At 66.6% G+C, this 111518-nt stretch carries 105 protein-coding genes, 3 tRNA genes and 1 pseudogene (1 of these 109 running past the window's edge); 38 read left to right on the top strand and 71 right to left on the bottom strand.

The features are described from left to right. Window positions 1-1861, top strand: the 3' portion of a protein-coding gene (gene tkt / locus OE647_RS05815; RefSeq protein ID WP_263720747.1) for a transketolase. The gene continues 158 nt to the left of window position 1, outside the view; 1861 of the gene's 2019 nt are visible here — the last part of the coding sequence; the start codon falls outside the window, past its left edge; it ends in the stop codon at window positions 1859-1861. A gap of 82 nt (window positions 1862-1943) precedes the next feature. Here the strand turns inward: tkt and OE647_RS05810 are convergent, their stop codons facing one another. Then, window positions 1944-2915: a DUF808 domain-containing protein gene (locus tag OE647_RS05810; RefSeq protein WP_263720746.1), complete on the bottom strand. Its 972-nt coding sequence runs from the start codon at window positions 2913-2915 to the stop codon at window positions 1944-1946. Between the two features lie 222 nt (window positions 2916-3137). On the opposite strand from OE647_RS05810, the gene gap (OE647_RS05805) reads away from it, so the two are divergent. Both gap (OE647_RS05805) and gap (OE647_RS05800) read left to right on the top strand, forming a co-directional pair. Then, the gene (gene gap, locus OE647_RS05805; protein WP_263720745.1) at window positions 3138-4142 is read left to right on the top strand and encodes a type I glyceraldehyde-3-phosphate dehydrogenase; all 1005 of its coding nucleotides are present in this window, start codon (window positions 3138-3140) and stop codon (window positions 4140-4142) included. A 270-nt stretch (window positions 4143-4412) separates the two neighbouring features. Continuing rightward, complete coding sequence (gene gap / locus OE647_RS05800; protein ID WP_263720744.1) at window positions 4413-5414, top strand: type I glyceraldehyde-3-phosphate dehydrogenase; 1002 nt, start codon at window positions 4413-4415, stop codon at window positions 5412-5414. A gap of 16 nt (window positions 5415-5430) precedes the next feature. Here gap (OE647_RS05800) and coaD read toward each other — a convergent pair whose 3' ends face one another. The 3 genes from coaD to OE647_RS05785 form a co-directional block, all read right to left on the bottom strand. Further along, a complete protein-coding gene (gene coaD, locus OE647_RS05795; protein WP_263720743.1) occupies window positions 5431-5928 on the bottom strand; it encodes a pantetheine-phosphate adenylyltransferase in 498 nt (165 codons plus the stop codon). A 77-nt stretch (window positions 5929-6005) separates the two neighbouring features. Further along, window positions 6006-6440: a CBS domain-containing protein gene (locus tag OE647_RS05790; RefSeq protein ID WP_263720742.1), complete on the bottom strand. Its 435-nt coding sequence runs from the start codon at window positions 6438-6440 to the stop codon at window positions 6006-6008. Window positions 6441-6497: 57 nt separating this feature from the next. Beyond that, window positions 6498-7391, bottom strand: a complete 894-nt coding sequence (locus tag OE647_RS05785; protein ID WP_263720741.1) for a LysR family transcriptional regulator — start codon at window positions 7389-7391, stop codon at window positions 6498-6500. Window positions 7392-7494: 103 nt separating this feature from the next. Here OE647_RS05785 and OE647_RS05780 point away from each other — a divergent pair, with 103 nt between their 5' ends. Continuing rightward, window positions 7495-8994: a CoA-acylating methylmalonate-semialdehyde dehydrogenase gene (locus tag OE647_RS05780; RefSeq protein ID WP_263720740.1), complete on the top strand. Its 1500-nt coding sequence runs from the start codon at window positions 7495-7497 to the stop codon at window positions 8992-8994. A 60-nt stretch (window positions 8995-9054) separates the two neighbouring features. Here OE647_RS05780 and OE647_RS05775 read toward each other — a convergent pair whose 3' ends face one another. Further along, window positions 9055-9411 carry a hypothetical protein gene (locus OE647_RS05775; RefSeq protein ID WP_263720739.1) on the bottom strand — a complete coding sequence of 119 codons (357 nt, stop codon included), beginning with the start codon at window positions 9409-9411 and terminating at the stop codon, window positions 9055-9057. A 210-nt stretch (window positions 9412-9621) separates the two neighbouring features. On the opposite strand from OE647_RS05775, the gene OE647_RS05770 reads away from it, so the two are divergent. The 6 genes from OE647_RS05770 to OE647_RS05745 all read left to right on the top strand — a co-directional run bounded on the left by OE647_RS05770 (window position 9622) and on the right by OE647_RS05745 (window position 14050). Continuing rightward, entirely contained in the window at window positions 9622-10767 is a 1146-nt protein-coding gene (locus OE647_RS05770; RefSeq protein WP_263720738.1) for an acyl-CoA dehydrogenase family protein, read from the top strand. Beyond that, window positions 10767-11807 carry an enoyl-CoA hydratase/isomerase family protein gene (locus OE647_RS05765; protein ID WP_263720737.1) on the top strand — a complete coding sequence of 347 codons (1041 nt, stop codon included), beginning with the start codon at window positions 10767-10769 and terminating at the stop codon, window positions 11805-11807. The genes OE647_RS05770 and OE647_RS05765 overlap by 1 nt, the downstream gene beginning before the upstream one ends. Window positions 11808-11810: 3 nt before the next feature. Then, the gene (gene mmsB / locus OE647_RS05760) at window positions 11811-12683 is read left to right on the top strand and encodes a 3-hydroxyisobutyrate dehydrogenase (protein WP_263720736.1); all 873 of its coding nucleotides are present in this window, start codon (window positions 11811-11813) and stop codon (window positions 12681-12683) included. Between the two features lie 77 nt (window positions 12684-12760). Then, window positions 12761-13084, top strand: a complete 324-nt coding sequence (locus OE647_RS05755; protein WP_263720734.1) for an RcnB family protein — start codon at window positions 12761-12763, stop codon at window positions 13082-13084. A gap of 6 nt (window positions 13085-13090) precedes the next feature. Beyond that, window positions 13091-13744: a Crp/Fnr family transcriptional regulator gene (locus OE647_RS05750; protein ID WP_263720733.1), complete on the top strand. Its 654-nt coding sequence runs from the start codon at window positions 13091-13093 to the stop codon at window positions 13742-13744. A 99-nt stretch (window positions 13745-13843) separates the two neighbouring features. Continuing rightward, window positions 13844-14050 carry a YgaP family membrane protein gene (locus OE647_RS05745; protein WP_263720732.1) on the top strand — a complete coding sequence of 69 codons (207 nt, stop codon included), beginning with the start codon at window positions 13844-13846 and terminating at the stop codon, window positions 14048-14050. 52 nt (window positions 14051-14102) lie between these two features. On the opposite strand, the gene uvrA is transcribed toward OE647_RS05745, so the two are convergent. Further along, window positions 14103-16964: an excinuclease ABC subunit UvrA gene (gene uvrA / locus OE647_RS05740; RefSeq protein ID WP_263720731.1), complete on the bottom strand. Its 2862-nt coding sequence runs from the start codon at window positions 16962-16964 to the stop codon at window positions 14103-14105. 195 nt (window positions 16965-17159) lie between these two features. Between uvrA and OE647_RS05735 the strand changes: the two genes are divergently transcribed. Next, entirely contained in the window at window positions 17160-17522 is a 363-nt protein-coding gene (locus tag OE647_RS05735) for a rhodanese-like domain-containing protein (protein ID WP_263720730.1), read from the top strand. A 251-nt stretch (window positions 17523-17773) separates the two neighbouring features. Here OE647_RS05735 and lpdA read toward each other — a convergent pair whose 3' ends face one another. From lpdA to OE647_RS05710, 5 genes are all read right to left on the bottom strand, one after another. Then, complete coding sequence (lpdA, locus tag OE647_RS05730; RefSeq protein WP_263720900.1) at window positions 17774-19150, bottom strand: dihydrolipoyl dehydrogenase; 1377 nt, start codon at window positions 19148-19150, stop codon at window positions 17774-17776. 116 nt (window positions 19151-19266) lie between these two features. Then, window positions 19267-19839 (bottom strand): DUF924 family protein, encoded by a 573-nt coding sequence (locus tag OE647_RS05725; protein ID WP_263720729.1) that lies wholly within the window; start codon window positions 19837-19839, stop codon window positions 19267-19269. A 57-nt stretch (window positions 19840-19896) separates the two neighbouring features. After that, window positions 19897-21162, bottom strand: coding sequence for an MFS transporter (locus tag OE647_RS05720; RefSeq protein ID WP_263720728.1), 1266 nt, complete (start codon window positions 21160-21162; stop codon window positions 19897-19899). Window positions 21163-21246: 84 nt separating this feature from the next. Next, on the bottom strand, window positions 21247-22305 hold the full coding sequence (gene queA, locus OE647_RS05715; RefSeq protein ID WP_263720727.1) for a tRNA preQ1(34) S-adenosylmethionine ribosyltransferase-isomerase QueA: 1059 nt from the start codon (window positions 22303-22305) through the stop codon (window positions 21247-21249). Beyond that, entirely contained in the window at window positions 22302-25574 is a 3273-nt protein-coding gene (locus OE647_RS05710; RefSeq protein ID WP_263720726.1) for a YhdP family protein, read from the bottom strand. Before OE647_RS05710 ends, queA begins: the two co-directional genes overlap by 4 nt. A gap of 93 nt (window positions 25575-25667) precedes the next feature. Here OE647_RS05710 and OE647_RS05705 point away from each other — a divergent pair, with 93 nt between their 5' ends. The 4 genes from OE647_RS05705 (at window position 25668) to OE647_RS05690 (ending at window position 28991) form a co-directional block, all read left to right on the top strand. After that, window positions 25668-26129, top strand: coding sequence for a peroxiredoxin (locus tag OE647_RS05705; protein ID WP_263720725.1), 462 nt, complete (start codon window positions 25668-25670; stop codon window positions 26127-26129). 70 nt (window positions 26130-26199) lie between these two features. After that, window positions 26200-27039, top strand: a complete 840-nt coding sequence (locus OE647_RS05700; protein ID WP_263720724.1) for a ferritin-like domain-containing protein — start codon at window positions 26200-26202, stop codon at window positions 27037-27039. Window positions 27040-27181: 142 nt separating this feature from the next. Next, window positions 27182-28507, top strand: coding sequence for a M23 family metallopeptidase (locus OE647_RS05695; RefSeq protein ID WP_263720723.1), 1326 nt, complete (start codon window positions 27182-27184; stop codon window positions 28505-28507). After that, on the top strand, window positions 28497-28991 hold the full coding sequence (locus OE647_RS05690) for a bactofilin family protein (RefSeq protein ID WP_263720722.1): 495 nt from the start codon (window positions 28497-28499) through the stop codon (window positions 28989-28991). The genes OE647_RS05695 and OE647_RS05690 overlap by 11 nt, the downstream gene beginning before the upstream one ends. Before the next feature lie 59 nt (window positions 28992-29050). Here the strand turns inward: OE647_RS05690 and OE647_RS05685 are convergent, their stop codons facing one another. From OE647_RS05685 to OE647_RS05665, 5 genes are all read right to left on the bottom strand, one after another. Next, window positions 29051-29830, bottom strand: a complete 780-nt coding sequence (locus tag OE647_RS05685; protein ID WP_263720899.1) for a DUF2189 domain-containing protein — start codon at window positions 29828-29830, stop codon at window positions 29051-29053. A 75-nt stretch (window positions 29831-29905) separates the two neighbouring features. Further along, window positions 29906-31033 (bottom strand): peptide chain release factor 2, encoded by a 1128-nt coding sequence (prfB, locus tag OE647_RS05680; RefSeq protein ID WP_263720721.1) that lies wholly within the window; start codon window positions 31031-31033, stop codon window positions 29906-29908. A gap of 88 nt (window positions 31034-31121) precedes the next feature. After that, entirely contained in the window at window positions 31122-33674 is a 2553-nt protein-coding gene (locus tag OE647_RS05675; RefSeq protein WP_263720720.1) for a penicillin-binding protein 1A, read from the bottom strand. A 101-nt stretch (window positions 33675-33775) separates the two neighbouring features. Continuing rightward, on the bottom strand, window positions 33776-34996 hold the full coding sequence (locus OE647_RS05670) for an N-acetylmuramoyl-L-alanine amidase (RefSeq protein ID WP_263720719.1): 1221 nt from the start codon (window positions 34994-34996) through the stop codon (window positions 33776-33778). An 81-nt stretch (window positions 34997-35077) separates the two neighbouring features. Next, complete coding sequence (locus tag OE647_RS05665; RefSeq protein WP_263720718.1) at window positions 35078-36220, bottom strand: pyridoxal phosphate-dependent aminotransferase; 1143 nt, start codon at window positions 36218-36220, stop codon at window positions 35078-35080. Between the two features lie 170 nt (window positions 36221-36390). Here OE647_RS05665 and OE647_RS05660 point away from each other — a divergent pair, with 170 nt between their 5' ends. From OE647_RS05660 to OE647_RS05650, 3 genes are all read left to right on the top strand, one after another. Continuing rightward, window positions 36391-37143: a DsbA family protein gene (locus OE647_RS05660; protein ID WP_263720717.1), complete on the top strand. Its 753-nt coding sequence runs from the start codon at window positions 36391-36393 to the stop codon at window positions 37141-37143. Between the two features lie 92 nt (window positions 37144-37235). Continuing rightward, window positions 37236-38411, top strand: a complete 1176-nt coding sequence (locus tag OE647_RS05655; protein WP_263720716.1) for a CaiB/BaiF CoA transferase family protein — start codon at window positions 37236-37238, stop codon at window positions 38409-38411. An 85-nt stretch (window positions 38412-38496) separates the two neighbouring features. Continuing rightward, window positions 38497-40539, top strand: coding sequence for an ASKHA domain-containing protein (locus OE647_RS05650; protein WP_263720715.1), 2043 nt, complete (start codon window positions 38497-38499; stop codon window positions 40537-40539). A gap of 4 nt (window positions 40540-40543) precedes the next feature. Here OE647_RS05650 and OE647_RS05645 read toward each other — a convergent pair whose 3' ends face one another. The 5 genes from OE647_RS05645 to hemA all read right to left on the bottom strand — a co-directional run bounded on the left by OE647_RS05645 (window position 40544) and on the right by hemA (window position 47426). Continuing rightward, window positions 40544-41629: a CaiB/BaiF CoA transferase family protein gene (locus OE647_RS05645; protein ID WP_263720714.1), complete on the bottom strand. Its 1086-nt coding sequence runs from the start codon at window positions 41627-41629 to the stop codon at window positions 40544-40546. 159 nt (window positions 41630-41788) lie between these two features. Continuing rightward, window positions 41789-43603, bottom strand: coding sequence for an ABC-F family ATP-binding cassette domain-containing protein (locus tag OE647_RS05640; protein ID WP_263720713.1), 1815 nt, complete (start codon window positions 43601-43603; stop codon window positions 41789-41791). Window positions 43604-43670: 67 nt separating this feature from the next. Further along, entirely contained in the window at window positions 43671-44801 is a 1131-nt protein-coding gene (ispG, locus tag OE647_RS05635) for a flavodoxin-dependent (E)-4-hydroxy-3-methylbut-2-enyl-diphosphate synthase (RefSeq protein ID WP_263720711.1), read from the bottom strand. A 66-nt stretch (window positions 44802-44867) separates the two neighbouring features. Continuing rightward, a complete protein-coding gene (locus OE647_RS05630) occupies window positions 44868-46091 on the bottom strand; it encodes a helix-turn-helix domain-containing protein (protein ID WP_263720710.1) in 1224 nt (407 codons plus the stop codon). A gap of 111 nt (window positions 46092-46202) precedes the next feature. After that, window positions 46203-47426: a 5-aminolevulinate synthase gene (gene hemA / locus OE647_RS05625; RefSeq protein ID WP_263720709.1), complete on the bottom strand. Its 1224-nt coding sequence runs from the start codon at window positions 47424-47426 to the stop codon at window positions 46203-46205. Window positions 47427-47633: 207 nt separating this feature from the next. Between hemA and OE647_RS05620 the strand changes: the two genes are divergently transcribed. Continuing rightward, complete coding sequence (locus tag OE647_RS05620) at window positions 47634-49007, top strand: M20/M25/M40 family metallo-hydrolase (protein WP_263720708.1); 1374 nt, start codon at window positions 47634-47636, stop codon at window positions 49005-49007. Continuing rightward, window positions 49004-49465 carry a GNAT family N-acetyltransferase gene (locus OE647_RS05615; RefSeq protein WP_263720707.1) on the top strand — a complete coding sequence of 154 codons (462 nt, stop codon included), beginning with the start codon at window positions 49004-49006 and terminating at the stop codon, window positions 49463-49465. Before OE647_RS05620 ends, OE647_RS05615 begins: the two co-directional genes overlap by 4 nt. On the opposite strand, the gene OE647_RS05610 is transcribed toward OE647_RS05615, so the two are convergent. The 3 genes from OE647_RS05610 to OE647_RS05600 all read right to left on the bottom strand — a co-directional run bounded on the left by OE647_RS05610 (window position 49462) and on the right by OE647_RS05600 (window position 49970). Further along, window positions 49462-49683: an RND transporter gene (locus OE647_RS05610; protein WP_263720706.1), complete on the bottom strand. Its 222-nt coding sequence runs from the start codon at window positions 49681-49683 to the stop codon at window positions 49462-49464. The two genes, OE647_RS05615 and OE647_RS05610, sit on opposite strands and share 4 nt — an antisense overlap. A gap of 104 nt (window positions 49684-49787) precedes the next feature. Then, window positions 49788-49864: transfer RNA gene (locus OE647_RS05605), tRNA-Asp, on the bottom strand. A gap of 29 nt (window positions 49865-49893) precedes the next feature. Further along, window positions 49894-49970, bottom strand: a tRNA-Asp gene (locus OE647_RS05600). Window positions 49971-50168: 198 nt separating this feature from the next. Between OE647_RS05600 and OE647_RS05595 the strand changes: the two genes are divergently transcribed. Then, the gene (locus OE647_RS05595; protein WP_263720705.1) at window positions 50169-51419 is read left to right on the top strand and encodes an aminotransferase class V-fold PLP-dependent enzyme; all 1251 of its coding nucleotides are present in this window, start codon (window positions 50169-50171) and stop codon (window positions 51417-51419) included. Between the two features lie 82 nt (window positions 51420-51501). On the opposite strand, the gene rpsI is transcribed toward OE647_RS05595, so the two are convergent. The 3 genes from rpsI to OE647_RS05580 form a co-directional block, all read right to left on the bottom strand. Further along, window positions 51502-51993 carry a 30S ribosomal protein S9 gene (gene rpsI, locus OE647_RS05590; RefSeq protein ID WP_263720704.1) on the bottom strand — a complete coding sequence of 164 codons (492 nt, stop codon included), beginning with the start codon at window positions 51991-51993 and terminating at the stop codon, window positions 51502-51504. Between the two features lies 1 nt (window position 51994). Then, window positions 51995-52459 carry a 50S ribosomal protein L13 gene (gene rplM / locus OE647_RS05585; protein WP_263720703.1) on the bottom strand — a complete coding sequence of 155 codons (465 nt, stop codon included), beginning with the start codon at window positions 52457-52459 and terminating at the stop codon, window positions 51995-51997. Between the two features lie 506 nt (window positions 52460-52965). After that, window positions 52966-53388 (bottom strand): PaaI family thioesterase, encoded by a 423-nt coding sequence (locus OE647_RS05580; protein ID WP_263720702.1) that lies wholly within the window; start codon window positions 53386-53388, stop codon window positions 52966-52968. 55 nt (window positions 53389-53443) lie between these two features. Between OE647_RS05580 and OE647_RS05575 the strand changes: the two genes are divergently transcribed. Next, the gene (locus OE647_RS05575) at window positions 53444-54232 is read left to right on the top strand and encodes an enoyl-CoA hydratase (protein ID WP_263720701.1); all 789 of its coding nucleotides are present in this window, start codon (window positions 53444-53446) and stop codon (window positions 54230-54232) included. Window positions 54233-54258: 26 nt separating this feature from the next. On the opposite strand, the gene OE647_RS05570 is transcribed toward OE647_RS05575, so the two are convergent. From OE647_RS05570 to OE647_RS05530, 9 genes and pseudogenes are all read right to left on the bottom strand, one after another. Continuing rightward, a complete protein-coding gene (locus tag OE647_RS05570; protein ID WP_263720700.1) occupies window positions 54259-55491 on the bottom strand; it encodes an MFS transporter in 1233 nt (410 codons plus the stop codon). A gap of 28 nt (window positions 55492-55519) precedes the next feature. Next, window positions 55520-55900, bottom strand: coding sequence for a glutaredoxin domain-containing protein (locus OE647_RS05565; protein ID WP_263720898.1), 381 nt, complete (start codon window positions 55898-55900; stop codon window positions 55520-55522). A gap of 78 nt (window positions 55901-55978) precedes the next feature. Continuing rightward, a pseudogene (gene cysK / locus OE647_RS05560) lies at window positions 55979-57016 on the bottom strand (cysteine synthase A); the annotation flags it as partial. A 12-nt stretch (window positions 57017-57028) separates the two neighbouring features. Further along, complete coding sequence (locus tag OE647_RS05555; RefSeq protein ID WP_263720699.1) at window positions 57029-57208, bottom strand: hypothetical protein; 180 nt, start codon at window positions 57206-57208, stop codon at window positions 57029-57031. Between the two features lie 26 nt (window positions 57209-57234). Beyond that, window positions 57235-57669 (bottom strand): globin domain-containing protein, encoded by a 435-nt coding sequence (locus tag OE647_RS05550; protein WP_263720698.1) that lies wholly within the window; start codon window positions 57667-57669, stop codon window positions 57235-57237. Window positions 57670-57761: 92 nt separating this feature from the next. After that, the gene (locus OE647_RS05545) at window positions 57762-58463 is read right to left on the bottom strand and encodes a response regulator (protein WP_263720697.1); all 702 of its coding nucleotides are present in this window, start codon (window positions 58461-58463) and stop codon (window positions 57762-57764) included. Then, window positions 58460-60385 (bottom strand): hybrid sensor histidine kinase/response regulator, encoded by a 1926-nt coding sequence (locus OE647_RS05540; protein WP_263720696.1) that lies wholly within the window; start codon window positions 60383-60385, stop codon window positions 58460-58462. Before OE647_RS05540 ends, OE647_RS05545 begins: the two co-directional genes overlap by 4 nt. Before the next feature lie 2 nt (window positions 60386-60387). Continuing rightward, complete coding sequence (locus OE647_RS05535; RefSeq protein ID WP_263720695.1) at window positions 60388-61437, bottom strand: adenylate/guanylate cyclase domain-containing protein; 1050 nt, start codon at window positions 61435-61437, stop codon at window positions 60388-60390. 4 nt (window positions 61438-61441) lie between these two features. After that, window positions 61442-61798, bottom strand: coding sequence for a group I truncated hemoglobin (locus tag OE647_RS05530; RefSeq protein ID WP_263720694.1), 357 nt, complete (start codon window positions 61796-61798; stop codon window positions 61442-61444). 295 nt (window positions 61799-62093) lie between these two features. Between OE647_RS05530 and OE647_RS05525 the strand changes: the two genes are divergently transcribed. Beyond that, on the top strand, window positions 62094-62243 hold the full coding sequence (locus OE647_RS05525; RefSeq protein WP_263720693.1) for a hypothetical protein: 150 nt from the start codon (window positions 62094-62096) through the stop codon (window positions 62241-62243). A gap of 150 nt (window positions 62244-62393) precedes the next feature. Here the strand turns inward: OE647_RS05525 and OE647_RS05520 are convergent, their stop codons facing one another. From OE647_RS05520 to OE647_RS05490, 7 genes are all read right to left on the bottom strand, one after another. After that, the gene (locus OE647_RS05520; RefSeq protein WP_263720692.1) at window positions 62394-63551 is read right to left on the bottom strand and encodes an NAD(P)/FAD-dependent oxidoreductase; all 1158 of its coding nucleotides are present in this window, start codon (window positions 63549-63551) and stop codon (window positions 62394-62396) included. 11 nt (window positions 63552-63562) lie between these two features. Further along, entirely contained in the window at window positions 63563-64804 is a 1242-nt protein-coding gene (locus OE647_RS05515; protein WP_263720691.1) for a flavin-containing monooxygenase, read from the bottom strand. Window positions 64805-64985: 181 nt separating this feature from the next. Beyond that, a complete protein-coding gene (locus tag OE647_RS05510) occupies window positions 64986-65144 on the bottom strand; it encodes a hypothetical protein (protein ID WP_263720690.1) in 159 nt (52 codons plus the stop codon). A gap of 69 nt (window positions 65145-65213) precedes the next feature. After that, window positions 65214-65795, bottom strand: coding sequence for an OsmC family protein (locus tag OE647_RS05505; RefSeq protein WP_263720689.1), 582 nt, complete (start codon window positions 65793-65795; stop codon window positions 65214-65216). A gap of 207 nt (window positions 65796-66002) precedes the next feature. Further along, window positions 66003-66368: a rhodanese-like domain-containing protein gene (locus OE647_RS05500; RefSeq protein WP_263720687.1), complete on the bottom strand. Its 366-nt coding sequence runs from the start codon at window positions 66366-66368 to the stop codon at window positions 66003-66005. Between the two features lie 27 nt (window positions 66369-66395). Beyond that, the gene (locus OE647_RS05495; RefSeq protein ID WP_263720686.1) at window positions 66396-66767 is read right to left on the bottom strand and encodes a DsrE family protein; all 372 of its coding nucleotides are present in this window, start codon (window positions 66765-66767) and stop codon (window positions 66396-66398) included. A 66-nt stretch (window positions 66768-66833) separates the two neighbouring features. Beyond that, window positions 66834-67379, bottom strand: coding sequence for a YgjV family protein (locus tag OE647_RS05490; RefSeq protein WP_263720685.1), 546 nt, complete (start codon window positions 67377-67379; stop codon window positions 66834-66836). Between the two features lie 202 nt (window positions 67380-67581). On the opposite strand from OE647_RS05490, the gene OE647_RS05485 reads away from it, so the two are divergent. The 3 genes from OE647_RS05485 (at window position 67582) to OE647_RS05475 (ending at window position 72626) form a co-directional block, all read left to right on the top strand. Beyond that, complete coding sequence (locus OE647_RS05485; RefSeq protein ID WP_263720684.1) at window positions 67582-68202, top strand: TetR/AcrR family transcriptional regulator; 621 nt, start codon at window positions 67582-67584, stop codon at window positions 68200-68202. Window positions 68203-68372: 170 nt separating this feature from the next. Then, a complete protein-coding gene (locus tag OE647_RS05480) occupies window positions 68373-69506 on the top strand; it encodes an efflux RND transporter periplasmic adaptor subunit (RefSeq protein WP_263720683.1) in 1134 nt (377 codons plus the stop codon). A 12-nt stretch (window positions 69507-69518) separates the two neighbouring features. Then, window positions 69519-72626, top strand: a complete 3108-nt coding sequence (locus OE647_RS05475) for an efflux RND transporter permease subunit (RefSeq protein WP_263720682.1) — start codon at window positions 69519-69521, stop codon at window positions 72624-72626. An 11-nt stretch (window positions 72627-72637) separates the two neighbouring features. On the opposite strand, the gene OE647_RS05470 is transcribed toward OE647_RS05475, so the two are convergent. The 4 genes from OE647_RS05470 to OE647_RS05455 all read right to left on the bottom strand — a co-directional run bounded on the left by OE647_RS05470 (window position 72638) and on the right by OE647_RS05455 (window position 77262). After that, window positions 72638-73816 carry an MFS transporter gene (locus tag OE647_RS05470; RefSeq protein WP_263720681.1) on the bottom strand — a complete coding sequence of 393 codons (1179 nt, stop codon included), beginning with the start codon at window positions 73814-73816 and terminating at the stop codon, window positions 72638-72640. A 5-nt stretch (window positions 73817-73821) separates the two neighbouring features. After that, window positions 73822-75306 (bottom strand): carboxypeptidase M32, encoded by a 1485-nt coding sequence (locus tag OE647_RS05465; RefSeq protein WP_263720680.1) that lies wholly within the window; start codon window positions 75304-75306, stop codon window positions 73822-73824. Next, the gene (gene ctaA, locus OE647_RS05460; RefSeq protein ID WP_263720679.1) at window positions 75303-76457 is read right to left on the bottom strand and encodes a heme A synthase; all 1155 of its coding nucleotides are present in this window, start codon (window positions 76455-76457) and stop codon (window positions 75303-75305) included. Before ctaA ends, OE647_RS05465 begins: the two co-directional genes overlap by 4 nt. Before the next feature lie 67 nt (window positions 76458-76524). Then, on the bottom strand, window positions 76525-77262 hold the full coding sequence (locus tag OE647_RS05455; RefSeq protein WP_263720678.1) for an RNA methyltransferase: 738 nt from the start codon (window positions 77260-77262) through the stop codon (window positions 76525-76527). Window positions 77263-77396: 134 nt separating this feature from the next. Here OE647_RS05455 and OE647_RS05450 point away from each other — a divergent pair, with 134 nt between their 5' ends. Then, the gene (locus OE647_RS05450) at window positions 77397-78017 is read left to right on the top strand and encodes a thiamine phosphate synthase (protein ID WP_263720677.1); all 621 of its coding nucleotides are present in this window, start codon (window positions 77397-77399) and stop codon (window positions 78015-78017) included. Here the strand turns inward: OE647_RS05450 and olsA are convergent. The 3 genes from olsA to OE647_RS05435 all read right to left on the bottom strand — a co-directional run bounded on the left by olsA (window position 78014) and on the right by OE647_RS05435 (window position 79956). Further along, window positions 78014-78850 (bottom strand): lyso-ornithine lipid O-acyltransferase, encoded by an 837-nt coding sequence (gene olsA, locus OE647_RS05445; protein WP_263720676.1) that lies wholly within the window; start codon window positions 78848-78850, stop codon window positions 78014-78016. The genes OE647_RS05450 and olsA overlap by 4 nt on opposite strands. Further along, a complete protein-coding gene (gene olsB, locus OE647_RS05440; protein ID WP_263720897.1) occupies window positions 78847-79632 on the bottom strand; it encodes an L-ornithine N(alpha)-acyltransferase in 786 nt (261 codons plus the stop codon). The genes olsA and olsB overlap by 4 nt, the downstream gene beginning before the upstream one ends. Window positions 79633-79767: 135 nt before the next feature. Beyond that, entirely contained in the window at window positions 79768-79956 is a 189-nt protein-coding gene (locus OE647_RS05435) for a DUF3553 domain-containing protein (RefSeq protein ID WP_263720675.1), read from the bottom strand. A 20-nt stretch (window positions 79957-79976) separates the two neighbouring features. Here OE647_RS05435 and OE647_RS05430 point away from each other — a divergent pair, with 20 nt between their 5' ends. Then, window positions 79977-80567: a histidine phosphotransferase family protein gene (locus OE647_RS05430; protein ID WP_263720674.1), complete on the top strand. Its 591-nt coding sequence runs from the start codon at window positions 79977-79979 to the stop codon at window positions 80565-80567. Window positions 80568-80590: 23 nt separating this feature from the next. On the opposite strand, the gene OE647_RS05425 is transcribed toward OE647_RS05430, so the two are convergent. The 15 genes from OE647_RS05425 to purC all read right to left on the bottom strand — a co-directional run bounded on the left by OE647_RS05425 (window position 80591) and on the right by purC (window position 97230). Beyond that, complete coding sequence (locus OE647_RS05425) at window positions 80591-81844, bottom strand: glutamate-5-semialdehyde dehydrogenase (RefSeq protein ID WP_263720673.1); 1254 nt, start codon at window positions 81842-81844, stop codon at window positions 80591-80593. 83 nt (window positions 81845-81927) lie between these two features. Next, window positions 81928-83043: a glutamate 5-kinase gene (gene proB, locus OE647_RS05420; RefSeq protein WP_263720672.1), complete on the bottom strand. Its 1116-nt coding sequence runs from the start codon at window positions 83041-83043 to the stop codon at window positions 81928-81930. Beyond that, on the bottom strand, window positions 83031-84056 hold the full coding sequence (gene obgE / locus OE647_RS05415) for a GTPase ObgE (RefSeq protein WP_263720671.1): 1026 nt from the start codon (window positions 84054-84056) through the stop codon (window positions 83031-83033). The genes proB and obgE overlap by 13 nt, the downstream gene beginning before the upstream one ends. A 120-nt stretch (window positions 84057-84176) precedes the next feature. Continuing rightward, window positions 84177-85247, bottom strand: coding sequence for an ATP-grasp domain-containing protein (locus tag OE647_RS05410; protein ID WP_263720670.1), 1071 nt, complete (start codon window positions 85245-85247; stop codon window positions 84177-84179). Between the two features lie 129 nt (window positions 85248-85376). Beyond that, complete coding sequence (locus tag OE647_RS05405; RefSeq protein WP_263720668.1) at window positions 85377-85916, bottom strand: GNAT family N-acetyltransferase; 540 nt, start codon at window positions 85914-85916, stop codon at window positions 85377-85379. A 285-nt stretch (window positions 85917-86201) separates the two neighbouring features. Further along, entirely contained in the window at window positions 86202-86471 is a 270-nt protein-coding gene (gene rpmA / locus OE647_RS05400) for a 50S ribosomal protein L27 (protein ID WP_263720667.1), read from the bottom strand. Between the two features lie 13 nt (window positions 86472-86484). Then, window positions 86485-86925, bottom strand: coding sequence for a 50S ribosomal protein L21 (gene rplU / locus OE647_RS05395; RefSeq protein WP_263720665.1), 441 nt, complete (start codon window positions 86923-86925; stop codon window positions 86485-86487). A 193-nt stretch (window positions 86926-87118) separates the two neighbouring features. After that, window positions 87119-87871: a cytochrome c biogenesis CcdA family protein gene (locus OE647_RS05390; protein ID WP_263720664.1), complete on the bottom strand. Its 753-nt coding sequence runs from the start codon at window positions 87869-87871 to the stop codon at window positions 87119-87121. Between the two features lie 118 nt (window positions 87872-87989). After that, a complete protein-coding gene (locus OE647_RS05385; protein ID WP_263720662.1) occupies window positions 87990-90770 on the bottom strand; it encodes an Rne/Rng family ribonuclease in 2781 nt (926 codons plus the stop codon). Between the two features lie 456 nt (window positions 90771-91226). After that, complete coding sequence (locus tag OE647_RS05380) at window positions 91227-92558, bottom strand: sigma-54-dependent transcriptional regulator (RefSeq protein ID WP_263720661.1); 1332 nt, start codon at window positions 92556-92558, stop codon at window positions 91227-91229. A gap of 7 nt (window positions 92559-92565) precedes the next feature. Then, complete coding sequence (locus OE647_RS05375; protein WP_263720660.1) at window positions 92566-94341, bottom strand: sensor histidine kinase; 1776 nt, start codon at window positions 94339-94341, stop codon at window positions 92566-92568. Window positions 94342-94387: 46 nt separating this feature from the next. After that, window positions 94388-95056: a phosphoribosylformylglycinamidine synthase subunit PurQ gene (gene purQ, locus OE647_RS05370; protein ID WP_263720659.1), complete on the bottom strand. Its 669-nt coding sequence runs from the start codon at window positions 95054-95056 to the stop codon at window positions 94388-94390. A gap of 115 nt (window positions 95057-95171) precedes the next feature. Next, window positions 95172-96215, bottom strand: a complete 1044-nt coding sequence (locus OE647_RS05365; protein WP_263720658.1) for a zinc-dependent alcohol dehydrogenase family protein — start codon at window positions 96213-96215, stop codon at window positions 95172-95174. After that, on the bottom strand, window positions 96215-96454 hold the full coding sequence (purS, locus tag OE647_RS05360; protein WP_263720657.1) for a phosphoribosylformylglycinamidine synthase subunit PurS: 240 nt from the start codon (window positions 96452-96454) through the stop codon (window positions 96215-96217). Before purS ends, OE647_RS05365 begins: the two co-directional genes overlap by 1 nt. Before the next feature lie 14 nt (window positions 96455-96468). Next, the gene (gene purC, locus OE647_RS05355; RefSeq protein ID WP_263720656.1) at window positions 96469-97230 is read right to left on the bottom strand and encodes a phosphoribosylaminoimidazolesuccinocarboxamide synthase; all 762 of its coding nucleotides are present in this window, start codon (window positions 97228-97230) and stop codon (window positions 96469-96471) included. A 185-nt stretch (window positions 97231-97415) separates the two neighbouring features. On the opposite strand from purC, the gene OE647_RS05350 reads away from it, so the two are divergent. From OE647_RS05350 to bmt, 3 genes are all read left to right on the top strand, one after another. Next, a complete protein-coding gene (locus OE647_RS05350) occupies window positions 97416-97730 on the top strand; it encodes a DUF1476 domain-containing protein (protein ID WP_263720654.1) in 315 nt (104 codons plus the stop codon). Between the two features lie 137 nt (window positions 97731-97867). Beyond that, entirely contained in the window at window positions 97868-99877 is a 2010-nt protein-coding gene (locus OE647_RS05345) for a phosphatidylglycerol lysyltransferase domain-containing protein (protein ID WP_263720653.1), read from the top strand. Continuing rightward, window positions 99849-100862: a betaine--homocysteine S-methyltransferase gene (gene bmt / locus OE647_RS05340; protein ID WP_263720652.1), complete on the top strand. Its 1014-nt coding sequence runs from the start codon at window positions 99849-99851 to the stop codon at window positions 100860-100862. The genes OE647_RS05345 and bmt overlap by 29 nt, the downstream gene beginning before the upstream one ends. 72 nt (window positions 100863-100934) lie before the next feature. Here the strand turns inward: bmt and OE647_RS05335 are convergent, their stop codons facing one another. Beyond that, window positions 100935-102017: a PA0069 family radical SAM protein gene (locus OE647_RS05335; RefSeq protein ID WP_263720650.1), complete on the bottom strand. Its 1083-nt coding sequence runs from the start codon at window positions 102015-102017 to the stop codon at window positions 100935-100937. 162 nt (window positions 102018-102179) lie between these two features. On the opposite strand from OE647_RS05335, the gene OE647_RS05330 reads away from it, so the two are divergent. The 3 genes from OE647_RS05330 (at window position 102180) to OE647_RS05320 (ending at window position 103771) form a co-directional block, all read left to right on the top strand. Then, window positions 102180-102872: a corrinoid protein gene (locus OE647_RS05330; RefSeq protein WP_263720649.1), complete on the top strand. Its 693-nt coding sequence runs from the start codon at window positions 102180-102182 to the stop codon at window positions 102870-102872. Window positions 102873-102983: 111 nt separating this feature from the next. After that, window positions 102984-103148 (top strand): hypothetical protein, encoded by a 165-nt coding sequence (locus tag OE647_RS05325; protein ID WP_263720647.1) that lies wholly within the window; start codon window positions 102984-102986, stop codon window positions 103146-103148. Further along, window positions 103145-103771 (top strand): DUF1638 domain-containing protein, encoded by a 627-nt coding sequence (locus OE647_RS05320; protein ID WP_263720646.1) that lies wholly within the window; start codon window positions 103145-103147, stop codon window positions 103769-103771. Before OE647_RS05325 ends, OE647_RS05320 begins: the two co-directional genes overlap by 4 nt. Before the next feature lies 1 nt (window position 103772). On the opposite strand, the gene OE647_RS05315 is transcribed toward OE647_RS05320, so the two are convergent. Further along, window positions 103773-104198: a SufE family protein gene (locus tag OE647_RS05315; protein WP_263720645.1), complete on the bottom strand. Its 426-nt coding sequence runs from the start codon at window positions 104196-104198 to the stop codon at window positions 103773-103775. A gap of 121 nt (window positions 104199-104319) precedes the next feature. Between OE647_RS05315 and OE647_RS05310 the strand changes: the two genes are divergently transcribed. Next, on the top strand, window positions 104320-104796 hold the full coding sequence (locus tag OE647_RS05310) for a hypothetical protein (protein ID WP_263720644.1): 477 nt from the start codon (window positions 104320-104322) through the stop codon (window positions 104794-104796). Between the two features lie 53 nt (window positions 104797-104849). On the opposite strand, the gene rnd is transcribed toward OE647_RS05310, so the two are convergent. The 3 genes from rnd to purM form a co-directional block, all read right to left on the bottom strand. After that, complete coding sequence (gene rnd, locus OE647_RS05305) at window positions 104850-106004, bottom strand: ribonuclease D (protein ID WP_263720642.1); 1155 nt, start codon at window positions 106002-106004, stop codon at window positions 104850-104852. Between the two features lie 145 nt (window positions 106005-106149). Further along, a complete protein-coding gene (gene purN / locus OE647_RS05300; protein WP_263720640.1) occupies window positions 106150-106740 on the bottom strand; it encodes a phosphoribosylglycinamide formyltransferase in 591 nt (196 codons plus the stop codon). After that, a complete protein-coding gene (purM, locus tag OE647_RS05295) occupies window positions 106737-107783 on the bottom strand; it encodes a phosphoribosylformylglycinamidine cyclo-ligase (protein WP_263720638.1) in 1047 nt (348 codons plus the stop codon). Before purM ends, purN begins: the two co-directional genes overlap by 4 nt. Window positions 107784-107912: 129 nt before the next feature. Here purM and OE647_RS05290 point away from each other — a divergent pair. The 3 genes from OE647_RS05290 (at window position 107913) to OE647_RS05280 (ending at window position 110435) form a co-directional block, all read left to right on the top strand. Next, window positions 107913-107988, top strand: a tRNA-Ile gene (locus tag OE647_RS05290). Between the two features lie 389 nt (window positions 107989-108377). Further along, window positions 108378-108638 (top strand): helix-turn-helix domain-containing protein, encoded by a 261-nt coding sequence (locus OE647_RS05285; protein WP_263720636.1) that lies wholly within the window; start codon window positions 108378-108380, stop codon window positions 108636-108638. A 75-nt stretch (window positions 108639-108713) separates the two neighbouring features. Further along, window positions 108714-110435, top strand: coding sequence for a SulP family inorganic anion transporter (locus OE647_RS05280; protein WP_263720635.1), 1722 nt, complete (start codon window positions 108714-108716; stop codon window positions 110433-110435). A 339-nt stretch (window positions 110436-110774) separates the two neighbouring features. On the opposite strand, the gene OE647_RS05275 is transcribed toward OE647_RS05280, so the two are convergent. Then, window positions 110775-111389 carry a gamma-glutamylcyclotransferase gene (locus OE647_RS05275; protein ID WP_263720634.1) on the bottom strand — a complete coding sequence of 205 codons (615 nt, stop codon included), beginning with the start codon at window positions 111387-111389 and terminating at the stop codon, window positions 110775-110777. Window positions 111390-111518: the final 129 nt, after the last annotated feature.

The following is a 111518-nucleotide window of genomic DNA, read 5'->3' as shown; positions in this document are numbered from 1 at the left end:
CCTGAAGTTCGACGCCTCAGCGCCGAAATGGGCCGACCGCGACCGCTTCATCCTGTCGGCGGGCCACGGCTCCATGCTGATCTACGCGCTCCTTTACCTGACCGGGTATGAGGACGTGACGCTGGAGCAGATCAAGAACTTCCGCCAATGGGGCGCGATCACGGCGGGCCACCCGGAATACGGCCATGTCGCGGGCGTGGAGACGACGACCGGCCCGCTGGGTCAGGGCATCGCGAACTCCGTCGGTTTCGCCATGGCCGAGGAATCTCTGCGCGCCCGCTTCGGCGCCAAGGTCGTGGATCACACGACCTGGGTCATCGCCGGGGACGGCTGCCTGATGGAGGGCATCAGCCAGGAGGCCATCGGCCTTGCGGGGATGCAGAAGCTCGGCAAGCTGATCGTCCTGTGGGACAACAACAGCATTTCGATCGACGGGCCGATTTCCATGTCGGACGTGACAGACCAGCGGGCGCGCTTCGCGGCCTCTGGCTGGAAAGTCGTTTCCTGCGACGGCCACGATCCGGTCGACATTGACCGCGCCCTGACCGAGGCGAAAGGGTCGGACCGCCCCGTTCTGGTGGACTGCAAGACGCATATCGGCTTCGGTAGCCCGAAGAAGCAGGATAGCGCGGGTGCCCACGGCTCGCCCCTCGGCCCTGATGAGATCAAGGCGACCAAGGCCATCTACGGCTGGGACCACGACGCCTTTGTCGTCCCTGAGGCGATCCTGACCGCCTGGCGCGCCATCGGGGCGCGCGGCGCCGCGGCGCGGGCCGAGTGGGAAGGCCGCATGGCCGCCCTGTCCCCCGCCAAGCGCGCGGAGTTCGAGCGCCAGATGTCGCTTGGCGCGCCAAAGAAGCTCGCCGCCGCGATCCGCGCGGTGAAGAAGGAAGCGTCGGAGAAGCTGACCAAGGTCGCGACCCGCAAGGCCTCCGAAATGGTGCTGGCGGCGGTCAACCCGGTCATGCCGGAGACCATCGGCGGCTCGGCCGACCTGACCGGATCAAACCTGACGAAGACCGCGGATCTGGGCATTTTCACCCCCGCCAACCGCAAGGGCAGGCATGTCCACTACGGCATCCGCGAACATGGTATGGCAGCCGCGATGAACGGCATGGTCCTGCATGGCGGCGTACGGCCCTACGGCGGCACGTTCCTGTGCTTCACCGACTACGCACGCGGCGCGATGCGGCTTTCGGCACTGATGGGCGTGCCCTCGGTCTATGTCATGACGCATGACTCCATCGGCCTCGGCGAGGACGGCCCGACCCACCAACCCGTCGAGCACCTGGCGATCTGCCGCGCGACGCCGAACACCTGGACCTTCCGCCCCGCCGACGTGGTGGAAACGGCGGAGGCGTGGGAACTGGCGCTGACCACGACCACGACGCCCTCGGTCCTGGCGCTGTCGCGGCAGAACCTGCCGACCGTCCGCACCGCCCACACGGCGAAGAACCTGACCGCGCAGGGCGGCTACGTCCTGGCCGAGGCGACCGGCAAGCGCCGCGCGATCCTGATGGCCACCGGATCGGAGGTCGAGATCGCGATGAAGGCCCGCGACCTGCTGGAGGCCGAGGGGATCGGCACCCGCGTCGTCTCCATGCCCTGCATGGAGCTGTTCGCGGCCCAGCCCGAGGCCTACCGCAAGCGTGTCCTGCCCGCAGGCCCGGTCCGCGTCGCGGTCGAGGCGGCGGTGCGCCAGCCCTGGGACCGCTTCCTTCTGGGCGAGCGGGGCAGCGAGAAGAAGGCCGCGTTCGTGGGCATGGAAGGCTTCGGCGCTTCTGCCCCTGCCGAACGGCTCTACGCCGAATTCGGCATCACCGCCGAGGCAGTGGCCGCAAAGGTCAAGGCCCTGCTCTGATCCGCACGACGGGCGTGAAAAGCGAAGCGGCGGCCCGATGGGCCGCCGTTTTTCCTTGCGGGACGCCGACTCCCCTGCCCGATCAAGTGCGCTTGGCAAACATCCCGAAGACGCGCGCCCAAATCGGCCCGACAACCCGTGTCGCGACCGGGATCAGCAGAAGTCCGAAGGCCAGCCCGAAGATCCCGTCAAGCGTCGCCTTCGCGCCCCATTCCACCGCCCCCGCGGCCGAGGGGACGGCATGGGCCGCAGCCGCCGCCCAGTCGTGGATGAGGTGGCCGATCGCCGTCAGCCCGGCGTATTCCAGCCCGTGAATCACGATCGAGCCCCCGACCCATAGCATCGCCGCCGTTCCGACGGTCGTCAGCACACTCATCAGCCGTGGCATCGCCTGGACGAGCCCCCGGCCAATCGCGCGCGTCGCGGCAAGCCGCCCGCGGCGCGCCAGAAACAAACCGATGTCATCCATCTTCACGATCAGCGCAACACTGCCGTAGACGGCCACCGTGATCCCCACCCCAGCGACGGCGAGCGCCGCCGCCTCAATCAGGAAGCCGCTGTCCGGCAGCGCCGCGAGCGCGATCGTCATGATCTCCGCCGAGAGGATGAAGTCGGTCTTGATCGCCCCCGCGACTTTCTCCTGCTCCAGATGGCCGGGGTCTTTCACGTTGAAATCAGCCTCGACCTGCTTATCGGCATGGGGCATTAGCGCGTGAAAGATCTTCTCCGCCCCTTCGAAACACAGATAGGCGCCGCCAAGCGCCAGGATCGGCGTTATGGCGCCGGGCAGGAACGCCGACAGCAGCAGCGCCGCCGGCAGAAGGATCAGAATCTTGTTCTTGAGTGACCCCAGCGCGATGCGGCCGACGATGGGCAGTTCACGGCTGGCATCGAACCCGTGCAGGTACTTTGGCGTCACGGCCGCGTCATCGATGACCGCGCCCGCGGCCTTGCTTCCCGCTTTCATCGCCGCACCCGCCACATCGTCGAGCGAGGTCGCGGCGACCTTGGCAATCGCGGCAACGTCGTCAAGAAGTGCAAGCAGGCCGCTCATGTCCGTCTCCCTCAAAGCCGCGCCACACTATCCGATTGGCCGGGGCACACAAGCCGATGGCGAAAACGAGAACAGAAGCGTCGGAGACCGCATATTGATGCCGCTGTTTTCGCTAACAGCCCACTGTTTTCGCTAACATATTGAAATAGCGGGTTTTAATGAATTTTCTTCGCTGCTATTCCGATAAGAGACTCGCGTGCGCGACAGGATCAGGAGAGTTGCATGACCGTCACCATCGGAATCAACGGATTTGGCCGGATTGGCCGCTGTACGCTTGCGCACATCGCCGAAGCCGCCCGCAATGACGTTCAGGTGGTCAAGATCAACGCCACCGGCCCGATCGAGACCAACGCGCACCTGCTGAAATACGACAGCGTCCATGGCCGCTTCTCCGGTCCTGTGAAGGTCGCGGGCAACACGCTCGACCTTGGCCGTGGGCCGATCGAGGTCATGTCGACCTACAACCCCGACGAACTGGACTGGGATGGGGTTGACGTAGTGCTGGAATGCACCGGCAAGTTCAACGACCGCGACAAGGCCGCCGTGCACCTGACCCGCGGCGCCAAGCGCGTTCTGGTTTCCGCCCCCGCCAAGCGCGCCGACAAGACCGTGGTCTACGGCGTGAACCATCGTGAACTGAAGGCCGAACATCTGGTCGTCTCGAACGGCTCCTGCACGACGAACTGCCTGGCGCCGATCGCCAAGGTGTTGAACGACGCGATCGGGATCGAGTCGGGCATCATGACGACGATCCACAGCTACACCGGCGACCAGCCGACGCTCGACCGCCGCCACAAGGACCTGTATCGCGCCCGCGCGGCCGCGATGGCGATGATCCCGACCTCGACCGGTGCCGCCAAGGCCCTGGGCGAAGTGCTTCCCGAACTCGCGGGCAAGCTTGACGGGACCGCGATCCGCGTGCCGACGCCCAACGTCTCTGCCGTGGACCTAACCTTCCAGGCGGGCAAGGATGTGACGGTCGCCGATGTAAACGAAATCGTAAGGGAAGCCGCGGCAGGCTACATGGGCATGGTCCTGTCCTATGACCCGGAGCCGAAGGTTTCCATCGACTTCAACCACACGCCCTTCTCCTCTATCTTCGCACCGGATCAGACGAAGGTGGTGGGCAAGCGCACCGTCCGGGTTCTGGCCTGGTACGACAACGAATGGGGCTTCTCCTGCCGGATGGCCGATGTGGCCGGCGCGATGGGGCGGCTCCTGCAATAAGGAGCCCCGGGGGGCCTGCGCGCCCCCGCCCATGACCAACCGGATTGCCGCAGTCTTGGCTGTCATAGCGATTGCCGCGCTTCTTGCCGACTTCTGGTGGGCCGGGGGCGCGGCTTCGCTGTTTCTTGCGAAGAAATTCGCCGATCTGATCGAGTATCTGGCCTTCTGGCGTTAGCGCCCGAACTCTCCTGTTGACTTTGCCATAGCAAATGATGTTAGCGGTAACGCAAATTCGCGGGGCCGTGGCTCCGACTTGCGGAGGGCATGGCAATGGCGGTCAAGGTAGCGATCAACGGGTTCGGGCGCATCGGGCGCAACGTGCTGAGAGCGATCATCGAGTCGGGACGCACCGATATCGAGGTCGTTGCGATCAACGATCTGGGCCCGGTCGAAACCAACGCCCATCTTCTTCGCTTCGACAGCGTCCATGGCCGCTTCCCGGCCACCGTGACGACGACCGAAACCACGATCGACGTCGGTCGCGGCCCGATGGACGTCACCGCCATTCGCAACCCCGCAGACCTTCCCTGGGCGCATGTCGATGTGGTGATGGAATGCACGGGCATCTTCACCTCCAAGGAAAAATGCCTGCCGCATCTGGAAAACGGATCCAAGCGGGTGCTGATCTCGGCCCCTGGCGATGGCGCGGACAAGACCATCGTCTTCGGCGTCAACCACAACACGCTGACCCGGGACGACATCGTCGTTTCCAACGCCTCCTGCACGACGAACTGCCTCAGCCCGGTCGCCAAGGTCCTCAATGAAGCGATCGGGATCGAAAAGGGGATGATGACGACCATCCATTCCTACACCGGCGACCAGCCGACGCTGGACACGATGCACAAGGACCTTTACCGCGCGCGGGCGGCGGCGCTGTCGATGATCCCAACTTCGACCGGAGCCGCGAAGGCGGTGGGGCTGGTGCTGCCGGAACTGAAGGGCAAGCTCGACGGCTTCGCAATCCGGGTACCGACGCCCAACGTCTCGGTCGTCGATCTGAAATTCATCGCCAAGCGCGCGACGAGCGTCGAAGAGATCAACGCGGCAATCAAGGCCGCCGCTGACGGGGCGTTGAAGGGCATCCTGGGCTACACGCCCTTCAAGAACGTCTCCTCCGATTTCAACCACGACCCGCATTCGAGCGTCTTCCATCTGGATCAGACCAAGGTCATGGACGGCACGCTTTGCTCCGTCCTCAGCTGGTACGACAACGAATGGGGCTTTTCCAACCGCATGGCCGACACGGCCGTCGCGATGGGCAAGCTGATCTGAGGCGCGCGGGTCCCGCTCAGCTTCGGCCGAGCTTGGCGTATAGCGCCGCCCGCACGTCCGGAGTGACAAACCTGGTGACGTCGCCGCCCAGCCGGGCGATTTCCTTGACGAGCTTCGAGGCGATCGCCTGACGGCGGGCATCCGCCATCAGGAAGACGGTTTCGACCGTGTCGTCCATCGCCCGGTTCATGCCGACCATCTGGAATTCGTACTCGAAGTCCGCCACGGCCCGGAGCCCGCGCACGATGACGCTGGCGCCGACATCGCGCGCGCAGTCGATCAGCAAGTTCTCAAACGGATGCACGAGGATCTCGCCCCCGGTCCGCGCGGCGATCACCTTGCATTCGGCCTCGACCATCGCCACGCGCTCTTCGAGCGAGAACAGCGGCCCCTTGTCGCGGTTGATCGCCACGCCGATCACCAGCCGGTCAACCAGCGCCATGGCGCGCTGGATGATGTCGGTGTGGCCAAGCGTGACCGGATCGAACGTGCCGGGATAAAGACCGATGCGCATGGGGTCTGTCCTTTCCTGACGCGCCTCTCATGCGCGCACGCAACAATATTGCGCCGCGAAATGCAAGCCCGGCGGGCTCAGTTCCCCATGATCATCCCCGCCAGCGCGTCCTTCTCCATCGCCAGTTCGGAAATCCGCGCCGCCACCACGTCCCCGATCGAGATGATGCCGATCATCGCGCCGTCCTGCATCACCGGCATGTGGCGGAACCGGCCCTGGGTCATCCGCTCCAGCACGCTGTCGGCAGAATCGTCAGGGGCGCAGCTGATCAGGTTGCGCGTCATCAGCGCCTCGACCTTGTCGGCCATGCAGGAGGCGCCGCGGCGCCCAAGGTCCCGCACGATGTCGCGTTCGGAGAGGATGCCGAGCGGCTGCTTGCCGTCGATCGAGACGATCACCGCGCCGATCCGCCGTTCGGACAGCAGGCGCGCGGCATCGGCCACCGAGCTCTCCGGCTTCACGGTGACGATTTGCCCCTGGGACTTGGCGCGGAGCATCTGATGAACCTGCATGACAACCTCCTGACAGAACGATCCTTTCTCTCAGCGTCTCCGTTAGGCAACATTCTGTCAAGACAGGGATTCCAGCCGGGCGACCTCCCGGCGCACGCCCTGGCCAAGCAATTCGGAAAACCGGTTCAGCCGCTCGACGCGCCGATCCTCAGGATGCCGGATCAAGTAGAAGGAGCGCGTCAGCGACAACTGGTCCGGCAGAATCTTCACCAGCCCCGGCAATGCGGGAAGCGCGAAATCATGCACCACCGCGATCCCGGCCCCGATCCGCACCCAGTTCAGCTGCACCGAGACCGAGTTCGAGGCAAGCGTGACACTCTCCATCCCCGCCTCGGACTGGTAGTCGAGTTCCTTGTCGAAGATCAGGTCGGGGATATAGCCGATGGTGGGGTGTCCCTTCAGGTCGGCAAGACTCTCGATCGGTGGGTGACGATCAAGGTATTCCTGCGCCGCCGCCATGTGCAGCTTGTAGTCGGTCAGCCGCTGCACCGTCAGGTGGCCCGCGACCGGCGGGCTGACCGCGATGGCGACGTCGGCCTCACGCTTGGACAGGTTGAAGACGCGCGGCTGGGCGACGATCTGAACCTCCAGCCCCGGATGGTCGGCGCAAATCTGCGCGACGATCTGCGGCAGCAGGTAGTTCGCGCAGCCGTCCGGCGCGCCGATCCGGATCTGGCCGGTCAGGCCGGGACCCTCTGCCCCGACATCCTCGATCGCCTCGGTCACCGCCTGTTCGACGCGCGTCGCATGGGCCTGAAGGCGCTGCCCCTCGCCCGTCAGCGCGTAACCTTGCGCGGAGCGCACGAAGAGCCGCGCCGCCATCCGCTCCTCCAGCCGGGCGACGCGCCGGCCGACCGTGGCGGGGTCGAGCTTCAAGACCTTACCCGCCCCGGAGAGGCTTTCTGCCCGGGCAACAGCAAGGAATATTCGCAGATCATCCCAATCGGCCATCGAGCCACCCCCTGCAAAAATGCAAAACACATTTGGGAAACTGCCTCTTTTCCACGCAATTCTGCAAGACTATTGTGCGCCCAGCACATTCGGGAGGCTTGAAATGCAAGAACTGACCCACTGGATCAACGGCAAGCATGTGAAGGGCACCACCGGGCGCTTCACCGATGTCTTCAACCCCGCCACCGGCGAAGTTCAGGCCAAGGTGCCGCTGGCTTCCGTCGCGGAACTCAGCGCCGCGGTGGACGACGCCGCCAAGGCCCAGGTCGCCTGGGGCGCGACCAACCCGCAGCGCCGCGCGCGGGTGATGATGAAATTCGCCGCCCTCATCAACGAGAACATGGACAAGCTCGCCGAGGCCGTCAGCCGCGAGCACGGCAAGACCCTGCCCGACGCCCGCGGCGACGTGCAGCGTGGTCTTGAGGTCGTCGAGGTCTGCATGGGCGCGCCCGCGCTTCTCAAGGGCGAATACATGAACGACGGCGGCCCGGGGATCGACCTCTTCTCGATGCGCCAGCCGCTTGGTGTCGTCGCCGGCATCACGCCCTTCAACTTCCCCGCCATGATCCCGCTGTGGAAGATGGCGCCGGCGCTGGCCAGCGGCAACGCGATGATCCTCAAACCGTCCGAGCGCTGTCCCTCGACCTCGCTCCTGCTGGCGGAACTGCTGCAAGAGGCGGGCCTGCCCGATGGCGTGCTTCAGGTCGTCAACGGCGACAAGGAAGTCGTCGACGCGATCCTTGACCACGAGACGATCCAGGCCGTTGGCTTCGTCGGCTCCACGCCGATCGCGCAGTACATCTATGGCCGCGCGGCTTCGAACGGCAAGCGCGCGCAGTGCTTCGGCGGTGCGAAGAACCACATGATCATCATGCCGGATGCCGACATGGACAAGGCCGCCGACGCGCTGGTCGGCGCGGGCTTTGGCGCGGCGGGCGAACGCTGCATGGCAATCTCGGTTGCGGTCCCGGTCGGTGACAAGACCGCCGACGCGCTGATCGAACGGCTGGTGCCGCGCATCGAGAAGCTGAAGGTCGGCCCCTACACCGCGGGCGAGGATGTGGACTACGGCCCGCTGATCACCCGCGCATCGCAAGAGCGGGTCAAGGGGCTGATCACCTCCGGCGTGGAACAGGGCGCGACGCTTGTGACCGACGGTCGCGATTTCACGCTCCAGGGGTATGAGAACGGCTTCTTCGTCGGCCCGACGCTGTTTGACAACGTCACGGCCGAGATGGACATCTACAAGGAAGAGATCTTCGGCCCCGTCCTGAGCCAGGTCCGCGCCAAGACCTATGACGAAGCGCTGAGGCTGACGATGGACAACCCCTACGGCAACGGCACGGCGATCTTCACCGCCGATGGCGACACCGCCCGCGACTTCGCGTCCCGTGTCAACGTGGGCATGGTGGGCATCAACTTCCCGATCCCGGTGCCGCTGTCCTACTTCTCCTTCGGCGGCTGGAAAAAGTCGGCCTTCGGCGACCTGAACCAGTATGGGCCCGACGCCTTCCGCTTCTACACCAAGACCAAGACCGTCACGGCGCGCTGGTTCTCGGGCATCAAGGAAGGCGGGGAGTTCGCGTTCAAGGCGATGGACTGACCCTATCCGCCGACGGAAATGATCGGGGCGCGGCACAGGCCGCGCCCCTTTTTCATGCCCTCAGGCGGCCCGTTTCTGAAGACCCTGCAAGAGCTCGCCAATGTCAGACAGCGCGCCGGTCGCGGGGGGCGTCGTGGTCATCGAGAAGTCGAAGGCCATGTTGTTGAACTCCGGCGAGCCAAAGCCCGATCCCGCCTTGCCCCGGTATTCGCCCGTCCAGATCGTGTCGAACCCGAAGCTTCCGCCCGGCAGTTCGATCGTGAAAAGTCCGTTGGATTCCGCCCATTGCCCGGTCAGGCTACCGAAGGTGACGGAGCCGCCGTCATTGTTCTGCGGCCCGAAGACCACCTTGATGATGAACGGCTTGGCGCCCCCTTCGTTCACGTCGAGGTACCAGGTCGAATTCGCCAGTGTCATACAGTTTCCCCTGCTTGGCTGTTTCGGTGCCCTCGTAGTAGCGCCGCGATTCTTAACGGCCACCGAAGACGCACGTTTCACATTCATCGGATTTGCGGCAAACTTTAGCGGCGCCCGGCCCACCAAAACGGCCCGCGCATCGGCCCTTGCAAAATTCCTGTAACAGTTGGAATTTAACGTCCGTTCAATTCAGCGTCGCGGGAGGCTTTGATGGATTTTGCCCTGACCGAGGAACAGCAGGCGATCTTCGACATGGCTCATGCCTTCGGGCAGGAGCATATCGCCCCCAACGCCCGAAAGTGGGAAGCGGAGGGCACGATCCCGAAGACGCTCTGGCCCGAACTCGGTGCGCTGGGGCTCGGCGGCATCTATGTGAGCGAGGAATACGGCGGCTCGGGCTTGACCCGGCTTGATGGCACGCTGGTCTTCGAGGCGCTGGCCATGGCCTGCCCAGCGGTGGGCGCATTCCTGTCGATCCACAACATGTGCGCGGGCATGATCGACAAGTTCGGCAGCCCCGAGGACAAGGCGCGCTGGCTGCCCGCGATGTGCACGCTGGAAACCGTGTTCTCCTACTGCCTGACGGAACCGGGGTCGGGCTCGGACGCGGCGGCGCTGCGCACGCGGGCCGAACGGACGAACGAAGGCTGGCGGCTGAACGGCACCAAGGCCTTCATCTCGGGCGGCGGCTATTCGGACGCCTATCTGACGATGGTGCGCACCGGCGCAGAGGGGCCGAAGGGCATCTCTGCCGTGGTCATCGAGGCGGGGACGCCGGGGCTTTCCTTCGGCGCCTTCGAGGACAAGATGGGCTGGCGTGCCCAGCCCACCGCGCAGGTGCAGTTCGACGACTGCACGATTCCGGCTGAAAACCTGCTGGGCGAAGAAGGCCGCGGGTTCACCTACGCAATGGCAGGGCTGGACGGCGGGCGGCTGAACATCTCGGCCTCGGCGCTTGGCGCAGCGCAGGCGGCGCTGGACGCGACGCTTGTCTACATGGGCGAACGCAAGGCCTTCGGCCGATCCATCGACCAGTTCCAGGCGCTGCAGTTTCGCCTGGCGGAGATGGAGGTCAAGCTGCAATCGGCCCGGACCTTCCTGCGCCAGGCGGCCTGGAAGCTCGACCGCAAGGCGCCCGATGCGACCAAGTTCTGCGCCATGGCGAAGCTTCTGGTGACCGACAACGCCTTTGATGTCGCCAACCAGTGCCTGCAACTGCATGGCGGATACGGCTACCTGGCCGATTACGGGGTCGAAAAGACCGTGCGCGACCTGCGCGTCCATCAGATCCTTGAGGGCACGAATGAGATCATGCGCCTCATCACCGCCCGCGCGCTGCTGGCCGAGAGGGGATGATGCCCGATATCCTGATCCGCAAGGAAGGCCGCGCGGGGCGCATCACGCTGAACCGTCCCAAGGCGCTGAACGCCCTGACCTACGCCATGTGCCTGGAAATCGACGCGGCGCTGATCGCCTGGGCTAAGGACCCGGAGCTCGCGCTGATCCTGATCGACGCGGAGGGCGATCGCGCCTTCAGCGCGGGCGGCGACATCGCCGAGATGTATGCGACCGGCAAGGCGGGAGACTACACCTACGGCCGCAAGTTCTGGGCCGACGAATACCGCATGAACGCCCGGATCGCGGAATATCCCAAGCCGGTCGTGAGCTTCCTGCAAGGGTTCACCATGGGCGGCGGCGTGGGCGTGGGCTGCCACGGAAGCCACCGGATCGTGGGCGAAAGTGCGCAGGTGGCGATGCCCGAGTGTGGCATCGGCCTGGTGCCGGATGTCGGCGGCAGCTTCATCCTCGCGACAGCACCGGGGCGCCTTGGCGAATACATCGGCACCACGGGCGTGCGGCTCGGACCAGCCGACGCGATCCTGGCCGGATTCGCCGACCAGTTCGTCCCGGAGGCCGCATGGGAAGCGCTGAAGACCCGCCTGATCGACACCGGTGACGCGGGCCTCATCGCCGCGGCTGCCAAGGAGGCACCCGAGGGTCGCCTAGCCGCCCTCAGCCCCGCGATCGACCGGCTCTTCGCGCCCTCGACGCTTGCCGATATCGCCGCCGCGCTGACCGCTGAGTCCAGCGACTTCGCCGCCGAGACCGCCCGCGCCCTGGCCCGTGCGGCCCCGCTGTCCGCCGCCTGCACCATCGAGATGATCCGCCGCCTGCGCGGAACCCCCACGATGCGCGAGGCGCTGGCGCTGGAATACCGATTTACCTACCGTGCGATGGAGCATGCGGATTTCATCGAGGGCATCCGCGCCGCGATCATCGACAAGGATCGCAACCCGCGTTGGCGTCACGCCGGCCCCGAGGCGGTCACGGCAGACGATATCGAGAGACTGCTGATGCCGCTCGGGGCCGAGGCCCTGACCTTCGAAAAGGAGTAAGACATGAAGATCGGATTCATCGGTCTGGGCAACATGGGCGCGCCGATGGCGGCGAACCTCGTGAAGGCCGGGCATCAGGTAGCAGGGTTCGACACCGCGGCGCCGATGCCGGAAGGCGTCGTGAAGGCCGACAGCGCCGCCGCTGCCGCGGCCGGGGCCGAGGTCGTGATCACCATGCTGCCCAATGGCGCGATCCTGCGCGCGGTCGCCGCCGAGGTGATCCCTGCGATGGCTGCGGGCGCGGTCCTGTGCGACTGCTCGACCGTCGATGTCGAAAGCGCCCGGGCCGTCGCGGCGGACGCCCGCACGGCGGGGCTTGGCGCGCTCGATGCGCCGGTCTCGGGCGGCGTCGGCGGGGCAGCCGCCGGCACGCTCACCTTCATGGTGGGGGGCGATGCGGCATCCTTTGACAAGGTGAAGCCTTTGTTCGACATCATGGGCCAGAAGGCGGTCCATTGCGGCGACGCGGGCGCAGGTCAGGCCGCCAAGATCTGCAACAACATGATCCTCGGCGTGACCATGATCGCCACCTGCGAGGCTTTCGCCCTGGCCGATAAGCTGGGCCTTGACCGGCAGAAGATGTTCGACGTGGTCTCCACCTCCTCGGGCTATTCCTGGACGATGAACGCCTATTGCCCGGCCCCGGGCGTTGGGCCCAAATCGCCCGCCGACAACGATTACAAGCCGGGCTTCGCGGCGGAACTGATGCTGAAAGACCTGCGCCTGTCGCAGCAGGCCGCCAGCAGCGCCGATGCCGACACGCCGATGGGCGAGCTGGCGACCCGCCTTTATGAAACCTTCGTGGAGGCCGAGGACGGTCGCGGCATGGACTTTTCCGCCATGCTCCCACGCTTTGAAAAACGGCACAGAGGCTGAATTCCGCCGCCCACGGCGCTTTGCCCCTGCCTTCTGGCTGCGAACGGCGTTATGTTCGCGGCCAGAAGGAGACCCTCATGAAGCCGCTCGCGATCCTTGCCGTCCTGCTGACCGCCCTTGCCGCCGTTCCGGCGGCAGCCGGGCCGAAGAACTGCCCGCCCGGGCTGGCAAAGAAGAACCCGGCCTGCGTGCCGCCGGGACTCGCCAAGAAATCCTGGCACCGGGGGGACTATGTCGGCGACTATGATTACCACCGCATCCGCTACCCGGATCGCTACGGCCTGCCGCCGCTTGGCCCGGGCCAGCGCTACCTGATCGTTGACGGCAACATACTTGTCGTGAACGAGGATACCTACACGATTGTCACGGTGCTGCGCGCGGTCAGCGCGATCCTGGACTGAGCGGCCTTGAGCTGGCTTGACGGCGCCGCTGGCCTGGCGTGGCTGGATGCGGCGGCGCGGGCGCGTTTGGGCCAGTTGGTTCCGACCGATGTTGCAGGTGGCACCATCCTCTTTCGTCCCGGTGACAGCGCACGCGGCTTCGTCATCGTGCTTGACGGGCGTATCGATGTATACCTGACCGGCACCACTGGGCGTGAGATCCTGCTTTACACGGTGGAGCCGGGCGGGTCCTGCGTGCAGACCACCCTAGGCCTGCTCGGTGGCGAGGATTATTCGGCAGAGGCGATCACCGCGACCGACACGCGGGTCGTTCTTGTGCCCCGCGACGCCTTCCTTGGGCTGATGGACCAATCGGCTGCCTTCCGCACCCATGTCTTCGCCGCCTTCGCAGCGCGGATGCAGGGCATGATGCACGTGCTGGAGCGCGTGGCCTTCATCCGGGTCGAGGCGCGCCTGGCTGAGGCGCTGCTGACGCTGGCCGAGGATGGATGGGTCCGCGCCACCCACCAGGAACTTGCCGCCCGCATCGGCACCGCGCGCGAGGTCGTGTCGCGCAGGCTTGAGGCCTTCGCCCGCGACGGCTGGGTGGAAACTGAGCGGGGCGCGGTCATCCTGCGCGATGCCCCCGCGCTTGGTCGGCTTGCGGCCACGGCGCGCTAAGGTGACAAGATCACAGACAAACCGTGACTACCCCTCCATAGTCCCCCTGCACCCCGACGCACAAAGGGGGGCGAAATCGGGCAGTCACGGAGGGTTCTGATGCTCAAGAACAACGTAGGCGGGATCGACCGCATCCTGCGGGTCATCCTCGGGGTCGCGCTGATCGCGGGATTCTTCATGAATGCCGACGCGTCAATGCGCTGGCTTTACCTGCTGGGGATCATCCCGCTGGCGACAGGGCTTCTGGGCACCTGCCCGCTTTACACGATCCTCGGGCTCAACACCTGCCCGATGAAAAGATCCTGATCCGCTAGGCACCGGGGCGTGGCCAAGGGGCAGGAGCCCGCGCGGCCACGCCTTATTCCGCCGCGACCCGGCCGCGCGCCTTGAGCATTGTTCCCAGGTAACGGCCGGTATGGCTGCGGGGCTCCTTGGCGATCGCCTCGGGGGTTCCCTCAGCCACGATCTCACCGCCGCCGTCGCCGCCTTCGGGGCCGATGTCGATGATCCAGTCGGCGGTCTTGATCACGTCGAGGTTATGTTCGATCACGACCACGGTGTTACCCTGCTCGACCAGTTCGTGAAGCACTTCCAGTAGCTTACGCACATCCTCGAAATGCAGGCCGGTCGTTGGTTCATCGAGGATGTAAAGCGTGCGCCCCGTGGCCCGGCGGCTGAGTTCCTTCGAGAGCTTCACCCGCTGGGCCTCGCCGCCCGAAAGCGTCGTCGCCTGCTGGCCGACCTTGATGTAGCCAAGGCCAACCTGGCAAAGCGCCTCCATCTTTTCCCGAATGGCGGGGATCGCCTGGAAGAACTCGCGCGCATCCTCGCAGGTCATCTCAAGCACGTCGGCGATGGACTTGCCCTTGAACTTGATCTCCAGCGTCTCGCGGTTGTAGCGGTGGCCCTTGCAGGTTTCGCAGGTCACATAGACGTCGGGCAGGAAGTGCATCTCGATCTTGATGACGCCGTCGCCCTGGCAGGCCTCGCAGCGCCCACCCTTGACGTTGAAGCTGAAGCGGCCCGGCTGGTAGCCGCGCGCCTTGGCCTCCGGCAGGCCCGCGAACCAGTCGCGGATGGGGGTGAAGGCGCCAGTGTATGTCGCGGGGTTCGACCGCGGCGTACGGCCGATGGGGCGCTGGTCGATGTCGATGACCTTGTCGAGATGCTCGAACCCCTTGATCGTTTCGCAGGGCGCCGGTGTCTCGCGCGCGCCGTTCAGTCGCAGCGCGGCGTTCCTGTAAAGCGTCTCGACCGTCAGCGTCGACTTGCCGCCGCCCGACACGCCGGTCACGCAGACGAATTTGCCCAGCGGGAACTCCGCCGTCACGTCCTTGAGGTTGTTGCCCGAGGCACCTATCACGCTCAGCTTCTTTCCGCTGCCCTTGCGCCGGACCTTCGGCACAGCGATTTCCCGCTTGCCCGCCAGGTACTGCCCGGTCAGCGATGCGGGGTCGGCGGTGATTTCCGCCGGGGTGCCGCGTGACACTACCTGCCCGCCGTGGACGCCCGCACCGGGGCCGATGTCCAGCACATAGTCTGCCTCGCGGATCGCCTCTTCGTCATGCTCGACAACAAGCACCGTGTTGCCCTGATCACGCAGGTTCTTCAGCGTCCCCAACAGCCGGTCGTTGTCGCGCTGGTGCAGGCCGATCGAGGGCTCGTCGAGCACGTAAAGCACCCCCGTCAGCCCTGAGCCGATCTGGCTGGCCAACCGGATGCGCTGGCTTTCCCCACCCGAGAGGGTTCCTGCGTTGCGCGATAGCGTCAGGTATTCGAGACCCACGTTATTTAGGAACCCGAGCCGTTCGCGGATTTCCTTCAGGATCGCGCGGGCAATCTCGTTCCGCTGCGCGGTAAGCGCCGCGGGAACCGTGTCGATCCAGTCATAGGCCTCACGGATCGACATCTGCACGACCTGGCCGACATGAATCCCCGCGATCTTGACGGCCAGCGCCTCAGGCCGCAGGCGGTACCCGCCGCAGGCCCCGCAGGGGCGGTTGTTCTGATAGCGCTCGAACTCCTCGCGCACCCAGGCGCTGTCGGTTTCGCGGTAGCGCCGTTCCATGTTCGGGATCACGCCCTCAAAAGTACGCGTGACCTCGTAAACGCGGCCGCCCTCGTCGAAGCGGAAGGGGATCTCCTCCTCGCCCGAGCCATAGAGGAACAGTTGATGGACGGGCTCCGGCAAGTCCTTCCAGGGCTTTTTGGCATCGAACCCGTAGTGACGGGCCAGCGCGTCGATGGTCTGGGTGAAATAGGGCGACTTGCCCTTGTTCCAGGGGGCGAGCGCGCCGTCCTTCAGCTTCAACATCACGTCCGGGACGACCAGCCGTTCGTCGAAGAAAAGCTCCACCCCCAGCCCGTCACAGGTCGGGCAGGCGCCGAAGGGCGCGTTGAAGGAAAAAAGTCGCGGCTCGATCTCGGGGATCGTGAAGCCGGAGACCGGGCAGGCAAACTTCTCCGAAAAGACGATGCGCTCGCCCTCCCCCTCTGTCGGCGCGGTTTCCAGGATCGCGATCCCGTCGGCCAGGTTCAGCGCGGTGCGGAAACTGTCGGCGAGGCGCGTCTCCAGCCCCTCGCGCACGACGATGCGGTCCACCACCACATCAATGTCATGCCGGAACTTCTTGTCGAGCGTCGGCGGTTCCTCAAGGTCATGGAACTGCCCGTCCACCTTGACCCGCTGGAACCCCTGCTTGCGCCAGTCGAGGAACTCCTTGCGGTATTCGCCCTTTCGGTCGCGCACCACCGGCGCCATCAGGTAGCCGCGCGTACCCTCGGGCATGGCCATGACCGCATCAACCATGTCCTGCACCTGCTGCGCCGCAATGGGCTTGCCGGTGGCGGGACTGTAGGGCGTCCCCACCCGCGCGAACAAAAGCCGCAGGTAATCGTAGATCTCGGTCACCGTGCCCACGGTCGAACGGGGGTTCTTCGAGGTTGTCTTCTGCTCGATCGAGATCGCAGGGCTCAGGCCCGAGATATGGTCAACGTCCGGCTTGCCCATCATGTCAAGAAACTGACGGGCATAGGCGCTGAGGCTTTCGACATAGCGCCGCTGACCCTCGGCATAGATCGTGTCGAAAGCGAGCGAGGACTTGCCCGACCCAGACAGCCCGGTGATCACGGTCAGACGGTCGCGCGGGATATCCACGTCGATGGACTTGAGGTTGTGCTCCCGCGCGCCCCGCACTTCGATGAATTTCTGTTCCGCCATATCCGCCCCCGCAGTTCGCGGTCCAGACATAGTCCACGGCGGGCGAGTCTCCAACTACTAATAGTGAACATACGATGAACATCGCATGCGGGAGATTTTTTGTAGGCACGACACCGCCGGTCTTTAATATTCCCTTATTCGAATGTATCTTTGCGGAAAGAGCGCGCCCAAACCGCGAAACAGGAGATGACCAGAATGCTTTCATTCCGCAAACCCGATCGCGGTTCGGGCCGCATCAGCCCGCAGGAGGCCGTCGCCCGCGCAGCCGACGGGTCGCTCGTCGTGATCGACGTTCGCGAACCGGCGGAGGTCGCGGCCTCGGGCAAGGCCGTGGGCGCGCTGCATATCCCGCTTGCCTTCGTCAAGATGCGCTGCGACCCGAAGGCGCCGGACTGCCCTGAGTGCCTGACCCGGGACGGCCCGGTCGCACTATACTGTGCGGCGGGCGGACGCAGCCAGATGGCGGTGCAGATGCTGCGCGACCTTGGCTATGACGAGGTCTACAACATCGGCGGCTTAGGCGACTGGATCGCCGCCGGCGGCCAGGTGGAAAGGTAGGAACGGGGGGCCGTCTGCCCCCCGCGCCCCCCGAGAGTATTTTAACCAGAATGAAAGGAATTTCCGTTCTTCTGGTTCCGCGGTACAGGCGGGAGCGCCGATGACCGCCCAGAGTGAAAGCGCCCCGCTTCCCCGGCATCCGCCGCCCGAGGCGGGGTGCCGCCTTATTGAATGTCGCGGCCCTTCATTCTGGCCGAAATACTCCGGGGGGGTCCGCGCGTGGCGGGGACGGGGGCAGAGCCCCCATCCGGTCAGATGTGAAGCGCGCGTCCGTAGGCATCCAGAACGGCCTCGTGCATCATCTCGCTGAGCGTCGGGTGCGGGAAGACGGTTTCCATCAACTCGCCCTCGGTCGTCTCCAGGCTGCGGCCCACGACGTAGCCCTGAATCAGCTCGGTCACTTCGGCGCCGACCATGTGGGCGCCCAGAAGCTCGCCGGTCTTGGCGTCGAACACCGTCTTGATCAGCCCCTCCGGTTCGCCGAGCGCAATCGCCTTCCCGTTGCCGATAAAGGGGAAGCGGCCGACCTTGACCTGATAGCCTGCCTCTTTCGCCTTCGCCTCGGTCAGGCCGACGCTGGCCACTTGCGGGTGGCAATAGGTGCAGCCTGCGATCGAGTTCGGCTTGATCGGGTGCGGGTGCTGCCCCGCGATCAGCTCGGCAACCATCACGCCTTCGTGGCTGGCCTTGTGGGCCAACCAAGGGGCGCCGGCGATGTCGCCGATGGCGTAAAGCCCCTCGACCCCGGTGCGACAGTATGCGTCCGTGACCACATGCGTCCGGTCGATCTTCACGCCAAGCGCCTCAAGCCCGAGGTTCTCGACATTGCCAACGATGCCAACGGCGGAGATGACCGTGTCGAACTCCTGCGTCTCGGTCTTGCCGTCCTTTTCGATATGCGCGGTGACGCCAACGCCGGGCTTGCGGTCCAGCTTCTTGACCGCGGCCTTCTCGACAATCTTAATACCCTGCTTCACGAATTGCTTCTTCGCGAAGGCCGAGATCTCCGCGTCTTCGACGGGCAGGACACGGTCCATGACCTCGACCACGGTCGTGTCGGCGCCCAGCGTGTTGAAGAAGCTCGCGAACTCGATCCCGATGGCGCCAGAGCCGATCACCAGCAGCTTCTCAGGCATCCGCTTGGGCGCCAGCGCGTGCTTGTAGGTCCAGACGAGGTCGCCATCAGCCTCCAGCCCCGGAAGCTCGCGCGCCCGCGCGCCGGTCGCCAGAACGATGGCTTTCGCCGTGAGTTCCTCGGTCCCCTTCTCGGTCTTCACGCTGACCGTGCCCTTCTTTGGCAGCGTGGCCGCCCCCATGAAGACGGTGACCTTGTTCTTCTTCATCAGGTGGCCGATGCCGCCCGAAAGCTGCTTGGCCACCCCGCGCGAGCGGGCCACAACCGCGTCGAGGTCATAGCCGATGCCATCGGCCTTGAGCCCGAACTCCTTGGCGCGGTGCATCAGGTGGAAGACCTCGGCCGAGCGCAGAAGCGCCTTGGTCGGGATGCAGCCCCAGTTCAGGCAGATGCCCCCCAGGTGTTCGCGTTCCACGATCGCGACCTTGAGCCCAAGCTGGGCGCCACGGATGGCGGCCACATAGCCGCCTGGACCGGCCCCGATCACGATCATGTCGAACGTTTGCGCCACGGTATCTCCTCCCTCTGAAAAAAGTAGTTTGCCATTAAACTATTTCCTCGGCGCCCGCAACTTCGCGAGAAGATAGTTGCCTTGCGTCTTGCGCATGGCTAGCCACCCAGTTCCCGGACGATCGCGCCATAGCCGCCCCCATCAAGGAAGGCGCGCTCCTCCTTTGTCGTTTGCCGGCCCAAGGCGGCATTGCGGAAGGGGAAGCGGCCGTAGCGGCGGATGATTTCCCGGTGCGCCCGGGAATGCACGGCAAACTCGGCACCGGTTTCGGGCAGGTTGCGGTCCATCAGGTCCACGGCGAAGTCCTGGTCCTCAAGATCCTCGGAATGTTCGAAGGGCATGTAGAAGAAGACCCGCGCGGGTTCGGCGATGGCGAGGTCCAGCCCCTGCCCCACCGCCACCCGCGCCGCCGCGCGCGCCGCCGCGTCGGTCGCGAAGGACCGCGGATCGCCCCGGAACATGTTGCGCGGGAACTGGTCGGTCAGGATCAGATAGGCCAGCGCGCCTTCGGCGGTTTCGCACCACTGGGTGAGCGCGCCGGCATGCGCCTTCTCCCAGAGGTCGAGGAACCGCTTGCGGATCTCGGCGTCCACCGCATCGACCGCCGCGTACCAGCCATCCGGGCCCACATCTTCAAGCCAGTAGTGGACGATCTCCTTCGCCTCGTTCATCGCCGGCCTCCCTTCGTTTTGCCCAAGGTTGGCAGGGGATGCGGCGCTTGACCAGCGTTATTCGGCGTCCTCTTCGCGCGGCGGCTCCGCGCGCGCCTCGATCGCCGCCTCGATCGCCACCTCGACGGCGACGGCAGAGGCGGTCGGCGACAGCGGCGTGAAGGCCCCGGTCTGCTCGGTCGTGGGAGACGGGCGGCGCGTCATCCGCCAGGCCGCGTAGGATGCCATGGCGCCAAAAAGGACCGCGATGAACAGGAAAAAGCCGTCGGGTCCGAGATGCGCCATGATCCAGCCGGTCAGGAGCGGGCCGCCGATCGCGCCCACACCGTTGATGAAGATCAGCCCGGCCGAGGCGGCCGCCATGTCATGCGGGTCAAGGAAGTCATTGGTATAGGCCACAAGCAGCGAATAAAGCGGGTTGGAGACACCGCCCATGACCGCCCCGACCAGCACCAACGCCGCAAAGTTGGCGTTGACCAGGAAGGGGATCACCGTTGCGACCGCGCCCAGAACCGACAGCGCGAAGACCAGCTTTCTGCGGTCCATCCGGTCGGACAGCCAGCCGATGGGATATTGCGACACCAGCCCGCCGATATAGATGCTCGCGACGAAGATCGACAGGTCGCGCACGCTGAGCCCGACCGCGGAACCCCAGACCGAGGCCATGCCGAACTGCGCCGAAAAGATGCCCCCCAGGATGAAGATGCCGACGCAGCCCAGCGGCGAGGTGCGGTAGAGGCTGACGAAGTTCAGGGGCTTCGTCAGCTCGAACGCCGGGGCCTTGCTGGCCGACAGAAGGATCGGCGTGAAGGCGACAGAGACGAGGATCGAGGGGATGACGAACAGGAAATAACCCGAGGGGTCCCCAAGGTTCAGCAGCGCCTGGGAAGAGATGATGCCCAGCATCTGCATGATCATGTAAAGCGACAGCGCCTGGCCGCGCGTCTCGTTGGTCGAGGCGTTGTTCAGCCAGCTTTCGGCGGTGATGTAGACCCCCGAAAAGGAAAAGCCGATCAGCACCCGCATCACCACCCAGACGATCCAGTCCGGCGCGGCCGCATAGGCGACCAACACCGCCGAGATCATCGAGCCGAGCGCCGCGAAGACCCGCACATGGCCGACCCGGCGGATCATGTCCGGCGTCATGCGTGAGCCGAAGAGAAAGCCCAGGAAATAGGCCGACATCACGAAGGACATCTGGGTGGTACTGAATCCCTCGATCGAACCGCGGATGCCCAGCAGGGTGCCCTGCACGCCGTTGCCGATCATCAGAAGCATCATGCCCAGCAACAGGGCCCAGGAATTACGAAGAACGGTCAGCATGAGGTCTCCGGCGTCTTTTCTACTTGCTAGCTCTGTCGTCCCGCCGCGCCAAGGGCGGCTGCGACACCCTGGCCCCCGGATGCGTCACTCACCCCAGTCCGGGATCAGAAGCGAGGCATCCCCGTACGAGAAGAAACGATATCCCGAGGTGACGGCATGCGCATAGACCTTTCGCATCCTCTCCGTCCCCATCAGCGCCGAGACAAGCATCAGCAGCGTGGACTTGGGCAGGTGGAAGTTGGTCATCAGCGCGTCGGTCGCGTGAAAGACGAAGCCCGGGTAGATGAAGATATCCGTGGGGCCACGCCAGGGTTCCACCCGCCCCGACCGCGCCGCCGTCTCGATTAGCCTCAGGGCCGTTGTGCCGACCGGGATCACCCGGCCGCCCGCCGCCTTGGTTGCGTTGATCTCTGCCGCGGCCCGTTCCGTGACCTCGCCCCATTCGGCGTGCATCCTGTGGGTCGTCACGTCCTCTACCTTCACCGGCAGGAAGGTGCCCGCGCCCACATGCAGCGTGACATGGGTGAAATCGACGCCCCGGGCCTTCAGCGCGGCGAGCAGCGCCTCGTCGAAGTGAAGTGAGGCCGTGGGCGCCGCGACCGCGCCGGAATGGCGCGCCCAGACGGTCTGGTAGTCGGTCTTGTCCCGGGCGTCTGGTGCCCGCAGCGCAGCGATATAGGGCGGCAAGGGCATGTCGCCCGCCTCGGCCAGCGCGGCGTCGAAATCCTCGCCCTCAAGGTTGAAGGCCAGGTCCGCCTGCCCCTCGGCAATGGACGCGACCCGCGCGGTGAGGCGGTCGGAAAAGCGGATCTCCTCGCCCTCCTTCACCTTGCGCAGGGGTTTCAGCAACGCGGCCCAGGCACCCCCGGGGCGCGGCTCCAGCAGCGTCGCCTCGATCCGCGCGCTGACCGGTCCCTGCCCCGTCTCGCGCGTACGGGTGCCGCTCAGCCGGGCGGGGATCACGCGGGTGTCATTCAAGACCAGCCGGTCGCCCGGGCGCAGCAGATCGACAAGCTCACGCACATGCCGGTCCACAATCCGGTCGCCCTCCACGACCAGAAGCCGGGCCGCGCTTCGCGGGTTTGCGGGACGGGTCGCGATCAGCGCCTCGGGCAGGTCGAAATCGAAGTCGGAAAGTTTCATTCGTCTATCGTCGGGGGCGCGGAGCGGAAGATTTCCCGGAACATCCCGGGCGTCAGGAGCGAGAGCGGGTTGACGCGGATGCGCGGGGCCGAGGTCGGGCCCTTCATCGTGTAATTGAAGCCAAAAAGCCCCTCCCCCTTTTTCGAGACGATCCGCCCGATTCCGTTGAGCAGGTAGATCGGAGAGATGGTGCCTTGCAAGTCCATCTCCTTGCGGTCGGCGTGGTAGAGGCCCGCGACCGATATCCCCATGGAAGCGCCAGTCGCCGCGCCCTCGCTGATTTCCACGGCCTCCGGCGTCATGCGGAACGCCCCGGAGGCCTTGTTGAACAGGATCCCCGGCCCCCTCAACTGGTCGATCAGGCCGACGACCGACACTGCGTCGAGCAGCCCCGCCAGCACCGGCGCATCGACCACACGGATCGACGACATCTCGACCGTTCCAGCGTAGCGCCCCTTCTCGCCCTCGGGCCGAAGCGCCAGGTCTAGCGTTCCGCCACGAGCCTTTCCGAACACGCCCGCCGCGCTCAGGACGGCGCCAGCGTCATCGGACTGCACCCGGTACGCCGTCCGCCCGCCTGCTGGCACGACGGCACCGTTGACCGGCGCCGCGCCGTTCACGAGGCCGGTGAAACGCCCCTGGAGCCCCTCGTTGACGGTAAAATCGCCCCGGAACCGGGTCAGGCCAATCCCCTCGGTCACCTGCAACCGGTCTAGCGCCACCGAGATCGGCCCCGAATTGCCCCCGCCGCCCGCGCCGCCAAGTTGGCCACGGGTCAGATCGGCCGTGCCCCCGGTGATCACGATCGCCGCGGGCAGGCCCTTGCCGCGCCCCAGAAGCTCGACCGCCCCCTCGAACCAGCCCCCGAGCGTGACTTGCGGGAAGCGCGCGGCCTCAAGCCCACCGTCCGCGGCCATGGTCACGTCGCCCAAGACCGATAGCCCGCCGACCTCCAATTCAAGCGACTCGACCGTTGTGGGGTGCCCAAGAACACCTGCGACATCCAGCCGACCCTGCGTGCCCGGGGCCTTCGACCAGCCAAGGGCCGGGATTGCCATCGTGATCCCGCCAAGGCCCGACGTCAGGTGGTAGCGCGTGGGTTCCCCCTTGGTGAGGTCCAGCGCGATTTCGCCGCTTCCGCGCCCGGTAAACACCTCCTCCGGCAGGCTGAGGCCGAACGCGGTCAGGAACCCGGGCGAAAGCTCCACCGTTCCCGCGACCGTGCTGTGGCCCTTTTCCTCTGGCGCGGCACTTTGGCGCCAGGTCGCGTCGAACCGCGCGCCCGAAAGCGTGCCCGCGCCAGAGACGCTGACCCCGTCCTTGTCCGCAATCACGCTTAGCCGGGGCGCAAGCAACTGCTTGCCTTCCACGATCGTGTCGGAGCGGACATTCGCGAGTTGCGCGCGCGCCTCATAATCGACATCCGCGATCTTCAGGCCCTTGCGTAGCGGCAGCACCATGTGCACCTCGACCTCGGCATCCCCCTCGGCCAGGTCAATGCCGCGCTCAGCCTTGCGCATGACCTCCAGCGGCTTCTGATCCAGAAGCGACAGGGCCGCCGTCAGGCTGCCTTGGGTCTTCAGGTCAAAGATGCCGGTGGCGGGTTTCAGGCGAGTGTCATCGACCCGCATGGAAGACCCGGCGATGGAGATCTCCCCGCCCTCAGGCGGCTGAACCGTCCCCTGCTCCAGCGTCAGCGAAAAGCGCGTGGTGTCGAGCGTCCCGAACCCCGCCGCCGCCGTGATCGGCGGCATCGTCTTCACGAACCGCGCGGCGGCGTCGCGGAACTCGAACCCCAGATTGAAGACCGGCGCCTGCCCCGCCTGAAAGCGCAGCGCGCCATGAGCGTTGAAGGCCTCGCCCGACAGCAGGTTCTCGGAAAGCCAGGACCGGGTCTTGTCGGCCACCGTCACCGGCCAAAGCTCGACCAGCCGCCGGGCGTCGAGGCTGGCCATCTCGGCGTCCAGCGACAGGTTCCAGCCATCCTCGCCCGCCGCGGCGGTGCCCTGCGCGGTGATGCGCTTGCCCTGATCGAACAGCGTCATCTGCCCCAGTGTCACGCGGAAGGGGTCCAGTGCCAGCTTGAAGTCGATCAGGCTGTCTTCGAAAACCAGGGGTGCTGCGAACATGCCGTCCGGGTTTCCCGCGAGTTGCGCCATCCGAAGCTGCACCACCAGCGCCTCGGGAAAGCCGGTCTCCATCCCCTGCAACCAGGCGCGGGCGGTTCCCGTGGCCGACAGCGACGGGCTTTCGATGGCGATGTCGGTAAAATCAAGTCGGTTGCTCGCCGGGCGGTAGGACAGCGCCACGCGGGCCTGATCGAAGGGAAGCGGCGCCACGTCCGGGCGGGGCTTGACGGCCCCTGCGCCGATATCAAGCTCCGCCTGCATGACCTGGACCATGCCGTTGCGGTCAATCCCGGTCCGCAGCGCGCCCGAGATCGGCGCCTCAAGCGCGGCGAGCCAGGACAGTGCGGGCGATTGCGCGGCCAGATCCTGCGCCGAAACGCCAGTGACGCGGGCGATGATCCCGGCTTCGGAGTTCGATTTCTCGGTCGAGAAGGAGACCTCTACCTGCGCCGGTTCCCCAGCCGGTCCGGCGACCGAGAAATTCACGTCATAGGCCAGGCGCGCGGCATATTGCGTCAGCGACATGCGGCCGTCCGCGATGGTCCAGGACTGGCCCGCGCGGTCGTCCTCGAAACGGATCGAGAGGTCCTTGACCTCCACCCGCTCGATCGCGCGCAGGGCGGGCAAACCAAAGGCGCGATCGACCTCGTCAAGGATCTGCGCGGGACTGAGCGCGCCGCCCGCCGCGACCCCTGTGTCCGGAAGCGCGATGTCGAAATCCCCCGCGGCGGTGCGCCTCAGCGCGACCCGCGCGCCGGTCAGACGCAGGTTGCGCGGCTGCACGATCCCGTTCAGAAGCGGGCGCGGCCAAAAGCTTGCCCCCATGCTGTCGAGCGTCGCGAGCCGCCGGCCCCGGGGGGAGAAGAGCTCCACGTCAACGACGCGAAGGCGCGGCACAAAGCCCGCCTGGACTACCGCCTCCACCGCGCCGATCCGGACCGAGGCGCGCCCGGCAAGGCCGGTATTCGCCCGGTCCTCGATGGCGGAAACCACCCAGCGCGGCGCCGACACCGCCTGGCCGGACAGGCCAAGCGCAAGCACCGTCCCGCCAAAGACCAGCGCCGCAACCAGAAGAAAGACCACGAGCCGCGCAGGCCAGCGCAGGTGGCGTCTGACAGGTCTGGTCGTGGTTTCGCTCATCTCTGCTCGGTGGCCCCTTTTTCCGCCCCCCTTTAAACTCGCCGGGTAGCGATTAAAACATATAGTGGCTTCTACCGGCAAAGGATTGCGGAAATGCTCGAAACCGGCGACCTCGCCCCTGATTTCACTCTGCCGCGCGACGGCGGCGGCACCGTTTCGCTGGCCGATCACGCGGGCAAGCCCGTCGTGCTCTATTTCTATCCGAAGGACGACACCCCCGGCTGCACGACAGAGGCGCTGGACTTCACCCGTCTGGCGCCAGACTTCGCAGCGGCGGGCGCCACGGTGATCGGCCTGTCAAAGGACACGGTCGCGGCCCATGACAAGTTCTGCCGCAAGCATGGGCTGGGCATCGTGCTCGCCTCCGACGCCGAGGGTGACACCTGCGAACGCTACGGCGTCTGGGTCGAGAAGAACATGTACGGTCGCACCTACATGGGCATCGAACGCTCGACCCTCCTGATCGGCCCGGATGGGCGCATCGCGCGGATCTGGCCCAAGGTGAAGGTCAAGGGTCACGCGGAGCAGGTGCTTGCTGCCCTGCAGGCGCTATGACGCGCGGCCTTGCGACGGCGGGCCGGATCGGGCATCTCGGCACCAGTTAATCCCCGGGGGGAGACCCGCGATGACAAAATGCCTGGCAGAGCGCGCCGAGGAGGTGCTGCGCACCGCGGACGGGCGCGCCAAGACCGCGCTGTCGCACGCGCATGCGGCGGAATGGTTCGCCGCGCGCAAGGCTGGTGAAGCCCTGCCCATCGGGCAGGCAACGCCGCCCGATCGGCCCGCACGACCAGACCAGCCCGCGCTTCTTCCCCCGCGCGAGGTGCCACGCCGCCGCCCCGGCACGCCGCAGGGCCGCATCGCGCTTCTGCATGCGCTGGCTCATATCGAGTTGAACGCCGTGGACCTGCACTGGGACATCGTGGCGCGTTTCGCCCATGTGCCCATGCCGCAGGGATTCTACGACGACTGGGTGAAGGCGGCAGACGAAGAATCCAAACATTTCAACCTTCTCTGCGACTGTCTTGAAGGGATGGGCAGCCACTACGGCGCCCTTCCCGCCCACGCCGGCATGTGGCGCGCGGCCGAGGACACGGCCAAGGACCTGATGGGCCGGCTCGCCGTCGTGCCCATGGTGCTAGAGGCACGCGGGCTCGACGTCACGCCCGGCATGATCGAGATCTTCCGAAAGGCCCAGGACGGCGCGGCAACCGCCGCGCTGGAAGCCATCTACGCGGAAGAGGTCGGCCACGTCGCCTATGGCGCCAAATGGTTCAACTTCCTTTGCGGGCGGGAAAACCTTGACCCCAAGGAGAGCTTCCACGCGCTTGTCCGGCGCTACTTTCATGGCGCGCTGAAGCCGCCCTTCAACGAAGAAAAGCGCGCCGAGGCCGGATTGCCGCCGGACTTCTACTGGCCCCTGGCAGAGGAATTTCCCCCCGCCTTCCGGCCCGACGCGGACTGATCCATCGGCGGCTTATCGCCGCACGGGCGCGGTGCCGGACCAAAGATGTTGCGGCGGGGCGGTCACATTGCTAATCCCGCACCTGTTACCGGCCCAGAGAGGACCGGAACGTTGGGGATGCTGCTGATCTGGGGACCACCGCTTGCCGGCAAGACTTGCATACCGCATTCACGCGTTTCTCGAACGTCGCCTGCCTGAGCAGCGGCTGTTCCTGAAGTCCGACACTGAAACCCGCTTCATCAGGCTCAAGCCCGCAACGCAAGCGATCGTTCTTGGCGGAGTGGCGCTGCTTCTGGCCTGGACGGTTGTGTCAACCTCGATCGTGGTGATGGAATCCATCGGCTCGGGCGGCAGCCGCGAACAGGCGCTGCGCGAGCAGGCGACCTATGAGATGCGCCTGGACGAGATGTCGCGCGAACGCGACCTGCGCGCCGCCGAGGCCGCTGCCGCGCAGGAGCGCTTCGCCATCGCGCTGGCCCAGGTGTCGCAGATGCAGGCGTCGCTTCTGACCTCTGAAGAGCGGCGCAACGAGCTTGAGACCGGCATCGGCGTGATCCAGTCGACGCTGAAGGCGGCGATGAAGGAACGTGACGCGGCACGCGGGCAACTCGCGCAACTGTCTGGTACCGGCACAGCCAAGACCGCCAACGCCGAGCCCGACATGGCCGATGTCACCGGGACGCTGGAATTCCTGACGGCCGCCCTTGACCGCACCGCGCAGGAGCGTGACAGCATGGCCGCCGCCGCGCTTGGCGCCGAAAAGCAAACCGAGGAGGTTGCCTACGAGATGCGCCTTCTGGAGGAGCGGCACGACGAGATCTTCGCGCGGCTTGAAGATGCGGTCACGGTCTCGATGGAACCGCTCGACAAGATGTTTTCCGCGGCGGGCATGGATCCCGACGACCTGATCGGCCAGATCCGCCAGGGTTATTCCGGCCAGGGCGGCCCCCTCGGCCCGATGCTTCCGCCACTGCCGGAGGATGAAAGCGACGCCCGCGCGCTGGCGGACCACGCCCGCGCGGGGACGATCCTTGACGGCCTTGACCGGATGAACATGTACCGCATCGCCGCCGAAAAGCTTCCCTTCGCCATGCCGGTCAACACGTCGTTCCGCTTCACCTCCCCCTTCGGGCGCAGGTGGGGCCGTATGCATGAGGGTGCCGATCTGGCGGGCGCCCACGGCAGCCCGATCCATGTCACCGCCGACGGCGTCGTGACCCACGCCGGCCCCGAAAGCGGCTATGGCAACCTGGTGACCGTCCGTCACGCCTTCGGTCTGGAAACGCGCTATGGGCACCTGTCCGCGATCAACGTGAAGGTCGGCCAAAAAGTCTCGCGCGGGGACACGATCGGTGCTATGGGAAATACTGGTCGCTCGACCGGGACGCATCTGCACTATGAAGTGCGCGTGAACGGGAAGGCGGTAAATCCGATGACATACATCAAGGCAGGAAAGAATGTTTTCTAAAAGCAGGATCAACGAGCCTGGCCCCAAGACGAGCCCGGAAAGCGACGCCAACCGGCCGAGCGAACCCGTCGCTGCTGCGAAACCGGCCTATGAGTTCACCACCAGCGCCCCCAAGGCCAAGCCGCCCGCAAGCATCCTTTCGGCGGACCTGACGGTGGTCGGCAACCTCAAGACCACCGGCGACATCCAGGTCGAGGGTACGGTCGAGGGCGACATCCGCGCCCACCTTCTGACCGTCGGCGAAAGCGCCACGATCAAGGGCGAGATCGTGGCCGATGACATCGTCGTCAATGGCCGCGTCGTGGGCCGTGTGCGCGGGCTGAAAGTCCGCCTGACCGCCACCGCGCGGGTCGAGGGCGACATCATCCACAAGACCATCGCCATCGAAAGCGGCGCGCATTTCGAAGGTTCGGTCCAGCGTCAGGACGACCCCATCTCTGGCGGAAGCGGTGCGGGCAAAGCGGCCCCGGTCGCCGCGAAATAATCCACGGGCCCGTCTGGCCGTCATCGGGGCGCCTTCGGGCGCCCTTTGCTTTTGTTGTGCTACCCGGTCGCGACCAATCGGCGATACATGTGCCAGCTCGCGTGTCCCAGCACCGGCAGCACCACGAACATGCCCAGGAACATCGGCAGCATCCCCAGGAAGAGCGTGACCACGATCACCGCGCCCCAGACCATCATCACCGGCAGGTTCGCTAGCGTCGCCTGGACCGAATGGATCATCGCGGTGACGAAATCGACCTCCCGCTCAAGCAAGAGCGGCAGGCCGACGACGGAGATGGAGAACAGGACCGCCGAAAACGCCGCCCCGACCGACGTGCCGATGAGCAGCATGATCGGTCCGTTGCCTTCCAGGAAGATCTCGAAAAGGCTCATCGAGCCGCTGAAGGCCCGTAGACCCACGAAAAGCGCGAAAAGCGCATGGGCCACGAAAACCCAGAACAGGAAGAAGACGATGATGACCGCCGCGATCGCGGGGATCTGGCGATCCTTCTGGGCGAAAACGACGCCCAGAACCTCTGCCCAGACGGGCTTTTGCCCCGCCTCAAGGCGTCGGCTGACCTCGTAAAGTCCGACAGCGGCGAAGGGGCCGATCAGCGGGAAACCCACTGAAAGCGGTGCGATCCACCATTCCTGCCCCGCTGCGGAATAGACGCGCCACAAGATCATGCCGCCCGCGACATAGACGGCGCTGAAGAAAAGCCCGAAGAGCGGCGCGCGCAGGAAATCCCTCACCCCCGCCCCGAGCACCTGGGCGATATCCGCCATCGAGGCCGTGCGGATCTCGGGTAACGGGTCGGGACCCGTCGTCGCGTCGGTCATATGCACTCCTCCCTCCTGAGTGAGGGGAAGGCTAAGACAGACCCGGCCTGCCTGACAAGCACGGGTTTCGGGGGATCAATCCTCGGACTGCGCCTCGGCCCGGCTCTTGCCGGCGACGTCCATGGCCAAGGTCGCCGCCATGAAGGCATCGAGGTCGCCGTCCAGCACCCCTTGCGTGTCCGAAGTCTCGTAGCCCGTGCGCAGATCCTTCACCATCTGGTAGGGCTGCAGCACATAGCTGCGGATCTGGTTGCCCCATCCGGCCTCGCCCTTGGCGGCGTGCTGGGCGTTGATCTCGGCGTTGCGCTTGTCGAGTTCCAGTTGGTAAAGCCGCGCCTTCAGCGCCGCCATGGCGTTGGCGCGGTTCTGGTGCTGCGACTTTTCCGAAGAGGTCACGACGATCCCGGTCGGCAGGTGCGTGATCCGAACGGCCGAGTCTGTGGTGTTGACGTGCTGCCCGCCCGCGCCCGAGGAGCGATAGGTGTCGATGCGGATCTCGTTGTCGGGCACCGTGATCTCGATGTTGTCATCGACCACCGGATAGACCCAGACCGAGCAGAAGGACGTGTGGCGCCGCGCCGCGCTGTCGTAGGGCGAGATGCGGACCAGACGGTGCACGCCCGATTCCGACTTCAGCCAGCCATAGGCGTTGGGCCCGGAGATCTTGTAGGCGGCCGAGCGGATGCCAGCTTCATCGCCCGCGGTTTCGGCCTGCAATTCGACCTTGTAGCCCTTCTTCTCGGCCCAGCGGACATACATCCGCGCCAGCATCGAGGCCCAGTCGCAGCTTTCCGTACCGCCCGCGCCCGCGTTGATTTCGAGGAAGGTGTCGTTGCCGTCCGCCTCGCCGTCCAGAAGCGCCTCAAGCTCTTTGGCGGCGGCGAACTCGCGCAGCGCCTTCAGGCTGGACTCGGCCTCCGTCACGATCTCTGCGTCGTCCTCCATCTCGCCCAGTTCGATCAGTTCGACATTGTCGGTCAGGTCGCGATCGATCTTGCGATAGGTCTCGACCGCGTCCATCAACATCTGCCGCTCGCGCATCAGCTTCTGCGCACGCGCGGGGTCCGACCAGAGGTCGCCGTCCTCGATCATGGCGTTGAATTCTTCCAGCCGGTGCGGCGCGGTTTCCCAATCCATCCGCTGGCCCAGAAGCTTCAGCGACTTCTTGATCGCATCGACACTGTTCTGCGTTTCGGCGCGCATGGCCGTTCCTTCCTTCTGGTATCGGCGCGGGTGATAGCGGAGGTGCCGCGCCCCGGCAAGGGCGGCGGCACCGTCACGACCCGCGATGTCAGTAAAGCCCGCCCGAATTCAGCGTTCCGAAATCGGCTTTCTTGGGAATGACCACGGTTTCCCCGGTGGAGGTCGTAACCGTCGTCCCGTCCTCGGACTCGAACTCCCCCCTCGCGAACAGGGGCAGGTTCTGGGTGATGCCCCAGTCGCCATCGACCAGCGCGCCAAGGCCGAAGATCGGCACGACGCCGTCGCGGAAATACTCGGCCTGAACGAAATCCCCCCCGACACCCGGCGGAAGCTGTTCGCCCGTATAGCGGTCGATGTTGATGAAATGCCCGCCCGGCGGCACCTTGAACTGCGATCCACCGAATTTCTCCACCGCCTTCTTCATGAAGGCGTTGAAGACCGGAACGCAGAGCGTGCCGCCATACGCCCCCGCACCCAGAGTCCGCGGCTGGTCGTAGCCCATGTAGCATCCCGCCACGATGTTGGAGGTGAAGCCGATGAACCAGACATCCTTGGCGTCATTGGTGGTGCCGGTCTTGCCCGCCACCGGAACCGGCAGGCGCACGCCTGAACCGGAGCCGCGCTGCACCACGCCCTGCATCATCGAGGTCAGCTGGTAGGCGGTGATCGCGTCCATGACCCGTTCGCGGTCGGATCGGATCGAAGGTGCCTGCCCCGCTGGCAGGGCTTCCTTGTCGCAGTCAACGCAGGTGCGCTGGTCGTGACGGTAGATCGTCCGCCCCCAGCGGTCCTGCACACGGTCGACAAGCGTGGGTTCCACCCGCTCGCCGCCGTTGGCGAACATCGCGTAGGCGGCGACCATCTTGTAAAGCGTGGTTTCCTGCGAACCGAGCGCGTTGGCCAGGAACGGCTGCAGCCGGTCATAGACGCCGAAGCGCTCGGCATAGCCCGCGACCGTCTCCATCCCGATTTCCTGCGCGACACGCACGGTCATCAGGTTCCGGGACTGCTCGATCCCGGTCCGCAGCGGCGTCAGCCCGTAGTACTTGTTCGAGGCGTTCTTGGGACGCCAGAGGCCCTGCGGGGTATCGACCTCGATCGGTGCATCGACCACGATCGTCGCGGGCGTGAAGCCGGAATCCAGCGCGGCGGCGTAGACGAAAGGCTTGAACGACGAACCCGGCTGACGCATCGCCTGCGTCGCGCGGTTGAACTCGGACGACTGCCAGGAAAAACCGCCCTGCATGGCAATGACGCGCCCGGTGTTCACATCCATCGCCATGAAGCCGCCCTGCACCTCCGGCACCTGGCGGAGCGACCAGCGTTCGAACGCGCCCTCCTTGTCGACAAGCGCCGTGACCAGAACGACGTCGCCGACCGAGACGAGGTCGCCCGCGACCTTGGCCTTGGGGCCGCGCGTGCCGTCCGCCAGTCGCTTGCGCGCCCAGGTCACGTCCTCCGCCGGGATGTAATGGCCGTCCGCATCATCCTTGACACCCTCGATGCCGATACGCGCGGATTGCTCACCCACCTCCAGCACCACGGCGGGCGACCATCCCGCCACGTCGCGCGGCACATCGGCGGCAGCCAGCGCCGCGCGCCAAGCGGCCTCGTCCTTCAGCGCCTCGGGATCGAGCACACGCCCGGTCCCGCGCCAGAGGCCCTGTTTCCGGTCGTAGCTTTCAAGTGCCTCCTGAAGGGCGGCGGCGGCCTCTGCCTGCATCGAGGGATCGACTGTCGCGCGGATCGACAAGCCGCCCGAGAAGAACTCCTCCTCGCCGAAGCTCTTGGACAGCTGGCTGCGAATCTCGTCGGTGAAGTAGTCGCGCGGCGGAAGCGCCTCACGGAACGCGGGGAAGTCGCCGTTCTGCACCGAGCGGAGCGGCTGATCGCGCTCGCTGCGATAGCTCGCCTCATTGAGGTAGCCGTTCTGCCACATCTCGCGCAGCACATAGTTGCGCCGTTCAAGCAGCCGGTCGTGGTTGCGCACCGGGTGGAAGTTCGACGGCTCCTTCGGCATGGCGGCGAGTGTCGCCGCCTCATGCGGGGCAAGCTCGCTCAGCGTCTTGTTGAAATAGGTCTGGGCCGCGGCGGATACGCCGTAGCTGTTCTGACCCAGGAAGATCTCGTTGAGGTAAAGCTCCAGGATCTTGTCGCGCGACAGCGTCTCGACGAGCCGCGTGGACAGGATCAGCTCCTTGATCTTGCGCTCGATCGTCTTGTCCCCCGACAGCAGGAAGTTCTTCGCCACCTGCTGCGGAATGGTCGAGGCGCCGCGGACGTTCTTGCCGCGGGACTTGACTGCCTCCCACACCGCAGCCGCGATACCGCGGGAGTCAAAGCCCTGGTGGGTATAGAAATTCTTGTCCTCGGCCGAGATGAAAGCCTGTTTGACAAGGTCCGGGATCTCTTCGATCGGGGCGTAGATGCGCCGCTCGTCGGCGAATTCATCGATGATCCGGCCCTCGCCGGAATAAATCCGGCTGATCGTCTTGGGCGAATACTGGGTCAACTGCTCATGGTTCGGCAGGTCCTGACCGTAGAACCAGAACACGCCGCCCAGCGTCAGGGCGCCGAAGAAGATGCCGGTGATGATCCAGCTGAACAGACCCCCGGCGGTGGAAAACAGAAAGCGGATCACGCGCAGCCCTTCCTAAACTCGCCACCCTATATAACCTCGAATGGACCGGGTCAAAACAAGTTCCCGTGGCGGCGGATTCGCGCCGGGCGAAGGGGCGGTCCCTACTGGCGCACCAGCCGTGCCTCTGCCGCGTCCTCTGCTGCCCATTTCGTGACGGCGGCGCGGATCGCCTCGACCATCGTGGCGCGCCAGACGGGATCGGAAAGCCTTTCGCGATCCCGGGGGGAGGAAAGGAACCCAAGCTCCAGCAGGACCGAGGGGATGTCGGGCGCCTTGAGAACGGAGAACGCCGCCTCCTGCACCGGGTGGCGGTGAAGGTGGATGCCCGCGTCCCCAATCGCCTCCGCAAGGCGCAGCGCAAGACGGTCGGAGCGTGGCGCCGTCTCGCGCCGGCTCATGTCCATCAGGACCGAGGCCAGGATGTCGTCCTGCTGCGAGAGATCGACCCCGGCCAGAAGGTCGGCGCGGTCGTGGCGCTCGGCCAACAGGCCCGCGGCCCGTTCGCTGGCGGCGGGTGCCAGCTTGTAGATCGTCGCGCCGGTCGCGACGCCCACTTCCAGCGCATCGGCGTGAAGCGACAGGAACAGGTCCGCCCCCGCCCCGCGCGCGATGGACAGGCGCGCCTCAAGCGGCACGAAGCTGTCATCACCGCGCGTCAATTCGACGATCATGCCGTCGCGGCGCAGCGCATCCGCGAGTTCGCGGGCGAAGGACAGCGTCAGATGGGCCTCGCGCAGCGATCCCGCCTCGGCCCCCGGGTCGATCCCGCCGTGCCCGGGATCCAGCACCACGACCAAGGGCCGCGTGCCGTCCTGCCGCAGCTTCGGCGGCGGAACCGGGGCGGGTTCGGGCCGGGGCCAGTCGGGATCTTCCGGCACGCCGACGCTGGCGGCGAACACCTCGTCCGACGCAGCCACGATCCGCACCTCGATCCGCGCAGCCTGCCCGGCCCGAGGCTCGGCCGCGCTTTCGAGCCTGTAGGGTCCGTCAAGCTCGGCCACCAGCCGCGACCACCCCTCGCGGTAAGGGCCGAAGCGCAAGCCGGTGACGCGCGCGCTCCGGTCAAGGTCCGCAGGCAGGGCGGCGGAAAAATCAACCTCGCGGAAATCGACGACGAGGCGAGGCGGATCGGCCAGGAAGAAGACCCGGTAGGGCACCGCCTGGTCGAGGGTGAGGTCGATCCTGACGCCCCCTGGGCCGTCGATCAGCGCGGATTGCGCCGGGTCAAGGCGGGCGAGCGCGCTTAGTCCCTCCGCCGCGACAGCGCGAGGCAGCGGCGCAACCAAAAGCGCCGAAACGAGAAATCCGAAGAGCCGCCGCATCCTGCCCGCCTTTTTTCCGGCGATCATAGCGCAAGCGCGGCGGCGCGCAATCGGCGCGATAGACCCGACGGGGCTGCGGGCCTAGCTGCGCGTGGCCATGAATCGCGCCAGCCGCTCCAGCCCCTCGCGGATATCGGCGGTGGCGCCCGCATAGGAAAACCTGAGGGTCCGGGTGCCGCGCACCGGATCGAAATCGAGCCCCGGCGTGACCGCGACGCCGGCGCCCTCAAGGATCTCGGCGGCGAGCGCGCGGCTGTCGTCCGTCATCGCCGACACGTCCGCGTAGATGTAGAATGCCCCGTCCGGGGGCGCGATGCGGGTGAAACCGGCCTTCGGCAACCCCTCCAGCATCAGGCGGCGGTTCTCGGCGTAGACGGCGCGATTGCCCTCCAGTTCCTCGCCGCAATCCAGCGCGGCAAGCGCCGCGATCTGGCTGGCGTGCGGCGGGCAGATGAACATGTTCTGCGCCAGGCGCTCGACCAGGCGCACATGGTCCGGGGGCACGACCATCCAGCCCACGCGCCAGCCCGTCATGGAGAAATACTTGGAAAACGAGTTGATCACATAGACATCGTCGCTGACCTCCAGCGCCGAGACTGCGCGCCCCTCGTAATGAAGGCCATGATAGATCTCGTCCGAAACGAAGGCGATGTCGCGCGCGTGTGCCTCCGCGATCAGCGCGCCAAGGGCCGGTTTCGACAGCATGGTTCCGGACGGGTTGGCGGGCGAGGCCACGATCAGCCCCGCGACGTCGTCAGGGATATCCTCGGGCCGGGGCTGGTAGCGGTCTTCAAGCCGCGTGGGAATTCCCACGGGTTGCAGCGACAGCGCCTTGAGGATCTGCCGGTAGGAAGGGTAGCCCGGCTCTCCCAGCGCCACTTTCTCGCCCGCGTCAAAGAGCGCGGTGAAGGCCAGAACGAAGGCGCCCGAGGAACCGGCGGTCACGACGACACGCGCGGGGTCCAGATCAACGCCATACCACTCGCCGTAAAGCCGGGCGATGCGTGCGCGCAGCGCAGGCAGGCCGAGCGAGACGGTGTACCCCAGCGCGCCCTCCTCCATCGCGCGGGCAAGGGCGGCGCGCGCGGCCGCCGGCGCGGGGGTCGAAGGCTGGCCGATTTCCATGTGGACGATCCGCCGTCCGGCGGCTTCGGCCGCGCGCGCGGCCTCAAGAACATCCATCACAATGAAGGGATCGACCGATCCCCGTCTTGAAGCCCGCATGGAAAGGTCCCTATTGTGGCCGCCAAATTATCATGCCCGTAGATTTCAGCCCGGGCGGCCAAGGTCAATGCCCCGGACCGTCCGTGGCGCCACGTCTCCTTGCGCACCGGCTGGCCTGTGTCATGCGGGGCACCCCAACCGGCCGGAAGGCCCGACGACAGGAAAACCGAATGAACCGCCTTGCCTCCGCCCTCACCCTGGCAGCCACGCTGGCCGCCGCCCAACCCGCGCTTGCCTTCGATATCACCGCCATGTCGGACGCGGAACGCGAGGCCTTCGGGAATGAAGTGCGCGGCTATCTTCTGGCCCATCCCGAAGTGCTGGTCGAGGTCATCAACGAGCTGGAACAGCGCAACGCCCAAGCCCAGGCGAACGGGGACAAGGCGCTGATCGCGGCCAACGCCAAGGACATCTTCGACGACGGCTGGAGCTTCGTCGCCGGCAACCCCGAGGGCGACATCACGGTGGTCGAGTTCCTCGACTACCGCTGCGGCTACTGCCGCAAGGCGCATGGCGCGGTTTCCGACCTGATCACCTCGGACGGGAACATCCGCTTCATCGTCAAGGAATACCCCATCCTCGGCGAGCAGTCCGTGCTGGCCTCCCGCTTCGCAATCGCGGCGCGTATGGTCGCGGGCGATGAGGCCTACGCGAAGATCAGCGCGGGCTTTTACGAAACCTTCCGCGGCGATGTGACCGACGCCGCCTTGCGCAACTTTGCCGAGGACCTCGGCATCGACGCCGAGGCCGTCGCCGCGCGCATGAACGATCCCGAAGTCACGAAGATCATCGAGGACAATCACCTTCTTGCGCAGCGCCTCCAGATCTCCGGCACGCCGTCATTTGTCATCGGCGACCAGCTTCTGCGCGGCTACGCGCCGCTTGAGGCCATGCAGGGCATCGTCGCCGAAGAGCGTAGCTGAGGCCCCGGGGCACCGCCCACAGCCCAATGATCTGGATCAAGGCGGGGCCGCCCGCGCCGTCTAGGGTCCCTTGACCGCAATCGGAGGCCCCCATGTCCGCGCCGCTGGACGGAATCGTCGTCATCGACCTGACCCACGTGCTGGCCGGCCCCGTCGCCGCGATCCAGCTGGCAGATTTCGGCGCGACCGTGATCAAGGTCGAACGCCCCGGCACTGGCGACGACACCCGCGCCTTCCCGCCCTTCAAGGAAGGCGAAAGCGCCTATTTCGCGGCGCTGAACCACGGCAAGAAGTCGATCGCGCTGGATCTGAAATCCGCGGGCGACCGGGCGGTGTTCGATCGGCTTCTGGGTCAGGCCGACGTGATCCTGGAAAACTTCCGCCCCGGCACGATGGAGGGGCTGGGCTACGGCTGGGCCGAGCTTTCCGCGCGCTTTCCCCGGCTGGTCTACGGCGCGGTCTCGGGCTTCGGCCATACCGGACCCGAGGCGGGCAAGCCCGCCTACGACATGGTCGTTCAGGCGCGCGGCGGCGTTATGTCGATCACCGGAGAGGAAGGCGGCCCACCCGTTCGCGTCGGCGCCTCGATCGGGGATATCGCGGCGGGGATGTACCTGGTGCAGGGCGTGCTGGCGGCGCTTTACGCGCGCGACCGCAGCGGACGGGGCGCGAAGATCGACATCTCGATGCTGGATGCCCAGATCGCGATCCAGGAACACTCGCTCGCCATCACCACCGCGACCGGCACACCCCCGGGCCCCACCGGCGCGCGCCACCCCACGATCACCCCGTTTTCGACCTTCCGCGCCAGCGATGGCTTCTTTGTCATTGCGGCCGGGAATGACGCCATCTTCGCCCGGCTCTGCACGGCCCTGGGCCAGCCCGATCTGGCCAACGACCCGCGCTTCGCCAGCAACGCGGCGCGCTGCGAAAACGTCCACCTTCTCAAACGCATGATCGAGGCGCTCACACTGGCCGAACCCCGCGCCCACTGGATCGCGGCGCTTGAGGCCAACGGCGTGCCCACCGGCCGTGTCCAGACCATGGCCGAGGCGCTGGCCGACCCGCAGGTTCTCGCACGCAACATGGTGCTGCCGGTCGAAGCGACGGACGGGCGCCCCGCCTTTGTCGCCGCCGGGAACCCCGTCAAGATCACCGGCCTTGCCGAACCCGCCGCGCGCCAGCCTGCCCCTGTTCTGGATGGCGACCGGGAGGCCGTGCTGCGCTGGCTGCAAGCACGGGAATCGGACAGGGCTGACGCGCCCTGACCTTTACCTGCCGCGAACGGGCCTTGCCGTCGGGCGATCCTCGCCTATGGTAGCCCCGCGCATCAGGAAGACCCGGAGTTTCCCCATGACCGACGAGCCGCTCGTCATCTTCACGCCCTCTGGCAAGCGGGGGCGTTTCCCCGTGGGTACGCCCGTGCTGACGGCGGCACGCCAGCTGGGCGTCGACCTCGATTCGGTCTGCGGCGGGCGCGGCATCTGTTCCAAGTGCCAGATCACGCCGGGCTATGGGGAGTTCCCCAAGCATGGCGTCACCGTCGGCCAGGACGCGCTGTCGGAATGGAATGAGGTCGAGGCCCGCTATGACCGCATCCGCGGCATGAAGGAGGGCCGCAGGCTCGGCTGCCAGGCCAAGGTCATGGGCGATATCGTCATCGACGTGCCGCCGGAAAGCCAGGTGCACCGTCAGGTGATCCGCAAGTCCGCGACGACCCGCGACATCACCATGGATCCGGCCACCCACGCCTATTATGTCGAGGTTGCCGAACCCGACATGCACGAACCCTCGGGCGATTTCCAGCGGCTCTCCGACGCGCTGCGTCAGCAGTGGCAGATCGACGGGCTTGAGGCCGACGCCGTGCTTCTCGGCAGGCTGCAGCCGATCCTGCGCAAAGGCGAATGGAAGGTAACCGTCGCCATCCACAAGGATCATCGCGGCAAGCCCCGGATCATCGACCTGTGGCCCGGCTTCTGGGAGGGGCGGCTTTACGGCCTGGCCATCGACCTCGGCTCCACCACCATCGCGGCCCACCTTGTCGACCTGCGCAACGGCAACGTGCTGGCTTCTTCCGGTCTCATGAACCCGCAGATCCGCTTCGGCGAGGATCTGATGAGCCGGGTCAGCTACGCGATGATGAACCCCGGCGGCGACAAGGAAATGACCTCGGCCGTGCGTCATGCGCTCAACGGCCTCGCCCAGGCCATCTCGACCGAGGCGAACATCGACCCGCGCCAGATCGTCGAGGCTGTCTTTGTCTGCAACCCGGTGATGCACCACCTGCTTCTGGGCATCGACCCTGTCGAACTCGGCCAGGCCCCCTTTGCGCTGGCCACCTCCGAAAGCCTGTCGCTGCCGGCCAGCGATCTTGAACTGGGCGCGCTCCATGATCATGCGCGCGTCTACATCCTGCCCTGCATCGCGGGCCACGTGGGCGCGGACTGCGCCGCCGTCGCGCTTTCCGAAGAGCCCGACAAGTCCGAGGACATGGTCCTGATCGTCGACGTGGGCACCAATGCCGAGATCCTTTGCGGCAACAAGGACCGGGTCCTGGCCTGCTCCTCGCCCACCGGTCCGGCCTTCGAGGGCGCGCAGATCAGCGCCGGCCAGCGCGCCGCCCCCGGCGCCATCGAGCGGGTGGAAATCGACCCGGTGACGAAGGAGCCCCGCTTCCGCGTCATCGGCAGCGACCTCTGGTCCGACGATCCGGCCTTTGCCGCCGCGACGGCCGCCACCGGGATCACCGGCATCTGCGGCTCCGGCATCATCGAGGTCGTGGCGGAGATGCGCATGGCGGGCCTACTGGACGCCGGCGGGCTGATCGGCTCGGCCGAACAGACCGGCACCCCGCGCTGCATTCCCACGGGCCGCACCAACGCCTATCTCCTTCATGACGGCACCGCCAATGGCGGCCCGCTGATCAGCGTGACGCAGGGCGACATCCGCGCGATCCAGCTCGCGAAATCCGCGCTCTATGCGGGTGCGCGGCTGCTGATGGACGAGCTGCAGATCGACAAGGTGGACCGCGTCGTTCTCGCGGGGGCTTTCGGCGCCCATATCAGCCCCAAGCACGCGATGGTTCTGGGCATGATCCCGGACGTGCCGCTGGACAAGGTGACCTCAGCCGGGAACGCTGCCGGGACCGGCGCGCGCATCGCGCTGTCCAACATCGGCGCACGCGCGGCGATCGAGGCCGAGGTCAAGCGCATCCACAAGGTCGAGACCGCCATCGAGCCGCGCTTCCAGGAACATTTCGTCGCCGCGAACGCGATCCCGCACGCGACCGACGGCTTCCCGGAGCTTTCGAAGGTCGTCAGCCTTCCCGACGTCAGCTTCAACACCGGCGGCTCTGGCGGCGGGGCGGACGGCGGACGCAGGCGGCGCCGGGGCTGATCGCCTAAGCGCCCCAGCGCGACAGTAGCTCGGCTGGATCAAGCGGCACGCTCTGGGACCCCGGCGCGACAGCGCCGGGCGTGCGCGACAGGCGCGGCGCGGGCGCGGGCTGGGTCACGCCCTCCTGCGCGACAAAGGCCCCACGGGCGACGTTGTGGGGGTGGGCAGGCGCCTCCTCCAGCGTCAGGACCGGCGTCAGGCAGGCATCCGTCGCCTCGGCCAAGGTAGCCCATTCGTCACGCGTCCGGGTCAGGAAACGCGCCGCGAGCGTGCCCCGCAGGGCAGGCCAGTTCGTGGGGTCATGGCGGTCGGGCAGCGCCGCAGGGTCCAACCCGGCGCAGCCCAGAAAGGCCAGCCAGAACTTCTCCTCGATCGCCCCCAATGCCACGAAGCCCCCGCATTTGCAGCGGTAGGTGCCGTAGTAGGGCGCCCCGCCGTCCAGCAGGTTCGCCTCCCGGCGGTCGACCCAGGCCCCGCCCGCGACCATCGTGCGGATCATCGCCGTCAGATGTGCGACCCCGTCGGTGATGGCCGCGTCCACAACCTGCCCCCGGCCCGAACGCTGTGCCTCCAGCATCGCGCAGACCATGCCGAAAGCCAGGTAAATGCCGCCCCCGCCGAAATCGCCCAGAAGGTTCAGGGGCGGCACGGGGCGGTCCTGAGTCCCGATCGCGTGTAGCGCGCCGGTCAGGGCGATGTAATTGATGTCGTGTCCGGCCGTCAGCGCCAGCGGCCCCGACTGCCCCCAGCCGGTCATCCGCCCGTAGACGAGGCGCGGGTTCTCCGGGAAATCATCGGGCCCGAGGCCAAGGCGTTCTGTCACACCGGGGCGCATCCCCTCGATCAGCCCGTCGGCCTTGCCGATCAGCCGCCGCGCCACCGCGCGGTCGCCCGCGTCTTTCAAATCCAGCGCGAGGAACCCCCGCCCCCGGTCCAGAACCTCATACCCGAGACCGAAGATGTGGCGGGTGCCGGGCCGCTGGAGCCTCACGACCTCCGCCCCCATGTCGGCCAGCGTCATCGCGGCAAAGGGCGTGGGCCCCAGCCCCGCGAACTCCACGATCCTGAGCCCCGTCAGCGGTCCGGTCATGCGGCCCCTCCTTGCTGGTTTGGCTCAAACCTAAGAGATTTCGGCACCGGGATGCCAGCCCGAGCCTAGTGCGCTAGCCCCCACGAGGCAGGTCACGCGGACAACCCGAGACGGCCGCGAGGCCGAGGTGAAGGCCATTCACCGGCACCTTCGTGCGGCTCAGGCGCTCGCCTTCTCTTCCAGCGTCAGCCATTCCTCTTCGGCGGCAGAGAGCGCCGCCTGCCGTTCGGCCAGCCCGTCAGAGGCCTTGCGGAACTTCTCCGGCGACTTCTGGAACAGGTCGGGGTCGGACAGGAAATCCGTCAGCTTGGCAATCTCGGCCTCAAGCTTCTCGATGACGCCTGGTAGGGCTTCCAGGCGATGTTTCTCTGTGAAGGTAAGACCTTGGGCGGGCTTTCTAACCTTCTCCTCCGGTGTCGCCAGGGGTTTTGGCGCAGACTTAGTTGCCACGGGCCCGGGCGCGGCCTCGCCCCGCTGCACCTGATAGTCGCTCCATCCCCCCGCATAGACGACGGCGCGACCGTCGCCCTCCATCGCCACTGTCGTCGTGGCGACCCGGTCGATGAAATCCCGGTCGTGGCTGACCAGCAGAACCGTTCCGTCGTATTCGCCCAGGATGTCCTGAAGCAGGTCCAGCGTCTCCACGTCCAGGTCGTTCGTCGGTTCGTCGAGCACGAGGACGTTCGAGGGCTTGGCCATGATCCGCGCCAACAAGAGCCGCGCGCGTTCCCCCCCGGACAGCGACCCGATCGGTGCCCGCGCCTGCGCCTCGTCGAAGAGGAAATCCTTGAGGTAGGCCACGACATGCTTGGGCGCGCCGCGCACCATCACCTGGTCCGAGCGGCCCGAGACCGCCATGTCCGGATCGTTCACCAGCCCATCCCAGAGCGACATGGAGAAATCGAGCGCCGCGCGCGCCTGGTCGAAAACCGCGATCTCCAGGTTCGTGCCGTGGCGGATCGTACCGCTATCGGGCGCGACCTCTCCGGTCAGCATCTTGAGAAGCGTGGTCTTCCCGACGCCGTTCGGTCCGACGAAAGCGACCCGGTCGCCGCGCAAGACCGTCAGGTCGAAGGGGCGCAAGATCAATTTGTCGTCGTAACGCTTTGATATTCCTTTGGCTTCAATCACCAAACGACCGGAGACCTGACCCGTTTCCAGCGCCATGTCGGCGGTCCCCTGGCGACGGATCATCGCCGCACGTTCGGCCCGCATCGCCTGAAGGGCGCGCAGCCGCCCCTGGTTGCGCCGCCGGCGGGCAGAGATCCCCTCGACCGCCCAACGCGCCTCGGCCTTGATCTTGCGCTCAAGCTTGTGGCGGGCGCTGTCCTCTTCGGCCCAGACGGTTTCGCGCCAGTCCTCGAAGGCCTCGAACCCCCGTTCGTTCCGCCGCACCGCACCGCGGTCGATCCAGAGCGTCGCCTTGGTCAAGGCCCGCAGGAAGGCGCGGTCGTGGCTGATGATGACATAGGCCGTGCGGGTGTCGCGCAACTGGTCTTCCAGCCAGCGGATCGCCTGAATGTCGAGGTGGTTGGTCGGCTCGTCCAGAAGCATCAGTTCCGGCGCCTCCGCCAGCAGCTTCGCCAGCGCCGCACGCCGCCGTTCGCCGCCGGAGGCCGCCGCAACCGGGGTTTCCGGGTCGAAACGCAAGCCTTCGGCCACGACCGACACGCGGTATCCCTCGCCCTCGGGCAGGCCGGAAGCGGCGAACTCGCCGAGCGTGGCGAAAGCCGACAGATCGGGCTCCTGCTCCATATAGCCGACGGTCACGCCGGGGGGCACGGTGCGGGCACCCTGGTCGGGCTCCACCAGCCCCGCCATGACTTTCATGAGGGTCGATTTGCCCGACCCGTTGCGCCCGACAAGCGCGACGCGGTCGCCCGGCTGGACGACAAGGTCAAGCCCGTCGAAAACAGGATTGCCGCCGAAGGTCAGCGAGATGCCGGAGAGCTGAAGCAAAGGTGCGCGTGCCATGGCGTTCAGCTATCCGGTGGCCTGCTGGGCGTCAACGGCCCCGCAGCGCAGGGCACAGAAAAATGGGCTACTCGGCCGCGGCCTTCGCGGCCTCAAGCTCGGCCGCGCGCGTTTCGACCAGTTCGACGATGTGGTCGATCATCTGCGCGTTCGACAGCTTGTGGCTTTGCTTGCCCGCAAGATAGACCATGCCAGACCCCGCGCCACCGCCGGTGAAGCCGATATCGGTCATCAGCGCCTCGCCCGGTCCGTTAACCACGCACCCGATGATCGACAGGCTCATCGAGGTCGTGACATGGGCCAGCCGCTCCTCCAGCGCCGAGACGGTCTTGATCACGTCGAATCCCTGCCGCGCGCAGGACGGGCAAGAGATGATCGTGACGCCGCGATGACGCAGGCCCAGCGACTTCAGGATCTCAAATCCGACCTTCACCTCCTCGACCGGGTCGGCGGAAAGCGAGACGCGGATCGTGTCGCCGATCCCCATCCACAGAAGGTTCCCAAGCCCGATGGCGGACTTCACGGTACCGGACATGAGCCCGCCCGCCTCGGTGATGCCCAGGTGGATGGGGGCGTCCGTCGCCTCGGCCAGTTGCTGGTAGGCCGCAGCCGCCAGGAACACGTCAGAGGCCTTCACGCTAATCTTGAATTCGTGAAAATCGTTGTCCTGCAAAAGCTTGATATGGTCGAGGCCGCTTTCGACCATCGCCTCGGGGCAAGGCTCCCCGTATTTTTCCAGCAGGTGCCGTTCAAGCGAGCCGGCGTTCACCCCGATACGGATCGAACATCCGTGATCGCGGGCGGCCTTCACGACCTCCCGCACCCGCTCGGGCGAGCCGATGTTGCCGGGGTTGATGCGCAGGCAGGCCGCGCCTGCCTCGGCCGCCTCGATCGCGCGGCGGTAGTGGAAGTGGATGTCGGCGACGATGGGCACCGGGCTTTCGGCCACGATCTCGCGCAGCGCGCGGGTCGAGGCCTGGTCGGGCGTAGAGACGCGGACGATGTCGGCCCCTGCCACGGCGGCGCGCTGAACCTGTTCCACCGTCGCCTTCACGTCCGAGGTGATGGTGTTGGTCATCGTCTGGACCGAGATCGGGGCATCGCCGCCGACCGCGACCTTGCCGACCATGATCTGGCGCGACTTCCGGCGGTAAATGTTGCGCCAGGGGCGGACGTGGTTCAGATGGTCGGAAGACATAGGCGGCCTCGTTTCCCGTCAGGGTCAGCGCCTAGATAGTGACTTGGACGGCCAAGGGCAATCGGGCTACTCGCCCGAGGCGCCTGCTTCCAACACGACCGCCGAGGCGACGGCGACAAAATGCGCAAGATCCGCGTCCTGCTCAAGGTCCGCGACGGCATAGACCTCGGTCAGCGCCTCGGGCGTCAGGGCCACGTTCTTCACAACCTGGGCGCCGGCGGCGGCGGGACCGTAGGTCTGCCCCGCAACGGCGAAATAGACCGAGCCGGAGTTGCCCGCGCGAAGCAGCGGCGCGACGTCCATCTGCGGGACGGAATAGCGTTCGCCGGCGTCGAGGATCTTTTCGAACAGCACAGTGCCGTCCGCAGCCGAAACCCGCACCCAGGAGGGACGAACCGCCAGGATCTCTACCCCCGGCGCGGCGTCGGCGACGACTTGCACCGGCGTTTCGCCAAGCGTGGGAACACCTGCGCCCGGCATCAGGTCGACACCGGTTGCCGCCTCGGCCAGCGCCCCTTCGGTGCGCGGGTCTATGGCCGCGATCGGGCCGTCGCGCGCCACCAGAACGGGCACGTCCAGCGCCTCGGGCCGGTAAAGCCGGTCATAGATTTCAGGCGAGGTCGGCCCGTCACTGCCCGGAAGCCCTGCGATATCAAGCGTCTGGGCCATCGACTGGCCCGAACGCGCGGCCCCTGCGGTGGCCAGAGGATCAAGTTCCGCAACGATGCCGGGGGCCTGTTCGACCGGCGCCAACTGCACCCGCTGCACTTCCTGCAAAAGCGACCAGCCGCCGTAGCCGATCCCCGCGATCAGCGCGAGCAGCACGGTGATGGAGCCGAGCGCACCAGGTTGGATGTTGGACAGGATCGCCTCGCCGCGCGGCGAAAACGGAACCGACGGCGCGGCCAGCGCGTCGGAGCCTTCACGCGGCGCGCGTTGCGGCCGGGGCTTGGGGCCGGATGCGGCGGGCGACATGCCGTGATGAACGGCGAACTTCGCCTCGACGCAGAACCGGGCGTAGGCCCATTCGGGGTCTAGCCCGAGATAGCGCGCGTAGGACCGCACATAGCCGGCCACGAAGCCGGGCGTTTCGAAGGCAGAAGCATCGGCGTTTTCGATCGCGGCGATGTAGCTCGCCTTGATCTTCAACTCACGCTGCACATCCAGAAGGGATTTGGCCAAGGTCGCGCGTTCGCCGCGCATGACATCGCCGAGGCGCAGATCGTAGTCGTCAAACCCTTTAGGTTTGTCCGCTTCCTGCGTCGAAGGATGAACCCTCCGCCCGATCATGCCCCTGCCCCTGGTCCTTGTCCCCAACATGCCCGACGATTCGGGTCATAGCGTTCAGCCGTATTCAGGATTTCATAGCACAGAGCAAGGCGGAATGCGACCGCCCAGCCGTCAGGCGCTCAGTTCTTGGCGGTTAAGCGCGCAATGCGACCAGAGCGCGTCCATCGCCTTCACCAAGCGGTCGATATCCTCGGGCGAGTGGACCGGCGAAGGCGTGAAACGCAGCCGCTCGGTCCCGCGCGGCACCGTCGGGAAGTTGATGGGCTGGACGTAGATCCCGTAATGCTCAAGCAGCATGTCGGAGATCTTCTTGCAGTGCACCGGATCGCCGACATGGACGGGCACGATATGGGTGCCATGATCGATGATCGGCAGACCGAGGGCCTTCAGCCGCGTCTTTAGGATGCGGGCGTTTTCCTGCTGCTTGTCACGCAGGTCCTGCGCGGACTTCAGATAGTGGACCGAGGCCGCCGCCCCCGCCGCGACCGCCGGCGGCACCGAGGTGGTGAAGATGAACCCCGGCGCATAAGACCGGATCGCATCGACCATCCGGGCCGAGGCGGCGATGTAGCCGCCCATCACGCCATAGGCCTTGGCAAGCGTCGCGTTGATGATGTCGATACGCCCCATCAGGCCCAGCTTTTCAGCCACGCCCGCGCCGCGCGGGCCGTACATGCCGACCGCGTGGACCTCGTCCAGATAGGTCAGCGCGCCGAATTCCTGGGCGATGTCGCAGATCGCCTCCATCGGGCTGATGTCGCCGTCCATGGAATATACGGATTCGAAGGCGATCAGTTTCGGGGCCTCGGGATCGTCGGCCTCCAGCTTCGCGCGCAGGTCGGCCAGATCGTTGTGCTTGAAGATCCGCTTGGCGCCGCCGTTGCGCTTGATCCCCTCGATCATCGAGGCGTGGTTCAACTCGTCCGAATAGATGATCAGGCCGGGGAAGAGCTTGGGCAGCGTCGAAAGCGTCGCGTCGTTGGCGATATAGGCCGAGGTGAAGAGCAGCGCCGCTTCCTTTTGGTGCAGGTCCGCGATCTCGGCCTCAAGCCGCTTGTGATAGACCGTCGTGCCGGAAATGTTGCGGGTGCCCCCCGACCCCGCGCCGGTGGCGTCGATCGCTTCGTGCATCGCATTCAGCACGACCGGGTTCTGCCCCATGCCGAGGTAGTCGTTGCCGCACCACACGGTGATTTCCGATTGCGTTCCGTCCGGACGGTTCCAAAGTGCCTTGGGAAAATGGCCCCGGCGCCGCTCGATATCGATGAAGGTCCGGTAGCGGCCTTCGTCATGAAGCCGTTTCAGCGCCGCGTCGAGCGTTGCATTGAAATCCATGTCCGTATCCTCGCGCAGCTTCAGTATTCCGGCTCTTTGTAGGCTATCGCCCAGATGCGGCCTTGATAAGAGTCAAAACCGCCCAATGCGAGTGTACAATTTGCCGCGCTCGGCGTTTTTAGGGTTTTTCTGCAACGTCCGGTGGACGCTGGACACCGCGCGCGCGCCTGCTAGGCTGCCCGCGCCGCTGTTCACGAGGAGCCGACCATGAGCCTTGAGGCCGTCCTGTCCCGGATCGACGATACCCTGCCCGAGGCGCTGGACCGCCTGTTCGGGCTGCTGCGAATCCCCTCGATCTCCACCGATCCGGCCTATCGCGGCGATTGCGCAGCGGCCGCCGACTGGCTGGTCGAGGATCTGAGATCGCTGGGGTTCGAGGCCTCGTCGCGCCCCACGCCCGGCCACCCCATGGTCGTGGCGCATGGTGGCGAAGGCGGCCCGCACCTGCTTTTCTACGGCCACTACGATGTGCAGCCGGTCGATCCGCTGACGCTTTGGCATCGCGATCCCTTCGACCCGGCGATCGAGGAAACGGCCAAGGGCAAGGTCATCCGTGGGCGCGGATCGTCGGACGACAAGGGTCAGCTCATGACCTTCCTGGAGGCCTGCCGTGCCTGGAAGGCCGTTCACGGCGCCCTGCCCTGCCGCCTGACGATCTTCCTTGAGGGGGAGGAGGAATCGGGCTCCCCTTCGCTCGTGCCCTTCATGACGGATAACAGCGCCGAGCTTGCGGCGGACCTGGCGCTGATCTGCGACACCGGGCTTTTCGACTCCGCCCGGCCCGCGATCACGACCATGCTGCGCGGCCTCGCGCGGGTGGAGTTCACCGTCCGCGCCGCCGGCCGTGACCTGCATTCGGGCATGTATGGCGGTCTGGCACGCAACCCGATCCACGTCCTGTCCCGCATCCTCGGCCAGCTTCACGATGACCAGGGCCGCGTCCAGGTGCCCGGCTTCTACGACGACGTGGACGAATTGCCCGAGGCGATCCGCGCCCAGTGGCAATCTCTGGCCTTCGATCACAGTGCCTATCTGGGCGATGTCGGCTTGTCGGTCCCGGCGGGCGAAACCGGGCGCACTCCGCTTGAGATGATCTGGTCGCGTCCCACCGCGGAGGTGAACGGCGTCTGGGGCGGCTACACCGGCGCGGGCTTCAAGACGGTTCTTCCCGCCGAAGCCCATGCCAAGGTCTCCTTCCGGCTGGTGTCACGTCAGGACCCGGACAAGATCCTGCAGGCCTTCAGGGGCTGGATTGAGGACCAGCTTCCCGAGGATTGCGAACTGGTCTGGAGCGAGCCGGACGGCTCCCCCGCCTCGGTCATGGAGATCGACAACCCCGCCTTCGAGGCCGCCCGCCACGCGCTGAGCGAGGAATGGGGCAGCCCGGCGGCCTTCATCGGCTGCGGCGGATCGATTCCGATCGCGGGCTTCTTCAAGTCAATCCTCGGCATGGACGCGATGCTGATCGGCTTCGGCAAGGACGATGACCAGATCCATTCCCCGAACGAGAAATACGACCTGGAAAGCTTCCACCATGGCATTCGCAGCTGGGCGCGAATCCTCGACCGGATCGCCGGATGATGGCGGGGGCGGAACTGACCATCCGCGACGCGGAGTCGCGGGACGAAACGGCCTGGCGCGCGCTCTGGGCAGAGTTCCTGGCCTTTTACGACAAGGCCCTGCCCGAGGCGGTCAATGACCGCACCTGGGCGCGCATCTTGGACCCCGGCCATCCCATGTCGCTCAGGCTGGCAGAGGTCGATGGCGTGCCGGTCGGATTCTCCCTCTGGCAGACACATGATTCCAGCTGGGTCGCCACGCCGGACCTTTACCTGGAGGATCTTTTCGTCACGCCCGCCGCACGGGGCCATGGTGTCGGGCGCGCGCTGATCGCGGACCTTGTGGCGATCGGCAAGGCGCGCGGCTGCGCCCGAATCTACTGGATGACGGAGGAGACCAACGCCGCGGCACGGAAGCTCTACGACGCCTTCGCGGCGCCCGACGGCCATATCCGCTACCGCGCCGCGCTTGCGCCCTAGGCGCGCGCGACCAGCATTCGGAACAGCTTTGCCGCCAGGACGAGCCAGGGCGCGGCGTGCAGGGCTAGGTCGAAGATGTCGATCGGCCGTGTCAGCACGCCGGCGGCAAGCATCTTCAGCTTTTCCCAGATGTGCGGCTCCGGAACGAACGGTGCGAGCCCCAGCGTCAGCGCCGCCAGCACCACGATGGTCAACGGGATCTTGTCGAGGAATTCCATGTCGCGCCCCCTGCGGTTCCCGCGCATCTTGGCCGATCACGCGCGACCGTGCGCTGAGACCAAACAGCGCGGCCTTGTCGACTGGCGTGACGATCTGGAAAAAGTGGCGCGGTTGACGGGGCTCGAACCCGCGACCCCCGGCGTGACAGGCCGGTACTCTAACCGACTGAGCTACAACCGCGCTGGTCAGCTCTCGGGCGATCCGGGTGGTGGCGCGGTTGACGGGGCTCGAACCCGCGACCCCCGGCGTGACAGGCCGGTACTCTAACCGACTGAGCTACAACCGCGTGTCCACCCGCCCGGATCGCCGCCCGAGCGTGGGATGCGTAATATGCATCCCGCGCCCCCCCGTCAAGCGGCCCCGGCAGGATTTCTGCAAGGATTTTCCGCAGCGTCTTCCGGGGCGCGCTTGACCTTGCCGTTCCCGCCCCCTGTTATCCACCCGCGCACTCGCTGAACGACTCGCCCCGCCCGGAGATCCCCCGATGAAAAGCCCGCTTCTGCCCCATCTCGATGACATTCGCGCCCGCTTCGCACATGTGGAAGCCTGCCCCTTTGAAGGCCCGCGCGTCTTCTTCGAGAACGCCGGCGGGGCGCTGCGGCTGAAATCCGTGATCGAGACCTCGGCGGCCTACGCGGGCTATCCGGACAACCAGGGGCGCGACAATCCGGCCTCCCGCGCGCTGATGGCGGCGATCGCGAAGGGCAAGGCGGACGCGCGGGTCTTCCTGAACGCCCCTGGCGGCGAGGTCTTCGTCGGCGAAAGCGGGACGGAGGTCCTGTTCCGCCTCGTCCGCACCGCCGCGCTTGGCGCGGAGCCGGGCGGCGTCATGCTGGGCTCGACGCTTGAGCATCCCGCCTCGCGCAGCGCCATGGCCCGCTGGGCCGAAGTCACCGGGCGCCCGCATGTGCTGGTCGCCCATGACGACGCAACGGGAACCGTGACGGCTGACGCCTATGCCAAACACATCACGCCCGACCTGCGGGTTGCGACCATCGTCCAGACCTCTCCCGTGACCGGGATGGCGGTGGATGTAGCGCGCATCGCCGCGATGATCCGCGCGGCCGCCCCCGGCTGCCTGATCCTCGTCGACGGCATCCAGCACGCCAGCCACGGCCATATCGAAATCGCGGCCTACGGCATCGACGGCTATGCGGTCTCCCCCTACAAGGTCTTCTCCCGCCACGGCTACGGGCTGGGCTGGGCGTCGGAGCGGTTGACCGGCTTCACCAAGGAAACGGTGATCGGCGGCTCGCCCCGCAACTGGGAACAGGGCACGCGGGACGCCGGCGCCTATGCGACATTCTCCGATGTGGTGGCCTATTTCGACTGGCTGGGCGGCGTGACGGGCGGCGGCGACAACCCCCGCGCGCGGATCGTTGCCGCCGCCGCGGCGATCCACGCCCACGAGGCCGCGCTGATGGGGGCGATCCTGAACGGTATCGGCAACCGGCGCGGCCTGGCCGACATGCCCGGCATCACGCTGATCGGCGGCGCGGGTGAGGGGCGCGAGGGCGTCGTGAGCTTCACGCTGGCCACCATGCCCGCCGCCGATCTGGTGGCCCACCTGAACGCACGCGGCATCCGCACCCATATCCGCCTGAACGACCACTATTGCGGCAACATCCTCGCGCCGCTCGGCATTGCATCCTGCGTGCGCGCCTCCATCTGCCACTACAACAGCCCCGAGGAGGTGGGCCGCTTCCTGGACGCAATGGAGGAGGCGCTGGCCTGACACCCGCGCCACCAAGGCCCCAAAAAGCAAAACGGCCGCGGAACTCCGCGGCCGTTCGCATTTCGTGATGAACCCGAAAGCCTTAGCGCTTCGAGAACTGGAAGGAGCGGCGGGCTTTCGCCTTGCCGTATTTCTTCCGTTCGACCACGCGCGAGTCGCGGGTCAGGAAGCCGGCGGCCTTCAGCGCGCCGCGCAGCGAGGGTTCGTAAAGCTGCAGCGCCTTCGAGATGCCGTGCTTGACAGCACCGGCCTGACCCGACAGACCGCCGCCGACAACGGTGGCCATCACGTCGAACTGGCCTTCGACATTGGCGATCTGGAACGGCTGCTTCAGGATCATCTGGAGCACCGGACGGGCGAAGTAGACGCCCATTTCCTTGCCGTTGACGGTGACCTTGCCGGAGCCCGGCTTGATCCAGACGCGGGCGACCGCGTCCTTCCGCTTGCCGGTCGCGTAGGAACGGCCGAGGGAGTCACGCACCGGGGTGCGGGGGGCTTCTTCGGCAGCAGCTGCGGCCGGCTTGCCTGCGACGGCGGACTTCAGGTCGTCGAGGGATTTGATTTCGTCGGCCATCTTACGCGCTCCGGGTATTCTTCGGGCTCATCGACTTGACGTCGAGAACTTCAGGGGCTTGGGCTTCATGCGGATGGGCGGCACCGGCGTAGACGCGCAGGTTCGACATCTGCTGACGGCCAAGACGGTTGCGCGAGATCATGCGCTCGACGGCCTTGATCACAACGCGCTCGGGGTGGGCGCCGTCCAGCACCTGCTCGGCGGTGCGGAACTTGATCCCGCCCGGGTGGCCGGTGTGCCAGTAGTAGCGCTTGTCGGCACGCTTGTTGCCAGTCATCTGCACCTTGTCGGCGTTGACGACGATCACGTTGTCGCCCATGTCCATGTGCGGCGTGAAAGTGGCTTTGTGCTTGCCACGCAGGCGGTTGGCGACGATCACGGCAAGGCGGCCCAGAACGACGCCCTCGGCGTCGATCAGGATCCACTTCTTCTCGATCTCCGCCGGTTTTGCGGTATAGGTCTTCATTGTCAGCCCTTCGAGTTCGGGATCTTGGGCGGCCCGAAGACCACCCGAAATTCGGATGCGGGCTTTTCCCCGATCCATGACGGCAGGTCAAGCGCATTCATCTTGCATTTTCCTAGCGAATTCAATGCGTTAAAAAATAGGTATCTAAATACCTCACATTTTACGCCGATCTGCAACGCTTGCGGGCTTTCGTGACCCTGCGTGGATTGACGGATGACAGGATTAACCTCCTGTGGTCTCCTGTGCTGGCTGGCGCTCACCAAGATCAAACCCTCGGAAATTGGCATGACCCCACCCTCGCACAACGACCCCACGCCACCCATCAAGCGCCGGTGCCACCGCTGCCATGGTTCGGGTCGCGCGCCCTGCCAGATCTGTAACGGAAACGGTCAGATCATGGTCGGAACGGACGGGCACGGAAAACCAAGGTTCGAACGCTGTAGCGGCTGTTACGGATCCCGCACGACCCGCTGCTCAGCCTGTGGTGGCGACGGTTTTCTGCGGGACTAGCGCTTCGGCGGGATCGAATAGGTCATGTTCGCCCGCGCGACAGGCTCCGGCCGCCCCTCGGAACGGATCAGCACCTCACCCACGGCGAGGACCCGCCCCAGCTTCAGCAGACGCGCCTCTCCGATCAGATCGCGCCCCGCCTCGGGCTTGCGCAGGAAGTCGATGCCGCCGCTCGTGGTCACCGCCAGCGCCACGGGTCCGATGCGGGCAAGAATGGCGAGGTAGACCGCCACATCGGCCAGCGCGAACATGTTCGGACCCGACACGGTGCCCCCCGGCCGCAGGTGCCGGTCGGCCACCATGAGGCGCATGACGATGCCGTCCTCGGTCAGGCGGTCGATGGCGAAGTCGCCCCGGACCTGGGGAAACTCACGCTCCAGGAAGACGGAAAGCTCCGCCGCGCTCATGACCGTCTGCATCTTCCCTCCTGCCACATCGCGGCCTAAGGTTGCGCGAACACAAGGGAATGACAAGATGACCGACACCATCCTTCTGCGCGACGACCGGGACGGGATCGCCACGCTGACGCTGAACACACCCGGCAGCCTGAATGCACTTTCGGACGCCATGCTGGCGGCGCTGAAGGGCACCTTCGCCGCGCTGGCGGAGGACCGGAGCGTGCGCGTCGTGATCCTGAAAGGCGCAGGCAAGGCCTTTTGCGCGGGCCACGACCTGAAGGAGATGCAGGCCGGCCGGCAGGCCGCCGACAAGGGCCGCGCCTATTTCGCCGACCTCTTCGCGCGCTGCGCGGAGGTCATGCAGATGATCCCCGCGCTGCCCCAGCCCGTCATCGCCGAGGTCCACGGCATCGCCACCGCTGCGGGGTGCCAGCTTGTCGCCTCCTGCGACATGGCGGTGGCGGCGGAGGGCACGCGCTTTGGCGTCAACGGGGTCAATATCGGCCTCTTCTGCTCGACCCCGATGGTTGCGCTGACCCGCAACGTGCCGCGCAAGGTCGCGTTCGAGATGCTGACCACCGGCCAGTTCATCGACGCCGCCCGCGCGGCCGAGGTGGGGCTGGTGAACCACGTCGTCTCCCATGACGCGCTGGCGGCGGAAACGCGCGCGCTGGCTGAAACCGTGGCTGGCAAGCTGACAGCGGCGGTCAAGATCGGCAAGCGCGCCTTTTACGACCAGATCGAGATGACGCGCGCCGAGGCGTATGACCACGCCGCCGCCGTGATGGTGGAAAACATGCTCTGGCGCGACACCGAGGAAGGGATCAGCGCCTTCCTCGAAAAGCGCAAGCCCGACTGGTCCTGAGCCCAAAGGGGCGCCCGGCGCGGCGTTCAGCCCTGCGCCGGGACAAGGAGGGCCGGGCCCCGCCGGCGCCCCTTGGTGTCCATCAGGAAAAGCGACGCCACGAGCGCCAGATTGACGATCCCCGCCACGACCGCGACCGCGAAGGTCAGCTCGTAAGTGCCGGTCAGATCGAAGAACAGCCCGCCAAGATAGCCGCCCAGCCCGTGCCCGGCCCAGGCGAAGGCCAGGATGATGCCGGTGGCGCTTGCCCGGCGGTCGGCGGGCGTCAGCACACGGATCGTGGTCAGGACCCCGGTCATGACGCCCGCGTAGCCGAAACCGTAGATCGGCGCGAACAGGTAGAACAGGCTCAGGTCGTCGATCTGCGTGAAGAAGAAGACCAGCGCCGTCTGCCAGGCGGAGGCGGCAAGGTAGGCGGGCACCGCGCCGATCATGTCGGCGAGGCGACCGAAGGCCACACGCCCGAAGATCGCGGTGATCATCATCGCGAAGACGACGCTGCCCGCCTCGGGTGCCGGTACGCCGCAGCCCTGGATCAGCGGGACAAGATGCATCAGCGGCACCGACATGAGGCTGCAGCAGCAGAGGACAGCGGCACTCATCACCACGACCACGCGCGGCAGGGGCACATTGGGCGCAGGCTCGGTCGAGGGCCGCCCGGCAAAGGTCGCCGCCGGTTCGGGTTTACGGACCAGGAGGGCCAGCGGCACCAGCGCCACGAGCGAGAAGACCCCCAAGGCCAGAAGCGCCGCGCGCCAGCCGAGCGCGTCGATGAGGACCGCGTTGGCAAAGGGGATGCCCCCCTGCCCGATCGCCTGCCCCGCGGCGACGATGCCGATGGCCAGCCCGGCACCGGTCCGGAACCAGCCGCCAACCAGCGCGAAAAGCGGTGCGAAAAGCGCGCCGCCGCCAAGGGCGCCCGCCGCGAAGAAGATGGCATAGAGCTGCCAGAGCGTCGTCGCCTGAGACGCCGCGATCATGCACAGCGCCGTCACGCTGGCGCCCAGCAAGACAACCAGGCGGATGTTCAACCGATCGGCAACGAACCCCATGACGACCCCGCCGAGCGAGATGCCGATGAGCCCGGCGGTGTTGATGAACGCGATCTCTCCTCTTCCCCAGCCGAACTCCTGCTCCAGGGGGGCAAAGAAGGCGGAAAGGCCGTTCACGAGTTGGCCCATCGCGATGGCGAGGATCGCGGCGGCGACAGCCACGATGACCCAGCGATAGCGGCTCGGGGTGTTGGTATTCGGGGTCATCGGGCTGCTCCTTTTGCCGGGCCGCGGGTCAGGCGGCGGCGGGCTTGCGGGGATGAAGCCAGGCGGGCAAGAAGCCATAGGCATTCCCGACGCTGGCATCCTTGAGGTCGATCCCGGCCTGCCGCACCATCTTGTGCAGCGTGCCGTCGTTGAAGGCGTCGAAGGTCTCAGTGGCGCCGCCGATATGCTGGCCGCCGACGAAGATCTGCGGGATCGTCACTGCGCCGGTCTTGCGGGCAAGGGCCTTGCGCACCGCACCACCCCAGTCGTCCTCTCGGTACTCAGGCCCGTCGAGATCGACCGAGCGATAGGGGATGCCGGCGGCGGCAAAGAGCTTACGCACCGACCAGCTGAACTCGCACCACTCCAGCGCGAAAAGGACGACCGGCTGGTCCTGGTCCGCAAGGATCGCGTCGACATGTTCGACGGCCGCTTCGGTCGGCGCCGGAACCGGTGCGGCGGCAGCCGGGGCCGCAGCCGCATCGAAGCGGAACCGGGGGGTGGAGGCGGCGATGGCGTTTTCCTCGTCGCTCATCGTTTCCTCGATATCGGCGAAGAGCGGGGTGGACAGGTAACGCTCACCCGTGTCGGGCAGCATGGCCAGGATGCGCGATCCCTTCGGCGCCCGGCGCGCGACCTCCAGCGCGGCGGCAAAGGTCGCCCCACCGGAGATGCCGCACAGGATCCCCTCGTACAGCGCGAGGTCGCGGGCGCATTTCAGCGCCGCGTCGCCGGGGACGGGCTGGACCTTGTCGATATGGCCCGCCGCGATGACATCGGCGGTCAGCCGGGGAATGAAATCCGGCGTCCAGCCCTGCATCAGATGCGGCCGGAAGGCGGGGTGGCTTGCGGTGGGCGTGCCGTCGTCCGCGTAGGTCTGCGCGATCCCGGACCCCAGAAGCGGGGAGTTGTCGGGTTCTGCGGCGATCACCTGCGTCGCAGGGCTTTCGGCCTTGATCACGCGGGCGACGCCTTTCATCGTGCCCCCGGTGCCAAAGCCCGAAACCCAGAAATCAAGCGGCGTTTCGGCGAAATCGTCCAGGATCTCACGCGCGGTGGTGCGGGAGTGGATGTCGGGTCCGGCCTCATTCTCGAACTGGCGGGCCAGGAACCAGCCGTGCTTCTCGGCAAGTTCCTTCGCCTTGGCGACCATGCCGGAGCCCTTTTCCGAGGCCGGCGTCAGGATGACCCGCGCGCCCAGGAACCGCATCAGCTTGCGCCGCTCGACCGAAAAGCTTTCGGCCATGGTCACGACCAGCGGATAGCCCTTGGCCGCACAGACCATGGCAAGCCCGATGCCGGTGTTGCCCGAGGTCGCCTCGATCACCGTCTGGCCGGGCTTCAGTGACCCGTCGCGTTCGGCGGCCTCGATGATGCCGAGGGCCAGGCGGTCCTTGACCGAACCCATCGGGTTGAAGGCTTCGAGCTTGACGTAAAGCTCCACCCCTTCGGGCGCGAGCTTGTTGATGCGCACGATCGGCGTGTTGCCGACGGTACCGAGGATGGAGGGGTGGAGAGCGTTCATCTGGAGGGCTCCTCAGATCATCGGGACGATGCAGTGGGCGAAGACTGCCGCAGCGACGACGGCGCTGGCGGTGGTGGCCATGGCGCGGACGGACGGACGCCGGGTTTCCTTGCGTGGCCAGCGACTGAAGGGGCCGACGAACTCGGGCTCGGGCAGGGTCATGCGGGGCGGGATGGGCATTTTGCGGGTCATTGGATTTCTCCTTTCTGGGGTGAGGGTCAGGCGGATTTCCGGAACGCGGTCGCGGCGCCTGCCTGCATCGCCGAGGCGACAGCCGTGTAGGCCGCGACCCAGGCTTCCTGGATGGCGGGAGTAAACGAGGGGCCGTGGAAGGCGGCGATGGCATGGATCAGGGCGCGGCCGACCGCGTCATATTGCGCGTCGGAAACGCCGTAGCCGACATGCCGGCGGCCAAGGTCCTCAAGCGCGGGCACGATGGCCGCAAGGTTGTCCGCCCGGTGCACGACCATCGCGATCGCGGCGGCAAGCTTGCGGCGCTGGGATTGCAGGTCTGTCCCCGCGAACATCGGCCGCACTTCCGGTGCGATGCGGAAAAGCTCCGCGTAGAAGGTCCGCGTCAGGGTGTCGGGGTCCATCGACAGCGCCGTCCAGCTGTTCCGGACCGTCGCGATCATCTCAGGTGTCAGGCTCATGGTGGCATCCTTCCTTGCGGTTGATGCCATCACCTTGCCTGCGGCCCGTTTCAGCGTGGTGTCGCGCGGGGCCGCTCAGGGTTTCAGTTGTTTCAGGAAGGGTCGTAGATATAGCCCACGCCGCGCACGGTGCGGATGATCTCGGGCTTCTGCGGGTTGAGCTCGATCTTCTTGCGCAGGCGCGAGATACGGATATCGATCGAGCGGTCGAAGGGATCCCAGGCGCGGTCATGCGCGCCCTCCAGGATCTGGTCGCGATTGAGGACACGTCCACGGTTGCGGGCGAAGAGCTTGAGAAGATTGAACTCCATCGAGGTCAGCGGCACCTCGTTCCCCTCATCATCCAGTAGCTTCGCCGCCTCGAGGTCAAGCCAGGTCTTGCCGAAGCGGAAGCGCGTGCGCTCGCTCGCGGGTTCGGCGGCGGCGGCGGTGACGCGGCGGCGCAGCACCGCCTTGATGCGCGAGGCAAGCTCCCGCAGGTCGACGGGCTTGGCCAGATAGTCGTCCGCCCCCATCTCAAGCCCGACGACCCGGTCGACCACCTCGCCCGCCGCGGTCAGCATGATGACATGGGGCGCATCCGGCCCCTGAAGGCTGCGCAGCACCGACAGCCCGTCCTCGCCCGGCATGTTGATATCCAGAAGGATCAGGTCGGGCTTTTCCCGCGCAAGCGCCGCGCGCAGTTCTTCGGCCTGGGCGGCCAGGCTGGTGCGAAAGCCCCGCTTGCCCAGGTATTCCGCCAGCATCTCGCGCAGTTCGCGTTCGTCATCGCAGATGAGGATGTGATCGCTCATGCCCTATCCCCGTGATTGCCCAGCATGGACTGCGCGAGCTTGCGCAGCTCCGACGGGGCGATCGGCTTTTCAAGGCAGGGCCGCCCTGCCCCATCCAGAAACCCGCGGGCCTGCGGGCTCATCGTGTCGCCGGTGACAAAACCCACACGCCGGGCCAGCGAAGGACGGTTGCGCAGCAGGGTTTCGTAGAACCCTCGCCCGCCCATCCCGGGCATGTTCAGATCGGTCAGGATCAGGGCGAAGTCCTGCGAGTCGGTCATGGCAAGCGCGGCCTCGGCCGTGCCCGCGACCGCAACCTCGAACCCGTCTCGGACAAGGATCTCCCGGATCAGATCAGAGACATCGTCTTCGTCATCCACGACCAGAACGCGCCCCTTGGACTGGCCGACGATGCTGGCGGGGCCGGTGACCGTTCCCGCATCCGCGTCAGTCGTGGTGGGCAGGCGAACGACGATCACCGCCCCGGTGCCCTTGTCGGGCATGACCCGGATCTGCCCCGAATGCGCGGTGACGATCCGGTGGCAAAGCGCCAACCCGATGCCCGTGCCCGACCCCACGGGCTTCGTCGTAAAAAGCGGGTCGAACACGCGGCCCTGGATCGCGTTCGGGATGCCGGGGCCGTTGTCGGCGACCGTGATCTCCAGCATGTCGGCACCGCCGTCGTGACGCGCGGTGATGCGGATCTGGTCGCCCTTGCCGCTTTCGACGATCGCCTGATCGGCATTGGTCACGAGGTTGATGAGGATCTGTGCGATCTGGTGCGCATCCCCCCGGATCGGCGGCAGGTCTGCCGCGAAATCGGTCTCGATCGGTGTCGTAACCCCGTCGGCCCCGTTCTGAAGCGCATCGATGGCGATTTCGAGCGTGTCGTTCACGTCGATCGGCACCAGCCGCGCGGGCTGCTGCCGAGCCATCGCCAGGAAGGATTTGACGATCTTGGCGCAGCGCTCGGCGGCCTCGCTGATCTTCTCGACACGGCGGAGCGTTTCGGGCGCAATGCTCTCGTCCCGCAGCATCAGGGCGTGCCCGACGACGACGGAGAGCGGGTTGTTCAACTCATGCGCCACGCCCGCCAGAAGCTCGCCCAAAGCGGACATCTTCTCGGCCTGGAAGATCTGTTCGCGCTGCTCGGCCAGACGGCGGCGCAGTTCGACCTCCTTGCTGATGTCGACGGTGGTGGAGACCATCACGTCCTCGCCCCGGTAGTCGATCAGCCGGGCCGAGATCATGCAGGGAAAGCGCGTTCCGTCGGCCTTGACGCCGGTGACGGTCATATCATCGACACGGCCATCGGGCAGCAGCGCGGTGATGAAGTCCGCCCGCTCCTCGCGGGAGGAAAAGATGCCGTTGGGGCGCTTGCCGGTGCCCAGAAGCTCGGTTGCGGCGGGGGTGCGGTAGATGACCTCCCCGTCGCCGACGCGCGTCATCACGATGTTCGCCGGGCAGGCTTCCAGCACCTGGCGCAGCAGCATGTCCGCCTCGCGCTCGGTCTCCTCGAAGCTGCGCCGGTCGGTGATGTCGTTCTGGACCAGGACGAAACCGCCGGTCGCGGTCGCGCGCATCAGGACCTCAAAGACGTGACCGCTCGTCTCGAACTCGATGGGCATTGTCCCGGGTTCGCCACTGGCCAGCCGCGCTTCCATCCAGGCAAGCCTTTCCCGGGCCGACGGCGGCATGCCGCCACGCCCGACCCATTCCCGCAGGAGGATGTCCCAGCTGAGGCCGGGCTGCAAAAGCTCCGCGATCTGCGGGTTCATGGCGCGGAATCCCGCGTTGAGCCGGATCAGCATGGCGTCTTCGTTGAAGACCGCGAGCCCTTCGGAGAGCGCGTCGATCACCTCGTCCAGGATGTCCGAGCCCCGTCCGTCCGCAGTGTCGGCCAGCGGCGCGTCGGGCACGGAGGGATCGAACCGCACGGCCATCGTCAGCCCCCGCCAGAGGCCTGCACCTCCGCCTCGATCTTGAAGACCTCCTCGGGCTGTTCGTCCGCAAGCTCGATCTTGCCCTCGGCATGGGCGACGAACCTGTCGTCAAGCTGATCGGTCAGGGCGCGGTTCGCGACGATGCACATGGGATTGGCGAAGTAGCGCAGGCGGCTGGCGTGGATGACGGCGCCGCCGAAGACATCGTAGATGTATTTCTGCACCCCCACGACCGATCCCACCACCGGCCCCGCCGCGATGCCGACACGGGCGGTCCACTGGATCGGGTGGGTTTCGTTGCGTTGCTTCAGGTAGCGGATGAAACGGACGGCGGCACTGGCGGCGGATTGTGCGTAATCATCGGTCGGGTCAGGCATCCCCGCCATCGCGATGTAGAAATCGCCGACCGCGCGGATACGCGCGCAGCCGAACTGTTCGCCGATCCGGTCAAAGGCCGTGTAGATGTCGTTCAATTCGCTGACGATCACGCCCGGATCATGCGCCGTGACCATGCCCGCAAAGCCGATGAAGTCGAGGCAAAGCACCGCGACCGGATCGTATAGCCGCGGCGTCACGATGCCGAAGGTCTTGTATTCCTCGTAGACCGAGCGCGGCATCATGTTGAGCAGCAGCTTCTCGACCTGCTCCTTCTCGCGCTTGATCTCGCGCGTGTTGCGCTCGACCATCATGGAGTAGGAGTCGATCATCGACTCCAACTCCTTGATGCGGGAGATGTTCTGGCAGACGAGGACGGCGATCGCCTCATCATTCTCCAGCGCGCGGTTGAACGACAGTGCGACGGTCATGGTGCGGCGGCGCAGGCGAAAGCTGGTTTCGGTGGCATAGCGCCCCTCTCCCGACAGCCCGGCCTTCAGCGCCTCGGCGTCAAGGCCGGAAAAGAGGTCGGTCATGTGCTGGCCAACCTCGATCTCTCCGAACCATTCGCGGAATGTGTCGTTGTAGAATCGCAGACGCAGCGTTTCGAGGTCAAGAAGCGCGACACCGACCCCGATGGCGCGCAAGAGCTGTTCGTTGATCGCGGCTATCGACAAGAGCCTACTCCACCACCAGAGTGCGACGGGCCTCGAACGCGGCGGCGATCGCGGCGGCGTCCTCCTCACTGACGCCATGATCCAGAAGCGTTTGAAGCAGGATGCCCTGGAGCGTATCGAAATGCGCGTTCGTGATCGTCAGCCGCGCATGCATCCGCGATATCTGGTCATCCGTGTAGGACGCGGGCCCGCCCATCAGCGACGACACGAACTTGGTCTGGTGATCGACGATGCGGGCCATTTCCACCTCGTCGAAGAACGGCCCGACCTCGTCGTCGTCCAGAAGCCGGTCGTACAGGTCGAGCACGATCTTGCTGACGACCGAGAACCCACCGTATTTCTCGAAAAGCGACTTTGTCATGGGAACACCCTCCTGGCCCGCGAGGGCCTTTTGGTCGCCGACATCCGTTTTCGTTATAACGTCGAGCATGGTCAAACCCGGCCCTTTTGGCAAGTTTTTCAATTCGTTCCCGCCCCCCAGCATTTCTTCGCCATGTTTCAGCTCTGTGTCGGGAAAGGGGGTGCCACGTTTCAAATGTTTCAGAGCCGCACCGACTGGCGCTGCAATTGAAGCATGATCGCAAGGCCGCGGATATCAGGCTGAAACGCGGCGGGGCGATAGTGGCTCCATCGAAAACGAACCCCGGAGAGACACGATGAAAGCCCTGAACGAACTGCACACCGCCCTGGTCAACCGCCGCGAGGCCCGCGCCCTTTACCGCTCGATGCGGCATCTCGAGCCCTGGCTGGCCCGCGACGTCGGCCTTCACCTCGATCACGCATCGCGCCTGGCCCACCGCATCTGAGCCGCTTTCCCCTTCTTCCTCCCTGACTGACCCGCCTTTCACGGCGGGTCTTTTCTTTTGCCGGGCACCGGGTCTGTCTGCCGGCGTCCGCGCGGGACAGCGAAAAGGCTCGCCCCTGCGGGCGAGCCTTGCCTTGCGTTCCATGCCGCCTCAGGCGGCTTGGCGCAGCGATCCGTCCTGCGCGGCGATCCAGTCCTGATTGGCCTTCATCGCCTTGTTCAGCCTGCGGTGCAGTTGCTGGATCTCCTCCATCGACCAGGTAAGCGCGGCAATCCGGTCGGTGATATCGAAGAACTCCGACGACAGCGCCTCGCGCAGCGTCGGGTAGCCGACGACGGTTCCCTGGATCACGGCGTTGGCCAGCACCTCGGCATCGCGCAGCGCATCGGTGATCCCATGCGCGGTCAGGGGGTCGCGAAAGTAGCCTGCGTCCCCGACCAAGGCCCAACCCGGCCCCGCCGACTGCCGGAAATAGCCGTAGCTGCCCGGGAAGGTGACGGGACGCTCTGCCGGGACGGCATTCGCCAGTTCCTCGGACAGAACCGGCAGGTGGCGCGCGATCAGCGCGGCATGGCCAGCATCGCCGCTCGCGCGCGCCTCGGCCAAGACCGCCGGTGTGACGGCGGCGAAGACGCAGGAAAGGCCCTCGTTTGTCGGGATGATCCCGCCCGCCGCCCCCGGCGCGAAGTGCCAGCGGTAGCCGCGCTCGGGCAGGCCGCCCATATAGGCGTAGACGCAGCCGATGCTGTTTTGCGCCCGCCGCGTGATCTGCGCACCGACATGACGCGCCACGGTCGAGCGGCGGCCGTCCGCGCCGATGACGATGTCCGCGTGCACATCCTCGGTCGCGCCTGACGGGGTCCGCAGCGTTACGCCAAGAACGCGGCCGTCCTCCGCCCGCAGCAGGCCCACGCAGCCGGTACGGTAGCGAAGCTCTGCCCCCGCGGCGGCGGCGGCCTCGGCCAGTGTCGCGTCCAGCAGGCTACGGCGCGGCGCGTAAAGCGCGTCGATGCCATGCTCGGGCTTGATGTCCACGTCCACCGCCTGATCCTCGTAAATGAAGCTGGTGCGGCGGATCGCGGGTGTCCCGGCCCGGGCGATCGGGTCGAGCAGGCCCCATCTGTGAAGCTGGATCACCGCGCCGCGCATCAGCGCATGGGTCGACATCGTGTCGGTGCCGGGGCTGTCGTGATCGACGACAAGCACCCTCGCCCCCTGCCGAGCAAGCAAAAGCGCGGTCGCGGCACCGGCACAGCGGGCGCCAACGACGATGGCATCGTAACGGTTCGTTTGCAGTCTTTCGGTCATGGTCAGTCCTTTCAGGCGGCGCGCGCGGCGCATTTGTCGAGGTGATGGGAAATGGCGGAGGCGATCGCCTCGGCGTCACGACCGAAGCCGTGGATGAAGGCCGAACTGCGGTGGCGCATGAACGGCAGGCCCAGCGTGAAAAGCCCATCCACGGGCGTCACGCCGCCGTCGCTGACGATCTCGCCAGCGGCATCGAGGACCGGCACCCGCAACCAGGGATAGCTGCGCCGAAAACCGGTGGCCCAGACCACGGTAGCGATCTCTTGCGTGGGCAAGTCCGCACCGGCGAATTGGGCGACCGGGGGCACGCGGGCCTCCCATGCCTGCGGATCTTTGGGGGCTTCGATCCCCGCGCCGGCGATGTGACGGTCGATCACCGTCAGAAGCTTCCGCCGCCGCACCTCGGAGGCCGCGCATTCCGTGGCAAGCGTCGGGGCAAAGCGGACCCGCCCCTGCGAAACGCCCAAGGCACGACCGGCGATCCTGACGCCCTGCGCGGCCAGCATGGCAAGGTCGATGTCGCGATTGTCCGGGCGGCCCACAAGCTGGAGCGAGGGAAGCGCCACCGGACGAGAGGTCGCGCGTGACCGCGCCTCCCTCAGGAACCCGCTGCCGTCAAGCCAGTCGAAGACATCGCGCCCACGGTAGCGGCGGGGTGCCCGCACATGCCGGCCAACCGACAGCGTCACCTTCCTGCCGCTGGCCTGGATCTCGGAGGCCAGTTGCGCCCCCGTCGCGGAAGCGCCGACCACCAGCACGTTGCCTTGGGGCAGGCTGTCGGGTCCGCGATAGTGGCTGGGCGCCACCTGCCAAACCTGGCGGGGCAGCGCCGAGGCCCAGTCCGGGATCGCCGCCTGGTCGCAGGCGCCGGTCGCGATCACCAACGCGCGGCACCGCCATTCCCCGGCGGTGGACAGCACGCGAAATCCGTCCCCATCCTGCGTGACCGACTGCACTGCGCAGCCGCTCACCACAGGCGCGGCGATGCGCGTGCCGTAACGGGTCAGACGGCCGGCGAAATCGCTGGCGGACATGAAGCCGCCCACCGGTCCGACCGTGGCCATACCGGGCAGCGCATTCATCCAGTTGGGTGTCAGCAGCCGAAGCCCGGGCCAGCGCTCGCTGTGCCAGCGCTCACCAACCCTGCCCCGTTCAAGCACGAGGTGATCGACGCCACGCTGGCGCATGGACCAGCTCAGGGCAAGACCCGCCGGCCCGGCGCCGATGATGATAAGGTCCACAGATCTCGACATGTTTTCACTCCGCTCTCGGTTGCTTGGTCGCAACTTGGCGGCGCGGTGTTTCAGGACGACTTCGTCCCTGCGGGCGGCGCGTTTCATTTGTATCGCCCCGCCCGGGCGCCCTGAGGCTCTGGCCCAGACGAAAACGCCCGCGGCTTTCACCACGGGCGTTCACGGGGAACAGGGTTGGGGATCAGGCGGCCATGGCGAAGTCCTGCTTCGGCTCGGCGGCCGCTGCGAAGGGAAAGTGGCTCCGGTCATTCCACCAGGCGATGAAGTCACGCTGCGCCTGCTTGTTGGCCATGTGATCGAAGCCGTTGCCGTAGGTCTTGGTCATCTGGGTCTTCTGCATTGTCGTATTCCTTTCACGGGGTTTGGTTTTTGAAGGGCGGACGGCGGGGATGCGCCCCGCCACCCGATGTCAGTTCGCGATCGCGGCCACGGTCACCGGCACGCCGTTCGTCAGCACATCGAACACGGCCGAACGCGCGACGGACTGTTGAACAATCTGTTCCAGCACCTCATCCGGCGCGTCGCCCTTGATCCGGAACGTCGCGCGGACGCCCGAGAACCCGTTGCGCACGCCCTTGTCGAGGCCGAGGATCCCGTTGAGGTTGATGTCGCCCTCGACCGTGGTTTCGACCGAGGTCAGCTTCACCTGGCGGATGGAGGCGATATTGCCGATCCCGGCGGTGATGCAGGCCGAGAGCCCGGCCAGCAGCATCTCGACCGGCGTGACGCCGTTGTCCGTGCCGCAAAGCACCTGCGGGTGATCGCCGTCGATGCTGTGGGGCTGGCGATGCTGCTGCTCGGCCATCGCGCCGAAGAAGCCGGGGAATGCGGTGCGGGAATGGGTTCCCGAAAGCCACTCGCCGTTGGCGCGGAAGGTGAACTTGGCGATGTCGGGCTGCTGTCCGACAACCCCCAGCGTGGCGACAAAGGTCGGCACGTCGACGCCGTTGATGGCGACTTTCTGAGGCTTCTGGGTCGTCTCGATGGTCATGTGGGGTCTCCTGTCTTTCCACTGTTTGCGTACGAGCGATCTGTTCGCCCGATGGACAGGAGGTCTAGGGCCGCCACGTTTCAGCGAAATTGCGGCGCGTGTTTCAATGGTTTCGACACGAGGGGTCGGGCCGCGCGGCCTAACGGAACCGCAGCGCAGCACCGGGCGGGTCCGCGCGGTGCTGCGTTCGGCCGGGAAGATCCGGCTTTAGCGGACGGTCGGAAGCCCTGCCGCGACCCAGGCTTGGGTGCCGCCGTCGATCCAGCTGACCCGGGCGAAGCCGAGCCGGGCGAAGGCCGCAGCCGCGCGCGCGGCCATGGGACCCGCCTGGCACGACGTGACGACATGGATCGAGCGGTCGGCGAAGGCCGGCGGCAGGCGTCCCGCCTCGATATCAGCAAGCGCGATGACCCGCGCGCCGGGGATCTTGCCGGTGGTCGCGGCGATGGCCTGGGCCGGGCGCGGATCGACGAACTCGACGCCCGCGCGCCCGTGGTGGCCCTTCGCCTCGGCGGCGGTGATCGCGGTGGCGGTGGAGTTGGCGACTACGCCAGCGTTGGTGCAGGAAGTCATGGTCTTTCTCCTTCGTTGGGGTGGGGTTCAGAAGCTCAGCGTGGCTGCGCCGTCGAGGATCAGGGCATGCAGCGCGGGCGAGCCCACGACCTGAACGCCCTCGATGAAGTCGCCCTCGCCGTAGCCACGGACCTTGGCGCAGGGCGGGCACACAAGGATGCGGCCACCCCCGGCTTGGAACTTGTCGATCAGTTCCTTCAGCGGCGGATCGAAGGGGTTCATGCGCACGTTGTCGGCGGCACCCTTGCGCACCACGTCCACCGCCGCGCTGACCATGAACAGCGTTACCTGCTGCCCGGACGCGACGCCGGTATTGGCGATGGTGAAGGCGACGGTCGCCCGTTCATCATCCAGACCGCGGGACACGACGATTGCGAGCTTCTTGACTTGGTCTTCCATCTTTTCATTCCTTTTTGCGAGGTTGAGTGGGGTTCCGGACAGTCCCCGGTCCGGCCGGGATCGGGTTCAGGCGGCCCCGAGGGCGGCGCGGCGTTCGCGCTGCTCGCGGCGCAGGGCCGTGAAGGCGATCGAGAAGGCGGCCAGCGCCCCGGCCAGGCAGGGCCAGGCGCCGATCAGGATGTCGTGGGTAGCGCCAAGGGGCGCGGCGCAGAGCTGGATGCGGCGCATCCTGAGCGTGTCGGACTGCAAGCGCCCGATCATGATCAGGCAGCAGGCCGTGACGGCGAGGATCGTGGGCAGACCCGAAAAGGTCAGCATCCCGATCGCCAGCGCGACCGGCAGAAAGACGTAGCCCATTTTCCCCAGCCACGGGCGGTCCCCCGCCAGAAGCGCAACCGTGGTCTGGATCGCGCCGGTCAGGCAGACGGCGGTTCCCGTCTGCTGGCCCATCAGAAAGTAGCTCGCCGCGTAGCAGCACGAGGCGCCAAGCTGGACGGTCAGCATCGTCTCGCGGCTCCGAAAGAGCGGCCATACGAGTTGTGCGGCAAGACCGGCCGTTCCGAACAGGGTGGCCAGCGGCAGGACGGCGGCTTGGTCGATCAGGAAGGTCATCGTGGGCTCCGCATATTACAGACTGTTTGGTCTGTTTAATGCGTACCATTTGGTCTGTTTTTGGAATAGACGGAGCCGGGTTTCGATCGTTTCAGAAAACCTCCGTGCCTGAAACAAGAATGAAACATAGAGTTTCTGGGTGGTACGCGCGGGCAATCCCGCCTATATTTCCCAGACCATATGAACTGCAAACTGGTGACCCATGACCCCAAAAGGCGCATTAGCGAAAGAGAAGATCCTGACGGGGGCCAAGGCGCTGGTCATGCGCAAGGGCTTTGCGGGCACCTCCGTCGATGACATCCTTGCCGAGACCGGAGTATCGAAGGGCGCGTTCTTCCATCACTTCAAATCCAAGGCGGATCTGGCGAACCAGCTGATGCGCTGGTACGCCGACGGGGACATCAGGATGTTCCGCACCATCCTCGCCCGGGCCGAGGCCGCGCATGACGATCCTATGGATCAGCTCATGCAGTTCCTGACCGATTTCGAGGTCTATCTGTCTGATCCGGAAAACCCGCCCAAGGGCTGCATGTATGCGCTTTACACTTACGAGGACGACCATTTCGAAAACGACCTGAAGGGCTTCGTGGCCGAGACGCTGCAAAGCTGGACGGCGATGTACATCCGCAAGTTCCAGGAGGTCATCGACCGCCACCCGCCCGTGCGGCCCGTGACAGCCAAGCGGCTGGCCGAGATGTTCGTTGCGGTCATCGAGGGCGGGCTGATCCTTCAGCGGGCCTACCGCAATCCGGGCATGACGGCACGCCAGTCGGAGCAGTTCAGGGATTATCTGGAACTGCTGTTCCCGAGGGCAATCGCCTAGCCTTTCCCACCCCGGCCTGCCCAAGGATTGGGCAATCGGTCGGCAACACCCGACCGGCGGCACCGCGCGCGGCCCGAATGTGCGTCAGAGCACACACTGTCACTGGTACCTGCTTCGCGGACCTGATTGGATGCCGGGTATAAAAGGGAACCATAGCCAGGGAGTTCCTCATGCTGCGCCATAGCCTCGCCCTTTCTGCGGCGCTGATTGCCCTTGGGGCGAACACCTCGGCCCAGGAGGCCGGATCGCCCCCGCCGACGCCGGTGACCGTCGTGACGCTGGAGGCCCAGCCGGTCACGCTGATCTCCCCCCTGCCGGGGCGGGTCGCGGCCTCCGGCGTCGCGGAGGTGCGCCCGCAGGTCAACGGCATCATCACCGCGCGGCTCTTCGACGAGGGGGCCGAGGTGCAGAAGGACGATCCCCTCTACCAGATCGACCCGGCCAGCTACGAGGCCAAGGTCGCCGCCGCGCAGGCAGGGCTGACGCAGGCCGAGGCGACGCTGCGCGCCGCCGAAAGCGAGGCCAAGCGGCAGGAAACCCTTCTGGGACGTTCGGTGGTCAGCCAGCAGAACCTCGACGACGCCATCGCCGCGCGTGACGTGGCCGAGGCGGCCGTGCAGGTGGCGCGCGCCAACCTGCAATCGGCGCAGATCGATCTTGACCGCACCACCATCCGGGCGCCGCTGTCCGGCGTCGTGGGGCTGAGCGAGACGACGCAGGGCGCACTCGTCACCGCCGGGCAATCCTCTGCGCTAACGGTTATCCGCGCCCTCGATCCGGTCTATGTGGACGTGACGCAATCGGCGGCGGAGCTTCTGCGCCGGCGCCGCGCGAACCCCTCCGGAGAGGGCATGGACCAGACCGTGCGGCTTCGCCTGGCCGACGGGTCGGCCTATGAGCAGACCGGCCAGCTTGAGGCCGCCGAGCCGCGCGTCAACGAACTGACCGGCGTCGTGGTGCTGCGCCTGATGTTCCCGAACCCGGACCATTTCCTGCTGCCCGGCATGTATGTCCAGGTCGAGATGCCGCAAGGCGTGATCGAAAATGCGATCCTCGCCCCACAGGAGGGCGTGGGCCGCGACCGGCGCGGGCAGCCGACCGCCATGGTGGTCACTGCCGACAACGTGGTCGAACAGCGGGCGCTGACGGTGCTGCGCGACCAGGGCCCCTACTGGATCGTGACCGAGGGCCTGGCGAGCGGCGACAGGATCATCGTGGAGGGGCTGCAGAAGATCGCCGCAGGCGCCCCCGTGGCGCCCGAGGAGCGCAGGGCCGAGGGCGGCGCCGCGCCCTCCTCGAACTGAGCGGGGGTCCGGATGGCACGGTTCTTCATCGACAGGCCGGTCTTTGCCTGGGTGATCTCCATCCTGATCATGGGGGTGGGGCTCTTGTCGATCCTGTCGCTGCCCATCGCGCAGTATCCGCAGATCGCCCCGCCCTCGGTCCGCATCAGCGCCGCCTATCCGGGTGCCTCGGCCGATACGGTGGCCAACACGGTCACCCAGATCATCGAACAGCAGATGACCGGGATCGACGGCCTGCGCTACATGTCCTCGTCCTCGACCTCGGACGGCTCGGCCTCGGTCAACCTGACGTTCGAGACCGGGACCAACGCCGATATCGCGCAGGTCCAGGTGCAGAACAAGCTTGCCCAGGCCACACCGCTTCTGCCCGAGACGGTGCAGCGCCAGGGGCTGAGGGTGCAGAAATCCTCCTCAAGCTTCCTGATGGTGATTGCGCTGATCTCAGACGACGGGCGGCTCGACCAGTCGGACCTGTCGGATTACCTCAACTCCAACCTCGTGGATGCTTTCAGCCGTCTGGACGGGGTGGGCGGGGTGCAGGTCTTCGGGGCGCAATACGCCATGCGGATCTGGCTTGACCCGTCGAAGCTGGCGGCGTTCCAGCTTGCGCCTTCGGACGTGGTCAACGCGGTGTCGGCCCAGAACGCCCAGATCTCGGCCGGGGCTTTCGGGACCTTGCCGACGGTCGAGGGTCAGCAACTGAACGCGACCATCACGGCGCAGTCGCTTCTGTCCACGCCCGAGGATTTCGAGAACATCGTCCTGCGGGCGGAGACCAACGGCGGCCTGGTCCTTCTGAAGGATGTCGCGCGGGTGGAGATCGGCGCGCAGGACTATTCGACCATCGCCCGCTTCAACGGCAAACCCGCCTCCGGGATGGCGATCCAGCTTGCCTCGGGCGCCAATGCGCTCGACACCGCGCAGCGGGTCAAGGACCGCATCGCCGACTACGCGCAGTTCTTCCCCGAGGGCGTCAGCTACGTCATCCCCTACGACACCACCCCCTTCATCGAGATCTCGATCCAGGAGGTCGTGAAGACGCTCTTCGAGGCGATCGGGCTCGTGTTCCTGGTGATGCTCTTGTTCCTGCAGAACGTGCGGGCGACGCTGATCCCGACGCTGGCGGTCCCGGTCGTGATCCTTGGCACCTTCGCGGTGCTTGCCATCGCGGGTTTTACGATCAACGTGCTGACCATGCTGGCGATGGTGCTGGCCATCGGCCTGTTGGTGGACGACGCCATCGTTGTGGTCGAGAACGTCGAACGTATCATCGAGGACGAGGGCCTGAGCCCTCGTGAGGCGACGCGCAAGTCGATGGGGCAGATCACCGGCGCGCTGGTGGGAATCGCTCTGGTGCTTTCGGCGGTCTTCGTGCCGATGGCCTTCTTCGGCGGCTCGACCGGCGTGATCTACCGGCAGTTCGCGATCACCATCGTTTCGGCCATGGCGCTGTCGGTGCTGGTGGCGCTGACGCTGACACCGGCGCTTTGCGCGACGATCCTGCGCGCCAAGGACGCCCATCACAGCCGGCGCGGGATCCTCGGCCTCTTCAACCGCGGGTTCGAGGCGCTTTTGGGCGGCTACGCCCGGACGGTGGGCTGGGTGATCCTCCGCCCGCTCCGCGTGGGCGTGATCTACCTGGCCATCGGCGGCGGCATCGGCTGGCTTTTCACGACGACACCCACGGGCTTTCTGCCGAACGAGGATCAGGGCATCCTGATGACCCTTATCCAGGGGCCGACGGGCGCCACCGCCGAGCGGACGCTGAAGGTCGTGCAGGAGGTCGAGCGGCATTTCAACACCGCCGAGGGCGAGAATGTCGAATCCACCTTCGGTATCGCGGGCTTTTCCTTCGCCGGACGGGGTCAGAACATGGGCCTGGTCTTCGTCCGTCTCAAGGACTGGGAGGCACGGCCCGATCCGGCCCAAAGCGCCCAGGCGATCGCAGGCCGCGCGTTCGGCGCCTTCATGGGCATCCGCGACGCCATGGTCTTCCCGATCGTGCCGCCCGCGGTGATCGAGCTTGGCAACCTATCGGGCTTCGACTTCTACCTTCAGGCGCAGGGCGGGCAGAGCCATGAGGACCTGCTTCAGGCACGCAACACGCTGCTGGGAATGGCGGCGCAGAGCCCGCTGATCGCTTCGGCCCGGCCGTCGGGGCTGGAGGACGCGGCGCAGTTCAACCTCGATATCGACTGGCGTGCGGCGGGCGCGATGGGGGTGTCGCCCACCGATGTCGGAAACCTGCTGTCGATCGCCTGGGCGGGGCGCTACGTCAACGACTTCATCGACAACGGCCGTATCAAGCGCGTCTATGTGCAGGGCGAGGCCGGGTCGCGCGCCCTGCCCTCGGACCTGCAGAAATGGCGGGTACGCAACAGTACGGGCGACCTCGTCCCCTTCGCCAATTTCACGACCGAACGCTGGCAATACGGGCCGCAGGGCCTGTCCCGCTACGGCGGTGTACCCGCGATGCAGATCCAGGGTTCCCCCGCGCCCGGCGTCTCTACCGGCGAGGCGATGGCCGAGATCGAGCGGCTCGCGGCCCAGCTTCCCGGCTATGCCGTCGCCTGGACGGGCCTGTCGCTGGAGGAGCGGGACTCGAGCGGACAGGCGCCGCTCCTTTACGCGCTGTCACTGGCGGCGGTGTTCCTCTGCCTCGCGGCACTTTACGAAAGCTGGACCATCCCCTTCGCGGTGATGCTGGCAATGCCCGTGGGCATCGTCGGAACGCTCGCGGCAGCGCGCTTCGGCGGCTTCGACAACGGCGTCTTCTTCCAGGTCGGCCTGCTGACCGTGATCGGGCTCACCGGCAAGAACGCGATCCTGATCGTCGAATTCGCCCGCGACCGCTACCGCGCCGGAGAGGAGCTTTACCAGGCCGTGCGAGAAGCGGCGCGGCAGAGGTTCCGGCCGATCATCATGACCTCGATGGCCTTCACGCTGGGCGTACTGCCGCTGGCGCTATCCAGCGGTGCGGGCTCGGGCGGGCGGACGGCGGTGGGGGCGGCGGTGCTGGGCGGCACGCTTAGTGCCACGATCCTCGGCGTGGTGCTGATCCCGCTCTTCTTCATCCTCGTGCAGAGGATTTTCGGGCAAGGCAAGCGGGCGGGCGGATAAGGGGCTGGCGCTCAGATCCCGCGCGCCCGCAGCCAAAGCCCGATCGCGAACGCCAGCAGCGCAAAGCCAAGCGTGACCGACAGGAGAAGCGTCACGCCCCCCGCCCCGATCAGGATCGCGCCCAGGAAGGGCGCGACCGCCCCCGCGCCAAGGGGTGCCATCGCCAGCGCGCCGCTGATCGCACCGAAATTTTCCTGACCCAGGGCCTCGGCGGTGATCAACGGGCGCAGGACCGACTGTACCCCGATCGAGGCGCCCTGCCCCACGGCATAAATCGCGAAGAGCCACCAGTCGCCCGCCGCGACCAACAGCGCGAAGCTCGACCCGCTCATCCCCAGCGCGATGACCCGCGAAAGCGTCCCCGTCCCCACGCGCAGCCCCGGCAGCGTCAGCAGAAGCCGCCCCGCCACCTGCATCGGCCCGACGGAGGAGGCGACAAGCACCGCCAGCGCATGGGCCGCGCCCCGCTCCGTCAGGATCGGCAGGGCGTAGGTCGTCAGCATCATATGGTTGCCCATCATCAGCCCGAAATAGAGCGCAAGCGCCCAGAACTCCGGCCGGCGCAGCACCGCGCGGACCGCACCCGCCCTAAGTTCCGCCCGTTCGCCCCCGCGCCGCTCGCCGCGTCTGAGAAGGCGGACGCCGATAATGTTGGCGGGAAGCGTGATCAGCGCCTCGATACCCGCGAAAAGCAGGATCGCGCCGCGCCAGCCAAGCGCCTCCCCCGCCCAGGCGCCGATGGGAAAGGCGAAGGTGGAGGCCAACCCCGCCACCAGCGTGACCCGGATGATCGCGCGGCGCGCCTCCGGCCCCAGACGGCGCAGAAGGAAGGAAAAGCAGGTCTCATAAAGGCTCGCGGCCTGCGCGGCGCCGAGGACCATCCAGATCGCATACCAGGCCGCCAGATGCGTGACCTGCGAAAGCAGCGCCAGGCAAGCCGCCCCCAGAAGCGCAGCGCCCGCCAGTAGCCGCCCGCCATGGCCGCCATCGACCAGCCGCCCCGAAAACGGCGCCAGGGCCGCCTGCGCCAGAAGCGCCAGCGTCGGTCCCAGCGCAAGCTCGGCGCGGCTCCAGCCGCTTCCGTCCTCCAGCGCCAGGATGATCGCGCCGAACATGTAGAGGAGCGCGGCGAAGCCCGCGGTCTGGCCCACGGCAAGGATCCAGACACCGCGGCTTTCGTCGCGCGACATCCGGACTAAATCCCGTAAAGCGCGCGGAACTTCGCGTCGAGGTAATCGAGAAGCGGCCCCTCGTCGGGCGCAAAGCCACAGGCGCGCTCGACGACCTCGGCGGGGGCGTAAAGCCCGCCATGGCGCTGAAGGTTCTCCCGCAGCCAGCCGGTCGCGGGCGAAGCGTCGCCGCGCGCCAGACCCTCATCCAGATCCGGCACGGCCGCGCGCAGCGCCTTGTTCAGACAACCCGCGTAGACATTGCCAAGCGCGTAGGTCGGGAAATAGCCAAAGAGACCCACCGACCAGTGCACATCCTGCAAGACGCCATGCGAGGGCCTGTCGACGCGGACGCCGAAGTCGGCGTGGAAACGGGTATTCCAGGCCTCCTCCAGGTCGGCCACGGCCAGCGCGCCCGACATCAGCTGACGCTCCAGGTCGAAACGCATCATGATGTGCAGGTTGTAATGAACCTCGTCCGCCTCGGTCCGGATGAAGCCGGGCTGGACCCGGTTGACGGTACGGTAAAAGCTGTCGGCGTCGCGCAGGCCGAAATCGCCGAAGGTTTCCCGCATCCGCTCGTAAAGCCAGCCGGTAAAGGCGCGCGAGCGGCCAAGCTGGTTTTCGTAGATCCGGCTCTGGCTTTCATGGACCCCCATGGAGACGCCCGCGCCCAGCGGGGTCAGCAGATAGGCCTGATCGATGCCAAGCTCATAGCAGGCGTGGCCGACCTCGTGGATCGTGGAGTAGAAGCAGTTGAAGGGGTCCGTCTCCGCGACCCGGGTCGTGATGCGCGCGTCATTGCCGGAGCCGGAGGAAAACGGATGCACCGCCAGATCCAGCCGCCCGCGGTTCCAGTCGTAGCCGAAGGCGGTGGCCAGTTCGCGCGCCAGCGCCATCTGGCCATCCTTGCCGAAGCTGTGGGCCAGCGGCTCCGGCGCGTGGCGGGCGCCCAGAAGCGCCTCGCGCAGGGCAACAAGACGCGGGCGCATGCGCCCGAAGATCGCGGCAATGCCGTCGCCGGTTGCGCCGGGCTCGTAATCGTCCAGCAGGGCGTCATAGACATCGCCCCCGCCGTAGCCGCCCGCGGCCAGCGCCTGGCCCGCCTCGCGTTTCAGGGCCACGACCTTTTCCAGCGTCGGCAGGAAATGCGCGACATCGTCGCGGGCGCGCGCTTCGGCCCAGGTGCCCTGCGCGATGCTCGTCACCCGCGCGATCTCGGAAGCGAGCCGGGCGGGAAGGCAGGCATTGCGCCCATAGGCCCGCGCGATCAGGTCCAGCGCGCGCTGCCCGCCGGCGTCCGGCGCCTGCGCCGCGGCGAGCCATTCGCCCACCCGCGGATCGGTGCGCCTTGAATGCAGCACACCCTCGATCGCCGCCATCTCTTCGCCGCGCTGTTCGGCTGCGCCCTCGGGCATCATGGTTTCCTGATCCCAGCCCAGCCGGCCGGCGATCTGTCCCAGCGCCTCCGTCTCGCGCTGGAAGGCCATGAGGTCGGCAAACGCGGTCATCTTGCCCCCCGGACGGACTGAACGATCGGATATTGTGCGCGGTGGCGGGCACGGATGACCGCGACCCAAAGCGCGACCGCGCCCAGCTGATGCGCCAACCCAAGGCCCAAGGGCGCGGCATGCAGCACCGTGAAAATGCCGAGTATGACCTGCGCCAGGAGCACCACGCCCACAAGATCAAAGGCCCCCTTGGTCAGCGGATGCGCCGATCCCCGGCCGCGCCACCAGACGACCGCGCCGAAGACAAGCGCAAGATAGGCCACCATCCGATGCACGAACTGGACAAGGCCGGGGTTCTCGAAAAAGGCCCGCCAACTGCCGCCGCCATCGGGCACATAGAAGGCATCGGCCGGAAAGAAGCTGTCGCCCATGAGCGGCCAGGTCGGAAATGCCCGGCCCGCGTCGATCCCGGCCACCAGCGCGCCCAGCAGGATCTGCACGAAGGTCAGGTGCATGAGCCCCGTCGACAGCGAAAAGAGCTTGCCCTCGCGCCCGCGGCGGGCCTGCATCAGCGCGGCCTCGGTCCGCGACAGCGACAGCACATACCAGGCGATCAGGCCAAGGATCGCGAAGGCCAGCCCCAGATGCGTGGCAAGCCGGTAGGAGGCGACATCGACCATGCGCCCCGTCAGGCCCGATGAGACCATCCACCAGCCGATCGCGCCTTGCAGGCCACCCAGCCCGCCCAACGCCAGAAGCCGTCCGGTCCAGCCGACCGGGATGCGCCTCGCCACCCAGAAGAAGACGAACCCCAGCGCCCAGACCAACCCGATCACGCGGCCAAGCTGACGGTGCCCCCATTCCCACCAGTAGATGGACTTGAAGTCCTCAAGACCCATCTGGTGGTTCTGCAACTGGAATTCGGGGCTCGACTGGTACTTGGCGAACTCCGCCTGCCAGTCGGCCTCGGTCATCGGCGGCACTGCCCCCGTCACAGGGCGCCATTCTGTGATCGACAGCCCGCTGTCAGTCAGCCGGGTCAGCCCGCCCACCGCGATCATCGCCACGACCAGCACGAAGATCACCGCAAGCCAGGCCCGGACGCCTCCCCGCGCGCCGCGTTTGCCCGCGTCGATCATTCCGCCCTGCGGCGTCTGCGCGGTCTTGGATTCAGACCCAACCTCTTCGAACAGCTTTCTTTGCCCGGCCATGTCCCGCTCCTTGATCGGCGGGACACTAGGCGCGCGCGCGCGCCGCTTCAAGGGGCGCGGCCGCGCTTTAGCCGTCACGCTTGCGAAGGAGCTGGCGCAGCGCCCCGTGAAGCGTCTGCACATCGGCGCGGGTCAGCGGCATCCGGCTCCAGAGGTTCCTCAGGTTCAGCTTCATCCCCTCGGCCTTGGTGGCGGGGAAGAAGAAGCCCGCCTCCTCCAGCCGTTCCTCGAAATGATCGCCCAGGCGTTCGATCTCGATGGCGGGCGCAAGCTCGGTTCCTGCCAGTTCCAGCACCTCTGCCGGGCGGGTGTCGCCCTGGCGCAGCCATTCGTAGGCGCAGAGCAACACCGCCTGCCCGAGGTTGAGCGAGGCAAACTCGGGATTGACGGGGATCGAGATGATCGCGTTCGCCCGCACGATGTCGGGGTTTTCAAGCCCCGTGCGCTCGGGCCCGAAAAGGATCGCCACCTTCTGGCCCGAGGCGATCAGCGCGCGGGCGTGCTCCATCGCGCGCTCCGGTGTCATCACCGGCTTGGTCAGGTCGCGCGACCGGGCGGTGGTGGCGAAGACATAGGCGCAGTCGGAAACCGCCTCGGGCAGGGTCGCGAAGACGCCTGCGTGGTCCAGCACCCGGCTCGCCGCGCCAGAGGCCATCGCGACGGCGCGCGGGTTGGGCCAGCCGTCACGCGGATCGACAAGGCGCATGCGGCTCAGCCCGAAGTTCAGCATCGCGCGCGCGGCGGCGCCGATGTTTTCGCCCATCTGCGGGCGGACGAGAACGAAGGCGGGTTGGGCGTCGGTCATCTTGGGGTCCTGCGGCTTTGGCGCCTGATACGACCTTGTGCCGGGCCTGACAAGAACGCCCGCCCCAACACGCCCTTGGACTTCCCCCGCGATCTGGGCTAATTCCCGTCGAAACCATCGCTTCGGAGCCCGGCATGTCTGACAAGGACCTCCCGCAACTGTGCCTGATCACCCCGGCGGAGATCGACCTGGAGACCTTCTCGGACGCGCTGTCCTCGGTTCTGGACGCGGTCGAGACCGCTTGCATCCGCCTGTCTCTGGCCACGCGGGACGAGGACCGCATCGCACGGGCCGCCGATGCCGTGCGCCTTGTCGCCCATGACCGCGATATCCCGGTGGTGATCGAGACGCATGTGCAGATCGCCGAGCGCCACGGGCTGGACGGCGTCCACCTGACCGATGGCGCGCGCTCGATCCGCACGGCGCGCAAGGCGCTTGGCGCGGACGCGATCGTCGGCTCCTACTGCGGCAACACCCGCCACGAGGGCATCAACGCCGGCGAGGCCGGGGCCGACTATGTGGCCTTCGGGCCGGTGGGCGCCGTCGCGCTTGGCGCAGACGCAGTGGCCGACCGCGACCTTTTCGACTGGTGGTCGGCCATGGTCGAGGTACCGATCATCGCCGAAGGCGGGCTGACGCTGGAACTTGTCGAAAGCCTGGCGCCGGTCACCGATTTCTTCGCCGTCGGCGACGAGATCTGGTCAAGCGAGGACCCTGCCGCAGCCGCTAAACGCCTTCTGGCACCGATCCTCTAACGCGTCTCAGGCGCAAGCCTCTGTTCCAACCCCTGGCGGACGATCTCTTCGCAGTGCCGCGCAAGCTCCTTGCGCGAGGGGAAGGCATCGACGGCCACGGGGTCATGGAAGATCACCTCAACCTCGCCGTGGCGCAGCGTCGCGAGCGACTTGAGGAAATGGGGCGCGAACGCCATATCGCCCCACCACCCGTAGAAGCGCGGCTCCCGCCCCTCCGGCGCCCGGTAGACGACCGAGACGGGCTGGATGTGCATCACGTGGTCCAGCCCGTGGGTGTAGAAGGCCTGGAACAGCGTCGGCTTGAAGGGCAGCACCCTCAACCCGTCGGTCGAGGTCCCCTCGGGGAAGATCACAAGCCTGTTGCCCGCGCGCAGACGGCTCTCGATCACGCGCTGCTGGTCCTTGGCCTGGCGCGGATCACGGGCGATGAAGACCGTGCCCGTCGCGCGCGCAAGCCAGCCGATCCCTGGCCAGCGCGCCACCTCCGACTTGGAGACGAAATAGATCCGCTGGCAGGCGTTGAGCGTAAAGATATCAAGCCATGAGGCGTGGTTGGCGACGATCGCCCCCCGTTCGCGCATGGGCTGGCCGCGAACCCGGTAGCGCATCCCCAGGATGACGAAGGCCGAGCGGCAGACGAACTGTGTGACGAACGGACTCAGCGGACGGCGGTGGCGAAAGACCGGCGCCTCTACCAGCCTGAGCGCCAGCAGCACCGCAAGCGAACCATAGGTGACCGTTCCCAGCGTCAGACCGCGCACACCTGCGACAGCCCAGCCGAGCGGACCGATGCGCGGGGCTTCGGGCGCATCCTTGCTGCGCCAGGTGGTCAAACCTTCGCCTCGAACTTGCGGACGTAGAAGCCCTTGTGCTTGGCGCTCATCGCCGCGGTATCCATCAGCAGCATAACGTCGGTCGTATTGAAGGCGTAATCGACAAACGCACCCTCGCCCACGAAGCCGCCGAGCCGCAAGTAGGCTTTCATCAGCGCGGGCATCGCGCCAAGCGCCGCGCGCTTGTCCAGCGCCTCGGCCGGCAGCAGGTCCATGGGTTGGAAATGCCCCTCCACCACGCGCACCCGCAGAGGCTCCGGCGCCAGGTGGTGACGGTGCAGCCAGGACAGCGGAGCCTTCAGCGCCTCGATATCCGTGCCATGGAAGCTTGCCACGCCGAACATCACCTCGATGTCGCGCTCCAGAACGTATTCGGAGAGCCCGTTCCACATCAGGAACATGGCCGATCCGGTGCGGTAGTCTGGATGCACGCAGGACCGCCCCAGTTCCAGCAGCCTGCGCCCCGAGGCGCGTAGCTTCGTCAGATCGTATTCCGCATCGCAGTAGAAACGCCCAAAGTCCGCCGCGCGCTCCCCGGGGAAAAGCCGGTAGACGGCCACGACATGATCCAGTGCCGCCGCATCGCGCCGGCTGTCCACAAGGATCAGGTGATCGTTCACGGCGTCGAACTCGTCCCGCTCAAGCCGGTTGGCATGGTCCACCATCGGCCCGTCACCGCCCAGTTCCTCCACGAAGACCGCATAGCGCAGGCGTTGCGCGGCCAGAAAATCCTGCTCGGTCTCAGCCAGGCGGATTGTGAGGGGCGAGGTCTCGGGGATCATCGGCCGGTCCAGCACGGTTGCTCCTTGGGGTGATGCGCGATTTAGGCACCATGCGCATCTTTTGCAACGGAATCATGTCCGGCGCCCGGGCCATCACACGCAAGAGTTGCAATCGCTTGCGGCATTAACCTTTCGTCAACTATCTTCCCCGAAGACGGGTTCAAGTTCCACCTCAAGTCCGTTGATGACCACTTTGCCGGCATGTTCGAAATTCACGGTTATGCGGGCCCCGATCCGCGACTGGACCTGGCCCAGACCCCAGTCGGGCGCGGCCGGGTTCCGCACGGTCATTCCCGGCTCAAGCATCGCGTTCAGTCCCTTCATGCATCCTCCGAGGTCTGTCCATGCCGCATGATACGGCCGAGCTTGCCGCGCTTATCGGCTCGCGCATGTGCCACGATCTTATCAGTCCGATCGGCGCCATCGGCAATGGTGTCGAATTGCTGGAGATGGCGGGAACCGCCGGGCCAGAGGTCACGCTGATTGCCGAAAGCGTCGCTGCCGCAAACGCGCGTATCCGGTTCTTCCGCATCGCCTTCGGTGCCGCGCCGCAGGATCATCGCGTCGGCCCGTCCGAGGTGCGCGCCGTCCTGTCGGACCTGACGCGGGCAGGCCGGCTGCGCTACGACTGGCAGCCGGCGGGCGACCAGCCGCGCGGCCTGGTAAAGCTTGCCTTCCTTCTTCTTCAATGCTGCGAAAGCGCGATGCCCTTTGGCGGAACCGTCACCATCACCGAAGCCGATGGGCACTGGCGGCTCGCCGCGCGCGCCGACACGCTGAAGATCGACGCAGCGCTTTGGCAGCGGTTTGAGGGCGGGGGCGCACCCGTCTCCGCCGCGCAGGTCCAGTTCGCGCTGGCCCCGATCGAGGCCGGCGCGCTTGGCCGCGCCCTTCTGCTGGAGCGGGACGAAACCCGGATCGACATCCGCTTCTGATCCCGTCAATGGTCCCGTGGCACTCAGGCCCGGACCGCGCCGTGCCCATCGACCAGGTACTTGAAGCTCGTCAGCTGCTCGGCCCCCACGGGTCCCCGCGCATGCATCTTGCCCGTGGCGATCCCGATTTCCGCGCCCATGCCGAACTCCCCGCCATCGGCGAACTGGGTCGACGCGTTGCGCATCAGAATCGCGCTGTCGAGCCGGGCGAAGAACCGCTCCGCCGCCGCGTCATCCTCGGTCAGGATCGCCTCGGTATGCGAAGAGCCGTAGGTGCGGATATGCGCGATCGCGCCGTCGATATCATCGACCACGCGCGCGGCGATGATCATATCCAGGAACTCGCGTCCGAAATCCTCCGCCGTCGCGGGTCGGGAGCCGCGCATCCCCTCGGCCCGCACCTCGACACCGGCCGCCATCAGGTCTTCGACGATCTGCTGGCCAAGGGTAGCCGCCACGTCGCGATGGACCAGCAGGCATTCCGCCGCCCCGCAGATGCCGGTACGGCGGGTCTTGGCGTTCATCACCACCTTGCGCGCCATCTCAGGATCGGCGGCGCGATCGACATAGACGTGGCAGATCCCCTCCAGATGCGCGAAGACCGGCACGCGCGCCTCGGCCTGGACCAGACCGACAAGGCCCTTGCCGCCACGAGGCACGATGACGTCAATGGTGCCGACCGCGCGCAGCATCTCGGCCACGGCGGCCCGGTCGCGCGTCGGGACAAGCTGGATCGCAGCTTCCGGCAGGCCCGCAGCCTTCAGACCCTGCACCAGGCAGGCGTGAATCGCACGGCTGGAATGGAAGCTTTCCGACCCGCCGCGCAGGATGACGGCATTGCCGGATTTCAGGCAAAGCGCGCCCGCGTCCGCCGTCACGTTCGGGCGGCTTTCATAGATCACGCCGATCACGCCCAGCGGCGTGCGCACACGCCGGATGTTGAGGCCGGAAGGCATGTCCCATTCGGCGATGACCTCACCCACCGGGTCCTTCTGCGCGGCAACGGCCCGGAGCCCGCTGACAATGGCGCCGATCCGGGTGCCATCGAGCATAAGCCGGTCCATCATCGCCGAGCTCAGGCCCTTTTCGCGGCCAAAGGCCAGATCCTCGGCATTGGCCGCGATGATCGCGGCCTCGCCGGCCGCCACGGCCTCCGCCGCCGCCTCCAGCGCGGCTTGCCGGGCATGCGCGGGGGCACAGGCCAGTTCCGCCGCCGCTTCCTTCGCCCGCGCGCCGATCCCAGCCATCATCGCCGCGATGTCATCCATATCTTTCACCCGCCGCCTCTTCATTCTGGCCCAAATACTCCCGCCGGAGGCATCCCCGGCCGGGGCAAAGCACCGACGTCACAGAACCATCGTCACAGGGCCATGTCGTCGCGATGCACCACCGGTCCGCGCCCGGCATAGCCCAGAATGGCCTCGATGTCACCCGAGCGGCGCCCGGCGATGGCCTGCGCCTCGGTCGCGGAATAACGCACCAGTCCCTTGGCCAAGGCCTCACCGTCGGGGCCAAGGATCGCGACCGGATCGCCACGCCCGAAACGGCCCGTAACCGCGATCACCCCCGCCGCCAGAAGCGACTTTCCCGCGCTCAGCGCGGCCACGGCGCCCGCGTCCAGCCGCAACTCCCCGCGCGGTTTCATCGCCGCGATCCAGCGCTTGCGCGCGGCTTGCGGGTCGCCGTCGGGCAGGAACCAGGTCCGGTTCGCCCCACCCGCCAGTGCGCTGAGCGGCCGCAGGACGGAGCCCTCCATGATCGCCATGGCACAGCCCCCCGCGACAGAGGTCTTGGCCGCCAGCAATTTCGTCTTCATCCCGCCCTTCGACAGGCCGGAGACCGGATCACCCGCCATCGCCTCGATCGCGGGCGTGATCCGCTCCACCACCTCAAAGCGGGTGGCGCTGGGGTCCTCTTTCGGATTGGCGGAATAGAACCCGTCCACGTCCGACAACAGAACAAGCTGATCGGCCCCGATCGTCACCGCGATCTGCGCGGCCAGACGGTCGTTGTCGCCAAAGCGGATCTCGTCCGTCGCCACGGTGTCGTTCTCGTTCACGATCGGCACGACGCCCAGTGACAGAAGCGTTTCCATCGTCGCGCGGGAGTTGAGGTAGCGCCGCCGGTCCTCAGTATCCTCCAGCGTGACCAGCACCTGGCCCGTCGGGATCCCGTGCGGGGCAAGCACTTCCTCATAGGCGCGGGCCAGCCGGATCTGACCCACAGCTGCGGCCGCCTGGCTCTGGTCCAGTGTCAGCGCCCCCCAGGGCAGACCCAGCGCCCCGCGCCCCAAGGCGATGGAGCCGGACGAGACCAGGATAACCTGCGTGCCCCGCGCGCGGGCGGCGGCCACGTCCTCGGCCAGGCCCTTCAGCCAATCGATCTTCAACCCGCGCTCGCGGTCCACCAACAGGGCGGAGCCGATCTTGACCACCAGCCGCCGCGCACCGGCGACATCGGGGCTCAGGGCTGCCATGCCTTCACCTCGGGGGAGACGGCGCGATCCGCCGCGATTTCGGCCCAGAGCGCGCGCAGGACCTCCGTCAGGCCTTTCTTCGCCGCGCCGGAGATCAGGAACACCGGCGCGCCCACCGCCTTTTCAAGTGACCGCTTGCGCCCCGCCAGGGTCTTGGCGTCAAGCGCGTCGATCTTGTTCAGCGCGGTGATCCGGGGCTTGGCGGCCAGCTCTGGAGAGTAGGCCTCAAGTTCCTGCAGGATCGTCCGGTAATCCTTTGTGATCGTTGAGGATGTTCCGTCCACCAGATGCAGCAGGACCGAGCAGCGCTCGACATGGCCCAGGAACAGGTCGCCCAGGCCCCGCCCTTCGGAGGCGCCCTCGATCAGGCCCGGGATGTCGGCCATGACGAATTCCTTGCCGTCAACGCCGACGACGCCAAGGTTGGGGTGCAGCGTGGTGAAGGGGTAATCCGCGATCTTCGGCCGCGCGTTCGAGACCGCCGAGAGGAAGGTGGACTTGCCCGCGTTCGGAAGGCCCAACAGCCCCGCATCCGCGATCAGCTTGAGCCGGAGCCAGATCGTCCGCTCGATCCCCTCCTGCCCCGGATTGGCACGCGACGGCGCACGGTTGGTCGAGGACTTGAAGTGCAGGTTGCCGAAACCGCCGTTACCCCCCTTGGCGAGACACACGCGCTGGCCGACCTCGGTCAGGTCGGCGATCAGGGTTTCCTCGTCCTCATCGATAATCTCGGTCCCGACCGGCACCTTCAGGACGATGTCGTCGCCGTCCTTGCCGGTGCGTTGACGGCCCATGCCGGGCTGGCCGTTCTTTGCGAAGAAGTGCTGCTGGTAACGAAAGTCGATAAGCGTGTTCAGCCCGTCCACGGCCTCCGCCCAGACCGAGCCGCCCTTGCCGCCGTCGCCGCCGTCGGGCCCGCCGAATTCCACGAACTTCTCGCGCCGGAACGACACGCATCCCCCGCCTCCGCCACCAGAGCGGATGTAGACCTTGGCAAGATCGAGGAATTTCATGGTCAGTGCCCCTTTTCGGATCGGACAGGCGATAGTCGCTTGGGCGAAGAATCGCAAGGTCTGTGGGTGAGACGGCGTCGGGAGCCCGCCTTTCACCCGCCCGTCGAGGCAGACGATCCCTCAGGGCGCACGTTCGAAAATCTCCGACACGCTGGGAAGGGCTGCCGCCGGGCCTGCGTCGCCGGTCGCGGCGCGGGCAAGGAAGCCGTCGACCGCCGCATCGATCGCCGCGCGCACCGGTCCGTGGAGCCTGCGGAACCGCTCCTTCCCGATGGAAGACTTGAAGAAACTGAGCGGCTGGACCATCGTCATCGCCGCGTTCGCCTCGAAAAGCACAAGGCGGCCATCCGGCGCGAGGCCAAGGTCAGCCCCGATGAAGTCCATCGCGCTGCGCGCTCCGATCTCGGCCATGACCGCGGCCAGGCGGCCCTCGGCCACCAGCTGCTCTGCCAGCTCCGCCTCTCGCGCGGCAAAGATGTCGGGCGGGGTTTCGCCGGTCTCGTGATTGATCCGCCAGTGCTGCGAATGTTTGATCGAGTGCACGCGCATCTGGCCGCCGAACCAGCCCGCGCGCAGCTTCAGGAAGCCCTCCGGCCCCTGTGTGTCGTGAAACTGCGTCATGAAATGCGGCTTGCCGTACCAGTGGGTCTTGTAGACCTTCGGCCAGTCGAAGGGCGTGTCGATCCGCACCAGGTCGCGCCCGGTCTGAGAGGCCGCAGGCCGCACCAGCACCGGGTAGCGGAAGCCGCCGTCCTTGAAGGCCTTTTGGAAACTGTCGGTCTCCTCCGCCAGGAAACGGTGGCACCGGGGGACGACAAGCCCGTCGATCCCGGCAAGCCGCGCCGCCGAAAGATCGCGCCGCGTCAGCGCCACCGCGCGGGGGTGGTTGAAAATCGGCAGCGTCGCCCCGAACGCCGCGTCGAGGCCCAGAAGCCCGCTGCGGTATTCGTCGGCGTCGGCGCATAGGTTGACGACCCAGGACAGACCACGCTGTTCCGCTGGACGGGGCGGCGGGTAGAAGAACAGGCTGCCAAGCTTGCGCAGCTTGTCGAGCGCGCCTTCGCTCAGCAGCGTCCGGTTGGGCCAAAGGTAGGTGGGACGGCCGCTATCCTCGATCCGAACGCGGACCTGGCCGCTGTCCGGCACCGCCTCGAACAGGAGGCCCCTGCCCTTGCCGTTCTTGTTCGTCACCCTAGCCTCCGAGGTCGCGACCGCGACCCCGCCGAACCTGCATGACGGGAGCGCGGGCGGACAAGGGCAAAACTGCCCCAGCCAGAGGAAAAACCAAGATTGCCGTCCCGGATGTGGCAGATGACCCGTTCAGGCCATCTTGCGCACGTAGGTCCAGGTCGGGACGGTGCGGCCACGCGCGACCGAATAGGCCTCCGCATCGCCCAGATACTCAAAACCGCTGTTCGTCAGCACACGGGCAGAGCCCAGGTTATCCTGAAAAACCTCGGCGAAGAGCGTGCGCGCACGGTGGGGGTTCGCCTCCACCATGGCGGCCACCGCCTCGGACGCAAGGCCCGTGTTCCAGAGCGCCGGAGCCACCCAATAGACGATCTCGCTCTGCCCGCGGTCCATGGGGGTCAGGCTGACGACGCCCAGAACCTCATCGAGGCCATGTTCCGAGCCATCCATGACCCAGATATCCTCGCCGCAGCCCTCGTTCAGGCACCGCTCCACATAAGCCTCGGTCGCGCCGGCGGGCAACGGGTGCGGAATGACCCGGGTGGCCTCGGCCACGCGCTTGTCGGCCGTGTAGAAGCCGATCAGCCCCACGTCGGACCGCCTTAGCGGGCGCAACATGAAGCGCTCCGCCCGGATCACGGGCAAGGTCGCGATCTGTTCGTAAAGCATGCTCTCCCTCCTCCGTTGCCGGGGCAGCAGGCGAAGCCGATCCGAAAAGCATGGAGGGCTTGAAATACTATGCCCCCGGCGCCGTCGCTCGGCCGCTCTGACCCGACCCTATTTTCCAAATGGGGCCTATGAATGGCGGAACCAATCCCCTGCCGTGTCTGAATCGCGGCGCAAATCGTCCGGCCCGCCCCCTTGACCCGTGAACCACGTCGCGGCGCCGGGCAAAAGGAAAGGGACCGGCCTTTCGGCCGATCCCCCTTTACAATCCGATTGTAACGGTTCGGCTTACTCGGCGGCCTCCGCCACAGGGAGGACCGAAATAAACGTGCGGCCCTTGAGACCTTGCTTGAAGGTCACGCGGCCATCGACGGTCGCATAGATCGTGTGGTCACGGCCCATGCCGACGCCTTCGCCCGGCCACCAGGTGGTGCCGCGCTGACGCACGATGATGGCGCCCGGCTGGGCCGACTGGCCGCCGAACAGTTTCACGCCGAGACGACGGCCCGCGGAGTCGCGGCCGTTGCGGGAGGAACCGCCTGCTTTTTTATGTGCCATGGGGTGTTACTCCTTACGCTTCGGCTTTTTTCGAGGCGCGCTTTGCCTTGGGGGCTTCGGCGGGCTTGGCTTCGGCATTGTGCGCCGCGACGCGGGCGGCGTGGGTGCCGGTCGCTGCCGTAACGCCCGACTTTTCCGCGCCCGAGGCGAGGATATCCGTCACGCGCACGAGCGTCAGCTTCTGGCGGTGGCCACGGGTGCGCTGCGAGGAGTGCTTGCGGCGGCGCTTCCAGAAGGTGATGACCTTGTCGGCCTTGATCTGGTCGATGACCTCGGCCTGAACGGCCGCGCCCGCGACGAGGGGGCTGCCCAGAACCGGGGCATCGCCACCGATCATGAGCACTTCGTTGAACTGAATCTTGTCACCGGCGTTGGCGGCCAGAAGTTCCACGCGCAGGACGTCGCCCGCCTGGACCTTGTACTGTTTGCCACCGGTCTTGAGGACCGCGAACATGGGTCTTTCCTTCTTCGTTTCCGCGCCCTGTGGCCCCCGCTTCGGGTGTTTCCGGCCCTTCGGCCGCCTCGGACAGCGCGCCCCCTCCTGGGGACGTCATTGCAACAGAGAATCCCGGCCGGGCCTGAGGCCCGTCGGGATGCGGGCTTATCGGCAATCACGCCTGGAATGTCAAGCGCCGGGGACGCGCGCCCTACCCCACCACGCCGAGCGCGGGGAAGGTTTCCAGCAGCCAGTAGGAAAACGCGCTGAAACTGCCCGTCGCCATCAGGAGGCCGATAGTCCAGAGGAGAAGCCCCATGATCTTCTCGATCTGCTCCAGGTTCCGCTTGAGAAAGCCCATCGCGCCCTTGAGGCGCGGGAAGAAGGCCGCGACCAGAAGGAAGGGGATCCCCAGCCCCAGCGCGTAGACCGCCAGAAGCGCGGCCCCGCGCGGCAGGCTCGCATCCTCGGCCGCGAGAGTCAGGATCATGCCCAGTTGCGGCCCGATGCAGGGCGTCCAGCCGAACGCGAAGGCGAGCCCCAGGACGTAGGCGCCAAAGGCGCTGCCGCCGCGGTCGCCCGCGTCGATGCGCGCCTCCCGGTCAAGGAAGGGGATGCGGTAGACACCGATGAAATGCGCGCCGAAGACCATGATGACGATGCCGGAGGCGGTGGCGAACCAGTCCTGGTTCTGCAGCAGGAAGCGCCCGAGCGCGGAGGCGGCAATCCCGAGCAGGAGGAAGACCGTCGACAACCCCAGCACAAAGAACACCGCCGCCAGAAGCGCCGCGCGCCGCGCCCGCACCTCGCCCGCCATGTCACCCATGCCGACCCCTGCCATGTAAGCAAGGTAGGACGGCACGATCGGCAGCACGCAGGGGCTGACGAAGGAAAAGACGCCTGCGATCAGGGCGACGAGGGCGGCCAGGGGAAACCCGCCGGTCAGGATACTTGGATCGAACATGGTCCTTCCATAGCGCAGGCCGCGGACAAGGTCACGAGGCCGAAGGCCGCGCAATTGTCACATGCGCGTGCCCCATAAACGAAACGCCGGGCGACATGGCCCGGCGTTCCTGCGTTCATCAGCGGCCGAGCGACCACCAGCCCCGCCGCCGGGGCTTGTCCGGGTCGGATGCGGAGGACGCGTCCTCTTCCGGGTCGGGCTGCAATCCGGCCTCGGCCGAAGCCGGTTCCAGCGCCGGTTGTGCGACCGGCTCGGGCTCGGGCTGCGCCATGGGCTCGGGCTGCGCGGCAACCTCGGGCTGGGGCTCAGGCTCAGTCTCGGCAACAGGCGCGGGCTGTGCCTCGGGCTCCGGCGCCGCCGTTTGCTCTGCTGCGGCGGGGGTGGCCGCCGACTCGGCTGCCTCTTCGGCAGGCTTGGCTTTCGCGCGCGGTTTGCGCGTGCGGGCGGGCTTGGCCTCTTCGGCGCCCTCGGACTTGGGCGCGGCCTTAGGCTTGCGGGTCCGCTTCGGCTTTGCCGGAGCCTCTTCGGTCGCTTCGGCGGGCACTTCAGCTTCGGGCGCTGCCGGCGCCTCGGATGCCGCCGCCTCATCGGACGCGGGTGCCACCTCCTCCGCCTTGGCAGATTTCCTCGACCGGCTACGGCGCGATTTCGGTTTCTCCGGGGCGACGGGCGCCTCGGCGGCCTCAGGTGCAGCCTCGGCGGCGCTCACGGCCTCGGCACCGTTGGCGGCCTCGCCCTCGTCCTCAGCGGTCTCGTCATCCGCGCCTTCGCCCGCGGCCTCAGCGCCGTCAGCTGCACGCGCATCGCCGTTGCCGCCCTTGCGACGCCGCCGACGACGACGCTTTTTCTTGCGACCGGGCTCGCCGTCGGCCTGCGCGGCAGGCGCCGGTGCGGCCTCCTCCTCCGCCTCGTCCACTTCGACCTCGAGGTCCTCTTCTTCCTCTTCCTCGATCTCGGGCATCAGCGTGGCATCGACCGACACCACAGGCGTCTGCACCTCGGGCACGAAGCGGGTCGCGGTCTTGAACTTCTCGATCGCGTAATCGGGGCTGACCAGCGTCGGATCGGCCTCCACCCGCACCGAAAGCCCATAGCGCGCCTCGATCTGGGCGATGTGTTCGCGCTTCTGGTTCATCAGGAAGTTGACCACCGCGATCGGCGCCTTCAGCAGAACCTCGCGCGAACGCTTGCGCGTCCCCTCTTCCTCAAGCTGGCGCAGGATCTGCAGCGCCAAGCTGTCGTCCGAACGGATGATGCCCGTCCCGTGGCAATGCGCGCAGGGCTGCGTCGTCGATTCGAGCATGCCCGGACGCAGGCGCTGACGGCTCATCTCCAGAAGGCCGAAGCCGGAGATCCGCCCCACCTGGATGCGGGCGCGGTCGGTTTTCAGCCGTTCCTTCAGGCGCTTCTCGACGGCGGCGTTGTTCTTACGCTCCTCCATGTCGATGAAGTCGATGACGATCAGCCCCGCCAGGTCGCGCAGGCGCAGCTGGCGCGCGACCTCGTCGGCAGCCTCAAGGTTGGTCTTGAGCGCGGTCTCCTCGATCGAGCCTTCCTTGGTCGCCCGGCCGGAGTTCACGTCGATGGCGACCAGCGCCTCGGTCACGCCGATGACGATGTAGCCGCCCGATTTCAGCTGCACGACCGGGTTGAACATCCCCGCCAGGTAGCTTTCCACCTGGTAGCGCGCGAAAAGCGGCAGCGCCTCGGTGTAATGCTTCACGTTCTTGGCGTGGGACGGCATGATCATCTTCATGAAGTCCTTGGCCGCGCGGTAGCCCTTGTCGCCCTCGACCAGGACCTCGTCGATGTCCTTGTTGTAGAGGTCGCGGATCGAGCGCTTGATCAGATCGCCTTCTTCGTAGATGGGCGCAGGCGCGACCGATTTCAGCGTCAGGTCGCGGATCTGCTCCCAGAGCCGCATCAGGTATTCGTAGTCGCGCTTGATCTCGGTCTTGGTCCGCTGGCTGCCCGCCGTGCGGATGATCAGGCCCATGCCCTCCGGCACGTCGATCTCGGTCGCGATCTCTTTCAGCTTCTTGCGGTCGGCGGCATTGGTGATCTTGCGCGAAATGCCGCCGCCACGCGCGGTGTTCGGCATCAGCACGCAGTAGCGGCCCGCGAGGCTGAGGTAGGTCGTCAGCGCCGCGCCCTTGTTGCCGCGCTCTTCCTTGACCACCTGGACCAGCATGATCTGCCGGACCTTGACGACCTCCTGGATCTTGTACTTGCGCGGCCGCGGCTTGCGCGGCTGGCGGATCTCCTCCGCGACGTCCTCTTCGGCGACCGATTCGATCTCCGGGTCGGCATCGGCGGCGTGGTCGGCGGCAACATAAGGTTCATCGCCGGCGGCGCCGTCGGACGCCTCGCCGTCCTGATCCTCGGTCGCATCCTCCGTCCGCGCGGGCGCTTCCGTCACTTCGGCGGGCGCCTCGCCCTCCCCGGTCTCGACGACCTCGACCGGCGCCTCATCTTCCGACAGGTCGACGATCGACATGCCGGGGATTTCCTCGCTGGTCGCCACCGGATCGGCCGAACGGACCTCTTCTGCGCGGCGATCGGGACGGCGGCGGCGCGAACGGGTGTTCTCCTCGGCATCCATGGCCTCGGCATAGGCCTTTTCCTCGGCCAGCAGCGCCTTACGGTCCGCGACAGGGATCTGGTAATAGTCCGGATGGATTTCCGAGAAGGCGAGGAAACCATGCCGGTTTCCGCCGTAATCCACGAAGGCCGCCTGAAGCGACGGCTCGACGCGCGTCACCTTGGCGAGGTAGATATTGCCGGCTAGCTGGCGTTTGTTGACTGTCTCAAAGTCGAATTCCTCGACCTTGTTTCCGTCGACCACCACAACGCGGGTCTCTTCCGCGTGGGTGGCATCGATGAGCATTTTCTTGGCCATGAATGGGTTCCGCATGCACCTGGCCGCGCCCGTCCTGGCGGGCGGGAACGGCTGGGGGCATGTTGTGCTGTGGCGTTGCGGGACGGCGAAAGAACGGCGCGGGCGGGCGATCTTGCGCCTGCCATCTCGTCTCTTCTTGCGTCGCGTAGCATCGCGTTTCTGTCCTGACTGCCCCGAGAGGCACCCGTTGTGATCCCCGCGCCTTGTCGGCCAGCGGGGTGTTTGATCGGCCTTTCGGCCAATGTCACCTGCCGGGATTCCGAAGGGAACCGGGCAGAGAATTCTTCAAGCCGGCGCACGCCAATGACGCGTCGAACCGCCTGAGGCCAACATTAGCGGGGTTGGAGGCGCAAACACAATGGCCAAAATGCGCCTATCGGCGCGCCATTCATTCTGGCCCAAATACTCCGGGGGTCCGGGGGCAGCGCCCCCGGCCTTCGCCCCGCGCCAGGCGGATCAGAGGTAATCCTGACGCTGCAGCCCGTACTTGGCCATCTTTTCGTTCAGCGTCCGGCGCGGAAGGCAAAGCTCCTCCATCACGGCGGTGATCGATCCGCGATGGCGGCGCATGGTATTGTCGATCAGCATCTTCTCGAAGCTTTCGACATATTCCTTCAGCGGCTTGCCCTCTGTCGTCATCGTCTGGCCCGCGTCCTCATTCTCGGACATGAGGAGCGAGGCGATCGATCCCGTGCCACGGCGGTTCTGCAGGACAGCGCGTTCGGCCACGTTGATCAGCTGGCGCACGTTGCCGGGCCAGGGCGCCTGAAGAAGCTGGGCTGCCTCCTGCGCGGTCACTTGCGGGGCCTCGCAGCCGTATTCCTCGGCGAACTGCTCGGACAGGCGGGTGAACAGGACCAGGATGTCCTCGCCGCGCGAGCGCAGCGGCGGCAGCATGATCTTCAGCGCGGCCAGGCGGTAGTAAAGATCCGGTCGCAAAGCATCCTCGACCGTTCGGCCCTGCTCATGATCGTTGCAGATGGCGATGATCCGCGTCTCGGCCGGGATGCCCTGGTCGTTGATGAAGGTCAGCAGCCGCGATTGCAGCGCGTGGCTCAGCGCCTCCACGTCCTCAAGCACCAGCGTGCCGCCGCGCGCCTCCTCGACCAGCGGGATCTGCCCGCCCTCGTCCATCGGGCCGAAAAGCCGCTTGCCCAGCATGTCCTCGGCAAAGGCGGCGCAGCTGACCACGACGAACTTCTTGCCCGCGCGCGGCCCCACGGCGTGAAGCGCATGCGCGACCAGCGTCTTGCCGGTGCCGGTTTCGCCATCGATCAGCACATGCCCGTCCGCTTGCCCCAGATCGAGGATATCCTCGCGCAGGCGCTCCATCGCGGGGGAATTGCCGATGAGTTTCTTCATCAGCGTCGAGCCGTCCGCAAGCTCACGCCGCAGCGCCCGGTTATCAAGCGTCATGCGCCGCGTCTGGGTCGCGCGCTTGGCAAGCTCGGTCATCCTGTCCGGGTTGAAGGGTTTCTCCAGGAAGTCGTAAGCGCCGATCCGCATCGCCTCGACAGCCATGGGCACGTCCCCATGGCCCGTGATCATGATCACCGGAAGCCCGCTGTCGACGCTCATCAGCCGCTTGAGGAAGGCCATGCCATCCATCCCCGGCATCTTGATGTCCGAGACCACCACGCCCGGCCAGTCCGGCCCGATCGCCTTCAACGCCTCTTCGGCAGAGGGATAGGTTTCGGTGTCGAACCCCGACAGCGCCAGCCACTGGCTGATCGACTGGCGCATGTCCTGTTCGTCATCGACGATCGCGATCTTCATCATGCGAGCCATGGTCACCTCATTCCGCCGCGCGGGTCTTGTCTTGCAATATGGGGAGTTGAACTTCGAATACAGCCCCCCCGCCCGGCGCATTGCGCGCCGTCAGCCGCCCCCCGAGGTCGTTGACGATGCCGGAGGAAATGGCAAGTCCGAGCCCGACCCCGTCGCCGGGCTTCTTGGTGGTGTAGAACGGTTCGAACAGATTGTCCAAATCCGTGATCCCATGCCCGTTGTCGCGCACCGACAGCGTCGCCGTCTCGCCTGCGGTCAACAAAAGCTCCACCTGCGGCTCCGCCACGTCCTTGGTCGCGTCCACGGCATTGCGCAGGAGGTTGATCAGCACCTGCTCCAGCCGGATGCGGTCGGCCATCACCATGACCGGCGCGCGCGGTAGCGCGTGGGAGATCCGCACCCTGCCGGAGCGCAGCGTCGGCTCCATCATCGAGAGCGCCGAGGACACGCTGGCGCGAACGTCGATGGGCTCGAACGCCTCGCCGCCCTTGCGCGCGTAGCTTTTCAGCTGGCGCGTGATCGCGCCCATCCGCTCGATCAGGTCGTCGATGCGCTGGAACGAGGACAGCGCCTCCTCCGCCCGTCGGCGTTGCAGCAGTAGCCGGGCACCTGCCAAGTAGGTCTTCATCGCCGCAAGCGGCTGGTTGAGTTCATGGCTGACGGCCGCCGACATCTCTCCCAGGGCGGCGAGCTTGGAGGACTGCGCCAGCGTCTGTTCGGCCACGGCAAGGTCCTTCTGCACCTTTTCGCGCTCGGCGATTTCGCGCTGGAGGCGGGCGTTGAGCTGGCGCAGCTCCGCCGATTCCCGCCGGACGACCGCGGTTTCATTCCGCGCGCGCCGCGACATGAACCAGAAGGCAGCCGCCAGAAGCAGAGCAAAGCCCATGATTTCAAGTGACAGGACGGCGTTCACCCGCTCCCGGATCGAATCGAAGGTCGTGAAGCTGACGATGCGCCAGCCGCGGAAGGGCACCCGCGCCTCGTTGCGCATCACCGCCTCACCCCGGACATAGGCATCGGGCGGGGAATTCGCCCAGTCAAAGGTCGCCCGGACCGCGCGCCCGATGGCGGTTTCGGCGGGGCGCAGCGCCAGTGCCTCGTCCAGCGGACGACCGCGCCAGCGCGGCTCCGTCGCAAGGATCACGTTGCCGGAACTGTCGGTAACCGCGACGGCATCGGCAAATCCCGCCCAGCCCCGCTCGAACTTCGCCAGTTCGGCCGAGACCAGGATCACGCCTACGACCTTGCCGTCGACCTGGATCGAGCGGGAGTAGGTGAAGTCATATCCGCTCGATTCACGGGCGGCGACGGTGAAAATCGTGTCGCGCGCGCGCAGCGCATCGACGAACTGCGGTGTCTGGCCGAGGTTGATCCCGATCTTGTTGCGGTCGGTCGCGGCGACCGTGCGACCGTCGATGTCCAGAAGCTGGATCGAGGCGGCCCCGATCTCGGCCTGGGCCGAGATCAGTTTCTGCGAGGTCATCGAGAACTCGCCCGCGATAAGCGCGCCCGACAAGGACGGATCGCGCGCCAGAAGCAGCGGCACAACGGACGTCCGCTGCAATTCGGTCAGGATGTTGCCGGTGTAAAGCGCAAGGCGCACCTCGGCCCGACCGCGCGTGGATTCGGTGAAGCTTTGCGTCAGGAACGCGTTGGTGTACCAGATCACCGCGGCCGCGATGGCGATCACCGAGATCGCGACAGCGCGAAGGGCCCAACGGCCGCGCGCGTCCTGCCTGCGCGCGGCGGCGCGCGGCGTCTTCTCGCGTTCGAGTGCACTCATGAGGCGAATCTAGCCGCTGGCCCGATCCGCCTCAAGCCGGGTGGCCTCAGGCAAGCGCCATCGCGCTCATCAGCGCGCGGAAGAGCGCCGATCCGTCGGTGCCGCCCAGGGCGTCTTCGACCGCGCGTTCCGGATGCGGCATCATTCCGAGCACCCGGCGGTTGTCCGAAAGCACACCCGCGATGTCGGCGGTCGCGCCGTTGGGGTTTTCGACATAGGTGAAGGCGATCCGGTCCTCGCCCTGCAGCCGGGCCAAGCCTTCGGCATCGATCGTGTAATTGCCGTCATGATGCGCGATCGGCACGCGCACCGTATCGCCCTTCGACCAGCCCGAGGTGAAGGCGCTGTCGGCTGTCTCCACCCGCAGATCAACGGGCTTGCAGACGAACTTGAGCCCCGCATTGCGCATCAGCGCGCCGGGCAGCAGCCCGGTTTCGGTCAGCACCTGGAAGCCGTTGCAGATCCCCAGCGCGTAGCCGCCCGCGTGGACGAAGTCCGCGACGCCGCGCATGATCGGCGATTGCGCCGCAATCGCGCCGCAGCGCAGGTAGTCGCCGAAGGAAAAGCCGCCGGGGATGCCGACAATGTCGATGCCCTTGGGCAGGTCCGCGTCCTTGTGCCAGACCCGCAGCACCTCCGCCCCGGCCTTTTCGAAGGCCATGGCGAGGTCCCTGTCGCAATTCGATCCTGGGAAGGTGATGACGGCGGCTTTCATGGGCGATCCTCGGGCTTCGGGGGTTGGGGGCCTGTTAGCTCAAACGCCGCGCGGGTTCCAGCGCCGGATTGGGGCGCTGCCCCAAACCCCGGGGTATTTGAGCAATGAAGAAGCATCAGCGGGCGAAATCCGTGATAACGGCGACGCCGGGGGGCGTCGGGCCGTCGAAGGCGGCCAGTTCGTCCGAGGCCGCCGAAAGGGGCACGCGGCGCGCGATCAGCGGCGTCAGGTCGACCTGTCCGGCCTCGATCAGGTTCAGCAGGCTCGGGTAGCGCCAGGCGGGCATGCCGCGGGTCCCGAAGAGCGCGAGCTGGCCGGAATAGACCGCGTCCATCGGCAAGGTCATGTTCGTGTGGGGGCCGGCCGGCATGCCGATCTGCACCATCCGGCCGAGCTTGCGGAGCGATTTCAGCGCGCCGACGGTCGTGGCCTCGATCCCCAGCGCCTCGATGGCAACATGGGCGCCGCCATTGGTCAGTTCCCGGATGGCCGCAGGGGCATCGGTGGTCGCGGCATTTACAACCGCGTCGGCGCCGTGCGCCTTTGCATGGTCGAGCTTTTCGGCGACGACATCGACCATCACCACGCGGGCGCCGATCGCACGCGCCAGAAGCATTGCCGAAAGCCCGATGCCGCCAGTGCCGAAGACGGCCAGCCATTCGCCAGGCTGAAGTGCCGCGCGCCCCGTGAGCCCGTGCCAGGCGGTCGTCACGCGACACCCAAGCGCGGCGGCAAGCGCCGGGTCCATCGCCTCCGGCAGCGGGCTGAGGTTGTGGTCGGCGCGCGCGACGGCAATGCGTTCGGCGAAGGCACCGGGATGGGTGAAGCCGGGGATGATTTGCGTCGGACAGGTCGTCTGGTTGCCCGCCGCGCAGGCCGGACAGGTTCCGCAGGCCAGGATGAAGGGCGCGATCACGCGGTCGCCGCGTTTCCAGCGGGTGACGCGGGCGCCGACCTCTTCCACCACGCCGCAGTATTCATGGCCCGGCACATGGGGCAGCGCCACATCGGTGTCGGCGCCGGTCCAGCTGTGCCAGTCGGACCGGCAGACGCCGCAGGCTAGGACGGACAGGACAACCCCGTCCTCCGCGCAGGTCGGTTCGGCAAGGTCCGCGATTTCGAGAGGCGCGCGGAACCCTGTCAGGACCGCGGCGCGCATCACGCGATCTCGACGGTGTATTTCTCGATAACCGTGTTCGCGAGGAGCTTTTCGCACATCGCCTTCACCTCGGCCTCGGCCGCGGCCTTGTCGGTCGCGGTGAGGTCAAGCTCAATCACCTTGCCCTGGCGCACGGCCTCGACGCCGGAAAAGCCCAGCGTGCCGAGCGCGTGGCGCACCGCCTCGCCCTGCGGGTCGAGAACGCCATCCTTGAGCATGACATGGACACGGGCTTTCATGGCAGGCGGGCCTTTCAGTTGATCAGGGTCGGTTTGGTCAGGTGGGTCGTTTGCGCGGGCAGTACGCCAAGGCGCCGGGCGACCTCGGAATAGGCATCCGTCAGGTTGCCCAGGTCGCGGCGGAACACGTCCTTGTCGAGCTTCTGGCCGGTCTTGATGTCCCACAGGCGGCAGCTGTCGGGGCTGATCTCATCCGCGACGATGAGGCGCATGAAGTCGCCATCCCAGATGCGGCCGATCTCGATCTTGAAGTCGATGAGCTTGATGCCCACGCCATAGAACACGCCCGAGAGGAAGTCGTTGACCCGCAGCGCGAGCGAGACGATATCGTCGAGGTCCTGCTGGTTGGCCCAACCGAAGGCGATGATGTATTCCTCGCTGACCATCGGGTCGCCGAGCGCGTCGTTCTTGTAGCTGTACTCGACGATGGGGCGCGGCAGCGGCGTGCCCTCCTCCATCCCGAGGCGCTTGGCGATCGAGCCCGCGGCAAAGTTGCGCACGATCACTTCCAGCGGCACGATCTCGACCTGGCGGATCAGCTGCTCGCGCATGTTAATGCGGCGGATGAAGTGGTTGGGCACGCCGATGTTGGTAAGCCCGGTCATGAAATACTCGGACAGGCGGTTGTTCAGCACGCCCTTGCCGTCGATCGTCGCCTTCTTCTGCGCGTTGAAGGCGGTCGCGTCGTCCTTGAAGTACTGGATGAAGGTTCCCGGTTCCGGGCCTTCGTACAGGATCTTCGCCTTGCCTTCGTAGATTTTCTTGCGACGTGCCATGGCAGCTCCGTTCGTCGGGGCGGAAACGCCCGAGGTTGCGGCCCCTATAGGGCATGGCGCCCCGCCCCGCAAGGCAAAGGCCACCAGTTTCACCGGGGCTTGCAGCGCGCGCGCACCGGGGCTTGCAGCGCGCGCGCGCGGCGGGCATATGAAAAGGGAGAGTAGCACACAAGGGGACAGCGCCCATGACCACCTTCGACGAACGCGAGAACGCCTTCGAGAACAAATTCGCCCATGACGAGGAACTGCGCTTCAAGGCCGAGGCGCGGCGCAACAAGCTTCTTGGGCTCTGGGCGGCCGGGCTCCTGGGCAAGGCGGGCGACGAGGCCGCGGCCTATGCCAAGGAAGTGGTCGTGTCCGACTTCGAGGAAGCGGGTGACGAGGATGTGTTCCGCAAGGTCGCGGGCGATCTGGGCGACCGCGCCGATGAGGTCACGATCCGCGCCAAGATGTTCGAACTGATGGAAGAGGCCAAGCGCCAGATCATGAACGAGGCCTGAGCGCATCGTTCAATGACTTGCAAGAGGGCCGCAGCCGACGCTGCGGCCCTTCGCATTTTAGCAATCTCTGCCCACCGCGTTAAGCCGCGCGCAACCGCCCACGGCCGATGGTCCCCCGACCACGGTGGAGGGATGGCATGGGGATCGGGAACGGAACACGGGGCGGCGCGCAGGATGCCGCAGGGCTTATCCGGGGCGCGCTTCCGCGACAGGCGGCGATCGCAGCACTGGGGTCCCTCGGGCTCTGGCTCCTGCTTTCGCGCATCGGCGATATCGACACCGCCGCCATCGTCGCGACGTTCCGGGGAACGCCGTGGCATGCATGGCTGGCAGCCGTCCTCTTGACCACCGTCAGCTTTCGCGCGGTCGGGCGCTACGATGCGCTGGTGCAGGCGGAGATGGGGCTGCCAACGACCGCGCGGGCGGCGCGGCGCGCCGGGGCGGCCGCCATCGCCGCCGCGCAGGTGCTGGGCTTCGGCCTTGTCAGCGGGGCGATTGTGCGCTGGCGGCTGCTGCCCCGGCTGGGGCTGGCCACCGCAACGCGCGTGACGCTCGCGGTCGCGGTGTCCTTCCTGTCGGCGGGGGCGGTGCTGCTTTTGGTCTCGCTGGCATTTCTACCGACAGCGCCGGGGGTTCCGGGCTGGGCCGCCCCCCTGGCCGGCGCCGGCCTTGCGGCGCTGACGGCGGGTCTTTGGGTCGGGCGGCGGCGGTTCTTGCCCCTTCTACCCTTCGCCGCGCGGCTTCTCGCGTTGACGGCGGTCGATACGCTGTCGGCCGCGCTCGCGCTCTGGCTGCTGCTTCCCCCTGGCATCGAGGTCTCCTTTTCCGCGTTCGTCGCCGTCTATCTGCTGGCGCTTGGCGCGGCGCTTTTGGCCGGGCTGCCCGGCGGCCTTGGCGCTTTCGAGACCGTCTTGCTGAACGCGTTCCCAGGCGCCGAGGCGGCTGAGATATTCGCGGCGATCCTGGCCTTTCGTGCGGTCTACTACGCGCTGCCCGCAGTCTGGGCCGGCGCGATCCTCTGGCGCGGGCCCCGCGGGGCCACGCGCGTCAGCAGCCTCGGGCCGCGCGCTGCCCGCCGGATTCTACGCCGCGCCCCATGGGCGGAGGCGGGCCTGGCCCACCAGCCCGGTCATGCGATCCTCCCCCTTCGCGGGGCGGCGTCGGGCTGGGTCACCGCCCGCGCGGGTTCGACGCTGGTTGCAATCGGAGACCCGCTGGGCAGGAGCGAAGGGGTCGAACCGTTGGGCGCTCTCGTCCGCCGCGCGCGGGAACGCGCCCTGCGCCCCTGCCTTTACAAGGTGGGCGCGCGCACGGCCGTCAGCGCCCGGCGCGCGGGTTGGGCCGTCCTGCCCGTCGCCGAGGAGCTGTGGCTGGACCCCCGTCGATGGACGCAAGCCGGCCACGGCCTTGCCCGGCTGCGGCGCAAGCTGCGCCGGGCCGAGGCGGCCGGGGTTGCATTCCGCCACTGCGCACCCGGCGATCCGCTGCCATTCGGCCAGATGGCGCGGGTAGCGTTGGACTGGGCGGCATGCCACGGTGGCGAACGCGGGTTCAGCATGGGCCGATTCGACGCCCGCTACCTGCGCCATCAACGGGTCATCCTTGCCACCCGTGGCGCCCGCCTCGTCGCCTTCGCGAGCTTCCATGTGGGCGCGCAGGAATGGACGCTCGATCTTATGCGGCACGAGGCTTCGGCGCCGGACGGCACCATGCAGGCGCTTGTCGCCGCCGGGATCGCAGCCGCGCGCGAGGCTGGGATCCCGCGCCTGTCTCTTGCAGCCGTTCCGGCACGCGGATCGGGCGCCTTGCCGCTGAGATGGCTTCAGGACCGGGTCGCGCGGCGCGCCGACGGGTTGCGCCAGTTCAAGGCCGCCTTCGCGCCCCGGTCTGAGCCACTCTACATCGCGGTTGCGCACCCCGGCGCGCTCCTGCCCGCAGTAGCAGATCTGGCCTGGGCGATCCGCTTCCCGCGACCGCTTCCGCCGGTTCGAGCGTCCGGGCGCATGCATGGGATTCAAGACCTTCGTGATCACGATGAATTTGCAACCCGCGCGCCGTCGTGGCACATCGGAGGCAAGCCCGCCGTGATCGCGGCGGCCGCAAGAGAAAGGCACCCTGATGAGCGATCTCCTCTCCCGCCTGCTTGAAACGCGCGACTGGCTCATGGCCGATGGCGCGACCGGCACGAACCTGTTCAACATGGGGCTCGCCTCCGGCGAGGCGCCGGAACTGTGGAACCTCGAACAGCCGGACAACATCCGCAAGCTCTACCGCAGCGCGGTGGACGCCGGGTCCGACATCTTCCTCACCAACACCTTCGGCGGCAACGCGAGCCGCCTGAAGCTGCACGGCGCTTCGGGGCGTGTGCGGGAGATCAACAAGGCGGGCGTCGATCTGGGGCGCGAGGTCGCGGACGCGGCCGGCCGACCGGTGGTCGTCGCGGCTTCCATCGGGCCGACGGGTGAGATCATGGCGCCCATGGGATCGCTGACCCACGAGCTCGCCGTTGAGATCTTCCACGAACAGGCCGACGCGCTGAAGGAAGCCGGAGCGGACGTTCTTTGGGTCGAGACGATCTCCGCGCCTGAGGAATTCAAGGCCGCCGCGGAGGCCTTCGCGAAGGTCGGCATGCCCTGGTGCGGCACCATGAGCTTTGACACCGCGGGGCGCACGATGATGGGCGTCACCTCGGCGCAGATGGTGGCGATGGTGGACAAGCTGCCGCATCCGCCGCTCGCCTTCGGCGCGAACTGTGGTGTCGGCGCCGCAGACCTGATGCGCACAGTGCTGGGCTTCGTCGCGGCGGGTCCCGAACGCCCGATCATCGCCAAGGGCAATGCCGGCATCCCGAAGTACCACGACGGTCACATCCATTACGACGGCACGCCGGAATTGATGGCAGAATACGCTGTGCTGGCGCGCGATGCGGGCGCGACGATCATCGGGGGCTGCTGTGGCACCATGTCCGAGCACCTGGCCGCGATGCGCAAGGCGCTGGAAACCCGTCCCCGCGGGCCGCGGCCCACGCTTGACGAAATCGCGGACAAGCTGGGCGGGTTCTCCTCGGCTTCGGACGGGACGGGAGATGATGCAGGGGCCGCGCGTGAACGGCGCGGACGCCGCAGGGGTTGACCGCGCGCGGCTGAGACGGGCGGAGCGGGGGCCAGCCCCCGCACCCCCGGGATATTTGGGAAAAGCAGAAGATCAGAACAGCGAAAGCTGGTCACCGGACCGGGGTGGGGGCGCGAAGAGATCTGTCCTGAGCCCAGGCAAGGGCCTATCAAGGCCGAGCCTGCGCGCCGCGAGATCGAATCGCTGGGCGAGCAGCCGGGCCGCAACCCCCTCGCCCCGCATGCGCTTGCCCCAGTCAGCATCGTAATCCGCCCCACCCCGCATTTCACGAAGACGGTTCATGACATGGGCGGCCCGGCCCGGTTCGTTGCGCGCGAGCCAATCGCGAAAGAGCGGCGCGACCTCGAGCGGAAGGCGCAGGAGGATCCAGGACGCAGCCGTTGCCCCGTGCTCGCGGGCCTGGGTCATGATCCGTTCCATCTCCGGATCTGTAAGGACCGGGATGACCGGGGCGACCATGGCCCGGACCGGTATGCCCGCGCCGGCAAGCCGGGCGATGGTGGTGAGCCGACGGGCCGGCGCCGGGGCTCGCGGTTCGAGCGCGCGCGACAGACGCGGGTCGAGCGTGGTGACCGAGACGCCCACCTGCACCAGGCCGCGTTCGGCCATGGGCGCCAGGATGTCGATGTCGCGTTCGATCAGCGCGCCCTTGGTGACGATCGCAACGGGATGATTCCACTCGGACAGCACGCTGAGGATCGCACGCATGATCCGGTAGCGCGATTCGATCGGCTGGTAGGGATCGGTATTGGTGCCGATCGCGAGCGTCGCGGGGCGGTAGGACTTGCGGGCGAGCTCCCGCTCCAGCACGCGGGCCGCATCGGGGCGGGCCACCAGCCGGGTTTCGAAATCCAGCCCCGCGGAAAGGCCGAGCCAGGCGTGGCTGGGCCGCGCGAAGCAGTAGCTGCATCCGTGCTCGCAGCCTCTGTAGGGGTTCAGCGAGCGGTCGAAGGGCAGATCGGGCGAGGCGACAGGGTTGATCACCGATCTTGGCCGTTCCTCCGAGACCTCGGTCCTCAGCAGCCGCTCGTCCTCCGGGATATCCCAGCCGTCGTTTTCGGCGACCCTTTCGTGAGCCTCGTAGCGGCCGGCGGCATTCGTGGCCGCGCCGCGCGCCTTGAGGCGCAGGAAGGGATCGGGGGGCGGGATGGGCATCGCCAAATGAGAACATAAAGCGAACATTCTCACAAGGCCTTTGACACGCAAGGGGGAACGAAGTTTGCTCAGGTCGGTCAACGTCCTGCCGATGTCGCAAATCGCCAAGTTGCGACGAGGGTTTGATCGCATTAACTGGCCAAAGGCGCCGAGGAGACAAACATGGCCGACGACGAAATCATTCTTTCGGAGCTCGATGACGAAGAGCTCGTGCTTCAGATGCATGACGACCTTTACGACGGTCTCAAGGAAGAGATCGAAGAAGGCGTTCGCATCCTTCTCGACCGTGGCTGGACGCCCTACGACGTGCTGACCAAGGCACTTGTGGCGGGCATGACCATCGTGGGCGCCGACTTCCGCGACGGCATCCTCTTCGTTCCGGAAGTGCTGCTGGCCGCGAACGCGATGAAGGCGGGCATGGCGATCCTGAAGCCGCTGCTGGCCGAAACCGGCGCGCCCAAGGTCGGCAAGATGGTTATCGGCACCGTCAAGGGCGACATCCACGACATCGGCAAGAACCTTGTCGGCATGATGATGGAAGGCGCGGGCTTCGAGGTCGTCGACATCGGTATCAACAACCCGGTCGAAAAATACCTGGAAGCGCTTGAGCGCGAGCAGGCCGACATCCTCGGCATGTCCGCCCTGCTGACCACCACCATGCCCTACATGAAGGTCGTGATCGACACGCTCAAGGAAAAGGGCATGCGCGACGACTACATCGTTCTGGTTGGCGGCGCGCCCCTCAACGAGGAATTCGGCAAGGCCATCGGCGCCGACGCCTACTGCCGCGACGCCGCGGTTGCGGTGCAGACCGCGAAGGACTTCATCGCGCGCAAGCACAACGCGATGGCCTGATAGAGGTCCGAGGCAAGTCTTCGGGGTCCCGCGGCGCAGGCTGCGGGGCCTTTTTTCTTGGGGCCTTCCGCCCCCCAGCCCGCCCCCCTACATTGGGGGAAGGAGGTTGCGATGCACCTGCGTTACATGATGCTGATCCTCGGCGTTCTTCTGGCGGCGGCACTGACGGTCGCGGTTGCGGCGACGGTGTCGGGCCAGATGGGGGCTGCCCTGCCCGCCTGGGCGCTTTGCGTACCGCTGGCCCTGGCGCTGATCCTGCGCAGGGTGGCGCGATGATCCCCGCCGACCGCGAACTGACCGAGGCGGGTCTGGCCCCAGAGGGCCGCGGGCGCATCCTGCTGATCGCCTGCGGGGCCTTGGCGCGGGAGATCCTGGACCTCAAGGCCGCGAACAGCTGGACGCATCTGGATCTGACCTGCCTGCCCGCGAAGCTGCACCTCTACCCCGAAAAGATCACCGAGGCCGTGACCGAGGCGGTCACCCGGCATCGCGACGACTATGACGGGATCTTCGTCGTCTACGCGGACTGCGGCACCGGCGGTTTGCTTGAGGCCCGCTGCCGCGACCTGGGGGTTGAGATGGTGGCGGGTCCGCATTGCTATTCCTTCTTCGAAGGCAATGCGACCTTCGCAGCGCGGGACGAATTTACCGCCTTCTACCTCACCGATTTCCTTGTCCGGCAGTTCGACGCCTTCGTCTGGAAGCCCATGGGCCTCGACCGGCACCCGGAGCTTCGGGACATGTATTTCGGCAATTACGAGAAGCTCGTCTACCAGGCGCAGACCGACGACCCGGCCCTTGACGCAAAGGCGCGTGACTGCGCGGCCCGGCTCGGGCTTGCTTACGAACGGCGCCTGACCGGATACGGCGACCTGGCCACGGCGCTTTCGGCGCTGTGACCTAGGCGGCGACCTCTGCCGCGTGTTTCCGGATGCGCTCGACCATGGCCCTGACCCCGTTCGAGCGCTGGGAGGACAGGTGTTCGTTCAACCCCAGACGGGCAAGCTCCGCGCCGGCGTCGACCTTTAGGACCTCCGTCACGCTCAGGCCCGAGAAAAGCGCGTGCAGGATCGCGATCAGGCCGCGCACGATCATCGCGTCGCTGTCACCCTGAAAATCGAAGCGGGCGGCGGCGCCCTGCCCTTCGATCCGCGGCAGCAGCCAGACCTGACTTGCGCAGCCCTCGACCTTGGTCGCGGGAACGCGGAAGGCCTCTTCCAGCGCCGGCATCGCCTTGCCCAGTTCGATGACATGGCGATAGCGGTCTTCCCAGTCGTCCAGGAAGTCGAAGGTTTCGGCGATCTCCTCGAAGGCGGCGCTGGCCATGGTCCACTCCATCCGTGTCGCCCATGACGTAGTCACTTGCGCCGCGAAGGTCCAGCCGCCCGGCCCCTTTTCACGCCCCCCAAGATCGGCTACCCAAGGACAAAGAACGAGGGAGCCCCAGATGCGTAAGCCCGCCACCGTGCTCATGGCCATTGCCATCGCCCTGTCGCTTGCCGGCTGCGCGAAGGTGCGCGAAAGCAAGCTCAATCCGTTCAACTGGTTCGGCCGCTCCAAGGAGGCCCCCGCGCAGGTGCAGGAAACCGCGAGCGGCGTGCCGAACGATCCGCGCCTGCTGGTCGCGCAGGTCACCGAGCTTGTCGTCGAACGGATGCCCGAAGGCGCCATCGTCCGCGCCACCGGCCTTCCCCCGACTCAGGGCTGGTGGAAGGCCGAACTGGTCGCCGAGAACGGCGGCGATCCGGTCGAGGGCGTCATGACCTACCGCTTCGTCATCGCGCCCCCGGTGGGGGCCAAGCCCGCCTCGACACCGCAATCGCGCGAAGTGACCGCCGCGGCCTTCCTGTCGAACATCAAGCTGGAATCGATCCGCAGCATCGTCGTGACCGGCGAGGCCAACAGCCGCAGCTCAAAGCGCTGACGTCGTCCGGGCGGGCGCGGCCTGTTCATGGGCGCCGCCCGCGCCGACGATCATCAGACCTGAAGGACCCGCACGGCGCCGCCGCGCGCGGTCAGGGCGATCTCGCCCCGGCAAAGCCGCAGGGCGTCCTCACCGAAGACCTCGTAGCGCCAGCCCTTCATCGCGGCCACGTCGCGCTGACCGGCGGCGATCACATCCAGATCCGATGAGCTGGCGATCAGCTTCTGCGCAACGCCGGCTTCCTCGGACTTCGATTTCAGCAGGACGCGCAGCAGGTCGGCCAAAGCGGAATCGACCTGAAGCTGTTCGCGCCCGTTCTCGACCTTGGGGTAGTTCTCCGGCTTGACGGCCATTCCCGCCTGGATCGCGCCCAGGATACCCTCGGCGATATCGGCCTTGCGCCCCTCTCGCAGCAGAAGGCGTGAACGCCCCAGTTCCTCGACATTCGTGGGCCGGGTGGAGGCAAGCTCCAACAGCGCGTCATCCTTGAAAACGCGCGCGCGGGGCACGTTGCGGGTCTGCGCGTAATCCTCGCGGAAGCGCGCCAGTTCCCGCACCACGGCGAGGAAGCGGCCGGACTGGGTCCGGGTCTTGACCCGCATCCAGGCGTCTTCGGGCCGCGTCGTGTAGGTTTCCGGGTCGGTCAGGATCGCAAGCTCCTCCGCCACCCATTTGTGCCGCGCCGTGCGCGAAAGCTCCTTGTTCAGGAACTCGTAGATCACCCTCAGGTGGGTCACGTCGGCCAGAGCGTAGGTTTTTTGCGCCTCGCTCAGCGGGCGGTGCGACCAGTCGGTAAAGCGCGAGGTCTTGTCGAGGCTTTCGCGCGCGATCTTGCGCACCAGCGTCTCGTACCCGACCTGTTCGCCGAAGCCGCAGACCATCGCCGCGACCTGGGTGTCGAACAGCGGCTCGGGGAAGACATTGCCTTCGACGAAGAAGATCTCCAGATCCTGCCGCGCGGCGTGAAAGACCTTGACCGTGTTCTTGTGCCGGAAAAGGTCGTAGAGCGGGTCGAGCTGGAGCCCCTTGGCCAGCGGATCGACCAGAACCGCCTCGCCGGACTTGCCGGGCAGCGCAAGCTGGATCAGACACAGCTTGGAGTAATAGGTCCGCTCCCTCAGGAATTCGGTATCGACGGTAACGTAGGGCTGTTCCTTGGCGGCCTCGCAGAATACGGCAAGGTCCTCGGTCGTGGTGATTGTTCGCATTCTCGTCCCGTCTGGTGCGGGGTCATCCCGCAGGTTCGTTCTTGATAGAAAGTTGCGGACCGCTTGAAAAGATGCTCCGTCGCGCAAAGGAAAAGTGTGGCCCAACGGGCGCATTCGCGGTTAGGCGCACCCCCCGGATCCCGGCTCAGGGCAGGAAGAGGGGCTCGCGCGCGCCTTGCGCGAAACGGCGCAGCACGGCGGGATAGAGCTTGTGTTCTGCCGCCAGCACGCGTGCGGCCAAACTGTCTGCCGTATCGCCCGGCAGAACCGGGACCCGCGCCTGCCCCAGCATCGGCCCCGCGTCCAGTTCGGACGTGACCTCGTGCACGGTGCAGCCTGCCTCCGCATCGCCCGCATCGAGCGCGCGCTGGTGGGTGCGCAGGCCGGGATACTTCGGAAGGAGCGACGGGTGGATGTTCAGCATCCGCCCCGCGAAGCGCTGGACGAAATCCGGCGTCAGGACGCGCATGAACCCGGCGAGGCAGAGGATGTCGGGCTTCGCCGCCAGAACGGGCTCCAGCAGTGCCGCTTCGAAGCCCGCCCGGTCGCGGCCGAAGGGGCGGTGATCGACCGCTGCGGTCTCCACCCCCATCTCGCGCGCCTTCACAAGGCCGCCCGCCTCCGGGTCGTTGGAGGCCACGAGCACAGCGCGCGCCGGGTGGTCGCCCGTCATGCTGCGGACAAGCGCCACCATGTTGGAGCCACCCCCGGAAATCAGGATGGCGACACGCTTCACAGAAGCGACCCGCTGTAGCTGACGCCCTGCCCCGGCTGGACACGGCCAATGACGGTCACGGTTTCGCCCGCGCCCTCCAGCACCGCCTGCAGCGCCGCGGCCCGGTCCGCTTCGACGACGACGATCAGGCCGATGCCGCAGTTGAAGGTCTTCAAGAGTTCCGCCTCGGCCATGCCCGCCGTTTCGGCCAGCCAGCGGAAGACCGGCGGCAAGGTCCAGGCGTCAAGGTCGATCGTGGCGCCCAACCCCTCGGGCAGGACGCGCGGCAGGTTCTCGGTCAGGCCGCCGCCGGTGATATGGGCCAGCGCGTGCACCCCGCCCGCGCGGATCGCGGCCAGCGCCTGCTTGACGTAAAGCCGGGTCGGCGCCAGAAGAGCCGCCCCCAGCGTGCCTTCCCCGAAGGGAGAGGCCGCGTCCCACGACAGGCCCGAAAGCTCCACAACCTTGCGCACGAAGCTGTAGCCGTTCGAATGCACCCCGTTCGAGGCGAGGCCCAGAAGGACATCCCCCGCCTTCACGCCCGCCGGCAGGTCGCTTCCGCGCTCCATCGCCCCGACCGCAAAGCCCGCCAGGTCGAAATCGCCGCCGTGATACATGCCCGGCATTTCCGCCGTCTCGCCGCCGACCAGCGCGCAGCCCGAGGCCGCGCAACCTTCGGCGATGCCCTCAATGATCCGCGTAGCCTGCGCCACGTCGAGTTTGCCGGTCGCGAAGTAGTCGAGGAAGAAAAGCGGCTCCGCGCCCTGGCAGACCAGATCGTTCACGCACATGGCCACAAGGTCGATGCCGATGGTATCGACATTGCCGGTGTCGATCGCGATGCGCAGCTTGGTGCCCACGCCGTCGGTGGCGGCGACCAGGATCGGGTCGGAGTAACCCGCGGCCTTCAGGTCGAAAAGCGCGCCGAACCCGCCCAGACCCGCGACCGTGCCCGACCGTCCGGTGCGCTTCGCGGCCGGCTTGATCCGCTCGACAAGCTCGTTGCCCGCATCGATATCGACACCCGCATCGGCATAGGTGAGACCGCTCTTTCCGGCTGCCATCGCGCCCTCCATTGATTGTCGCGCTCCCGATAGACGAATGCCGCCCGACTGTCCACGGTCACGCGCGGGCTTTCCCGTCACGCCTCGCCCTTGACCGCCGACCGCGCCCCCCCTAATCAGGGCTTGGCCGGGCCTGTAGCTCAATGGTCAGAGCAGGGCGCTCATAACGCCTTGGTTGGGGGTTCGAGTCCCTCCGGGCCTACCACATAACCCAAATAGCTGCTCTTGATCAGCTATTTGGCATTTGGGCCGCCAGAGATCACCCCCCCGGCTGAGCGGTCGATGTCTTCTGGCTAGGGTTGCAGTCCAACTTGGAGACAAACCGCTCGCGTTCCGACCCACTCCATCTGGCGAAACCAATCGCGAAGACCGGGATGAAGCCTGAGCTCTTCATCTTCTGCGAGTAGCTCGCAGTTTGCCCGTGCTTCTATTGACCCAGCCTTCCGCCGCGCGGAGGAGCGGTCGCCGTGCGTTTGGGAGACATACATCCGATCCGCAGGCGCGAAGGTCTGGCTATCCCGACTATCAGTATTGATATTTGACATATCATAAAGAATATCATTAACCTTCATAGTAAATCTCAGGATATCTCGCATGATCTCTGGGCCACAGATGCGTGCTGCGCGTGCCCTTCTCGGTATCGACCAGAAGGCCCTGGCTGAACTGGCCGGATTATCCGTGCCGACGATTCAGCGCATGGAGGCCAGCGAAGGCAACGTTCGAGGGGTCGTGGACAGCCTGACCAAGGTCGTCGCGGCGCTGGAACTCGCCGGGGTCGAACTCATCGGAGAAGGCTCCGTCAGCACGGCCGGCGGGCGCGGCGTGCGCCTGAAGGCTCCTCCACCGAAACACTGATCCCCCAACCCGCGACGGCGACCGCCGACGACATGCCGACGATCCCGCCGCAGCCCCTCGAAGGTGCGGCCCCCGATGAAAGCCAAGAAGAACAGACGCAGCAATGCACCCAGCTTTGCGGAGTTGTTTACCCCGAAACTGCTCACCGTCCTGCGCGAAGGCTATGGGGTGGCGCAACTGCGCGCAGACGCGATCGCGGGGCTAACCGTCGCAATCGTGGCGTTGCCTCTGTCGATGGCCATCGCCATCGCCTCGGGCGCGACCCCGGCACAGGGCCTTTATACCGCGATCGTCGGCGGCTTCCTCGTATCCCTGCTCGGGGGCTCCCGCTTTCAGATCGGCGGCCCCGCCGGGGCCTTCATCGTGCTGGTCGCGGCCACGGTTCAGCAGCACGGCATGGAAGGCCTGATCCTCGCCACTTTCCTGTCGGGTCTGATGCTGGCGGCCGTCGGGTTCCTGCGGCTTGGGACATTCATCAAGTTCATCCCCTTTCCGGTCACGGTCGGCTTCACCGCCGGAATCGCGGTGATCATCTTCGCAAGCCAGATCAAGGAATTGTTCGGGATGACGCTCGCCCACGAACCGGGTGAGTTGCTGGAGAAGATCGCGACGCTCTGGGCCGCGCGGGGAACCGTGAGCATTGCCGCGATGGCCATCTCGGCCGGCACGATCGCCACCATCGTCGGACTGCGTCGCTGGAAACCGCGTTGGCCGGGCATGCTGATCGCAGTCGGGCTGGCCGCAGCCGCCACTGCCCTGCTTGCGCTCCCCGTTCAAACCATCGGCACGAAGTTTGGCGGCATTCCCGCGTCCTTGCCGACCCCTCAGCTGCCCGAGCTCTCTCTTGACCGGATGGTGGCCGTCCTGCCCGCCGCGATCTCCTTCACCCTGTTGGGAGCCATCGAGTCATTGCTCTCGGCCGTCGTGGCGGACGGTATGACGGGGCGTCGGCATCGCTCCAACAGCGAACTAGTCGCACAGGGCGCGGCCAATATCGGTTCGTCGCTCTTTGGTGGGTTTTGTGTCACCGGCACTATTGCACGCACGGCAACCAACGTGCGTTCGGGCGCGCATGGTCCGGTCGCGGGCATGTTGCATGCCGTGTTCCTCCTTCTGTTCATCCTCGTTGCGGCGCCGCTGGCCGCCTACATTCCGTTGGCGGCACTGGCGGGCGTCTTGGCGGTCGTGGCCTGGAACATGATGGAGAAGCCTGCGATCGCGATCCTGGTGCGCTCGGGCTGGGGCGAGACGACGGTGCTTGCCGCGACCTTTGGCCTGACCATTTTCCGCGATCTGACCGAAGCCATCGTGGTCGGCTTCGCCCTAGGCTCGGTGCTCTTCATCCAGAGAATGAGCCGCGCGACGGCCGTCACGACCCATACCCCCTTCGTCGGTCGCGACGAAGCGGACATGTCCCAACCGCGCAGCGCCTATGACGAGGAGATCGCCGCGAACCCGGAGGTCGTGATCTACCGCATCACCGGCGCCCTGTTCTTTGGCGCGACGGCTTCCATAGGATCGGTGCTTGATCGCATCCAGGATAGCCACAAGGCACTGATCATCGACTTTTCGGCGGTGCCTTTCCTCGACTCGACAGGTGCCAACATGATCGAGGGCCTGGCACATAAGGCGCATGGGCGCGGCGTCGCGCTCTGGCTGACTGGCGCCAACCGCGACATCCGGCGGGCCTTCGTCATGCATGGGCTGAAACGGCCGTTGGTGCGGTATGCCCCAACGGTGGAGGATGCGCTGGCAAGGATGCTCGATGCGAGCGCAAGGGTCCGGGAGGCGGCCTGATGCCCGATACCTCCTCCACGTCAGGCCGCGGTTACACGCGCAGGAACAGAGGAGCGGACGAGCGCCGCCGCATTGTTCTGGAGGCGCTCAGGCGGCCGCGCACGCAGGCGGAACTGCGGGACGCGCTCGGCATGAGCAACAGCGGGATCCTGCATCTCCTGCGGCGGCTCGAAAGCAGAGGGTTGGTCCGACCCGCTGAACGCGTGGCAGGAACGCGGATCTGGGAACGCGCGGGGCAGCGAGGTAACCCTCATGATCGAGTATAAGCCAGTGTCCTCCTCGGGGCATTCGCGCCTTCAGCCGCTTGTGTAGCTTGGCATGAGTGCGAGCAAAAAAGGCTCACGGGCACTGGGTCGCGGCTTTCATCGATATCGCCGCGGCGACCAACTCCTGAAGTCGCCAAAGATGAGGGTCGCAAATACCATGGGCCTGAAGCGCAGAGACTGTCTTGAACAAGTACTCGGCCCCGGAACCAGCCGGCCCGCAGGCGCGCGACAAGATTTCTGCAACCTCCTGCTCGCTTCTTTCGGGCGTTGCAGCGGCCTCGTCGGGCTCCGCGTAAAAGCAAAGCGCGCGGATCGGGCCGCGATTTGAGGCGAGCGTGATCTGTCTTAGCGAGGAAAGCCCCACCGGCCCACCGACCTCCCGCTTCAAAAGATCGATCATCAGGCGGTGACGATCTTCGCCCTGAAACCTTTGCGCGATACCGGCGCAGATTCCACCCCTGCGCAGGCCCATCATCAAGCCAGGCTCTTCCGGGGTTCCGCGCCAGCGTCGCATCTCGATGCAAAAGGATCGATGCCAGCCCTCGGCCGTGCAAAGGCGCTGCTCGACCGGTGCGGCAACCGGCTTCCAGAGCAGCGATCCATAGGCGAAGACCCAGATAGGCCCCCCGCCCAAGCTGGCGAGAACCTCCCGAGCGGCCCTTTCGTAATCATCTTCGCCGAAGGTCACCTTGGACTTGCCCGGAAAATGTGGAGAGCACCAACTGAGGAACCAGGAGGTGTTCTATGGGAAACGGAAACAGGCCGACGCCGGAGTTTCGTCGTGAAGCGGTTCGGTTGGCACTGACCAGCGGCCGGA

The organism is Albidovulum sediminicola, from assembly GCF_025751575.1.
GTDB lineage: Bacteria > Pseudomonadota > Alphaproteobacteria > Rhodobacterales > Rhodobacteraceae > Albidovulum > Albidovulum sediminicola.
The sequence above is the reverse complement of the archived record's forward strand: the minus strand, read 5'-3'. Positions and strand labels throughout refer to the sequence as shown.

Excerpts from the sequence above, each read along its gene's own strand:
- OE647_RS05810 (WP_263720746.1), bottom strand. The coding sequence starts at position 2,915 with ATGAGCGGCCTGCTTGCACTTCTTGACGACGTTGCCGCGATTGCCAAG.
- gap (WP_263720745.1), top strand. The coding sequence starts at position 3,138 with ATGACCGTCACCATCGGAATCAACGGATTTGGCCGGATTGGCCGCTGT.
- gap (WP_263720744.1), top strand. The coding sequence starts at position 4,413 with ATGGCGGTCAAGGTAGCGATCAACGGGTTCGGGCGCATCGGGCGCAAC.
- coaD (WP_263720743.1), bottom strand. The coding sequence starts at position 5,928 with ATGCGCATCGGTCTTTATCCCGGCACGTTCGATCCGGTCACGCTTGGC.
- OE647_RS05790 (WP_263720742.1), bottom strand. The coding sequence starts at position 6,440 with ATGCAGGTTCATCAGATGCTCCGCGCCAAGTCCCAGGGGCAAATCGTC.
- OE647_RS05785 (WP_263720741.1), bottom strand. The coding sequence starts at position 7,391 with ATGGCCGATTGGGATGATCTGCGAATATTCCTTGCTGTTGCCCGGGCA.
- OE647_RS05780 (WP_263720740.1), top strand. The coding sequence starts at position 7,495 with ATGCAAGAACTGACCCACTGGATCAACGGCAAGCATGTGAAGGGCACC.
- OE647_RS05775 (WP_263720739.1), bottom strand. The coding sequence starts at position 9,411 with ATGACACTGGCGAATTCGACCTGGTACCTCGACGTGAACGAAGGGGGC.
- OE647_RS05770 (WP_263720738.1), top strand. The coding sequence starts at position 9,622 with ATGGATTTTGCCCTGACCGAGGAACAGCAGGCGATCTTCGACATGGCT.
- OE647_RS05765 (WP_263720737.1), top strand. The coding sequence starts at position 10,767 with ATGCCCGATATCCTGATCCGCAAGGAAGGCCGCGCGGGGCGCATCACG.
- mmsB (WP_263720736.1), top strand. The coding sequence starts at position 11,811 with ATGAAGATCGGATTCATCGGTCTGGGCAACATGGGCGCGCCGATGGCG.
- OE647_RS05755 (WP_263720734.1), top strand. The coding sequence starts at position 12,761 with ATGAAGCCGCTCGCGATCCTTGCCGTCCTGCTGACCGCCCTTGCCGCC.
- OE647_RS05745 (WP_263720732.1), top strand. The coding sequence starts at position 13,844 with ATGCTCAAGAACAACGTAGGCGGGATCGACCGCATCCTGCGGGTCATC.
- uvrA (WP_263720731.1), bottom strand. The coding sequence starts at position 16,964 with ATGGCGGAACAGAAATTCATCGAAGTGCGGGGCGCGCGGGAGCACAAC.
- OE647_RS05735 (WP_263720730.1), top strand. The coding sequence starts at position 17,160 with ATGCTTTCATTCCGCAAACCCGATCGCGGTTCGGGCCGCATCAGCCCG.
- lpdA (WP_263720900.1), bottom strand. The coding sequence starts at position 19,150 with ATGATCGTGATCGGGGCCGGTCCAGGCGGCTATGTGGCCGCCATCCGT.
- OE647_RS05725 (WP_263720729.1), bottom strand. The coding sequence starts at position 19,839 with ATGAACGAGGCGAAGGAGATCGTCCACTACTGGCTTGAAGATGTGGGC.
- OE647_RS05720 (WP_263720728.1), bottom strand. The coding sequence starts at position 21,162 with ATGCTGACCGTTCTTCGTAATTCCTGGGCCCTGTTGCTGGGCATGATG.
- queA (WP_263720727.1), bottom strand. The coding sequence starts at position 22,305 with ATGAAACTTTCCGACTTCGATTTCGACCTGCCCGAGGCGCTGATCGCG.
- OE647_RS05710 (WP_263720726.1), bottom strand. The coding sequence starts at position 25,574 with ATGAGCGAAACCACGACCAGACCTGTCAGACGCCACCTGCGCTGGCCT.
- OE647_RS05705 (WP_263720725.1), top strand. The coding sequence starts at position 25,668 with ATGCTCGAAACCGGCGACCTCGCCCCTGATTTCACTCTGCCGCGCGAC.
- OE647_RS05700 (WP_263720724.1), top strand. The coding sequence starts at position 26,200 with ATGACAAAATGCCTGGCAGAGCGCGCCGAGGAGGTGCTGCGCACCGCG.
- OE647_RS05690 (WP_263720722.1), top strand. The coding sequence starts at position 28,497 with ATGTTTTCTAAAAGCAGGATCAACGAGCCTGGCCCCAAGACGAGCCCG.
- OE647_RS05685 (WP_263720899.1), bottom strand. The coding sequence starts at position 29,830 with ATGACCGACGCGACGACGGGTCCCGACCCGTTACCCGAGATCCGCACG.
- prfB (WP_263720721.1), bottom strand. The coding sequence starts at position 31,033 with ATGCGCGCCGAAACGCAGAACAGTGTCGATGCGATCAAGAAGTCGCTG.
- OE647_RS05670 (WP_263720719.1), bottom strand. The coding sequence starts at position 34,996 with ATGCGGCGGCTCTTCGGATTTCTCGTTTCGGCGCTTTTGGTTGCGCCG.
- OE647_RS05665 (WP_263720718.1), bottom strand. The coding sequence starts at position 36,220 with ATGCGGGCTTCAAGACGGGGATCGGTCGATCCCTTCATTGTGATGGAT.
- OE647_RS05660 (WP_263720717.1), top strand. The coding sequence starts at position 36,391 with ATGAACCGCCTTGCCTCCGCCCTCACCCTGGCAGCCACGCTGGCCGCC.
- OE647_RS05655 (WP_263720716.1), top strand. The coding sequence starts at position 37,236 with ATGTCCGCGCCGCTGGACGGAATCGTCGTCATCGACCTGACCCACGTG.
- OE647_RS05650 (WP_263720715.1), top strand. The coding sequence starts at position 38,497 with ATGACCGACGAGCCGCTCGTCATCTTCACGCCCTCTGGCAAGCGGGGG.
- OE647_RS05645 (WP_263720714.1), bottom strand. The coding sequence starts at position 41,629 with ATGACCGGACCGCTGACGGGGCTCAGGATCGTGGAGTTCGCGGGGCTG.
- OE647_RS05640 (WP_263720713.1), bottom strand. The coding sequence starts at position 43,603 with ATGGCACGCGCACCTTTGCTTCAGCTCTCCGGCATCTCGCTGACCTTC.
- ispG (WP_263720711.1), bottom strand. The coding sequence starts at position 44,801 with ATGTCTTCCGACCATCTGAACCACGTCCGCCCCTGGCGCAACATTTAC.
- OE647_RS05630 (WP_263720710.1), bottom strand. The coding sequence starts at position 46,091 with ATGATCGGGCGGAGGGTTCATCCTTCGACGCAGGAAGCGGACAAACCT.
- hemA (WP_263720709.1), bottom strand. The coding sequence starts at position 47,426 with ATGGATTTCAATGCAACGCTCGACGCGGCGCTGAAACGGCTTCATGAC.
- OE647_RS05620 (WP_263720708.1), top strand. The coding sequence starts at position 47,634 with ATGAGCCTTGAGGCCGTCCTGTCCCGGATCGACGATACCCTGCCCGAG.
- OE647_RS05615 (WP_263720707.1), top strand. The coding sequence starts at position 49,004 with ATGATGGCGGGGGCGGAACTGACCATCCGCGACGCGGAGTCGCGGGAC.
- OE647_RS05610 (WP_263720706.1), bottom strand. The coding sequence starts at position 49,683 with ATGGAATTCCTCGACAAGATCCCGTTGACCATCGTGGTGCTGGCGGCG.
- OE647_RS05595 (WP_263720705.1), top strand. The coding sequence starts at position 50,169 with ATGAAAAGCCCGCTTCTGCCCCATCTCGATGACATTCGCGCCCGCTTC.
- rpsI (WP_263720704.1), bottom strand. The coding sequence starts at position 51,993 with ATGGCCGACGAAATCAAATCCCTCGACGACCTGAAGTCCGCCGTCGCA.
- rplM (WP_263720703.1), bottom strand. The coding sequence starts at position 52,459 with ATGAAGACCTATACCGCAAAACCGGCGGAGATCGAGAAGAAGTGGATC.
- OE647_RS05580 (WP_263720702.1), bottom strand. The coding sequence starts at position 53,388 with ATGCAGACGGTCATGAGCGCGGCGGAGCTTTCCGTCTTCCTGGAGCGT.
- OE647_RS05575 (WP_263720701.1), top strand. The coding sequence starts at position 53,444 with ATGACCGACACCATCCTTCTGCGCGACGACCGGGACGGGATCGCCACG.
- OE647_RS05570 (WP_263720700.1), bottom strand. The coding sequence starts at position 55,491 with ATGACCCCGAATACCAACACCCCGAGCCGCTATCGCTGGGTCATCGTG.
- OE647_RS05555 (WP_263720699.1), bottom strand. The coding sequence starts at position 57,208 with ATGACCCGCAAAATGCCCATCCCGCCCCGCATGACCCTGCCCGAGCCC.
- OE647_RS05550 (WP_263720698.1), bottom strand. The coding sequence starts at position 57,669 with ATGAGCCTGACACCTGAGATGATCGCGACGGTCCGGAACAGCTGGACG.
- OE647_RS05545 (WP_263720697.1), bottom strand. The coding sequence starts at position 58,463 with ATGAGCGATCACATCCTCATCTGCGATGACGAACGCGAACTGCGCGAG.
- OE647_RS05540 (WP_263720696.1), bottom strand. The coding sequence starts at position 60,385 with ATGGCCGTGCGGTTCGATCCCTCCGTGCCCGACGCGCCGCTGGCCGAC.
- OE647_RS05530 (WP_263720694.1), bottom strand. The coding sequence starts at position 61,798 with ATGACAAAGTCGCTTTTCGAGAAATACGGTGGGTTCTCGGTCGTCAGC.
- OE647_RS05525 (WP_263720693.1), top strand. The coding sequence starts at position 62,094 with ATGAAAGCCCTGAACGAACTGCACACCGCCCTGGTCAACCGCCGCGAG.
- OE647_RS05520 (WP_263720692.1), bottom strand. The coding sequence starts at position 63,551 with ATGACCGAAAGACTGCAAACGAACCGTTACGATGCCATCGTCGTTGGC.
- OE647_RS05515 (WP_263720691.1), bottom strand. The coding sequence starts at position 64,804 with ATGTCGAGATCTGTGGACCTTATCATCATCGGCGCCGGGCCGGCGGGT.
- OE647_RS05510 (WP_263720690.1), bottom strand. The coding sequence starts at position 65,144 with ATGCAGAAGACCCAGATGACCAAGACCTACGGCAACGGCTTCGATCAC.
- OE647_RS05505 (WP_263720689.1), bottom strand. The coding sequence starts at position 65,795 with ATGACCATCGAGACGACCCAGAAGCCTCAGAAAGTCGCCATCAACGGC.
- OE647_RS05500 (WP_263720687.1), bottom strand. The coding sequence starts at position 66,368 with ATGACTTCCTGCACCAACGCTGGCGTAGTCGCCAACTCCACCGCCACC.
- OE647_RS05495 (WP_263720686.1), bottom strand. The coding sequence starts at position 66,767 with ATGGAAGACCAAGTCAAGAAGCTCGCAATCGTCGTGTCCCGCGGTCTG.
- OE647_RS05490 (WP_263720685.1), bottom strand. The coding sequence starts at position 67,379 with ATGACCTTCCTGATCGACCAAGCCGCCGTCCTGCCGCTGGCCACCCTG.
- OE647_RS05485 (WP_263720684.1), top strand. The coding sequence starts at position 67,582 with ATGACCCCAAAAGGCGCATTAGCGAAAGAGAAGATCCTGACGGGGGCC.
- OE647_RS05480 (WP_263720683.1), top strand. The coding sequence starts at position 68,373 with ATGCTGCGCCATAGCCTCGCCCTTTCTGCGGCGCTGATTGCCCTTGGG.
- OE647_RS05475 (WP_263720682.1), top strand. The coding sequence starts at position 69,519 with ATGGCACGGTTCTTCATCGACAGGCCGGTCTTTGCCTGGGTGATCTCC.
- OE647_RS05470 (WP_263720681.1), bottom strand. The coding sequence starts at position 73,816 with ATGTCGCGCGACGAAAGCCGCGGTGTCTGGATCCTTGCCGTGGGCCAG.
- OE647_RS05465 (WP_263720680.1), bottom strand. The coding sequence starts at position 75,306 with ATGACCGCGTTTGCCGACCTCATGGCCTTCCAGCGCGAGACGGAGGCG.
- ctaA (WP_263720679.1), bottom strand. The coding sequence starts at position 76,457 with ATGGCCGGGCAAAGAAAGCTGTTCGAAGAGGTTGGGTCTGAATCCAAG.
- OE647_RS05455 (WP_263720678.1), bottom strand. The coding sequence starts at position 77,262 with ATGACCGACGCCCAACCCGCCTTCGTTCTCGTCCGCCCGCAGATGGGC.
- OE647_RS05450 (WP_263720677.1), top strand. The coding sequence starts at position 77,397 with ATGTCTGACAAGGACCTCCCGCAACTGTGCCTGATCACCCCGGCGGAG.
- olsB (WP_263720897.1), bottom strand. The coding sequence starts at position 79,632 with ATGATCCCCGAGACCTCGCCCCTCACAATCCGCCTGGCTGAGACCGAG.
- OE647_RS05435 (WP_263720675.1), bottom strand. The coding sequence starts at position 79,956 with ATGAAGGGACTGAACGCGATGCTTGAGCCGGGAATGACCGTGCGGAAC.
- OE647_RS05430 (WP_263720674.1), top strand. The coding sequence starts at position 79,977 with ATGCCGCATGATACGGCCGAGCTTGCCGCGCTTATCGGCTCGCGCATG.
- proB (WP_263720672.1), bottom strand. The coding sequence starts at position 83,043 with ATGGCAGCCCTGAGCCCCGATGTCGCCGGTGCGCGGCGGCTGGTGGTC.
- obgE (WP_263720671.1), bottom strand. The coding sequence starts at position 84,056 with ATGAAATTCCTCGATCTTGCCAAGGTCTACATCCGCTCTGGTGGCGGA.
- OE647_RS05405 (WP_263720668.1), bottom strand. The coding sequence starts at position 85,916 with ATGCTTTACGAACAGATCGCGACCTTGCCCGTGATCCGGGCGGAGCGC.
- rpmA (WP_263720667.1), bottom strand. The coding sequence starts at position 86,471 with ATGGCACATAAAAAAGCAGGCGGTTCCTCCCGCAACGGCCGCGACTCC.
- rplU (WP_263720665.1), bottom strand. The coding sequence starts at position 86,925 with ATGTTCGCGGTCCTCAAGACCGGTGGCAAACAGTACAAGGTCCAGGCG.
- OE647_RS05390 (WP_263720664.1), bottom strand. The coding sequence starts at position 87,871 with ATGTTCGATCCAAGTATCCTGACCGGCGGGTTTCCCCTGGCCGCCCTC.
- OE647_RS05385 (WP_263720662.1), bottom strand. The coding sequence starts at position 90,770 with ATGGCCAAGAAAATGCTCATCGATGCCACCCACGCGGAAGAGACCCGC.
- OE647_RS05380 (WP_263720661.1), bottom strand. The coding sequence starts at position 92,558 with ATGGCTCGCATGATGAAGATCGCGATCGTCGATGACGAACAGGACATG.
- OE647_RS05375 (WP_263720660.1), bottom strand. The coding sequence starts at position 94,341 with ATGAGTGCACTCGAACGCGAGAAGACGCCGCGCGCCGCCGCGCGCAGG.
- purQ (WP_263720659.1), bottom strand. The coding sequence starts at position 95,056 with ATGAAAGCCGCCGTCATCACCTTCCCAGGATCGAATTGCGACAGGGAC.
- OE647_RS05365 (WP_263720658.1), bottom strand. The coding sequence starts at position 96,215 with ATGCGCGCCGCGGTCCTGACAGGGTTCCGCGCGCCTCTCGAAATCGCG.
- purS (WP_263720657.1), bottom strand. The coding sequence starts at position 96,454 with ATGAAAGCCCGTGTCCATGTCATGCTCAAGGATGGCGTTCTCGACCCG.
- purC (WP_263720656.1), bottom strand. The coding sequence starts at position 97,230 with ATGGCACGTCGCAAGAAAATCTACGAAGGCAAGGCGAAGATCCTGTAC.
- OE647_RS05350 (WP_263720654.1), top strand. The coding sequence starts at position 97,416 with ATGACCACCTTCGACGAACGCGAGAACGCCTTCGAGAACAAATTCGCC.
- OE647_RS05345 (WP_263720653.1), top strand. The coding sequence starts at position 97,868 with ATGGGGATCGGGAACGGAACACGGGGCGGCGCGCAGGATGCCGCAGGG.
- bmt (WP_263720652.1), top strand. The coding sequence starts at position 99,849 with ATGAGCGATCTCCTCTCCCGCCTGCTTGAAACGCGCGACTGGCTCATG.
- OE647_RS05335 (WP_263720650.1), bottom strand. The coding sequence starts at position 102,017 with ATGCCCATCCCGCCCCCCGATCCCTTCCTGCGCCTCAAGGCGCGCGGC.
- OE647_RS05330 (WP_263720649.1), top strand. The coding sequence starts at position 102,180 with ATGGCCGACGACGAAATCATTCTTTCGGAGCTCGATGACGAAGAGCTC.
- OE647_RS05325 (WP_263720647.1), top strand. The coding sequence starts at position 102,984 with ATGCACCTGCGTTACATGATGCTGATCCTCGGCGTTCTTCTGGCGGCG.
- OE647_RS05320 (WP_263720646.1), top strand. The coding sequence starts at position 103,145 with ATGATCCCCGCCGACCGCGAACTGACCGAGGCGGGTCTGGCCCCAGAG.
- OE647_RS05315 (WP_263720645.1), bottom strand. The coding sequence starts at position 104,198 with ATGGCCAGCGCCGCCTTCGAGGAGATCGCCGAAACCTTCGACTTCCTG.
- OE647_RS05310 (WP_263720644.1), top strand. The coding sequence starts at position 104,320 with ATGCGTAAGCCCGCCACCGTGCTCATGGCCATTGCCATCGCCCTGTCG.
- rnd (WP_263720642.1), bottom strand. The coding sequence starts at position 106,004 with ATGCGAACAATCACCACGACCGAGGACCTTGCCGTATTCTGCGAGGCC.
- purM (WP_263720638.1), bottom strand. The coding sequence starts at position 107,783 with ATGGCAGCCGGAAAGAGCGGTCTCACCTATGCCGATGCGGGTGTCGAT.
- OE647_RS05285 (WP_263720636.1), top strand. The coding sequence starts at position 108,378 with ATGATCTCTGGGCCACAGATGCGTGCTGCGCGTGCCCTTCTCGGTATC.
- OE647_RS05280 (WP_263720635.1), top strand. The coding sequence starts at position 108,714 with ATGAAAGCCAAGAAGAACAGACGCAGCAATGCACCCAGCTTTGCGGAG.